The 113,559-nt window shown below is 66.6% G+C and carries 102 protein-coding genes (1 of these 102 only partly in view); 47 read left to right on the top strand and 55 right to left on the bottom strand.

The window, feature by feature from the left end:
• Nucleotides 1-112: 112 nt before the first annotated feature.
• The 4 genes from murU to VG561_RS12035 all read right to left on the bottom strand — a co-directional run bounded on the left by murU (nt 113) and on the right by VG561_RS12035 (nt 3,742).
• The gene (gene murU, locus VG561_RS12020) at nt 113-823 is read right to left on the bottom strand and encodes an N-acetylmuramate alpha-1-phosphate uridylyltransferase MurU (protein WP_049408158.1); all 711 of its coding nucleotides are present in this window, start codon (nt 821-823) and stop codon (nt 113-115) included.
• Nucleotides 820-1,845 (bottom strand): aminoglycoside phosphotransferase family protein, encoded by a 1,026-nt coding sequence (locus VG561_RS12025; RefSeq protein ID WP_111205814.1) that lies wholly within the window; start codon nt 1,843-1,845, stop codon nt 820-822. The genes murU and VG561_RS12025 overlap by 4 nt, the downstream gene beginning before the upstream one ends.
• A 64-nt stretch (nt 1,846-1,909) precedes the next feature.
• Nucleotides 1,910-2,179 (bottom strand): GlsB/YeaQ/YmgE family stress response membrane protein, encoded by a 270-nt coding sequence (locus tag VG561_RS12030; RefSeq protein ID WP_005415577.1) that lies wholly within the window; start codon nt 2,177-2,179, stop codon nt 1,910-1,912.
• A gap of 69 nt (nt 2,180-2,248) precedes the next feature.
• Entirely contained in the window at nt 2,249-3,742 is a 1,494-nt protein-coding gene (locus tag VG561_RS12035) for a M20 family metallopeptidase (protein WP_032957377.1), read from the bottom strand.
• Nucleotides 3,743-3,941: 199 nt separating this feature from the next.
• On the opposite strand from VG561_RS12035, the gene VG561_RS12040 reads away from it, so the two are divergent.
• From VG561_RS12040 to VG561_RS12055, 4 genes are all read left to right on the top strand, one after another.
• Nucleotides 3,942-4,268, top strand: coding sequence for a ComEA family DNA-binding protein (locus tag VG561_RS12040; protein ID WP_014036262.1), 327 nt, complete (start codon nt 3,942-3,944; stop codon nt 4,266-4,268).
• Nucleotides 4,269-4,619: 351 nt separating this feature from the next.
• Nucleotides 4,620-5,702, top strand: a complete 1,083-nt coding sequence (locus tag VG561_RS12045) for a L,D-transpeptidase (RefSeq protein WP_262093213.1) — start codon at nt 4,620-4,622, stop codon at nt 5,700-5,702.
• A 17-nt stretch (nt 5,703-5,719) separates the two neighbouring features.
• Nucleotides 5,720-6,445 (top strand): murein L,D-transpeptidase catalytic domain family protein, encoded by a 726-nt coding sequence (locus VG561_RS12050; RefSeq protein ID WP_032957373.1) that lies wholly within the window; start codon nt 5,720-5,722, stop codon nt 6,443-6,445.
• 34 nt (nt 6,446-6,479) lie between these two features.
• Nucleotides 6,480-7,088, top strand: a complete 609-nt coding sequence (locus tag VG561_RS12055) for a HutD family protein (protein ID WP_046429337.1) — start codon at nt 6,480-6,482, stop codon at nt 7,086-7,088.
• A 147-nt stretch (nt 7,089-7,235) separates the two neighbouring features.
• Here the strand turns inward: VG561_RS12055 and VG561_RS12060 are convergent, their stop codons facing one another.
• The 13 genes from VG561_RS12060 to VG561_RS12120 all read right to left on the bottom strand — a co-directional run bounded on the left by VG561_RS12060 (nt 7,236) and on the right by VG561_RS12120 (nt 20,659).
• The gene (locus VG561_RS12060) at nt 7,236-8,840 is read right to left on the bottom strand and encodes a sulfite reductase subunit alpha (protein WP_262093214.1); all 1,605 of its coding nucleotides are present in this window, start codon (nt 8,838-8,840) and stop codon (nt 7,236-7,238) included.
• The gene (locus VG561_RS12065) at nt 8,837-9,808 is read right to left on the bottom strand and encodes an FAD:protein FMN transferase (protein WP_134808583.1); all 972 of its coding nucleotides are present in this window, start codon (nt 9,806-9,808) and stop codon (nt 8,837-8,839) included. Before VG561_RS12065 ends, VG561_RS12060 begins: the two co-directional genes overlap by 4 nt.
• Nucleotides 9,809-9,860: 52 nt before the next feature.
• Nucleotides 9,861-10,664 (bottom strand): DUF4198 domain-containing protein, encoded by an 804-nt coding sequence (locus VG561_RS12070; RefSeq protein ID WP_134808582.1) that lies wholly within the window; start codon nt 10,662-10,664, stop codon nt 9,861-9,863.
• A 122-nt stretch (nt 10,665-10,786) separates the two neighbouring features.
• Entirely contained in the window at nt 10,787-11,305 is a 519-nt protein-coding gene (locus VG561_RS12075) for a DUF2271 domain-containing protein (RefSeq protein ID WP_005408420.1), read from the bottom strand.
• A 26-nt stretch (nt 11,306-11,331) separates the two neighbouring features.
• Entirely contained in the window at nt 11,332-11,970 is a 639-nt protein-coding gene (locus VG561_RS12080) for a PepSY-associated TM helix domain-containing protein (protein WP_134808581.1), read from the bottom strand.
• 191 nt (nt 11,971-12,161) lie between these two features.
• Nucleotides 12,162-14,582, bottom strand: a complete 2,421-nt coding sequence (locus tag VG561_RS12085) for a TonB-dependent receptor domain-containing protein (RefSeq protein WP_262093215.1) — start codon at nt 14,580-14,582, stop codon at nt 12,162-12,164.
• 145 nt (nt 14,583-14,727) lie between these two features.
• Nucleotides 14,728-15,129: a hypothetical protein gene (locus VG561_RS12090; RefSeq protein WP_075077025.1), complete on the bottom strand. Its 402-nt coding sequence runs from the start codon at nt 15,127-15,129 to the stop codon at nt 14,728-14,730.
• Between the two features lie 163 nt (nt 15,130-15,292).
• Nucleotides 15,293-15,970, bottom strand: a complete 678-nt coding sequence (locus VG561_RS12095) for a Fe2+-dependent dioxygenase (RefSeq protein WP_032957365.1) — start codon at nt 15,968-15,970, stop codon at nt 15,293-15,295.
• Between the two features lie 10 nt (nt 15,971-15,980).
• Complete coding sequence (locus tag VG561_RS12100) at nt 15,981-16,700, bottom strand: tetratricopeptide repeat protein (protein WP_049441073.1); 720 nt, start codon at nt 16,698-16,700, stop codon at nt 15,981-15,983.
• Between the two features lie 68 nt (nt 16,701-16,768).
• Nucleotides 16,769-19,063 carry a TonB-dependent receptor domain-containing protein gene (locus VG561_RS12105; RefSeq protein ID WP_262093216.1) on the bottom strand — a complete coding sequence of 765 codons (2,295 nt, stop codon included), beginning with the start codon at nt 19,061-19,063 and terminating at the stop codon, nt 16,769-16,771.
• 151 nt (nt 19,064-19,214) lie between these two features.
• Nucleotides 19,215-19,616, bottom strand: coding sequence for a hypothetical protein (locus VG561_RS12110; RefSeq protein ID WP_197575214.1), 402 nt, complete (start codon nt 19,614-19,616; stop codon nt 19,215-19,217).
• 174 nt (nt 19,617-19,790) lie between these two features.
• Complete coding sequence (locus VG561_RS12115) at nt 19,791-20,123, bottom strand: non-heme iron oxygenase ferredoxin subunit (RefSeq protein ID WP_014646265.1); 333 nt, start codon at nt 20,121-20,123, stop codon at nt 19,791-19,793.
• Nucleotides 20,120-20,659 carry a GNAT family N-acetyltransferase gene (locus VG561_RS12120; RefSeq protein WP_197575213.1) on the bottom strand — a complete coding sequence of 180 codons (540 nt, stop codon included), beginning with the start codon at nt 20,657-20,659 and terminating at the stop codon, nt 20,120-20,122. Before VG561_RS12120 ends, VG561_RS12115 begins: the two co-directional genes overlap by 4 nt.
• Before the next feature lie 208 nt (nt 20,660-20,867).
• On the opposite strand from VG561_RS12120, the gene VG561_RS12125 reads away from it, so the two are divergent.
• Complete coding sequence (locus VG561_RS12125; RefSeq protein ID WP_197576174.1) at nt 20,868-21,518, top strand: transposase; 651 nt, start codon at nt 20,868-20,870, stop codon at nt 21,516-21,518.
• Nucleotides 21,519-21,533: 15 nt separating this feature from the next.
• Here the strand turns inward: VG561_RS12125 and VG561_RS12130 are convergent, their stop codons facing one another.
• From VG561_RS12130 to VG561_RS12150, 5 genes are all read right to left on the bottom strand, one after another.
• Nucleotides 21,534-22,790, bottom strand: a complete 1,257-nt coding sequence (locus VG561_RS12130) for a cysteine desulfurase (protein ID WP_046429365.1) — start codon at nt 22,788-22,790, stop codon at nt 21,534-21,536.
• Complete coding sequence (gene sufD, locus VG561_RS12135) at nt 22,787-24,049, bottom strand: Fe-S cluster assembly protein SufD (RefSeq protein WP_111205820.1); 1,263 nt, start codon at nt 24,047-24,049, stop codon at nt 22,787-22,789. The genes VG561_RS12130 and sufD overlap by 4 nt, the downstream gene beginning before the upstream one ends.
• Nucleotides 24,049-24,813: a Fe-S cluster assembly ATPase SufC gene (gene sufC, locus VG561_RS12140; RefSeq protein WP_032957818.1), complete on the bottom strand. Its 765-nt coding sequence runs from the start codon at nt 24,811-24,813 to the stop codon at nt 24,049-24,051. The genes sufD and sufC overlap by 1 nt, the downstream gene beginning before the upstream one ends.
• A gap of 74 nt (nt 24,814-24,887) precedes the next feature.
• Nucleotides 24,888-26,363, bottom strand: coding sequence for a Fe-S cluster assembly protein SufB (sufB, locus tag VG561_RS12145; protein ID WP_134808589.1), 1,476 nt, complete (start codon nt 26,361-26,363; stop codon nt 24,888-24,890).
• 17 nt (nt 26,364-26,380) lie between these two features.
• Nucleotides 26,381-26,836, bottom strand: coding sequence for an SUF system Fe-S cluster assembly regulator (locus VG561_RS12150; RefSeq protein ID WP_005408436.1), 456 nt, complete (start codon nt 26,834-26,836; stop codon nt 26,381-26,383).
• A gap of 209 nt (nt 26,837-27,045) precedes the next feature.
• On the opposite strand from VG561_RS12150, the gene VG561_RS12155 reads away from it, so the two are divergent.
• Together VG561_RS12155 and VG561_RS12160 are read left to right on the top strand one after the other, a co-directional pair.
• Nucleotides 27,046-27,513 carry an SET domain-containing protein gene (locus VG561_RS12155; RefSeq protein ID WP_012479369.1) on the top strand — a complete coding sequence of 156 codons (468 nt, stop codon included), beginning with the start codon at nt 27,046-27,048 and terminating at the stop codon, nt 27,511-27,513.
• Between the two features lie 162 nt (nt 27,514-27,675).
• Nucleotides 27,676-28,218, top strand: coding sequence for a type 1 glutamine amidotransferase domain-containing protein (locus VG561_RS12160; RefSeq protein WP_032957815.1), 543 nt, complete (start codon nt 27,676-27,678; stop codon nt 28,216-28,218).
• A 72-nt stretch (nt 28,219-28,290) separates the two neighbouring features.
• Here the strand turns inward: VG561_RS12160 and VG561_RS12165 are convergent, their stop codons facing one another.
• From VG561_RS12165 to VG561_RS12180, 4 genes are all read right to left on the bottom strand, one after another.
• The gene (locus VG561_RS12165; RefSeq protein WP_075077032.1) at nt 28,291-28,887 is read right to left on the bottom strand and encodes a DUF1439 domain-containing protein; all 597 of its coding nucleotides are present in this window, start codon (nt 28,885-28,887) and stop codon (nt 28,291-28,293) included.
• Between the two features lie 82 nt (nt 28,888-28,969).
• Nucleotides 28,970-29,509, bottom strand: coding sequence for a hypothetical protein (locus VG561_RS12170; RefSeq protein ID WP_134808588.1), 540 nt, complete (start codon nt 29,507-29,509; stop codon nt 28,970-28,972).
• Between the two features lie 56 nt (nt 29,510-29,565).
• Nucleotides 29,566-29,874 (bottom strand): DUF3861 family protein, encoded by a 309-nt coding sequence (locus VG561_RS12175; RefSeq protein ID WP_014646275.1) that lies wholly within the window; start codon nt 29,872-29,874, stop codon nt 29,566-29,568.
• Nucleotides 29,875-30,128: 254 nt separating this feature from the next.
• Complete coding sequence (locus tag VG561_RS12180; RefSeq protein WP_010483539.1) at nt 30,129-30,527, bottom strand: HU family DNA-binding protein; 399 nt, start codon at nt 30,525-30,527, stop codon at nt 30,129-30,131.
• Nucleotides 30,528-30,898: 371 nt separating this feature from the next.
• Between VG561_RS12180 and VG561_RS12185 the strand changes: the two genes are divergently transcribed.
• Nucleotides 30,899-31,330, top strand: a complete 432-nt coding sequence (locus VG561_RS12185; RefSeq protein ID WP_014646276.1) for an OsmC family protein — start codon at nt 30,899-30,901, stop codon at nt 31,328-31,330.
• A 166-nt stretch (nt 31,331-31,496) separates the two neighbouring features.
• Here VG561_RS12185 and VG561_RS12190 read toward each other — a convergent pair whose 3' ends face one another.
• Nucleotides 31,497-32,375, bottom strand: coding sequence for a PhzF family phenazine biosynthesis protein (locus VG561_RS12190; RefSeq protein WP_014646277.1), 879 nt, complete (start codon nt 32,373-32,375; stop codon nt 31,497-31,499).
• A gap of 130 nt (nt 32,376-32,505) precedes the next feature.
• The gene (locus tag VG561_RS12195) at nt 32,506-33,378 is read right to left on the bottom strand and encodes a PhzF family phenazine biosynthesis protein (RefSeq protein ID WP_180835688.1); all 873 of its coding nucleotides are present in this window, start codon (nt 33,376-33,378) and stop codon (nt 32,506-32,508) included.
• 75 nt (nt 33,379-33,453) lie between these two features.
• Between VG561_RS12195 and VG561_RS12200 the strand changes: the two genes are divergently transcribed.
• The 4 genes from VG561_RS12200 to VG561_RS12215 all read left to right on the top strand — a co-directional run bounded on the left by VG561_RS12200 (nt 33,454) and on the right by VG561_RS12215 (nt 39,488).
• Nucleotides 33,454-36,048 (top strand): bifunctional aspartate kinase/diaminopimelate decarboxylase, encoded by a 2,595-nt coding sequence (locus VG561_RS12200; RefSeq protein WP_046429381.1) that lies wholly within the window; start codon nt 33,454-33,456, stop codon nt 36,046-36,048.
• Between the two features lie 76 nt (nt 36,049-36,124).
• A complete protein-coding gene (murL, locus tag VG561_RS12205) occupies nt 36,125-37,477 on the top strand; it encodes a UDP-N-acetyl-alpha-D-muramoyl-L-alanyl-L-glutamate epimerase (protein WP_423179617.1) in 1,353 nt (450 codons plus the stop codon).
• Entirely contained in the window at nt 37,458-38,867 is a 1,410-nt protein-coding gene (gene murD / locus VG561_RS12210; RefSeq protein ID WP_014646281.1) for a UDP-N-acetylmuramoyl-L-alanine--D-glutamate ligase, read from the top strand. The genes murL and murD overlap by 20 nt, the downstream gene beginning before the upstream one ends.
• 87 nt (nt 38,868-38,954) lie before the next feature.
• Nucleotides 38,955-39,488 carry a hypothetical protein gene (locus VG561_RS12215; protein WP_134808590.1) on the top strand — a complete coding sequence of 178 codons (534 nt, stop codon included), beginning with the start codon at nt 38,955-38,957 and terminating at the stop codon, nt 39,486-39,488.
• A 60-nt stretch (nt 39,489-39,548) separates the two neighbouring features.
• Here VG561_RS12215 and VG561_RS12220 read toward each other — a convergent pair whose 3' ends face one another.
• Both VG561_RS12220 and VG561_RS12225 read right to left on the bottom strand, forming a co-directional pair.
• A complete protein-coding gene (locus VG561_RS12220; RefSeq protein ID WP_423179618.1) occupies nt 39,549-40,139 on the bottom strand; it encodes an SMI1/KNR4 family protein in 591 nt (196 codons plus the stop codon).
• Nucleotides 40,140-40,209: 70 nt separating this feature from the next.
• Complete coding sequence (locus VG561_RS12225; RefSeq protein WP_423179619.1) at nt 40,210-41,445, bottom strand: hypothetical protein; 1,236 nt, start codon at nt 41,443-41,445, stop codon at nt 40,210-40,212.
• 156 nt (nt 41,446-41,601) lie between these two features.
• Between VG561_RS12225 and VG561_RS12230 the strand changes: the two genes are divergently transcribed.
• Nucleotides 41,602-42,393: a dienelactone hydrolase family protein gene (locus VG561_RS12230; protein ID WP_100449586.1), complete on the top strand. Its 792-nt coding sequence runs from the start codon at nt 41,602-41,604 to the stop codon at nt 42,391-42,393.
• 173 nt (nt 42,394-42,566) lie between these two features.
• On the opposite strand, the gene VG561_RS12235 is transcribed toward VG561_RS12230, so the two are convergent.
• Nucleotides 42,567-43,565 (bottom strand): polyprenyl synthetase family protein, encoded by a 999-nt coding sequence (locus VG561_RS12235; protein ID WP_005408451.1) that lies wholly within the window; start codon nt 43,563-43,565, stop codon nt 42,567-42,569.
• A gap of 214 nt (nt 43,566-43,779) precedes the next feature.
• Between VG561_RS12235 and VG561_RS12240 the strand changes: the two genes are divergently transcribed.
• Nucleotides 43,780-45,393: an alpha-glucosidase family protein gene (locus VG561_RS12240; protein ID WP_032957799.1), complete on the top strand. Its 1,614-nt coding sequence runs from the start codon at nt 43,780-43,782 to the stop codon at nt 45,391-45,393.
• A 212-nt stretch (nt 45,394-45,605) separates the two neighbouring features.
• Here the strand turns inward: VG561_RS12240 and VG561_RS12245 are convergent, their stop codons facing one another.
• Both VG561_RS12245 and VG561_RS12250 read right to left on the bottom strand, forming a co-directional pair.
• Nucleotides 45,606-48,359 carry a TonB-dependent receptor gene (locus tag VG561_RS12245; protein WP_185741874.1) on the bottom strand — a complete coding sequence of 918 codons (2,754 nt, stop codon included), beginning with the start codon at nt 48,357-48,359 and terminating at the stop codon, nt 45,606-45,608.
• A gap of 275 nt (nt 48,360-48,634) precedes the next feature.
• Nucleotides 48,635-50,689 carry a glycoside hydrolase family 97 protein gene (locus tag VG561_RS12250; RefSeq protein ID WP_111205829.1) on the bottom strand — a complete coding sequence of 685 codons (2,055 nt, stop codon included), beginning with the start codon at nt 50,687-50,689 and terminating at the stop codon, nt 48,635-48,637.
• 237 nt (nt 50,690-50,926) lie between these two features.
• Between VG561_RS12250 and VG561_RS12255 the strand changes: the two genes are divergently transcribed.
• From VG561_RS12255 to VG561_RS12275, 5 genes are all read left to right on the top strand, one after another.
• Nucleotides 50,927-53,119 carry a Six-hairpin glycosidase-like protein gene (locus VG561_RS12255; RefSeq protein WP_423179620.1) on the top strand — a complete coding sequence of 731 codons (2,193 nt, stop codon included), beginning with the start codon at nt 50,927-50,929 and terminating at the stop codon, nt 53,117-53,119.
• Nucleotides 53,116-54,603, top strand: coding sequence for an MFS transporter (locus VG561_RS12260; protein WP_423179621.1), 1,488 nt, complete (start codon nt 53,116-53,118; stop codon nt 54,601-54,603). The genes VG561_RS12255 and VG561_RS12260 overlap by 4 nt, the downstream gene beginning before the upstream one ends.
• Nucleotides 54,603-56,318, top strand: coding sequence for an alpha-amylase family glycosyl hydrolase (locus VG561_RS12265; RefSeq protein WP_423179622.1), 1,716 nt, complete (start codon nt 54,603-54,605; stop codon nt 56,316-56,318). The genes VG561_RS12260 and VG561_RS12265 overlap by 1 nt, the downstream gene beginning before the upstream one ends.
• Before the next feature lie 121 nt (nt 56,319-56,439).
• Nucleotides 56,440-56,826, top strand: coding sequence for an SseB family protein (locus tag VG561_RS12270; protein ID WP_032960680.1), 387 nt, complete (start codon nt 56,440-56,442; stop codon nt 56,824-56,826).
• A 142-nt stretch (nt 56,827-56,968) separates the two neighbouring features.
• Complete coding sequence (locus tag VG561_RS12275; RefSeq protein WP_032960678.1) at nt 56,969-57,286, top strand: hypothetical protein; 318 nt, start codon at nt 56,969-56,971, stop codon at nt 57,284-57,286.
• Nucleotides 57,287-57,401: 115 nt separating this feature from the next.
• Here VG561_RS12275 and VG561_RS12280 read toward each other — a convergent pair whose 3' ends face one another.
• From VG561_RS12280 to VG561_RS12290, 3 genes are all read right to left on the bottom strand, one after another.
• Nucleotides 57,402-60,986: an ABC transporter permease/M1 family aminopeptidase gene (locus VG561_RS12280; protein WP_423179623.1), complete on the bottom strand. Its 3,585-nt coding sequence runs from the start codon at nt 60,984-60,986 to the stop codon at nt 57,402-57,404.
• A 12-nt stretch (nt 60,987-60,998) separates the two neighbouring features.
• Nucleotides 60,999-61,901, bottom strand: a complete 903-nt coding sequence (locus VG561_RS12285; RefSeq protein ID WP_046429400.1) for an ABC transporter ATP-binding protein — start codon at nt 61,899-61,901, stop codon at nt 60,999-61,001.
• A gap of 129 nt (nt 61,902-62,030) precedes the next feature.
• Entirely contained in the window at nt 62,031-63,062 is a 1,032-nt protein-coding gene (locus VG561_RS12290; RefSeq protein ID WP_014646297.1) for a LacI family DNA-binding transcriptional regulator, read from the bottom strand.
• Between the two features lie 291 nt (nt 63,063-63,353).
• Between VG561_RS12290 and VG561_RS12295 the strand changes: the two genes are divergently transcribed.
• The 8 genes from VG561_RS12295 to VG561_RS12330 all read left to right on the top strand — a co-directional run bounded on the left by VG561_RS12295 (nt 63,354) and on the right by VG561_RS12330 (nt 74,589).
• Nucleotides 63,354-63,926 (top strand): single-stranded DNA-binding protein, encoded by a 573-nt coding sequence (locus VG561_RS12295; protein WP_043034165.1) that lies wholly within the window; start codon nt 63,354-63,356, stop codon nt 63,924-63,926.
• A gap of 490 nt (nt 63,927-64,416) precedes the next feature.
• The gene (locus VG561_RS12300; RefSeq protein ID WP_423179624.1) at nt 64,417-68,976 is read left to right on the top strand and encodes an RHS repeat-associated core domain-containing protein; all 4,560 of its coding nucleotides are present in this window, start codon (nt 64,417-64,419) and stop codon (nt 68,974-68,976) included.
• Nucleotides 68,966-69,358, top strand: a complete 393-nt coding sequence (locus tag VG561_RS12305) for a hypothetical protein (RefSeq protein ID WP_139319620.1) — start codon at nt 68,966-68,968, stop codon at nt 69,356-69,358. Before VG561_RS12300 ends, VG561_RS12305 begins: the two co-directional genes overlap by 11 nt.
• 232 nt (nt 69,359-69,590) lie before the next feature.
• Complete coding sequence (locus VG561_RS12310) at nt 69,591-70,136, top strand: Imm57 family immunity protein (protein ID WP_160314160.1); 546 nt, start codon at nt 69,591-69,593, stop codon at nt 70,134-70,136.
• Nucleotides 70,137-70,647: 511 nt separating this feature from the next.
• The gene (locus VG561_RS12315; protein WP_423179625.1) at nt 70,648-71,544 is read left to right on the top strand and encodes a hydroxypyruvate isomerase family protein; all 897 of its coding nucleotides are present in this window, start codon (nt 70,648-70,650) and stop codon (nt 71,542-71,544) included.
• A 26-nt stretch (nt 71,545-71,570) separates the two neighbouring features.
• The gene (locus VG561_RS12320) at nt 71,571-73,256 is read left to right on the top strand and encodes a GMC oxidoreductase (protein ID WP_046429409.1); all 1,686 of its coding nucleotides are present in this window, start codon (nt 71,571-71,573) and stop codon (nt 73,254-73,256) included.
• On the top strand, nt 73,256-73,831 hold the full coding sequence (locus VG561_RS12325; RefSeq protein WP_014646300.1) for a gluconate 2-dehydrogenase subunit 3 family protein: 576 nt from the start codon (nt 73,256-73,258) through the stop codon (nt 73,829-73,831). Before VG561_RS12320 ends, VG561_RS12325 begins: the two co-directional genes overlap by 1 nt.
• On the top strand, nt 73,831-74,589 hold the full coding sequence (locus VG561_RS12330; RefSeq protein ID WP_046429464.1) for a 3-keto-disaccharide hydrolase: 759 nt from the start codon (nt 73,831-73,833) through the stop codon (nt 74,587-74,589). Before VG561_RS12325 ends, VG561_RS12330 begins: the two co-directional genes overlap by 1 nt.
• 30 nt (nt 74,590-74,619) lie before the next feature.
• On the opposite strand, the gene VG561_RS12335 is transcribed toward VG561_RS12330, so the two are convergent.
• From VG561_RS12335 to VG561_RS12355, 5 genes are read right to left on the bottom strand one after another with little or no spacing between them, the layout of a single operon-like run.
• Entirely contained in the window at nt 74,620-74,916 is a 297-nt protein-coding gene (locus VG561_RS12335) for a c-type cytochrome (RefSeq protein WP_032961525.1), read from the bottom strand.
• Between the two features lie 18 nt (nt 74,917-74,934).
• Nucleotides 74,935-75,798 (bottom strand): sugar phosphate isomerase/epimerase family protein, encoded by an 864-nt coding sequence (locus VG561_RS12340; protein ID WP_032961528.1) that lies wholly within the window; start codon nt 75,796-75,798, stop codon nt 74,935-74,937.
• A 19-nt stretch (nt 75,799-75,817) separates the two neighbouring features.
• Nucleotides 75,818-76,942, bottom strand: coding sequence for a Gfo/Idh/MocA family protein (locus VG561_RS12345; RefSeq protein WP_423179626.1), 1,125 nt, complete (start codon nt 76,940-76,942; stop codon nt 75,818-75,820).
• A 12-nt stretch (nt 76,943-76,954) separates the two neighbouring features.
• Nucleotides 76,955-78,172 carry a nucleoside permease gene (locus VG561_RS12350; protein WP_134808599.1) on the bottom strand — a complete coding sequence of 406 codons (1,218 nt, stop codon included), beginning with the start codon at nt 78,170-78,172 and terminating at the stop codon, nt 76,955-76,957.
• A gap of 27 nt (nt 78,173-78,199) precedes the next feature.
• Entirely contained in the window at nt 78,200-79,252 is a 1,053-nt protein-coding gene (locus VG561_RS12355) for a sugar phosphate isomerase/epimerase family protein (RefSeq protein ID WP_049441133.1), read from the bottom strand.
• Nucleotides 79,253-79,347: 95 nt separating this feature from the next.
• Between VG561_RS12355 and VG561_RS12360 the strand changes: the two genes are divergently transcribed.
• The 4 genes from VG561_RS12360 to VG561_RS12375 all read left to right on the top strand — a co-directional run bounded on the left by VG561_RS12360 (nt 79,348) and on the right by VG561_RS12375 (nt 84,590).
• A complete protein-coding gene (locus tag VG561_RS12360) occupies nt 79,348-80,355 on the top strand; it encodes a LacI family DNA-binding transcriptional regulator (protein WP_046429416.1) in 1,008 nt (335 codons plus the stop codon).
• Between the two features lie 143 nt (nt 80,356-80,498).
• Entirely contained in the window at nt 80,499-81,551 is a 1,053-nt protein-coding gene (locus VG561_RS12365; RefSeq protein WP_049441135.1) for a sensor domain-containing diguanylate cyclase, read from the top strand.
• A gap of 106 nt (nt 81,552-81,657) precedes the next feature.
• The gene (locus VG561_RS12370) at nt 81,658-82,683 is read left to right on the top strand and encodes an AI-2E family transporter (RefSeq protein ID WP_032961540.1); all 1,026 of its coding nucleotides are present in this window, start codon (nt 81,658-81,660) and stop codon (nt 82,681-82,683) included.
• A gap of 164 nt (nt 82,684-82,847) precedes the next feature.
• Nucleotides 82,848-84,590 carry a GGDEF domain-containing protein gene (locus tag VG561_RS12375; protein WP_111205860.1) on the top strand — a complete coding sequence of 581 codons (1,743 nt, stop codon included), beginning with the start codon at nt 82,848-82,850 and terminating at the stop codon, nt 84,588-84,590.
• Between the two features lie 9 nt (nt 84,591-84,599).
• On the opposite strand, the gene VG561_RS12380 is transcribed toward VG561_RS12375, so the two are convergent.
• Nucleotides 84,600-85,106: a PaaI family thioesterase gene (locus VG561_RS12380; RefSeq protein ID WP_423179627.1), complete on the bottom strand. Its 507-nt coding sequence runs from the start codon at nt 85,104-85,106 to the stop codon at nt 84,600-84,602.
• Nucleotides 85,107-85,142: 36 nt separating this feature from the next.
• Nucleotides 85,143-85,580, bottom strand: a complete 438-nt coding sequence (locus VG561_RS12385; RefSeq protein WP_046429425.1) for a hypothetical protein — start codon at nt 85,578-85,580, stop codon at nt 85,143-85,145.
• A gap of 285 nt (nt 85,581-85,865) precedes the next feature.
• On the opposite strand from VG561_RS12385, the gene VG561_RS12390 reads away from it, so the two are divergent.
• Entirely contained in the window at nt 85,866-86,297 is a 432-nt protein-coding gene (locus VG561_RS12390; RefSeq protein ID WP_046429427.1) for a pyridoxamine 5'-phosphate oxidase family protein, read from the top strand.
• A gap of 38 nt (nt 86,298-86,335) precedes the next feature.
• Here VG561_RS12390 and VG561_RS12395 read toward each other — a convergent pair whose 3' ends face one another.
• The gene (locus VG561_RS12395) at nt 86,336-87,730 is read right to left on the bottom strand and encodes a DUF2867 domain-containing protein (RefSeq protein WP_134808602.1); all 1,395 of its coding nucleotides are present in this window, start codon (nt 87,728-87,730) and stop codon (nt 86,336-86,338) included.
• Nucleotides 87,731-87,754: 24 nt separating this feature from the next.
• Nucleotides 87,755-88,066 (bottom strand): metalloregulator ArsR/SmtB family transcription factor, encoded by a 312-nt coding sequence (locus VG561_RS12400; RefSeq protein WP_004147836.1) that lies wholly within the window; start codon nt 88,064-88,066, stop codon nt 87,755-87,757.
• Nucleotides 88,067-88,196: 130 nt separating this feature from the next.
• Between VG561_RS12400 and VG561_RS12405 the strand changes: the two genes are divergently transcribed.
• From VG561_RS12405 to VG561_RS12425, 5 genes are all read left to right on the top strand, one after another.
• A complete protein-coding gene (locus VG561_RS12405) occupies nt 88,197-88,778 on the top strand; it encodes an NMCC_0638 family (lipo)protein (protein WP_032960801.1) in 582 nt (193 codons plus the stop codon).
• Nucleotides 88,779-88,987: 209 nt separating this feature from the next.
• Nucleotides 88,988-89,455, top strand: a complete 468-nt coding sequence (locus VG561_RS12410; protein WP_041864087.1) for a DUF2975 domain-containing protein — start codon at nt 88,988-88,990, stop codon at nt 89,453-89,455.
• Nucleotides 89,455-89,679, top strand: a complete 225-nt coding sequence (locus VG561_RS12415) for a helix-turn-helix domain-containing protein (protein WP_012479411.1) — start codon at nt 89,455-89,457, stop codon at nt 89,677-89,679. Before VG561_RS12410 ends, VG561_RS12415 begins: the two co-directional genes overlap by 1 nt.
• 43 nt (nt 89,680-89,722) lie before the next feature.
• Nucleotides 89,723-91,264 (top strand): TerC family protein, encoded by a 1,542-nt coding sequence (locus VG561_RS12420; RefSeq protein WP_041863153.1) that lies wholly within the window; start codon nt 89,723-89,725, stop codon nt 91,262-91,264.
• Nucleotides 91,265-91,384: 120 nt separating this feature from the next.
• A complete protein-coding gene (locus tag VG561_RS12425) occupies nt 91,385-92,521 on the top strand; it encodes a metallophosphoesterase (protein WP_423179628.1) in 1,137 nt (378 codons plus the stop codon).
• A gap of 55 nt (nt 92,522-92,576) precedes the next feature.
• Here VG561_RS12425 and VG561_RS12430 read toward each other — a convergent pair whose 3' ends face one another.
• From VG561_RS12430 to VG561_RS12450, 5 genes are all read right to left on the bottom strand, one after another.
• A complete protein-coding gene (locus VG561_RS12430; protein ID WP_049441148.1) occupies nt 92,577-93,215 on the bottom strand; it encodes a ferric reductase-like transmembrane domain-containing protein in 639 nt (212 codons plus the stop codon).
• 83 nt (nt 93,216-93,298) lie between these two features.
• Nucleotides 93,299-94,033: a DNA-binding domain-containing protein gene (locus tag VG561_RS12435; protein ID WP_197574596.1), complete on the bottom strand. Its 735-nt coding sequence runs from the start codon at nt 94,031-94,033 to the stop codon at nt 93,299-93,301.
• The gene (locus tag VG561_RS12440) at nt 94,026-94,871 is read right to left on the bottom strand and encodes a DUF692 domain-containing protein (RefSeq protein WP_414611462.1); all 846 of its coding nucleotides are present in this window, start codon (nt 94,869-94,871) and stop codon (nt 94,026-94,028) included. The genes VG561_RS12435 and VG561_RS12440 overlap by 8 nt, the downstream gene beginning before the upstream one ends.
• 54 nt (nt 94,872-94,925) lie before the next feature.
• Nucleotides 94,926-95,402, bottom strand: a complete 477-nt coding sequence (locus tag VG561_RS12445; protein WP_197574598.1) for an EF-hand domain-containing protein — start codon at nt 95,400-95,402, stop codon at nt 94,926-94,928.
• Nucleotides 95,403-95,497: 95 nt separating this feature from the next.
• Entirely contained in the window at nt 95,498-96,142 is a 645-nt protein-coding gene (locus tag VG561_RS12450; RefSeq protein WP_197574599.1) for a DoxX family protein, read from the bottom strand.
• A 342-nt stretch (nt 96,143-96,484) separates the two neighbouring features.
• Between VG561_RS12450 and VG561_RS12455 the strand changes: the two genes are divergently transcribed.
• The 6 genes from VG561_RS12455 to VG561_RS12480 all read left to right on the top strand — a co-directional run bounded on the left by VG561_RS12455 (nt 96,485) and on the right by VG561_RS12480 (nt 102,410).
• On the top strand, nt 96,485-97,276 hold the full coding sequence (locus VG561_RS12455) for an alpha/beta fold hydrolase (protein WP_197574600.1): 792 nt from the start codon (nt 96,485-96,487) through the stop codon (nt 97,274-97,276).
• Nucleotides 97,277-97,279: 3 nt separating this feature from the next.
• Nucleotides 97,280-97,825 (top strand): redoxin family protein, encoded by a 546-nt coding sequence (locus VG561_RS12460; RefSeq protein WP_046429445.1) that lies wholly within the window; start codon nt 97,280-97,282, stop codon nt 97,823-97,825.
• Nucleotides 97,826-97,882: 57 nt separating this feature from the next.
• A complete protein-coding gene (locus VG561_RS12465) occupies nt 97,883-98,623 on the top strand; it encodes a response regulator (protein ID WP_032960784.1) in 741 nt (246 codons plus the stop codon).
• Entirely contained in the window at nt 98,620-99,933 is a 1,314-nt protein-coding gene (locus tag VG561_RS12470; RefSeq protein WP_197574601.1) for a sensor histidine kinase, read from the top strand. The genes VG561_RS12465 and VG561_RS12470 overlap by 4 nt, the downstream gene beginning before the upstream one ends.
• Nucleotides 99,934-100,058: 125 nt before the next feature.
• Nucleotides 100,059-101,072, top strand: a complete 1,014-nt coding sequence (locus tag VG561_RS12475; protein ID WP_197574602.1) for a hypothetical protein — start codon at nt 100,059-100,061, stop codon at nt 101,070-101,072.
• A gap of 78 nt (nt 101,073-101,150) precedes the next feature.
• Complete coding sequence (locus VG561_RS12480; protein ID WP_423179629.1) at nt 101,151-102,410, top strand: MFS transporter; 1,260 nt, start codon at nt 101,151-101,153, stop codon at nt 102,408-102,410.
• A 4-nt stretch (nt 102,411-102,414) separates the two neighbouring features.
• Here VG561_RS12480 and VG561_RS12485 read toward each other — a convergent pair whose 3' ends face one another.
• Nucleotides 102,415-103,362 (bottom strand): nucleoside hydrolase, encoded by a 948-nt coding sequence (locus VG561_RS12485; RefSeq protein WP_049441242.1) that lies wholly within the window; start codon nt 103,360-103,362, stop codon nt 102,415-102,417.
• 342 nt (nt 103,363-103,704) lie between these two features.
• Between VG561_RS12485 and VG561_RS12490 the strand changes: the two genes are divergently transcribed.
• Together VG561_RS12490 and VG561_RS12495 are read left to right on the top strand one after the other, a co-directional pair.
• Entirely contained in the window at nt 103,705-104,100 is a 396-nt protein-coding gene (locus VG561_RS12490; RefSeq protein WP_407626475.1) for an SMI1/KNR4 family protein, read from the top strand.
• Between the two features lie 442 nt (nt 104,101-104,542).
• The gene (locus VG561_RS12495) at nt 104,543-104,863 is read left to right on the top strand and encodes a hypothetical protein (RefSeq protein WP_407626476.1); all 321 of its coding nucleotides are present in this window, start codon (nt 104,543-104,545) and stop codon (nt 104,861-104,863) included.
• A gap of 126 nt (nt 104,864-104,989) precedes the next feature.
• Here the strand turns inward: VG561_RS12495 and VG561_RS12500 are convergent, their stop codons facing one another.
• From VG561_RS12500 to VG561_RS12515, 4 genes are all read right to left on the bottom strand, one after another.
• The gene (locus tag VG561_RS12500; protein WP_075076127.1) at nt 104,990-107,182 is read right to left on the bottom strand and encodes a TonB-dependent siderophore receptor; all 2,193 of its coding nucleotides are present in this window, start codon (nt 107,180-107,182) and stop codon (nt 104,990-104,992) included.
• Nucleotides 107,183-107,507: 325 nt separating this feature from the next.
• Nucleotides 107,508-109,196, bottom strand: coding sequence for a malate dehydrogenase (quinone) (mqo, locus tag VG561_RS12505; RefSeq protein ID WP_346601309.1), 1,689 nt, complete (start codon nt 109,194-109,196; stop codon nt 107,508-107,510).
• 191 nt (nt 109,197-109,387) lie between these two features.
• On the bottom strand, nt 109,388-109,834 hold the full coding sequence (locus VG561_RS12510; RefSeq protein WP_134808610.1) for a GNAT family N-acetyltransferase: 447 nt from the start codon (nt 109,832-109,834) through the stop codon (nt 109,388-109,390).
• A 185-nt stretch (nt 109,835-110,019) separates the two neighbouring features.
• Complete coding sequence (locus tag VG561_RS12515) at nt 110,020-110,925, bottom strand: LysR family transcriptional regulator ArgP (protein ID WP_049441179.1); 906 nt, start codon at nt 110,923-110,925, stop codon at nt 110,020-110,022.
• 137 nt (nt 110,926-111,062) lie between these two features.
• On the opposite strand from VG561_RS12515, the gene VG561_RS12520 reads away from it, so the two are divergent.
• Complete coding sequence (locus VG561_RS12520; protein ID WP_005415673.1) at nt 111,063-111,698, top strand: LysE/ArgO family amino acid transporter; 636 nt, start codon at nt 111,063-111,065, stop codon at nt 111,696-111,698.
• 163 nt (nt 111,699-111,861) lie between these two features.
• Nucleotides 111,862-113,559 carry the 5' portion of an alpha/beta hydrolase family protein gene (locus VG561_RS12525; protein WP_134966952.1) on the top strand. Its footprint extends 291 nt past the window's final position, so the window shows 1,698 of its 1,989 coding nt (coding positions 1-1,698); it begins with the start codon at nt 111,862-111,864; the stop codon falls past the right edge of the window.

Here is a 113,559-nt window from a genome sequence, read left to right on the forward strand (position 1 = left end):
GGCATGGATGCCGCGGCCAAGCCCCCAGGGACGGGTTCACGGCGTCCCCCGCGAATCCACCCCGCCCGGCCAAGCAAGGCTACTGCTCTCAAAACGTCCAGCCACGAGGGGCTCAGCCGTTCGCCGCCAACTCCGCATCCAGCGCGCGCAGGCGATCCACGGTGCCGACGTCGGTCCAGCGCCCGCGATGGTGCTGCCCGGTCATCAACCCCTGCGCCATGAAGTGCTTCTGCAGCGGCACCACCGAGAACTTCGGTGGCAGCCGCTCGCTGCCCGGCGCATCGCCGATCACCGCGCGCCAGTCGGCCACGATCGAAGGACGGTACACGCCGATGCCGGCATAGGTCAGGCATGGTCCTTCGCGGTCGTGGTGCAGGAACCCCTGTGCATCCAGGCGGTAGTCACCATTCGGGTGCTGAACCGGATTGTCGACCAGCACCAGGTGCGCCTGGCCCTGCGGCTCGCGCGGCAGCGTGGCGAAATCGAAATCGGTCCAGATGTCGCCGTTCACTACCAGGAACGGGGCATCGCCCAGCACCGGCAGGGCGTTGAGGATGCCGCCGCCGGTTTCCAGCGGGGTCTGCCCTTCGTACAGGAAATGCAGGCGCAGGCCCCACTGGCTGCCATCGCCAAGCGTCGCCGGGAACTGTTCGGCCAGCCATGCGGTGTTGACCACCACCTCGCGCACGCCGAGTGCGGCCAGGCGTTCCAGGTGCCAGACGATCAACGGCTTGCCAGCCACTTCCAGCAGCGGCTTGGGCGTGTGCAGGGTCAAAGGGCGCATGCGCTCGCCGAGGCCGGCGGCAAAGACCAGTGCCTTCATCGGGCTACGCGCATCGGTGCACCCAGCTCGGCCAGCGCCGGCTTGATGCGGTCGTCCAGCAGCTGCTGCAGCGGTGCCAGCTCGCGGTAGCGCGGCAGCACTTCATCCAGATAGGTGATGAAGCGCGGTGCGTCGTCGAGGTAATGGCCCTTGTTGTCGCGGTAACGCAGCCGGCAGAACAGGCCCAGGATCTTCACGTGGCGCTGGATGCCCATCCAGTCGGCATCGCGCAGGAAGGTGGCGCGGTCGGGCACCGGCAGGCCGGTGTCGCGGGCGCGCTCGTGATACTGCGCCAGCCATTCGTCCACGCGTTGCAGTGGCCAGCTCAGGAAGGCGTCCTTGAACAGGCTCACCGCATCGTAGGCGATCGGGCCGCGCACCAGGTCCTGGAAATCCAGCACTGCGGGGCCATCGTCGACCGGCATCAGGTTGCGCGGCATGTAGTCGCGATGGGTCATCAGCTGGGCCTGGCCCAGCGCGTTGTCCATCAGGCGGCGATGCACCAGCTGCAGGCCTTCGATCTCGCCGCAGTCCAGTTCAAGGTTCAGGTGGCGCTGCAGGAACCATTCGTCGAACAGGCCGGCATCGCGCTGCAGCAGTGCTTCGCCGAACTGGCCGAAGTCGGCCGGCACCGGGATCGCCTGCAGGCGCAGCAGCTGCTCGATCGAACGACCGAACCATTCGTCAGCGTTGCGCTCGTCGAGGATCCTGGCCAGGGTCGGGCCGCCGAGATCTTCCAGCAGCAGGAAGCCGGCATCCAGGTCCTGCGCGAGCAGCATGGGCACGCGCAGACCGTTGTCGTGCAGCAGGCCGCGCATGCGCAGCCACGGCCGCGGATCTTCCAGCCCCGGCGGGGCGTCCATCACGATGTGGCTGCCGCGCGTGCTGGTGGCGCGCCAGTAGCTGCGCATGCCGGCGTCAACCGAAGCGCGTTCGACCACCGCGTTGGCATCATCGAGCTGGGTACGGGCCCACTGCAGGCGCTGCGCGCTGCGCTGGGGATCGGAGGCGGGTTCGGTCATGCGGGCATATCCGGGCGCGCCGGGCGCGCCAACGTCGGCAACAGGAAGGGAAGGGGGAGCGGCGTCAGCGGCGACCGCTGAACAGGCGCAGGACGGCCAGCACGGCCACCGCGCCCACCACCGCGCCGAGGAAACCGGCCGGTTCGCCGGGGGCGTACCAGCCCATGTACTGGCCGAACCAACCGGCCAGCAGGGCACCAAGGATGCCCAGCACGATGGTCAGCAGGCAGCCCATGCGGTTGTTGCCGGGCATGAAGAAACGCCCGAGCAGGCCGACGAAGAAGCCGACCAGCAGGATGTACAGCCAGCTGCTGCTGCCGAACAGACCATTCATGCGCGCGGATTCCGCTTGAGTGTGGACGCAGCCTAGCAAGGCCAGGCTGCGTCCGTCACGAGTGCCGGATCAGCAGCAGCCGTGGTCGCCGTGGCGGGTGCCGCTGTCGGCAGCCACCGGCGAGCCGCTGGTCTCGCCGCGCAGGCTGGCGGCGTAGTGCTCGCTGATCACCTTGGACACGCAGGCGGTGACCTTCTTGCCCATCGGGATGTGCAGGAACTCGTTCGGGCCATGCGCATTGGAGTGCGGGCCGAGCACGCCGGTGATCATGAACTGCGCGCCCGGGAACTTCTCGCCCAGCATGCCCATGAACGGGATCGAGCCGCCTTCGCCCATGTACATCGCCGGCTTGCCGAAGAAGGCCTGGCTGGCGTCGTCGATGGCCTGGGTCAGCCACGGCGCCATCGCCGGGGCATTCCAGCCGGTGGAGGCCTTTTCCAGGTCCAGGGTGACCTGCGCGCCGTTCGGCGGGTCGCGCAGCAGTGCTTCCTTCAGCAGCTCGCCGCAGGTCTTGCCATCGGCAGTCGGCGGCAGGCGCAGCGACAGCTTCACCGAGGTCTGCGGACGCAGCACGTTGCCGGCCGATTCCAGCGGCGGCATGCCACCGACGCCGGTGACCGACAGCGCCGGGCGCCAGGTGCGGTTGAGCACCAGCTCGGTCAGGTCCTCGTTCATGGGGCGCAGGCCGTCGACCATCGGGAACTTCTCGAAGATCTCGGTATCCACCACTTCGGCGGCACGCTTGGCCTGTTCCAGGCGCTCGGCCGGGATCTCCACGTTCATGCCGTCGATCAGGATGCGGCCGGTGTCCTGGTCCTCGATGCGCGAAAGGATCTGGCGCAGCAGGCGGAAGCTGGACGGGATCACGCCGGAGGCATCGCCGGAATGCACGCCTTCGTTGAGCACCTTCACGGTGAAATTGCCGCCGGTCAGGCCGCGCAGCGAGGTGGTGCACCACAGCTGGTCGTAGTTGGCGCAGCCCGAATCCAGGCAGACCACCAGCGACGGCTTGCCGATGCGGTCGGCCAGGTGGTCGACGTAGGCCGGCAGGTCATAGCTGCCGGACTCTTCACACGCTTCGATCAGCACCACGCAGCGGGCGTGCGGCAGGCCCTGGGCCTGCAGTGCCAGTACCGCAGCCAGCGAGCCGAAGATCGCGTAGCCGTCGTCCGCACCGCCGCGGCCATACAGCTTGTCGCCGCGCAGGACCGGGGTCCACGGGCCGAGGTCGTCGTCCCAGCCGGTCATTTCCGGCTGCTTGTCCAGGTGGCCATAGAGCAGGATGGTGTCGTCGCCGGTTTCGGCGCCGGTAGCCGGAATTTCCAGGAAGATCAGCGGGGTACGGCCTTCCAGGCGCACCACCTCAACCTTCAGGCCGGGCAGCTGCTGGGCCTTGGCCCAGTTCTCCATCAGGGTGACCGCCTGTTCCATGTAGCCGTTCTGCACCCAATTGGCGTCGAACATCGGCGACTTGTTGGGAATGCGGATGTAGTCGACCAACTGCGGGACGATTTCGCTGTCCCACTTGTCATTGACGAATTGGCCGAGCTTGGCGCTGTCCATCTGAAACTCCGGTTGCATGGGCTGATCCGGCCATTCTACGCCTGTGCCGCGGGTAGGGTTTTTCCTACATCACGTCGGGTATTTGGCTGGCTTACGGAAATCCGGGAAACCGATAGGCTGTGCACATGTGGTGACGGACACTGTTCCTGCCGACGGGATTGCCGGTCGGGGCGGCCAGAATCACAGGGAGATACACGTCGTGCCTTGGTTTGTCGTGTTGAGGGCGCTGGTGCTGGTAGTGGGGATCGCTGGGGCGCATGCCGCCGAACCGATCGACATCAACCGCGCCGATGCCCAGGCGCTGCAGCAGGGATTGACGATGGTCGGAGCCGCCAAGGCCGAGGCGATCGTCGAGCACCGGCGCAGACACGGCCCGTTTCATCGCGTCGAGGACCTGACGCAGGTGAAGGGGATAGGGAAAGCGATCGTCGAACGGAATCGACAGCGGATCACCGTAGGCAACAGGTTGTTGCCGGCGGATCCGGTACCCGGATCGGTACCGGTGCGGACCGTACCCAGGCGCTGACAGCAGGAATCGTCGGAACCGGCAGGAGGCTGGTTCACCGGTCACGGACAGGAAGGCTGTGACCACCGACCGCCGCAGGACGCGGCACCAATCACCAGGATGGTGGCATCACAGACCTGTGGAAGGGGCTGAGATACAAACAGGACAGACGCGGCCGCGTGCAGGATGCAACGCTACCCCCACAGCGCAGGATGCGAGGGGGCGGCAGCAGGCCGACAAGGACGTAACGATTGCCCGGTACGACACATGGCTGTGTCGCCGGGCAATTTCATTTCCGGCGCCTGGTTTTGCCGCGGCCACCACGGGCCGATGGTGTACGGTGGCCGCTCCGCATGGAAAGGACCCCGCTGGATGCTTGTGCACCGCCCCACGACCCTGATGCTCGCCCTGGCACTGACCCTGCCACTGCTGGCCCATGCCGCTGCGCCGACGCCGACAGCCAAGCCTGCGGCCGAAGCCAGCACCGCCGACGTGCGCGGGCCGACCGACCTGAAACCGGGCGAGTACCTGTGGCATCCGGAAATCTCGCCGACCGGCCCGATCGTGCTGGTGGTCAGCCTCGATGAGCAGCGTGCCTACGTTTACCGCAACGGCATCGCCATCGGCCTGACCACGATCAGCTCGGGCAAGGCCGGGCACGAGACGCCGACCGGCGTGTTCACCATCCTGCAGAAGGACAAGGACCACAGGTCCAACCTCTACAACAGCGCGCCGATGCCCTACATGCAGCGGCTGACCTGGGACGGCATCGCCCTGCATGGCGGCAGCCTGCCCGGGCACCCGGCCTCGCACGGCTGCGTGCGCCTGCCGCAGGCGTTCGCGCAGAAGCTGTTCAGCGAAACCCAGCGCGGCGATACGGTGGTGGTGGCCGACGCCAAGAGTTCGCCGATGACCCTGGCCTATCCTTCGGTGCTGGCCCCGGTCAACGCGCGCGGCCAGGCTTTGCCGGAAACCGAGGGCGGGGCCCCGGCGCAGGCCTGGTGGGACGACAGCGCAGCCCCGGCCGGGCAGGTCGGCATCCTGGTCAGCCTGCATGACCAGCGCCTGTACGTGCTGCGCGATGGCGTGATGATCGGCGAGTCGCCGCTGAAGGCCGACGCCCTGCCCGCATTCCAGGGCACCACGCTGTTCGTGATGGGGCAGGGCTACAGCGATACGCCCAGCCCGCTGGACGTGAACCAGCGCCTGCACCAGTGGACGGCCTATCCGCTGCTGGGCCAGGATCGTGCCCAGGCCACCCCGGACCTGCTGGCCACGCCCTCGTTGCCAATGGCGCTGCCGGCCGATTTTGCCCGCCAGCTGTACCAGGTGCTGCTGCCGGGCACGACCCTGCTGGTGACCTCGTTGCCGGCGGTCCGCCCAAGCCCGGCTGAATCCGGAATGCAGCCGGTCTTGGAATCCGAGCCGCCAGGGTCCACCCTCAAGGGCAACTGAGTCCCCTCGTTGTGCCCATGACTGCATCCCGCCTGTGCCGGCTGGCCGCGTTCGGCCTGCTGGCGACCTCGGCCAGCGCCCCGGCGCTGGCACAGACGCCCGCCCTTGCCACCAGCGCTGATGATCTGGCTGCCTTGCTGTCGCGCAGTGCGCCCAAGGCTGACCGCCACGTGTTGCAGCTGGCGGCGCACGCCATGCGCTGTGCGTTGCAGCGTCCGGAGCTGGGCATCAACGGTGATCGTCTCAGCGTGATCGATTATTCGCGGCCGTCCACCGAGCCGCGCCTGTGGGTGTTCGACCTGGCCCACCAGCGCCTGCTGTTCGAGGAATGGGTGGCGCATGGCCGCAACAGCGGCGAGAACCGCACCCAGCACTTTTCCAACCGCGATGGGAGTTTCATGTCCAGCCTCGGCGCGTTCACCGCGCAGGAGACCTACATGGGCGGTAATGGATATTCGCTGCGCCTGGCCGGGCTGGAGCCGGGCTTCAACGACCGTGCGCGCGAACGCGCGATCGTCATCCACGGTGCGCCGTACGTGAACCCGGCCACCGCGCAGCTGCAGGGGCGCTTGGGTCGCAGCCTGGGTTGCCCGGCGGTGCGCCTTTCGGTGGCCAAGCCGCTGATCGATGCGTTGCGTGGCGGCACGATGGTGTTTGCTTACTACCCTGACCAGGATTGGCTGAAGCACTCGCAGCTGCTGGCCGGCGGATGCGGTGGCCAGGGCACGCTCGCTACGCGGTGATGCATGATGGCGCGTGGCGTGATGCAATGCGCCGATGAACGTCGACTCCCTGTTGCACACTCCGAGCCAGGTCATTTCCAGCCTGGACTATCGTCGCGAACGCTGGCGGAATGGACTTGGCTGGACCCGCGAGATCCTGCGCCTGCCCGCACAGGGTGATGACTGGGCGCTGCGCCTGTCGGTGGCCGAGATCGAGCAGGACGCTGCGTTCTCCACCTTCCCCGGCGTGGAGCGCGAACTGGTGCTGCTGCAGGGCAATGGCGTGCGCCTGCGTTTCGAGGATGGCCGCGTGGCCCAGGTGCTGCCGCCACACGGGCGGGCGCGCTTTGCCGGTGAGGAAACGCTGCACGGTGAACTGGTCGATGGCACCACCCACGACTTCAACCTGATGTGGAAGCGCGAGCTGCTGCAGGCCGAACTACTGCACCGGCCGCTGGTGGGGTCGATGTTCTTCTTCTGCGAACCGGGCGTTGCGTGGGCGCTGCATCTGCTGGCCGGACAGGCGCAGTTCGGTGCCGATAGTGGCCTGCCGGCGCTGCAGGCGGGAGACACCGCGTGGTTGGCGGGGGGCGAGAGGCAACGGCATGCGCTCAGCGGTGGTGGCGAGTTGTTGGCGATACGGGTGAGCGCGGCGGGGGCATGATTCCTGGGCGCCGGTGGGCGCCATCCACGCATGGCGTGGATCTACTGCTGTGCGGTTGCCACCATGCCTGGGCACGCCGTCATGGTGCGGCTGTGGTTGGGGTCAGAGCCCTTTCCTGCGGAAAGGGAACCGACCCCGACGGTTCGTTCAATACACATCGCGGCGGTAACGACCGGCCAGCAGCATCGCTTCCCTGCCTGCGGTACCCAGCACCCGCTCGATCACTGCATCCACGCCCGGGGCCATGCCCTGCAGGCTGCCGCAGACCAGGATCGTCGCGCCTTCATCGACCCACTGCCGCAGCGTCGCCGCTTCGGCCTGCAGCCGGTCCTGCACATAGCGATGCGCGCCGCCGTCGCGGCTGAACACTGCATCCAGCCGTGCCAGCGTGCCGCTGGCCAGCATCGCCTGCAGTTCTTCGCCGAAATGGAAGTCGTGCGCGGCGGTGCGCTCGCCGAACAGCAGCCAGGTGCGGCGCGCGCCACGCTGGGCACGTTCGTGCAGGTGCGCGCGCAGGCCGGCGATGCCGGTGCCGTTGCCGATCAGCAGCAGCGGTACATCGGCGGGCACGCCATGGAAATTGTCGTTGCGGCGCAGCCGCAGTTGCACCGGTTCGCCGATGGGCGCGTGGTCGCACAGCCAGCCGCTGCCGATGCCGGGTGTACCGTCGGCGCGCAGTTGGCGGCGCACCAGCAGCTCCACCGCGCCGTCGGCCATCACCGAGGCGATCGAGTACTCGCGATGCGGCAGCGGTTGCAGGGTTGCCAGCAGTGCGGGCAGATCACCCGGGGGAACCAGCGAGGGCAGATGCGAGCGCTCGATACGGGCCAGTAACGCCTGCCCGTCATCCAGCACGGTGTCTGCATTGAAGCCCTGTGCATCGAGCCAGGCGCGCGCGCTGTGGCGTGGGTGCTGCGGGCCGATCTCGGCGATGTCGCCGGCCTGCCACTGCACATCGACGCCAGGCGGTGGCTGCAGGCGCACCCGGTACACCGGGCCGCCGGGGCTGCCCGGATTCAGATGCTGGCGTTGCAGCAACGTCCACGGCTGATACTCGGCCGGGCTCCAGTCAGGCAGTTCAGTGGCGCCTCCGCCAAGTTGTCCCAGCAACTGCTGCCAATGTCGCAGCGCCGCCGGATCGGCATTGTCGACCTCGATCGCATCGAACAGCGGGTGCGCGCCATGCTGGCGCAGCCACTGGTCCAGCTGGTGGCCGAATCCGCAGAAGTGGCCATAGCTGCGGTCGCCCAGCGCTAGCACGCCGTACTGCAGATGCTGCAACGGAGGCGGCGCGGCCATCACCCCGCGCAGGAACCGCAGGGCGTGGTCGGGCGGATCGCCTTCGCCGGTGGTGCTGGCAATGAACAGCGCGCGCTGGCTGTCGGCCAGCAATGCCGCATCCACCTCGTGCAGTCCGCGCACACGCACCGGCACGCCGGCACCACGCAGGGCCTCGGCACTGCGTTCGGCCAGTTCGCGGGCAAAGCCGGTCTGGCTGGACCAGACCAGCAGGAGCGGTGCGGTATCGGCGGACGCCGCATCATCGCGCGGACGAGTGCGCCACCACAGGGCTGCGCAGGCCAGCGCGTACAGCGCGGTGGCGATGATGGCGATCTGCGATTGCCGTGCCGGCGGTGCGCCCTGCCACCAGGCTTCGCCGAGGTGCAGGCGCAGCAGCGCCCAGGCGATCAGCGCCAGTACGATCAGTACAAGTGTGTTGCCGAGCCACGCACGCGATGGCCGAGTGCTCATGCGTCCTGCCCGTCGAGCAGGCGCTGGAAGGCGCTGCTGAGAAATTCCTGCGGGGCGTCTGCGGTGCGTTGCAGGTAGCGCGCGGCCAGTCCTTCGCGCTCGGCCAGCGCCATGCCCTGTTCGCGACCCAGCACGGTCAGTGCGGTAGCCCAGGCATCGGCGTGCATGGCGTCGTCGGCCACGACGGTGACCGCTGCGGCGACCTGCTGCACCGGCCTGCCCGTACGCGGGTCGAGGCTGTGGCTGTAGGCCTCGCCATCGGCCTGGTACTGGTGCCAGCGATCGCCCGAAGTGGCCACCGCCTTGCCGTCCAGCGCCAGCACCCGTGGCGGGGTTTCGGTGTGCACATCCTCTTCCGGTGCGGATTCCACCAGCACGCGCCACGGTTGGCCGTCCGGTTTTCTGCCGTAGCCGGCCAGTTCGCCACCCACTTCGATCAGCGCCGCCCCAATCCCTTGCCTACGCAGCCAGGCGGCGACGTGGTCGACGCCGAAGCCCTTGGCGATCGCAGAGAGATCCAGTTCCAGCCGGCCCGGTTGCAAAAGCGCATCATCCTGCCACTGCAGGCGCTGCCAACCGCAACGCTCACGGGTGGCCTGCAGGGTAGCGGCGTCGGGCTGGCGGCGTTCACCGGCATGTGCACCGAAGCCCCACAGTGCAACCAGCGGACCGATGGTGGGATCGAAGGCGCCGTCACTGGCGGCAGCGATGGCCTGTGCGCAGGTCACAACGTGGCGGGTCTCCGCCGGCAGCACGCACCATTGGCCAGTGTCGGCGCGGTTGTAGCGGCTCAGATCCGAGCCGGGCTCCCAGGTGCTCATCTGCGCGACCACGTCGTCCAACCGCGCCTGGATGCCGGCGTGCAGCGGGTGCAGGTCGCGCTGGCGCGACGCGACCAGCGACACGCTCCAGGTGGTGCCCATGGTGGTGCCACCGAGGCGGGCGATGTCGAGATGGGAATCGGTCATGGTGATGCGTTGCGGTGGCGATGCCGGGGAATGCCCGGCATCGCGGTCCACATTACTGCGGCAGCACTTCCAGCGTGGCGACGTAGCTCAGGCGGCGCTTGGCGGCCTGCTTCACCGACGTCTTGTTGTCCTCGGTGCCGGTCTCCAGCCAGTACATGCCGGCTTCCGGCCAGGTCACCTTGATCTCGCCCTTGGCATCGCTGGTCAGCTTCAGCTCGTCCTGCGCGTTGCGGTAGCGGGTGGCGCCACGCACGATCTCGAACTGCAGGCCGGCGGTCGGCTTGCCATCGACCAGCACGCGGAAGGTGGCTTCCTCGCCGGCGAACAGGTCATTCGGGTGGCCGACGGCGACCAGCTCGATGCCACGGTTGGTCGGCTTCAGCGCGGTGTCGTTCGGCGCACCGTTGGTGACAAAGGTCTCCACGCGGCCGATCGACTGGCTCACTTCCAGCTTCTTCGCGTCCTTCGGCAGTTCACCGAAGGTAGCCACGCTGCCGCGCCAGCGCTTGCGCTCGCCGTTCTGCTCGTACGTGGCGAACAGGCCGTCATTGACCGACGCGATGCGGTAAGTGCCCGGCTGCTTCAGTTCGATGTCGAACACGCTGCGGTACTTGCCGGTCGACGCGTTCTGCGGCTGCACGGTGCTGCCGTCCGGCGCGGTGATCACCAGCGATTCCAGGCGCAGCGGCACGTGGTTGAAGTAGAACAGATCGTTGGAGACCGCACCGTCGACGGTGATCCACGGCGCGTTGCCGGCGATCACGGTCTGCGAGGGCAGCAGCCAGGCCTTGTGGGCCAGGGCGGAGAAGGGAAGGGCAGCGGCCAGGGCGGCGGCGAGGACGAGCGTGCGCTTCATGCGGAAGACTCCAGTTGGAAGGGGTCGGATCCCTTTCCAGCGGAAAGGGCTCTGACCCCGAGGGATAGGGCGATGGGGTCAGAGCCCTTCCTGCGGAAGGGATCCGACCCCGGCTCAGGCGGTTATGGTTTGACGGCGAGGGTGACCTGGCCCAGTTCGGTGGCGCCCTGCGCCTTGCCGTTCTGCGCGGCGGTGGCCGGCCAGGTGAAGGGGATCTTCAGCAGTTCGCGGCCACCGACTTCGCGCACCGCTTCCACCACCAGGGTGTAGTTGCCCGGGGCCAGTTGCTTCAGTGCCGGCTGCCTGTCGTTGAACGACAGCGCGTGCTTGCCGGCCGGGCGGGTCGGGCCGGTCACGCCGTCCACCGGCACCTGCAGGGTGCGGCCGCTCTTGCGCCACCACTGGCGCAGGTCCGGCAGCCATTTGGTGCCGTGGCCTTCGCTGTTGCTGGTCTGCTGGTACCAGACCGACAGGTTGGCCGCGACCTTCTGGTCGGCGCCTTCCAGCCACACCGCCACGTACGGGCGGTGGTACTCGGCCACGTTGAGCTTGGGCACTTCGACGTTGATGTCGAGGGTGGTGGCGTACGCCGGCGAGGTGGCCAGCAGGCCGCTGAGGGCGATGGTCAGGGTGACGCGCATGGGGCGGCTCCGGAAACGAAGGAAAGTCAGTGGATCAGCAGCAGGGCGATCAGCAGCGGAATCATCAGGCCGAGGCCGACCAGCGGCCAGGTCATGCGCCGCTGGCGTGCATGCAGGTGCAGCAGGAACAGGCCGGTGATGCAGAACACCAGGCAGGCCACGGCGAACAGGTCCAGGAACCAGCTCCACGCCGGGCCCGCGTTGCGGCCCTTGTGCAGGTCGTTGAGGTAGGACACCGCGCCGCGCGAGGTTGATTCGTACTCCACCGCGCCGGTCCCGCGATCGATGCTCAGCCAGGCGTCGCCGCCGGGGCGCGGCAGCGACAGGTAGATCTCCTCGGCCGACCACTCTGCCGGGCGCCCGCCGATGGCGATGCCCAGCTGCGTGTCCAGCCAGTGCCGGGCCGGGCGCGGAATCGGTGCATTGCCGTTTTCGCGCGTGCCGAGCTGGCCGAGCAGATCGGCCGGCAGTTCCAGATGCTGGTTCTGCACCTGGGGTTTGGCTTCGATCTTCGCGGCGTGGTTGAGGGTCAGGCCGGTCACCGCGAACAGCAGCATGCCGATCAGGCACACCGCCGAGCTGATCCAGTGCCACTGGTGCAGCGTCCGCAGCCAGAAGCCACGGTTCTGTTGCTGCGCCACGGTGGAAGAGGCAGGACGGCTCACGGCACGGTTCGAGGCGGACGGGGACTGCCCATTACATCATTGATGAGAATAGCTCGCAATTGCGTGTCGTTCTGTATCGCTGGAGGGCGATTGCCGGCCAGCGGCCGGCACTACCGATCGGTAGATCCACGCCACGCGTGGATGAAGCGGTGCCGACCAAGGTCGGCACCCACCGGGGCCGGGCGCGGCGATCAGAACTTCGCGTTCAACGAGATCCAGTAGCTGCGGCGCTGGTCCTTGGTCGCGTAGTCGTCCACGCAGTTGAACTCGCTCTGGCTGATCAGCAGGCACGACTGCGAAACGAAGTCCTTGTCGAACAGGTTGTTGACCCGTGCGTTCACCGTCAGCCATGGCGTGGCCTTCCAGCTGCCACCGAGATGGAAGATGGTGTAGTCCTGGTAGTAGCGGGTGTGGCTGGCGCCGTTGGCGTCCAGCAGCGTGTCGCGGTAGCGGTCGTAGCGGCCTTCGCCGATCAGCGACAGGCTGATCGCTTCGTTGACCTGCCAGTTGAGGCTGGCATTGGCCATGTGCCTGGCCGGCATCGTGCCGCTGATCGGCAGGCCCTTCTGCGCGCCGCTGGTCTGCTCGCTCCTGGTCCAGGTGTAGTTGCCGCGCAGCTGCAGGGTGTCGAGCAGGTCGACATGCGCGGCCAGTTCGGCACCGCGGGTCTCGGCCTTGTCGATGTTCACGCTCTGGGTGAACGTGCTGTAGCCCAGTGCCGCCCAGCCCGGGCCGATGTCCACGCAGTAGCCGCTGCCGGCGCGGGCTACTTCGCAGTTCGCAAAGGTGCCGCCGCTGGCGATCTTGTCTTCGAACGTGTTGAAGAAGCCGGTGACGTTGAAGCCCCAGCGCTGGCCTTCATAGTAGGCGGCCAGTTCGTAGTTGGTGCTGGTTTCAGGCTTGAGGTTCGGCGAACCGACCAGTGGCAGCACGCCCTGGCCACCGAAGCCGGTGATGCCCGGGAACAGCTGGTCCGGACGCGGGGTCTTGTAGCCGGTGCTGACGCCGCCCTTGAAGGTCCACGCATCGCTGGCATTCCACACCAGGTAGCCACGCGGACTGACATGGCTGCCGAATACGTTGTGGTCGTCGTAGCGCAGGCCGAAGGTGGCGGTGAGGGTGTCGGTCAGCGCCCAGTTGTCCTCGGCGAACAGCGCCCACATGCGGTGCATCTGCTTGACGTTGCTGCGGTAGCCGGCGCCATCCATGCCGAACACACCGTCGACCATGTCAGTGTCGTTGTACTGGCCGCCCACGGTCAGCGTGTGCGCGCCGAAATCCAGGTCGAGCATCGTGTCGAGCACGTAGCCTTCCAGTTCCATGGTGCGCAGCGGGCGCGGCAGGAACGCCTGCAGGCGCGCCATCTCGCTCGGGTTGAGGGCAACCAGGGCGTTGCCGCGGCCGGGCGCACAGTTGTTGGCAGCACCGGTGCGGCGGCAGACGTCATTCCAAAGCGTCTGCAGGTTGGCGCGCTCTTCCAGGGTCAGCGGCAGCGAACGGCCCAGGTTGCTGCTCTTGCTGTGGGTCAGCGAGGTCTGCCAGGTACCGAAGCTGTAGCGGCCCTGATGGGTCAGCGACAACTGGTCGCGTTCGTAGCGCTGGTAGGCGGTGTAGCCCACGCGCGGCTGCACCACGCGACGGGTGACGGTACCGCTGCCGTTCGGGTTGGGAATGACGGCATTGCCGACGCGCCACAGGCTGGCCAGGCTGTCGAGGGTGCCGGTCTGGCCTTCGCTGTTGTCGAACTTCTGCCGCGACACGTCGTAGTCCAGCCACAGTTCGTGATCGTCGTTGATGCGGACGTCCAACCGCACGCCGCTGTTCCAGTTGGTGTTGGCCACCGACTTGCCACCACCGCCGAAGCCGATGCTGCGCTCCCACAGGGTGCCGTCGGGCAGGGACAACGCATCCCATTCCGGGTTGGAAGCCTTCGCGTCGTAGTAGCTGCCGCGTACTGCCAGGCTGAGGCGCTCCTTCAGCAAAGGGCCGCTGAGGTAGAGGTCGGTGGTGCGTGCATCGCCGAACTGGTCGTCCTGCTGCACGGTGAAGCCCTGGCTGACCGAACCGTGCCAGCTGTCCTGGTTGCGGCGGGTGATGATGTTGATGACACCGCCCATCGCGTCCGAACCGTACAGCGTGGACATCGGCCCGCGCACGACTTCGATGCGTTCGATCGCGTCCAGCGGGGGCAGGTAGGCGAACTGGCCGCCACCGAAGTTGTTCGGATAGATCTGGCCGACATTGCTCTGGCGGCGGCCGTCGATCAGCACCAGGGTGTACTCGGACGGCAGGCCGCGCATCGACACGGTGGCGCGGCCGTTCTTGTCGGTCGCTTCCAGGCCGACGTCGATGCCTTCGACGTCGCGCAGCGCATCGACCAGGCTGGTGTACGGGCGCTTGCTCAGTTCCTCGCGGCTGACCACGCTGATGCTGGCCGGGGCATCGATCACCTTCTGCTCGAAGCCGGCGGCGGTGACCACCACCTTGTCCAGCGTCTGCGGCGCGCCTGCGGCGTCACCGTGGGCGAAGGCGGGGCTGGCGAAAGCCGCCAGCACGGCGCTGGTCAGCAGGGTACGGGACAGGGACGAACGGACACGATGGCGCTGGGCCATGGCAGTTACCTCGAAGGATGCAGGGTGGCGCGGTGCCGTGCGCGAAGGGCGCGGCAGGCACGGAAGGGCCGGTCAGGGGCGGCAGGGATGAAGCAGGCAGCGGCGTGCAGGCGCGACCGCGCAGGCGGTCACGTCGGGCCGTGGATCAGGCGAGCGGCGGCGCCTGGCCGCGTTGCTGACGGCGCCCGGGCGCATCGGCCCAGGGCGTGTCCGGAGCGGCCAGCGGCCAGTCCGGGCGCACGCCGGGCATGGCCGGCATGGCGGGTACGAGGTCGAGCTCAGTGCGCAGCCAGTGGCTGGCCAGCAGCAACGGCGGGCGTGCCTTCTCGGCCGCCTTCACCGGAGCGGAGGCGCAGCGGCGCAGCTTGGCCGGCGCCTCTTCCTGCAGGGGTGTTTCGCCGCCACGTTCTTCCAGTGGCATCTGCACGGCCATTCCGGCCTGGGCCTGTGGCAGCAGCGGCAGGGTGCCCAGCAGCAACGCCAGCATTGCCACCCACGCCAGCAGGCTGGCCAGCGCAGGACGCTGGCCGCGCATGGCGGTGCCCATCTTGCGATGGATGAGTGGGCGAGGGCGAAGCGGGCGCAGCAAGCGGGGGTTCCCTGGGGCTGCCGGCAGCGGCCGGCATCAACGGGGCGTGATTGTAATGAGAGCTGTTAGCTGTTGCAAATGAGAATGATTGCCAAAATGTCGCAGGCCGGCCCGGCAAGGCTCAGACTTCGCTCCAGCGCCGCAACAGGTTGTGGTACACGCCGGTCAGCTGCAGGACCGCCTCGGCGTCGCCGCCGGTCTGCCGCAGGCGCTCGATCGCGCCATCCATTTCCCACAGCAGGCGGCGCTGCACATCGTCGCGGATCATGCTCTGCACCCAGAAGAACGAGGCCACGCGCGCGCCGCGGGTGACCGGCCGCACCTGGTGCAGGCTGCTGGACGGATACACGACCAGGTCGCCGGCCGGCAGCTTCACTTCGTGCTCGCCGTAGGTATCGCTGATGATCAGCTCGCCGCCTTCGTATTCGTCCGGCGCCGACAGGAACAGGGTGCAGGAGATGTCCGAACGCAGCTGTTCGCCATTGGCCAGGTTCATCACCGCGCCATCGACGTGGTAGCCATAGGTGCCGCCACCGCTGTAGCGGTTGAAGCGTGGTGGCAGGTACTTCAGCGGCAGCGCGGCACTGAAGAACAGCGGGTGCCGGGCCAGCGCGACGAGGATGATCTCGCCCAGTTCGCGGCGCAGCGGCGAAGCCTCGGGCAGCTGCTGGTTGTGCTTGGCCTGTGCGCCCAGATGCCCCACGGTTTCGCGGCCATCGGTCCAGTCGGCGGCGTCGAGGCGGCGGCGGAAGTCGGCGACCTGGTCGGCGCTGAGAATGTCGGGGATGTGCAGCAGCATGCGGGACTCCTCAGAGGGACGGCGGTGCGACCAGGGCGCGCACCTGTGGATGCGGTGACGCGGCCAGCTCCGGCACGATGTGCGCCATGAATGCCGGGCTGCCGTGCGCCAGTGCGAGCCGCAGCCAGTGCACGGCCTGCTCGACCTGGCCGGCCTGCAGCAGGATCGAGGCGTAGTTGGCCTGGCCGCGGAAATCACCGGCCTCGGCCGCGCGCTGGTACCAGGCCAGCGCCGCCTGCGGATCGGGTGCGGTATCCAGCCCGTCTTCGAGGTGGCGGGCCAGCAGGTTCATCGATTTGGCGTGGCCCAGGTGCGCGGCACGGGTGTACAGGGCCAGTGCCTGCGCGCGGTCCTGCGCAATGCCGCGGCCGGTGGCCAGCAGGTTGGCCAGGTTGTACAGGCCCCAGTCCAGGCCGGTGTCGGCCGCGCGCCGGTACCACACCGCCGCCAGCGCCAGGTTGACCGCCGTGCCGTGGCCCAGCTCATGGCAGCGGCCGAGCATGTTCATCGCCATCGGCGCGCCGTTGTTGGCGGCGGTTTCGTACCAGAGCAGCGCCGCCGAGGCGTCCTGCGCGGTGCCTTTGCCTTCCATGTGCATCTGCGCGAGCAGCAGTTGTGCATCGCCCTGCCCAGCCTGCGCAGCGTCGCGCACGCGTGCGAACGCGGCCTGCGGATCGTGCTGCAGCAGCTCGGCCAGGGCGTCGCTGTCGATGGGGGTACGGGTTGCCATGGGGTGAGTATCGCCGGAAACAAAAACGGCGGCAGGAGAGCCTGCCGCCGTGGTGGAGCGAAGCTACATCAGAACTTCACGTTCAGTGCCAGGGTGGCCGAGCGACCCGGGGCGATGCTCGCGTAGTGCGAGGCATAGGCCTTGGTGAAGTAGGTCTTGTCGGTCAGGTTCTGCACGTTGAGCTGCAGGCTGATGTTGTCCTGGATCGCATAGCTGGCCATTGCGTCGAAGCGGGTGTAGCTGGCGATCCATTTGGTGTTGGCGACGTCACCGTACTGCTTGTCCGAGTAGAACGCACCGGCACCGACGGTCAGGCCGATCGGGAAGCGGTAGGTGGTCCACAGGTTGGCGCTGTGCTTGGCGGTGTTCGGGAATACGTTGCCGTTGTACGGCGAGGGCACGTAGACGTTGGACGGGCAGGTGCGGCCGACCGGTGCACCACAGACGAAGCCGTTGTCCTTCAGTTCCGAGTCCAGGTAGGTGTAGCCGCCGTACAGGCTCCAGGCGTCGGTCAGCTGGCCGGTGAAGCCCAGCTCGAAGCCGTTGATTTCCTTCTTGCCGGCATTCTGGCTGGTGCCGTTGTCGACCGTCACGCGCGCGTTGTTCATCACCGTGTGGAAGATCGCCGCGGTGAGGTTCAGGCGCTGGTCGAACAGGTCCCACTTGGTGCCCAGCTCGAGGTTCTTCGTATCCTGCGGCTTGAGGTCGGCCACGGCGGCGCTCAGGCCGTCCGAACCATCACCACCGTCCATGCCCGGCGGAGTCGAGGAGGTGCCCCACGACAGGTAGATGCTGCCGTTGGCGGCCGGCTTGAACACCACGCCGGCCTGGTAGTTCAGGAAGTCGTTGCTGTTGCGCACGCGGGTTGGTGCCTTGCCGGCCACCGGGGTGGTCAGGGTGGTGCGGAAGTCGTCGTAGCGCAGGCCGAGGTTGATCATCCACTGCTCATTGAGCTCGATGGTGTCGAACACGTAGGCCGAGGTGGTCTTGGTGCGCTGCTCTACGTCCAGTGCCTTGTCGCTGCGGTACACCGAATGGGTGGCCGCCCACGGATCGCGCGGGTTCGGATTGGCGAAATCGGTGCAGTTGTAGCCGGTGGCCGCGCCGGTGGTCGGGCACTTGCTGTTGCCGGTGAGCGGGTTGCTGGTGCCCGGGGTCATCAGATAGCTGCCGCGGGTCATCTTCTCGTCGCTGTATTCCACGCCCGCGCTGTAGCTGTGCTTGAGCGCACCGGTCTGGAAGGCACCGGTCAGGCCCAGCTGGTCGGCGAAGCTCTTGACGTCGACGGCACGGCTGTTGGTCCGGCGCCACAGGGTGCCGTAGTTGTTCGGGTTGCCCTGGCTGTCGTCCGGCTGGGTCCACAGGTAGTCGTTGCTGGTGTTGCCCAGGCGCGCGATGTTGCGCAGCTTGTGGCCGCCGAAGTCGTAGCTGGCATCCAGGGTGCTGATGTCGGCGCGGGTACGCTGGAAGTCACGGTCGACCAGGCCGTAGTAGTTGTTGCGGTCCGGCACCATCGGGCGGCCGTCGACCCACTTCGAGGCCGGCGCACCGTTCGGGTTGCCATACGGGAAGCCACCCGCATCGGGCAGATCATCGCTCTGCATGTGGTAGTGGCTGGCGATCAGCTGCGCCGGGCCGTTCAGGCCGAACGCGATCGACGGCGCGATACCCCAGCGGCTGACATTGGCGGCGTCACGGCCAGCGATGTCCGATTCGTGCTTCATCAGGTTCAGGCGCGCGGCGATGCCATCGCCCAGCACGTAGTTGGCGTCCACGGTGCCGCGCGCGTAGCTGTCGGTGCCGATGCCCATGCTGGCGCTGGTCTCGTTCTTCAGCTTCGGCGTCTTGCTGACCAGGTTCAGGCTGCCACCGCCGGAATCACGGCCGCCGTAGGCCGAGCTCGGGCCCTTGACTACTTCCACCTGCTCCAGGTCGAAGATCTCGCGGGTCTGCGAGCCGACGTCGCGCAGCCCATCGACGAAGACGTTGCTCTGCGAATCGAAGCCACGGATGAAGGGGCGATCACCGGTGGGGTTGCCGCCTTCGCCGGCACCGAAGGTGATGCCCGGCACCATGCGCAGCGCATCCTGCAGGTTGGTCGCACCGGTTTCGGCGATCAGCTTCTCCGAGACGATCGACACCGACTTCGGGGTGTCCAGCAGTTCAGCGGTGAACTTCGGCGAGGACGGATTGAACCAGCTGCCGCGCACCTGCACCTTGTCCAGCTCGGTGGCCTTGCGGGAGGAGGCTGCGTCAGCGCTGTCGGCCGCCTGTGCGGCCAACGGCGCGAAGCCGGCGGCCAGGGTGGCGGTGGCGAGCAGGGAAACGCGCGGGGCGCGCTTGCGGGACGTGATGTGGGTCATGGCTTGGGTGGTAGTGGCTGGGATCGGAAAGGGGCGAGGGCCGAAGCGCAGACAGCGCGACGGCATGTAGAGGGCGTCTTCTGTAGAGCCGAGCCGATGCTCGGCTGCGCAGCGGACGACTCCAGGCGCACGGCAATGGCCGCAGGGCGCCTCAGCTGGCGTGCGGTGCGGGCGGTGCGTGGCCGGGGTTCAACCGCAGTGCGGGATCGTGCAGCTGCCAGTGCAGGGCATCGGAGCGCCACAGCGGAACATGCGCGACCAGGGCGGCGCGCGGGGGAGCCAGTCCGGTACAGGGCGTTGTGCCCTCGCCATCCAGCGGCGGCTCAGGTACTGGCACCGCATGGCGCGGGCACTCGTCCGCCGGCGGGGCCGGCATCGGCATGGCCTGCTGAAGATCTTCAGCGTGTGCCTGCCAGCCGTAGGTGGCGGGTCCATCGCGCCCTTCGTGCAGGGCCGACCAGCCCAGCAGCAGCGTCAGCAGCAGGGCCACAGCCAACGGCCACCCATGGCGGGGAAGCTGGCACAGCGTGGCGGCGGGCGCGGGCAAAGCCATGGCGCAGGGGGCGGAGTCGTTACGAAGATGTTACGTAGGATAACATCAACGATAATGATTCGCATATGCGCGGGCGAACGAGCGGTCTGGAGGCCCGGGGAGGCCCCTGAACGCCTCTCAGCGCGCTCCGCTGGCTTCCACCCCTGGGCGGAGTCGCCGGCGGCCAGGGGCGCTTCAATCGCGGTCGTCGCGGGTCCAGACGGCGTCGTGTTCGCGCTTCACCGGGAACTTGGGTACCGGCGTATAGGCCGGGGCGCACAGGGCGCGGCCATCGCGCACGTCGAAGCGCGCGCCGTGCAGCACGCATTCCACGCTGCCTTCGTCGGTGTTGAACTCGCCCGAGGACAGCTCGAACTCCTCATGCGTGCACTGGTCTTCCAGCGCGTACAGCTCGCCGTCGAGGTTGAACACCACGATCGGCGTGCCGGTCACTTCGTCGAACACGCTCTTCATTTCACCGGGCAGCAGCTCGTTGCCGGCACACACGAAGGTCCAGGTATCGCTCACGCGGCGGCTCCGGCCAGTGGCTTTTCCAGGACCTCGAAGCGCAGGTCGTCGCGCTTGGGGATTCCGAAGCGTTCGTCGCCATATGGGAACGGCTTCTTGATGCCGGTACGCTGGTAGCCGCGGCGCTCGTAGTAGGCGATCAGTTCGTCGCGTACGTCGATCACCGTCATCTGCATCACCGGCACCTTCCATTCGCGTGCGGCGTGCGCTTCGGCGGCGTCCATCAGCTGCTTGCCGACGCCGCCGCCCTGCTGGGCCGGATCGACCGAGAACATGCCGAAGTAGCCGTTGCCGTCGACGTCGGCAACGTGGGCGCAGGCCACAAGAACGCCTTCGCGCTCGGCCAGCAGGATGGTCGAGCGCGGGCGGTCGAGGTCGGCCTGGATGCCTTCGGCGTCGATGCGGGCGCCATCCAGCAGGTCGGCTTCGGTGGTCCAGCCAACGCGGCTGGCGTCGCCACGGTAGGCCGAGGTGACGAGGGCGATCAGGGCGGGGATGTCGGCCGGCGTGGCGGCGCGGAAGGTCAGGGTGCTCATGGCCCCATTCTAGGTGGGGCGTGGGCGGGCGCAAATGGGGGAGTGGGGTCAGATCCCTTTCGCAACGCGAAAGGGATCTGACCCCGGCATCTACTGACTCAACGGCAGGCCATGGACCGACTGGCACGGGCCCGGAATCGGCAGATGCTCGGGGTCAGATCCCTTTGCGCAGCGAAGGGCCCTGACCCCCTGCTACCAGGAGCAGCCCATGCCAAGGCCACGGCGCATCGATGCGCCCGGATATCCGCAACATGTCGTCCAGCGCGGCAACAATCGTCAGCGCGTGTTCTTTGCGGATGGCGACCGCGTCGCCTACCTGCGCCTGCTGTGTCATCACGCAGACCAGCAGCACTGCCGGGTCCACGCTTATGTGCTGATGGACAATCACGTCCATCTTCTGGCAACGCCTGATCTCTGCGGCGGGCTGTCGCGGATGATGCAGGCCGTGAACCGGACCTACGTACGTCGGGTGAATGATCGGCAGGGCCGCACCGGCACGTTATGGGAAGGGCGCTTCCACTCCACGGTGGTGGATACGGATCGCTATCTGCTGGCCTGCCAGCGCTACATCGAGCTCAATCCGGTGCGGGCGGGGAGGGTGGCGCATCCCGGCGACTATCGCTGGTCCAGCTATCGGGCCAATGCGCGGGGAACGTGCAACGCGCTGCTTACACCACACCCGGCGTTCGATTTGATGGCCTTCGATGTGGAAGAGCGGCGAAGGCGGTATGTGGAGTTCATCGCGCAGGGCATTCCTGCGGGTGATCTGGTCGCGATCCGGGCAGCGTTGCAGTCACAGCGCCGGTTGGTGGGGACGTTGCTGGGGTCAGATCCCTTTCGCGTCGCGAAAGGGATCTGACCCCGGTGTGCCGGCTCAGCCCAGAAGCTTGCGCACCTTGGTCAGCGCGGTCATGAAGCGCTCGATCTCGGCGTGCGTGTTGTAGAACGCCAGCGAGGCACGGCAGGTGGCGGCGACGCCGAAGTACTGCAGCAGCGGGTGTGCGCAGTGCTGCCCCGAGCGCACGGCCACCCCTTCCAGGTCGAGCAGGGTGGCCAGATCGTGCGCATGCGCGCCATCGATCAGGAACGAGACCACGGCGGCCTTCTCCGGCGCTTCGCCGATGATGCGCAGGCCGTCGACGCGGCGCAGCTCCTCGGTGAAGTGCGCCAGCAGTTCGGCTTCGCGGGCTTCCACGTTCTCCTGGCCGAGCTGCTGCAGGTAGTCGGCGGCCACGCCCAGGCCGATGAAACCGGCGATGTTCGGGGTGCCGGCTTCGAACTTGTGCGGGGCATCGTTGAACACGGTGCCGTCGAAGCTGACTTCCTTGATCATCTCGCCGCCGCCGAGGAACGGCGGCATCGCGTCCAGGTGCTCGCGGCGCGCCCACAGCGCACCAGTGCCGGTCGGACCGCACATCTTGTGGCCGGTGATGGCGTAGAAGTCGCAGCCGATCGCGGCGACGTCGACCTTGCGGTGCGGCACCGCCTGCGAGCCATCGACCACGGTGATGATGCCGCGCTTGCGCGCTTCACGGCAGATCTCGCGCACCGGATTGACCGTGCCCAGCACGTTGGAGACATGGGTGACCGCCAGCAGCCTGACCTCCGGGGTCATCGCCGCGCGCAGCGCATCCAGGTCCAGCGCGCCATCGGGCGTGATCTCGGCCACGCGGATGGTGGCGCCGGTACGTTGCGCGACCAGCTGCCACGGCACGATGTTGGCATGGTGTTCCATGCGTGTGATCAGGATCACGTCGCCGGCCTTCAATCGCGGCAGCGCCCACGAGTAGGCCACCAGGTTGATGGCGAAGGTGGTGCCGCTGCACAGCACCAGGTCGCTGGCGCGCACGTTGAGGAAGCGTGCCAGCTTGTTGCGTGCGCCTTCGTAGGCGTCGGTCGCTTCGCTGCCCAGTGCATGCACCGCGCGGCTGACGTTGGCGTTGTAGCGGCGGTAGAACTCATCCACCGCGCCGATCACCTGTACCGGCTTCTGGCCGGTGTTGGCGTTGTCGAAATAGACCAGCGGCTTGCCGTGCACTTCACGCATCAGCAGCGGGAAGTCGAGGCGGACGCGATCCCAGTCCGGGGCGCCGGTGCGTTCTTCGATCGGGCGTGGCGTGGACAGGTTCATGCCACACCCGCCTCGGCCAGGGCCTTGTCCAGGCGGCGTGCCAGCTGCTCGCGCAACGCGTCCGGCAGGATCTTCAGCGGTTCATGGCAGAACGCAGCGCTCAGCAGTGCCTGCGCCTGGACCTGGGGCAGGCCACGCGAGCGCAGGTAGAACAGCGCATTGGCATCGAGCTGGCCGACGGTCGCGCCGTGCGCGGCCTTCACTTCATCGGCGTCGATCACCAGCGTCGGCTGGGTATCGATCTCGGCATCGGCCGACAGCAGCAGGTTCTTGTTGGACAGGTTCGCGTCGGTGCCGTCGGCGCCTTCGCGGATCTGGATGCCGCCATGGAACACCACGCGGCTGCGGTTGGCGGCAACGCCGCGCCACAGCAGCTCGCAGGCGGTATCGCGCGCGATGTGGTCGATGCCCAGGCGGGTCTCGACGTGGCGGCGGCCATTGCCGAGCAGCACGCCGTTGGCGGTCAGCCGGGCGTTGTCGCCTTCCAGGCGCACGTTCAGTTCGTGGCGGCTGAGCGCGGCGCCCAGTTCCAGGTCCACGCGGTGGTACTGCGCGTCGCGGGCCAGCACCGCGTCGGTACGCAGGAAGCTGGTCTGGCGGGCGCTGCCGGCCTGCACGCGGGCGTGCTTGAGTACGCCGTCGCGGGCGACGTGGGCATGCAGCACGGTGTTGTCCAGGTGGGCGGAGTCACCCACGCTGAAGCGGTGCTCGACCACGCCCAGGCTGGCGCCGGCGCGCAGTTCGATCAGGTGGCGATGGTGCCAGGCCAGGTCGGCTTCGCCGGCGACGCTGGCGAATACCAGCTGCAGCGGCGTTTCGACCTGCACGCCTTCATCCACGCGCAGCACGACGCCTTCATCGGCCAGCGCGGCGTTGAGCCGGGCGAAGATCTCTTCGCTGCGCTCGTAGCGACGGCCAAGGAAACGCACGGCGTCTTCGCCAGCGGCCAGCGCGGACGACAGCGGCTGCAGCTGCACGCCGGACGGCAGGGCCTGCACATCGCTCAGCGCGGCATCCAGACGGCCGTTGACGAACACCAGGCGCGGCGCCGGGATGTCGTCCAGCAGCGCGGCGTCCAGCGCCGGCGCCTGCAGCGGCGCTGCAGCGAACGCACGGCGTTCCAGCTGGCGCAGCGAGGTGTACTTCCAGGCTTCATTGCGGGCGGCGGGCAGGCCGTCGCGCAGGGCCGCATCCAGCACTTCGCGGCGCGCATCGCTGCCACAGAAGGCCTGGGCCATGGAGTCAAGCAGGGCGCTCATCAGACCGCCGCCTCGGGCACGACCCGGTCCTTCAGGAAATCATAGCCGTGCGCTTCCAGCTCCAGCGCCAGCTCGGGGCCGCCGCTCTTGACGATGCGACCATCGGCCAGCACGTGCACCACGTCCGGCTTGATGTAGTCCAGCAGGCGCTGGTAGTGGGTGATGACCAGGAACGAACGGTCGGCGCCGCGCAGTGCGTTGACGCCGTCGGCCACGCTCTTCAGCGCGTCGATGTCCAGGCCCGAGTCGGTCTCGTCCAGGATCGCCAGCTTCGGTTCCAGCACGGCCAGCTGGAAGATCTCGTTGCGCTTCTTCTCGCCGCCGGAGAAGCCTTCGTTGACGCCACGGTGCAGCAGTTCGTCCTTCAGGTGCAGCACGGCCAGCTTCTGCCGCACCAGCTTGAGGAACTGCATGGAATCGAGTTCTTCTTCGCCGCGCGCCTTGCGCTGGGCGTTCAGTGCCGCGCGCAGGAAGTAGGTGTTGTTCACGCCCGGGATTTCCACCGGGTACTGGAACGCCAGGAACAGGCCGGCGGCGGCACGTGCTTCCGGGTCCTGCTCCAGCAGGTCGACGCCGTCGAACTGCACGCTGCCTTCGGTCACTTCGTAGCCGTCGCGGCCGGCCAGGACGTTGCCCAGGGTGGACTTGCCGGCGCCGTTCGGACCCATGATGGCGTGCACCTGGCCGGGCTTCACATCCAGCGACAGGCCCTTGAGGATTTCCTTGTCGCCGATGCGGGCGTGGAGGTTTTCGATCTTCAGCATGGTGGGGGTTTCCGTGGGGCGGGCCAGGGCCCGCCGGTAAAGAGAATGCGTTTGCGAGGGGCAGGGGCGGGCGGTCAGCCCACCGAACCTTCCAGCGAGACTTCCAGCAGCTTCTTGGCTTCCACCGCGAACTCCATCGGCAGTTCGCGGAACACCTGCTTGCAGAAGCCGTCGACGATCATCGACACCGCGTCTTCCTGGCTGATGCCACGGGCGCGGCAGTAGAACAGCTGGTCATCGGAGATCTTGGAGGTGGTGGCCTCGTGCTCGACGGTGGCGCCCGGGTTCTTCACCTCGATGTAGGGGAAGGTGTGGGCGCCGCACTGCTTGCCGATCAGCAGCGAATCGCACTGGGTGTAGTTGCGCGCGCCATCAGCATTGCGGTCCACGCGCACCAGGCCGCGGTAGGTGTTCTGACCGCGGCCGGCGCTGATGCCCTTGCTGACGATCTTGCTCTTGGTGCGCTTGCCGACATGGATCATCTTGGTGCCGGTGTCGGCCTGCTGGCGGTGATGGGTCAGCGCGACGGAGTGGAATTCACCGACCGAATCGTCACCCAGCAGCACGCACGAGGGGTACTTCCAGGTGATCGCCGAGCCGGTCTCGACCTGGGTCCAGGTGACCTTGCTGCGCGCGCCACGGCATTCGGCACGCTTGGTCACGAAGTTGTAGATGCCACCGACGCCGTTCTCGTCGCCCGGGTACCAGTTCTGCACCGTGGAGTACTTGATCTCCGCATCTTCCAGCGCGACCAGCTCGACCACCGCGGCGTGCAGCTGGTTCTCATCGCGCATCGGCGCGGTGCAGCCTTCCAGGTAGGAAACATAGGCCTTGTCCTCGCACACGATCAGGGTGCGCTCGAACTGGCCGGTGTGGCCGGCGTTGATGCGGAAATAGGTGCTCAGTTCCATCGGGCAGCGCACGCCCTTGGGAATGAACACGAAGCTGCCGTCGGAGAACACCGCCGAGTTGAGCGCGGCGAAGTAGTTGTCACCGACCGGCACCACGGTGCCCAGGTACTGGCGCACCAGCGCCGGGTGTTCCTTGATGGCCTCGGACATCGAGCAGAAGATCACGCCCTTCTCGGCCAGTTCCTTGCGGAAGGTGGTGCCCACGGATACCGAGTCGAACACCGCATCCACCGCCACGCCGGCCAGCTTGGCGCGCTCGTGCAGCGGCACGCCCAGCTTGTCGTAGGTGTCGAGCAGTTCCTTCGGCACATCATCCAGCGAGGCGTACTTCGGGCCCTTCGGCGCGGAGTAGTAGCTGAGCGCCTGCAGGTCGATCGGCGCGATCTCCAGCTTGGCCCAGTCCGGCATCGGCAGGGTCAGGAAGTGGCGGTAGGCATCCAGGCGCCACTGCGTCATCCACTCCGGCTCGTCCTTCTTGGCCGACAGGGCACGGATGGTGTCCTCGTCCAGGCCCGGCGGCAGGGAGTCCGACTCGATCTCGGTGATGAAGCCGGCCGAATACTTGCGGCCGAGCTGCTCGTGGATCTCGCGGTTGGGGGTGTCGCCGTGGGCGACGTTTTCGATGGTTTCGGTGGCCATGGGGGGCTGCCTACGGATCAGGAGACGACGTCGACAGCGATGGTGCGGCGCTGTTCGTCATCGGCAAGGGGGAGAGGGGGCAGGATCTGCGCGAGGGTGACATCGCGCAGGGCCTCGGAGACCACGTCGTTGATCAGCCGCCAGCTGCTGCGCGCGCCGCACTTGGGCGCCATGCCGCACTGGTGGTGGTCGTGGCTGCATTCGGTCAGGGCCAGTGGCCCTTCCATCGCTTCGACCACTTCGAACAGCGAGATCTCGATGGCCGGGCGGGTCAGGCGGTAGCCGCCACGGACGCCACGCAGGCCTTCGACCAGGCCGGCCTGGGCCAGTGGCTTGAGCACCTTGCTGACGGTGGGCGGCTCCAGACCGGTGAATTCGGCCAGCTCGGTGGCACTGAGCACTTCGCCCGGACGGGCGGCCAGCACGGTCAGCACGACGGTGGCGTAATCGGTGAGTTTGGTGACGCGCAACATGGGGATGCGAGTGGTTCTTAAAGCGGACTGAAATTGTACGCTTTTATTCGCCACCATCCAAGCCGGGCATTCAGCCGGCGCTTGGGCCAGGCCGGGAGGACACACCGCGGCCGTTGCCGGGGCGCAATGCTGCGCCAACGGGGTGATTTTCGCAATCACCCGGAATGGGCGAGAATCCCCATTCCATTCGCTGCAAACAGCCCGCGCCGATGCCGAAGAAGATCCAAGCCCGCAAGTCCGCCATCCATGGCAACGGCGTGTTCGCCGTGGCCCCGATCAAGCAGGGCGAGCGCGTGATCCAGTACAAGGGCCTGCTGCGCAGCCACGGTGATGTCGATGCCGATGACAGCGGCGACGTCGAAAGTGGCCATACCTTCCTGTTCACCCTCAACGATGACTGGGTGATCGACGCCAACTACAAGGGCAACGACGCGCGCTGGATAAACCACAGCTGCGACCCGAACTGCGAGGCGGTGATCGAGGAGGACGAGGACGGCGACAGCCGGGGCGACAAGGTGTTCATCGAGGCACTGCGTGATATCAAGGCCGGCGAGGAGCTGACCTACAACTACGGCATCACCCTGGCCGAGCGCCACACCGCCAAGCTGAAGAAGATCTGGGAGTGCCGTTGCGGCTCGCCCAAGTGCACCGGCACGATGCTGCAGCCCAAGCGCTGATCGGTACCGGGTAGTGCCGGCCGCTGGCCGGCAAGGCGCAATCCAGGTGCCGGCCAGCGGCCGGCACCACCCGGCGGCTCTCCACCTGCCGTGCACGACAGGGTCACCGCCGCGCAAGGGCCGTTCTTCCATCCTGTGGGCTCCCCCAACCGGAGTGCCTCCATGGCAGAGCGATTGAAGGGCAAGCAGATTGCCATCCTTGCCACCCACGGCTTCGAACAGTCTGAACTGATCGAACCCAAGCGTTTGCTGGAAGCGGAAGGGGCGCGCGTCAGCGTGGTCTCGCCCGCAAAGGAAGCGACGATCAAGGGCTGGAAGGAGAAGAACTGGGGCGACGCCGTCGCGGTGGATATCCCGTTGGATGAGGCCGATCCTGCACGCTTCGATGCGGTGGTTCTGCCCGGCGGGGTCATCAATCCGGACACACTGCGCACCGATGATGCCGTACTGGCCTTCATCCGTTCAGTGGATGAAGCCGGCAAGCCCGTGGCGGCGATCTGCCATGGCCCGTGGCTGCTGATCAACAGCGGCCTGGCCGATGGCCGCGAGCTGACCTCCTGGCCTTCCCTGCAGCAGGATCTGGCGAACGCGGGTGCGACATGGCGCGATGCCGAGGTGGTGGTCGACGGCAACGTCATCACCAGCCGCAAGCCGGATGACATTCCGGCTTTCAGCGAGGCGGTGGTAAAAGCGCTTGCCGCCTGATGCGCTACCGGTAGTGCCGGCCGCTGGCCGGCAGATGCAGTGACGTGCTGCCGGCCAGCGCCCGGCACCACCTCATTTGCCCAGCAGGCCTGCCGGTACCAGGTTGCCCAGGTTCTGGTTGAAAGTGACCACCAGTTTGCCGTTCTTCACCTGTGCCGACTGCACCTGCAGGGCGCCGAGCACCCCGGCCACGGCCGGGTCCAGCTTGTAGATCGGTTCGCGCTGGGCGTAGTCGCTCAGCCACGCATTGAGCAGGCCACGGGTGCGCGAGTCGAGGCGGCCGCCCTGGTTGGCCGGGGTGAAGTCATCCACGCTCGGCTGCTGCAGGTGAAAGCCCTGGGTCTGCGCGTCGTAGCGCAGGCCGCTGCTGAGCTTCACCGTGCCCAGTCGGGCCGGGTTGCCGCCGGCGGTGGCCAGCGCGACGTCCATGCCCAGGGTCAACCGTTCGCCGGCCGGAAGGCTCAGCTGCGGATGGCTCATGGTCAGGGCGATCAGGCCGCCGAGGGCGTCCTGGGTGCGCGGGAAGCTGCCATCGAGGTACTGCTGCACGTCGCTGGCGCCCACCGACAGTTCGCGGCCGGAAATGGAGGGAGCCGCCTGAGCACCGATCGCAGCGGCGATCAGCACGGTGGAGGCCGCGAGGCGGGTCATCAGGGAACGCAGGCGCATGTCGGTGACCGGTGGGAAGCAGATGGATGGATCAAAGAGTAGCCGCGCAGGCTGAATCGCGCGTGCATGCCGCTGCAACGGTTCAGTCCAGCGTTGGACGCAGCTGTGCCGACTGGATCTGCCAGGCGCTGCCGTCGCTGCTGGGCTGCACGCGGTACCAGCCGCCGAAGCGGAACGTGCCATTGGCGGTGACCGCACGGATCTGCACAGGGACTTCAAGCAGCCGCGGTGGCTGCCGGTCATCTCGGGCGATCGGAGTATCGCTGTGCAGGCGCAGCGTGCGCAGGTCCTGCAGCTGCCGCAGCGCGGCGTCGTCTGCATGCCGCGGGTCGCCGGGTGGGATCGTCCAGGCAGCATCGCTGGCGGCGCGGTCGCGGTTGAGCAGTGCGGCGACGTAGCGGTTGAGCATCGTCGACGGCGGCTCTGCGCCGTCGTCGACGGCGGACAGCAGCGTCATATCGCTCGCCTGCAATGCTGCGGGACCGGGACCGGGGCCGGTACCGGTGTCCGCTGCTGCGGCGACGGGAGCGGACGCTGCCGTGATGTGATCATTCGTCTGTGCCGCCGGGCGTGAACAACCCAGCAGCACCAGTGGTGCGATCAGGAACAGGATCCTGCGCATGCCCGCCTCCTCCCCGAGGCAACCTGGAGGGCGGCAGTGTATCGGTTGCGCCGCTATCAGCGGGAGGAGGGCAGCTGCTCCAGCGCGTCCAGCGCCGGCAGGACCTGGCCGGCGATGGCGGCCAGTGCGTGGCCGTCGGTCTCGGCGTGGCGCTGTACGATGTCGCGCAGCAGCTGGGTGGCGATCACCAGGGTCGCGCGCTCGTCGCCACTGATGCCGGCGGTACGCGGGGCCGCTTCCAGCAGGCGCATCAGGTCGCGGCCGGCGCGGTGTTCGAGTTCGATGGTGCAGCGCCCGGTGCACTGCAGCCCGTCCTTTTCGATCGGGGTTACCGAGATCCGGTAGCGGGTGGAGGGGCTGGCCATGAGGGTGTGCTCGCCGTAGCTGTGGAGGATGTGCCCACCATAGGCAAGGCCACGGCTGGCGGCGACGGCCGGCGCTGCACGCAGTGTTCCACCCGGTACGTTCCGCGCCCTTTGCGGAGCACCGGCAGCCAATGCTGGCGGGCCTGTACGGGGATTGCCGGGGCCGCGGCAACGCTGTGTTGCGGGGTGTGGTGCGGACAAAAAAAACGGGACGGCCAGAGCCGTCCCGTCGGAATCCGCGTTGGGGCGCGCGCTTACAGCGCGGCGTCCTTCAGCTTCTTCAGCGGACGCACCTTCAGCTTGGTGGTGGCCGGCTTGGCAGCGAACCACTGCTCTTCCTTGGTGAACGGGTTGATGCCCTTGCGCTTCGGCTTGGCCGGCACATTGACGGTGGTGATCTTCAGCAGGCCCGGCAGGGTGAACGAGCCAGCGCCCTTCTTGTGCACCGAGGAGGCGACGGCGCTTTCCAGCGAGGCCAGCACAGCGCGGACGTCCTTGGCGATGACGCCGGAGGCTTCAGCGATGTGTGCAACCAGGCCGGACTTGGTCAGCACTTCCTTGATCGGCTTCGGAGCGGCCGGCTTGGCGGCTGCCTTCGTCGCGACTTTCTTCACTGCCTTCTTCGGGGCAGCCTTCTTAGCGGTCTTTGCCATGGTTTCCTGTTCCGTGAACGGTTGGTTGTGTGGTCGGCGCCGAACCCCGTCGGCAAGCGCAATGTAGGGCAACTCTCGGGCGCCGCCAATAGCCCGAAGCGCGGAAAGTGCATGTTTTTTCATATCCAGGCCGATTCAGTACATGGCCGGCGGTGGGGGGCGGGGGCGCTGCAGCGTGCGCGATGGCTGCTGCCTGCCCGTTGCTGGAATGTGCGAAACCACTGAAAACAAGGGAAAAGTCCGCGTCAGTCTGGCGAAGAAGTGACCAGCTGTCCGATGTCCGGCGGACGTGCGGCATGCGGCGGAGCGACGCAGGGCTAACGCGTCCCGTGCGAGAGTGGCCGTTCATCACCGCCACGCAGGAGCAGCACATGGGAATCTCGCGACACGCCACCGCGCACTGGGAAGGCGATCTGAAGTCGGGCAAGGGACAGCTGAGCACGCCGCAGAGCGGGCTGCTGGACAAGACCCGCTACGGTTTCAACAGCCGCTTCGGCGACGAGAAGGGCACCAATCCGGAGGAGCTGATCGCCGCCGCGCACGCCGGCTGTTTCACCATGGCGCTGTCGGCCAAGCTTGGTGAGGCCGGCTTCACCCCGACCTCGCTGGACACCGAGGCCAAGGTCGATCTGTCCCTGGAGGGCGGCCCGCAGCTGTCGCAGATCCGGCTGAAGGTGAAGGCCGTGGTGCCGGGCATCGACGCCGCACAGTTCCGTGCCATTGCCGATGACGCCAAGCAGAACTGCCCGGTGTCCAAGGCGCTGAGCGCGGTGCCGATCAGCCTGGAAGCCGAACTGGGCTGAGCCACGGTAGTGCCGGCCGCGGGCCGGCAACCGCATGATGCCGGGGTCCATGTAGCAGCCGGCCAGCGTTATGGCGGCCTTCCTGGTCCCCACCCTCCGGGCCGTCGCGTCCGACGTTGGCAGCGGCTCCTGCCGCTGCCTTCGGCTCTACCACCCGCCAGCGCGATCACCAATCAAGGGTGCCGGTAATCACCGTCTGCACCTGCCCGCCCGACCAGACCTCGCCGTCTTCATCGACCCGCAGGGTCAGGCGCGCGTCGTGGCCGACTTCGCGGCCCTGGCTGACTTCGAACGATTCACGGCCCCGCGGCAGCGCATCGCGCAGGTCCAGCCATGCGGCCAGCACCGCATTGGCCGCGCCGGAGGCGGCGTCCTCGAAGCGGCGTCCATTGCCGACGAAGGCACGTACTGCAAGATCGAAGCCCTCGCTGCCATCGCTGAAGGCGTAGGCAAACACGCCCATGCTGTCGGTGGATTCGGCCAGAGCCGCGACCGCGTCCCAGTCCGGGCGCAGTGCGCGCAGTGCCGCTTCATCGGCCACCTGCACCACCCACCAGCTGCGCCCGCCCTGCATGCGCGCCGGCGGCAGCGAGCCCAGCGGCCAATCCTTCAGCGCCGCCTGCAGGCGCGGGTCGGTGGCCTCGGCGATCTCCGCCAGCTGCGCGCGCGGGGTGCGGATGGCAATGCGCTGCTGCGCGCCCTCGCCGCTCACGCGCAGCGGCAGCGCACCGGCGATGCCGTCCTGCACGAGCACGCCGTCGACTGGCGCGGCCAGGCCCGCCTGCAGCACCGCATGCGCGGTGCCGACGCTGGGATGGCCGGCGAACGGGACCTCCTTCTGCGGGCTGAACATGCGCAGCCGGTAGCTGGCGCCTGCGACCTGCGGCGGGAACACGAAGGTGGTCTCGGGCAGGCGCGTCCAGCGCGCAATGGCCTGCATGCTGGCATCGTCCAGGCCTTCGGCATCAAGCACCACGGCCAGCGGATTGCCGGCACCGGCGCGCGGGGAGAACACATCCAGCTGCAGGAAACGGCGGGTGGACATCAGGCAGGACTCCAGTAAACAGGCGGCATAGCGTAGCGCGGGGCACAAAAAAGGGGACGGAGGGAATTAAGTCGCTTGTGCCCCAAGTGCCATAAGCGACTTAATTCCCTCCGTCCCCTTTTTTCGTGCGCTACCAGCGAAGGTGGCCGTCGATGACCGGCTGCACCTGGCCGCCGATCCAGACCGTGCCCTGCGCGTCGACCTGCACCTGCACGTGGCCATCGCGGCCGACTTCGCGGCCCTGGCTGGCCACGTAGTGGCCCTCGCGGCCGGGCAGGGCGTTGCGCTGCCGCAGCCAGGCAGCGATCAGGGCATTGGCGCTGCCGGTGACCGGATCTTCCGGCACGCTGGCCGCATCGGCGGGGCAGAATGCGCGCACCACACGGGTGTGGTCGGTACCGGCTTCGTCGGCGAATACGGCCACGCCGGTGGCCTCGGTGGCAAGGCTCCAGTCGCGCAGGGCGGCCATGTCCGGCGCCAGGCCGCGCACAGCGGCGGCATCGCGCAGCGGCAGCAGCCACCAGCGCGCGCCGTTGTCCCAGAGTTCGGGCACGTGCCCGTTGGCGGCGAGGGCCAGCAGTGTTTCGGGTGCCGCATCTGCGCCAGTCGCCAGTTGCCGCGCCGGTGGGCTGGCCAGCTGGATCTGGAGTGCCGCGGCCGGGCCGCTCACCCGCACGGGCAGCACCCCCGCCGCGCACTGCTGCAGCAGGGCGCCGTCGCGAGGCTGGGCCAGGCCGCAGCTCACCGCCGCCCAGGCCGCGCCGACGCTCGGGTGGCCGGCGAACGCCAGCTCTCGGGTCGGGGTGAAGATGCGGATGTGGTAGTCGGCGCCGGGCGCGCTGGGGCGCAGGAAGAACACCGTCTCGGACAGGTTCAGCCAGGCGGCCAGGGCCTGCATCTGCTCGCCGGAGAGCGCATCGGCGTCCAGCAGGGCACCCAGTGGATTCCCGGTTCCGGGGCGGGAGGCGAAGACATCGAGCTGCAGGTAACGGAGGAGGGCCATCTACGGGGATATTGCGCTTAGAATCAAAGGTTCCGCCCCCGAGGGCGGCTTCCCCACATTCTACATAGCCAATCCATGTCAGCTTCCCCCCTTGTCGATCGTTGGATCGTACTGAAGTTCGGCGGCACCTCGGTGTCGCGTCGTCACCGCTGGGACACGATCGGGAAGCTGGCGAAAAAACGCGCGGAAGAGACCGGCTCGCGCGTGCTGGTGGTGGTGTCGGCGCTGTCCGGGGTCACCAACGAACTGACCGCGATCGCCGATGGCGCGCCGGACAGCCGTGATCGCGTGGCCGCGCTGGTCGAACGCCATGAAGGCTTCCTGGCCGAACTGGGCCTGGGCCGCGAAGTACTGGCCGAGCGCCTGGCGGCACTGCAGGGCCTGCTCGACGACCCGCGTGCGGCCACCCGTCCGCTGCAGTGGCAGGCCGAAGTGCTGGGCCAGGGCGAACTGTTGTCGTCCACGCTGGGCGCGGCCTACCTGCACGCCTCGGGCCTGGACATGGGCTGGATGGATGCCCGCCAGTGGCTGGACGCGATGCCGCCGCAGCCGAACCAGAGCGACTGGTCACAGCGCCTGTCGGTGAACTGCCAGTGGCGTGCCGACGCGGAGTGGATGCAGCGCTTCCGCGCGCAGCCGACCCGCCTGCTGATCACCCAGGGTTTCATCTCGCGGCATGCCGATGGCGGTACCGCCATCCTCGGCCGTGGTGGCTCGGATACCTCGGCGGCGTACTTCGGCGCGCTGCTCGGCGCCAGCCGCGTGGAAATCTGGACCGATGTGCCGGGCATGTTCAGTGCCAACCCGAAGGATGTGCCGGACGCGCGCCTGCTGACCCGCCTGGACTACTACGAGGCGCAGGAAATCGCCACCACTGGTGCGAAGGTGCTGCATCCGCGCTCGATCAAGCCGTGCCGCGATGCAGGCGTGCCGATGGCCATCCTCGATACCGAGCGTCCGGAACTGCCGGGCACCAGCATTGACGGCAGTGCTGCACCGGTACCAGGCGTCAAGGCGATCAGCCGCCGCAACGGCATCGTGCTGGTGTCGATGGAAGGCATCGGCATGTGGCAGCAGGTCGGCTTCCTGGCCGATGTGTTCAACCTGTTCAAGAAGCATGGCCTGTCGGTGGACCTGATCGGTTCGGCCGAGACCAACGTCACCGTGTCGCTGGACCCGTCCGAGAACCTGGTCAACACCGATGTGCTGGCCGCGCTGTCGGCCGACCTGTCGCAGATCTGCAAGGTGAAGGTGATCGTGCCGTGCGCGGCGATCACCCTGGTCGGCCGCGGCATGCGTTCTCTGCTGCACAAGCTGTCGGACGTGTGGGCCACCTTCGGCCGCGAGCGCGTGCACATGATTTCGCAGTCGTCCAACGACCTGAACCTGACCTTCGTCATCGACGAGGCCGATGCCGATGGCCTGCTGCCGATCCTGCATGCCGAGCTGATCGACAGCGGTGCGATGCCGGTGGAAGAAACCGAAGTGTTCGGCCCGCGCTGGCGCGAGATTGCCGGCACCGTGCGCCCGCGCGGCACGCCGTGGTGGCGCGGCCAGCGTGCGCACCTGCTGCAGCTGGCCGATGCCGGTACGCCGCGCTATGTCTACCACCTGCCGACGGTGCGCGCCCGCGCCCGCGCGCTGGCCGCGATCAAGCCGATCGACCAGCGTTACTACGCGATCAAGGCCAACAGCCACCCGGCCATCCTGCAGCTGCTGGAAGCCGAGGGCTTCGGGCTGGAGTGCGTCTCGTACGGCGAGCTGAAGCATGTGTTCCAGCACCTGCCGGAGCTGTCGCCGCGGCGCGTGCTGTTCACTCCCAGCTTCTGCCCGCGCAGCGAGTACGAGGCGGCGTTCGCCCTTGGCGTGACCGTCACCGTCGACAACGTCGAAGCGCTGCAGCGCTGGCCGGACCTGTTCCGCAACCGCGAGCTGTGGCTGCGCGTCGACCTGGGGCGTGGCGAAGGCCACCATGCCAAGGTCCGCACCGGCGGCAAGGAGTCCAAGTTCGGCCTGCCGATCGCCCGCGTGGACGAGTTCGTGCGCGCGGCCACCGAGCTGGGCAGCCGCGTGGTCGGCCTGCATGCGCACCTGGGCAGTGGCGTGGAAACCGCGCAGCACTGGCGCCTGATGTGCGATGAGCTGGCCGGCTTCGCCCGCCGCATCGGCAGCGTGCACACCATCGACATCGGTGGCGGCCTGCCGATTCCGTACAGCGACGAAGACGAGCCGTTCGACCTGGACGCCTGGGCCGAGGGCCTGGCCGAGGTCAAGGCGCTGCACCCGGCATTCCGCCTGGCGATCGAGCCGGGCCGCTACCTGGTGGCCGAATCGGGCGTGCTGCTGACCCATGCCACCCAGGTGGTGGAAAAGGACGGCGTGCGCCGCGTGGGCCTGGATGCCGGCATGAACACGCTGATGCGCCCGGCGCTGTACGACGCCTGGCACGACATCGAGAACCTCAGCCGCCAGGGTGGTTATGCCGAAGCGGCGTTCGATGTGGTCGGCCCGATCTGCGAATCCAGCGATGTGTTCGGCAAGCGCCGCAAGCTGCCGGTGTCAACTGCGCCGGACGACGTGATGCTGATCGCCGACGCCGGCGCGTACGGCTATGTGATGGCCAACACCTACAACCAGCGGATGCTGCCGCGCGAAGACGTGATCGAATGACCACCGCGCGCGCCCTGCACCCGCCCACCGACACGCCCCGCGCCATCGCGCGGGCCCGTGCCTGACCGGATACACCATGACTGCTTTCGACAAACACCAGGTTTCCCGCTTCCGCTTCGTCCGCTGCGAATTCGCCGCGGATACCGGCGTGGCCAAGCTGGTCTACGCCTTTGATGACGGCCCGGAGATGGTGGAAACCATCACCGTGCCGGGCGCCCCGTTCGTGCTGGACGAAGCGCGTAGCGCCGCCGTGCAGCGCGCGCTGCAGCTGCTGCACCTGATCGCCGGTGTCAGCTACTACAAGGCCGGCGTACCGGATACGGTCAGCATCGACAGCTACAGCATCGATGCCGATACCGCCGCGCTGGTGGAGACCATTTACCTCAACGGCCTGGGCGAATTCGCCTACCGCAACGGCCTGAACCTGCGCGGCCGCTTCCGGTTGCCGGTGCAGGGCGAGGCCGTGCAGGCGCCGGCGCTGGGCCTGCAGCCGCATGCGCTGGTGGCCATCGGCGGCGGCAAGGATTCGCTGGTCAGCATCGAAGCGCTGCGCCGTGCCGGCGTGGACGAGACCGTGACCTGGATCGGTGGCTCGCAGCTGATCCGTGCGTGCGCCGAGCGCACTGGCCTGCCGACCTTGAACCTGGGCCGCACGCTGGCACCGGAACTGTTCGAGTTGAACCGCCAGGGCGCCTGGAACGGCCATATCCCGGTGACGGTGGTGAACTCGGCGATCATGGTGCTGGCCGCGTTGCTGCACGGCGTGGACCAGGTCGTGTTCTCCAACGAGCGCTCGGCCAGCTACGGCAGCCAGATTCCAGGCACCGGCGAAGTGAACCACCAGTGGTCCAAGGGGTGGGCCTGCGAGCAGGCCTTCGGTAGCCATGTGCAGAAGTACGTGGCGGCGGACCTGCAGTACTACTCGCTGCTGCGCCCGATGTCCGAGCTGGCGGTGGCCCGCCAGTTCGCCAAGAGTGACTTCTACGACGCGCATTTCTCCAGTTGCAACCGCAACTTCCACATCCTCGGCGAGCGCCCGGTGAACCGCTGGTGCGGCGTCTGCCCGAAATGCCATTTCGTGTTCCTGGCGCTGGCCCCGTTCATGCCCAAGACGCGCCTGGTGCGCATCTTCGGCCGCAACCTGCTGGACGATGCCGAGCAGGCCGGTGGCTTCGATGCGCTGCTGGAATTCCAGGACCACAAGCCGTTCGAGTGCGTGGGCGAAGGCCGCGAATCGCGTGCGGCGATGGCGACCCTGGCACAGCGCCCGGAGTGGAATGAAGACGTGCTGGTGAAGCGCTTCTGCAACGAGATCCAGCCGCAGCTGGATGCCGCCGAACTGGAACTGGCACCGCTGCTGCAGCTGCAGGGCGAGCACCGTGTTCCAGCTGCGCTGTGGGAACGGGTGCGTGAAGATTTCGAAGCTTGAAGGAAAGCGCGTCGCGCTGTGGGGCTGGGGCCGTGAGGGCCGCGCCGCGTTTGCGGTGCTGCGCGCGCGCCTGCCCACGCTGGCATTGAGCCTGTTCTGCCCGGTGTCCGAGGTCGAGGCGGCGCGTGCGGAAACGGAGGGCGCGCTGGACGTGCGTGGCGAGCCTTCCGCTGAAGCGCTGGCCGCGTTCGACGTGGTGATTAAATCGCCCGGCATCAGCCCGTACCAGCCGATCGCGCTGGCGGCTGCAGGGCAGGGCACCAGCTTCATCGGTGGCACCGCGCTGTGGTTCGCCGAACACGCGGCCGACGATGGCATCGTGCACGACACCGTGTGCGTGACCGGTACCAAGGGCAAGAGCACCACCACCGCGCTGGTTGCGCACCTGCTGCGTGCCGCCGGCCATCGCACCGGCCTGGTCGGCAACATCGGCCTGCCGCTGCTGGAAGTGCTGGATCCCCAGCCCGCGCCCGAGTACTGGGCGGTGGAACTGTCCAGCTACCAGACCGGTGAGGTGGCACGCAGTGGCGCCCGCCCGCAGGTGGCGGTGGTGCTTAACCTGTTCCCGGAACACCTGGACTGGCACGGCAGCGAACAGCGTTACATCGAAGACAAGCTGCGGCTGGTGACTGAAGCCGCACCGCGCATCGCTGTGCTCAACGCCGCCGATCCGCACCTGGCCGCGCTGTCGCTGCCCGACAGCGAAGTGGTCTGGTTCAACCAGCCGCAGGGCTGGCACATGCGCGGCGACATCGTGCATCGCGGTGAGCAGGCCGTGTTTGATACCTGCAACACGCCGCTGCCAGGCCGCCACAACCGCGGCAACCTGTGCGCGGTGCTGGCCGCGCTGGAAGCGCTGGGGCTGGATGCCGTAGCGCTGGCACCGGCGGTGCAGGACTTCCGTCCGCTGCCGAACCGCCTGCAGCGCATCGGCGTGGCCGATGGCCTGACCTACGTCAACGATTCGATCAGCACCACGCCGCATGCCAGCCTGGCCGCGCTGGAGTGCTTCGCCGGGCAGCGCATCGCGCTGCTGGTGGGGGGGCATGACCGTGGCCTGGACTGGACCGATTTCATGCAGCACATGGCGCACGATGTGCCGCCGGTGGAGATCGTGACCATGGGCAGCAACGGCCCGCGCATCCACGCGATGCTGCAGCCGTTGGCCGACGCCGGTCGCTTCGGCCTGCATGCGGCGGGCGATCTCGCCGAGGCGATGGCCTTGGCGCGCGCCGCGCTGGGCGAACAGGGCGGGGTGGTGCTGCTGTCGCCGGGTGCACCGAGCTTTGGTGCGTACCGCGACTACGTGGCGCGTGGCCGTCATTTCGCCGCGCTGGCCGGGTTCGATCCGGACAGCATCAGCGCGATTCCGGGGTTGGGCATCGGGTAAGGGGTCGGATCCTTTTCCGCAGGAAAGGGCTCTGACCCCATCGTGCATTTATCATGCAGGCATCCCCGGACGGACCCGGATGCCCGCATGTGCACCTTCATCACCGTGTTCCTGCCCACGTCATTGCCGCACGACGCGGCCGCCGCGGTCTTCACCCGTAGCGGCCGGCGCCTGTTCGCGCAGGCATCACCGAGCCTGCAGGCGGCGGTGGGCCCGGATTGGCAGCCGTGGCTGAGTGCCGCGTACTGCGATTGCGGCACCGCGCTGGCCTCGACGAGTGTGCAGCCGGAATGGAAGGGCGATGCCGAACGTTGGCGGAAGAAGGGCTGGAGTGAGGCCAGGATCGCTCGCGCGCTGTCCGAGCAGTTGGCGCGGCATGAACAGGATCAGCAGGTGTGCCGCGATAGAGCTCTTGCCGACGCCGGCCAATGGCTGCAGCGCATTGATGCCCTGCTGGGTGTGGGTGCGGCGCGTATCGGACTTCTGGTGCGTGTTTACGACGGCTCGGTGGGGGCCCGGCAGCCGAAGCCGCCGGAACATCATTGGTCGCGGGATCAGCTCGCCGCGGCGGATCTGTTGGCGTTCGCGCCCGGCACGTTGCACTGGATCGAACGCGGGTGAGAGCGCCATCCACGCATGGCGTGGATCTACTGTAGAGTCGAGCCCATGCTCGGCTGGGTTTCAATCCTCGTCCTGGTCGATGAACGCGTAATCGCGATCAATCATTTGTTGCAGGTAGGCGTCGAAGCTGGGCGCGATCACCGCGTAGCTGTCCGGATCGTGCAGGTAGCGCACCACCTGGCCGACCGTGCCGCCCGACCCCGGGTCGAAATCCAGGTACAGCATCGACGTGCCGCCGTTGTTCATGCAGTGCGAGAAGCACAGGCGGCGGTTCATCGGCAGATCGGCGTCGATGCCCTCACCCAGGATCTCCGGTTCGTCATCCAGCCACTCTTCGTAGATCGAACGGATGCTGTCGTCCCACTGCTGCTGGTCTTCGAAGATCTGTGCGACCGAGCGCAGGTAGTACGGATAGTCGCCGACATCGGAGCCGAGCATCAGCACGCACACCTCGCCGCCTGGATACTCGCGGAAATGGGTGCCATCCACGCGCGACAACAGTTCCATCAGGCTGTCAGGGACCTGTGGCCACTGCGCCCGCAGGCGCTGTAGGTCTTCGACAGTGGCACTCTGTACCCGCGCCCATTGCGGAGCATCCTCGGCGGGCAAGCGCGGAATCAGGCCAGACAGAAAGCGATCAACAAGGGTCATCGGAAGATGCCAAGAGCAGGGCAGGCACAGCCGGCTTCGCGCATCGAGGCCGGCCGTGCGGCGCGGCGTGTCAGCGTACCACCTGGAAATCGATGATGTCGTAAACCGATGAGCCGTACTTGCCATGCGATTCCAGGGAGATCGCGATGCCGAGGTCCTCGATGAAGGCACGAACACTGCGATCGCCGTCGACCTTGCACTCCAGCCGGATCGCATCGCCAGAAAGCGAGGCTGATACATCGCGTGCCGGGAAGCGTTCTCCGATCACGCAGGACAGCGTGGTGGTGAGTGGCTTGGAAGTGCTGCGTTCCGGATAGAAGACCATCGTCGTCTCTGCGCGGAACCGGCTGCCGGGTGTCCACGCTGCGGGAAGATCCTGCTTCAGCGACCGGGTCTGCAGGGTCATCGCAGCGTCGCGCATGGATGCCAGCTGGAAGAGATTTGCCTTTGACAGCCGATGCATGGTGAACGAGGTGTAGTCCTCGGTGATCTTCAACAGGCCGTTGTCGGCCACCATCGTAATGGTGGTCGGAGTAGTGGAGGGGGCCCTTCCCTTGATCCGGTAGCGGTAGGTCAGCGATGTGAACCGGGGGGCCAGCAACGGGTTGTCCACGCCATCAACAACAGCCTTGATAACCGGCACATCTTCCAGTCGCCGGCCGGCCGCCTGCGGCTGCGGGCGATCGGCAGCGGGTACGTCGGGGCGGAGCTGGGCCATGACATCGGCATCTACCGCCCCTTGCAGCGAACATCCCACCATGGTCCTGCCGCCGCTGGATTCCACCATCAGCACCCGTTCCAGAAGCATGCGTCCGGAGGCAATGCCGCCACGATTGGAAGTGGGCAGCCACTGATCGCCTGCGCGGACCTCGCTACGGGCATGCATTCCGCGATCGCCCTGCAGGCGCTCGGCATGTTCGATCAAGGGCGACAGCTGCTTGACAACCGTGTCCAGTGGCGCATCGAAGGTGAACCCCCAGCTCATATAACGACCCAGGACGCCCAGGTCCGACGTGTTGTCGAAGTAGGTGGCGACCGGCAGGCCGCCGATGCGAGGTCCGTCACGGAGCTGGACCTCGTTGGTGGTCTCGGAACGATCCTTGGTCTCGATCCAGTTGATCGTGCCTGTCCCACCCAACGATGCGTGCGCGGCCCATGCATCTGCGTGCGTGTGCAGGCTGGAGAAGAAGCTGGCGTCGCAGCGGCTGAACGCGGTGAAAGTCTCGTCCAGCGGACTGGCGCTCAGCTGGGCAGCAGGCAGCAGAAGGGCAAGCGAGGCAAGCGAAGTGGAACCCAGGTTTTTCACGAAACGGGACATCCTTGTTGGGGAAGGGGGGGGGGGCACACAGCTGGACACTAGCTATCGGCCTGTTCGTCTGGATCTGAAGTGGGGGCTGCATTGCGTGCTTCGGCTTCACGCCGGCCCCGTACACTCCGGGTTCCCTCTCGGTGGAGCAGGCGCATGAATCGTTGGCGATGCGGTGTGGCGGTGATCCTGGGGCTGGCGGCGATGCCGGCGTGGGCGGCGATGAAGACCCAGCCGGTGGAATGGAAACACCAGGGCACGACCTTCAGTGGCGTGCTGGTCTATGACGACGGCGACAACGACAAGCGCCCGGGCCTGGTGATGGTGCCGAACTGGAAGGGCGTGAACGAATCGGCGGTCGAAAAGGCCAAGCAGCTGGCCGGCGATGATTACGTGGTGCTGGTGGCCGATGTCTACGGAAAGGGCGTGCGGCCGAAGACCGATGCCGAGGCCGGGCCGGTGGCAACCAAGCTGCGCAATGACAGGCCGCTGCTGCGCGCACGTGCGCTGGAGGCGGTGAACGTGCTCAGGGCGCAGGCGGGTAAGGTGCCGCTCGATGCCGGCCGGATTGGCGCGGTGGGCTTCTGTTTCGGCGGCACCACGGTGCTGGAACTGGCCCGTGCCGGTGCGCCGCTGGCCGGTGTGGTCAGCCTGCACGGTGGGTTGGGTTCACCGCTGCCGGCGCAGGCCGGTGGCAGCCATCCGTCGGTGCTGGTGCTCAACGGCGCAGACGACAGGAGCGTGACTGCCGAGGACATCGCTGGCTTCCAGAAGGAAATGGACGCGGCCAAGGTCGATTGGGAGTTCACCAACTACAGCGGTGCGGTGCACTGCTTCGCCGAGCGCGATGCCAACAGTCCGCCGGGGTGCCAGTACAACGAGCGGGCGGCGAAGCGCGCGTGGAAGGCGCTGGATGAGTTCTTCGAGGAACGCTTCGAGAAACGTTGATTCGTGCAGTGGTAGTGCCGGCCGCTGGCCGGCAACCTCATGATGCTGCGGATGTCATCGGGAATGCCGGCCAGCGGCCGGCACTACCGATGCTTCAGTGCCGACCAACGGTCGGCACACACCGCAATGCCGGTTTGGTGGGTGCCGACCGTTGGTCGGCACACCTCAGCCGGTCAATGCGAGCGCTGCACCGCGTAGCGGGCCAGGCCGCGCAGGGCGGCCACGGCATCGTTGTCGCCCAGGCCATCGAGCGCGCGCTCGGCGGCTTCGGCATATTCCTCTGCACGCGCGCGGCTGTACTCCAGGCCGCCGGTGGCGCGGATCGCGGCCAGCACTTCCGGCATGGCCGAGGCGTCACCGTCCTGCACGATGGTGCGCAGGCGCTCGCGGGTGGCGTCGTCGGAGTGGGCCATCGCGTGGATCAGCGGCAGCGTGGCCTTGCCCTCGGCGAGGTCGTCGCCCAGGTTCTTGCCCAGCTCCTCGGCGTTGGCCGAGTAGTCCAACACGTCGTCGGCGATCTGGAACGCGTAGCCCAGGTGCATGCCGTAGTCGAACAGGGCCTGCTGGGTCGCTTCATCCACGCCGCTGGCCAGCGCGCCCAGGCGGGTGCCGGCGGCGAACAGCACCGCGGTCTTGCGCTCGATCACGCGCAGGTAGGCGGCTTCGTCGGTGTCCGGGTTGTGCACGTGCAGCAGCTGCAGCACTTCACCCTCGGCGATGCGGTTGGTGGCGTCGGCCAGGATCTGCATCACCGGCATGCGCTCCAGCTCGACCATCAGCTGGAAGCTGCGCGAGTACAGGAAGTCGCCGACCAGCACGCTGGGCGCGTTGCCCCACAGTGCGTTGGCGGTGCTGCGGCCACGGCGCAGGCTGGATTCGTCCACCACGTCGTCGTGCAGCAGGGTGGAGGTGTGGATGAACTCGATGATCGCCGCCAGCTGGTGGTGCTCCGGGCCGGCCTGGCCGACCGCATGGCCGGCCAGCATCACCAGCATCGGGCGCAGGCGTTTGCCGCCGGCGGAAATGATGTGGTCAGCGATCTGGTTGATCAGCACGACGTCCGAGGACAGTCGGCGCCGGATCAGGGCGTCGACGGCGGCCATGTCGGCCGCGGCAAGCGACTGGATCTGGGGCAGGCCCAGGGCGGGACGGGTGTCTTCGGTGATGGTCATGCGATCAGGCTTTCAGGCTCACCACCGATTATAGGCGCTGGCCGTGAATTCGGGCGCAAACCGGCCAGAGCGGCAATTCCAGCCCGGCCTGCGCGGCCCTCCGCGTGAATACGTATGCAGGTTGCGCCATGCCTGGGAGCCCGCCGCTAAGCTTGCCGGATCAGGATTTCGGCCCGCTGCCGGCGGGTCCCGCATGCCCGGAGGGGGGCTGTCGATGTCGCACTATCCATGGTGGCGCGGAGCCGTCATCTACCAGATCTACCCGCGCAGTTACCTTGATGCCAACGGCGATGGCGTGGGCGATCTGCCCGGCATCATCCAGCGCCTGGACCACATTGCCGCGCTGGGCGTGGATGCGATCTGGATCTCGCCGTTCTTCAGGTCGCCGATGGCCGACTTCGGCTACGACATCGCCGATTACCGCGATGTCGACCCGCTGTTCGGCAGCCTGGACGACTTTGACCGCCTGTTGGCCAAGGCCCACGGCCTGGGCCTGAAGGTGATGATCGACCAGGTGCTGAGCCACACTTCGATCGAGCATGCGTGGTTCCGTGAGAGCCGCCAGGACCGCAGCAATCCGAAGGCCGACTGGTACGTCTGGGCCGACCCGCGCGAGGATGGCACCCCGCCCAACAACTGGCTGTCGCTGTTCGGCGGCTGCGCCTGGCAGTGGGAGCCGCGCCGTGAGCAGTACTACCTGCACAACTTCCTGGTCGACCAGCCGGACCTGAACTTCCATCACCCGGACGTGCAGCAGGCGACCCTGGACAACGTGCGCTTCTGGCTCGACCGCGGCGTGGATGGCTTCCGCCTGGATGCGATCAACTTCTGCTTCCACGACGCACAGCTGCGTGACAACCCGGCCAAGCCCGCCGACAAGCGGGTGGGGCGCGGCTTCAGCCCGGACAACCCGTACGCCTACCAGTACCACTACTACAACAACACGCAGCCGGAGAACCTGCCGTTCCTGGAGCGCCTGCGCGCGCTGCTGGACGAATACCCGGGGGCGGTCAGCCTGGGCGAGATCTCTTCGGAAGACTCGCTGGCCACCACGGCGGAGTACACCCGCGATGGCCGCCTGCACATGGGCTACAGCTTCGAGCTGCTGGTGGACGACTACAGTGCGGCCTACATCCGCGATACGGTCTCGCGCCTGGAAGCAGCGATGACCGAAGGCTGGCCGTGCTGGGCGGTGTCCAACCACGATGTGGAGCGCGCGGTCAGCCGCTGGGGCGGCCACCCCGCCGACCCGCGCCTGGCGCGGATGCTGGTGGCGATGCTGTGCTCGCTGCGCGGTTCGGTCTGCCTGTACCAGGGCGAGGAGCTGGGCCTGGCCGAGGCCGAGGTGCCGTTCGAGGCCCTGCAGGACCCCTATGGCATCACCTTCTGGCCGAATTTCAAGGGCCGTGACGGCTGCCGTACCCCGCTGCCGTGGACCGATGCACCGCTGGCCGGCTTCACCACTGGCCAGCCCTGGCTGCCGATCCCGGCCGAACACCGGGCCGCGGCGGTCGCCGTGCAGGAGCGCGACCCGCATTCGGTGCTGGCGGCGTTCCGCGCGTTTCTGGCCTGGCGGCATACCCAGCCGGCCCTCCTGCATGGCAGCATCAGATTTCTTGAAAGCGCCGAGCCCGTGCTGCTGTTCGAGCGTATGCTTGCAGATGAAACCCTCCTGCTGGCCTTCAACCTGTCGGCCGAAGCGGTGAGCCATCCGCTGCCGCCGGGCAACTGGCAGCAGGTGGTGGTACCGGGCCCGGATGCGGGCACGGTGCAGGGCAATGAACTCCAGCTGCCGCCACGCGCGGTGTATTGCGCCCGACGCAGCTGACCGTTTTCTCCGGTGGCGGTACTTGCGGGGACGGGGCCGAAGCGCCCCGTCCCTTTTTTGTGGCTGGGCCTTGCCGACCAGCGGCCGGCATCCGCGCAAAGGAAAACCCGCTGCCTGCGCAGCGGGTTTCCGGTCCTGCTCCCTGTTTCCTGTTGCCGGCCAGCGGCCGGCACTACCGGGTCCGGGGCTGCCGGGCAGGGCCCGGCGCTGCCTCAGAACTTGTAGTTCACGCCCAGCATGTAGGTGCGGCCCCATTCGATGTACTCCAGCGGGCGGTCCTTGCTGCCGGCGTAGGTGCGGTACGGCTCGTTGGTCAGGTTGCTGCCCTGCAGCAGCAGGGTCAGGCCACGCAGGGCGCTGCTGTCGCTGAAGGTGTAGCTGACCTGCGCATCGGTCACGTTTTCGCCGACGACATAGCGCAGGCTGCGGTTGCCGTTGAAGTTGCCGATCTCACCGATGAAGTCCGACCGCCGGCGCTGGCTGACGCGTGCTTCAAAACCGCTGCGCTCGTAATAGGCAGTGAAGTTGTACACGCGCTTGGACAGGCCCGGCAGGCTGATCGGGTCACTGCCCACGCTGGAGGCGCTCTCCGGATCCAGGATGGTGATGTCGCTCTTGTTGAAGGTCGCGCTGGCCTGCAGGCCGAAGCCACGCAGGCTGTCGGTCAGCATGTCCAGCGGGAACGATGCGGTCAGTTCCAGGCCCTTCAACGTGCCGCCCTTGCCGTTCTGCGGCGCGGAGAAGGTGCCGGTGGTCAGCACCGGCGCATCACCTGGTTGAGAAACCCAGTTGGCCACTTGGTCGCTGAAATCATAACCATCAATTGTCTGCGTATAGACGTAACTCTTCAGGTCCTTGTAGAAGATCGCCGCCGCTACGTAGGCCTTCTCGCCGAAGTACTTCTCGTAAGACAAGTCGACCGCGGTTGCACGCCAGGGATCCAGCAGGGGGTTGCCGCCGCTGGCCCCGGGCTTGCCGGTTTCTCGGGCAACACCAAAATCCAGACCGGCGCGCATCTGATCCACGCGCGGGCGTGCGACCTGCTTGGCGACGGCGAAGCGAAGGGTCTGCTGGTGCGGGAACAGGAAGGCCAGGTTCAGGCTCGGCAACCAATCGTTATAAGTTTTCCCGCTGGCGATAGGAAGAACGTTCTCGCCCGCTGGGCGGGAGCGGTCAAAGTAGCGCGAATCCGAGCTCTGGTCGGTGTGCTGCATCTGCACGCCGATGTTGCCGCGCACGCCCACTTCACCGATGTCGGTGTTGATGTTCAGGCGCGCCCAGGCGGTGGTGATCTTCTCTTCGACCGTCCACGACTTGGGGATCAGGTAGTCCAGGTTGTCGACCGGGTTGAAGGTCATGTAACGACCCACAGCGGCCGGTACGTTCCAGGCCGGGATGGTGCCGAGGCCGGCGAAGCCCAGGTCCACCGGACGGTACTGCAGGTCCGAGGCGATGTTGGCATCGCCCTGTGCGCCGAGCAGGATGTTGCCTTCGGACTGGGTCTTCACCTTGCGGCGGTCGGCATAGTTCACGCCGATGTCGATGTCCGGTGCCCACGAGGCGATGGCATCAGGAAGGGCGATGGTGGCAGCCAGCTTGCCGCCCTTCAGGCGGTCTTCCACCTGCGGCACCTTGCCGTAGCCGGAGCCGTAGATCGTGTTGGTCAGGAACAGCGCATCGGGGTTGGAGTAGTTCAGGCCCGGGGTGATCTGCGAGAAGCCGTCCTGGCGGATCGACACGCCGACCGTATCCAGTTGCGGCATCGGGGTCAGCTGCAGGTTGTTTTCCAGGTTCAGCTCGTCGCGCGTGGCCTTGGAGTAGTTCAGGTCGGCGACCAGCTTGACGCCGCCGAAGTTGAACTCGTTGTTCCAGCCGAACGCATCGATCTTGTCCTTGCGCTTGTTGTACATGCCGCGCACCAGCGGATACACGCCGCTGGCGGTGCCGCCGGTGAACGAGCCGTTGGCGTTGACCTGCGGGTTGCTGACCAGCAGGCCCGGGGTGTAGTTGCCGTTGTAGTTGCTGAGGTTCAGCTCGAACTGGTTGGCGGTGTCGATCTGCTCGGCTTCGGTGTGGAAGGCATCGAAGGTGCTGGTCCAGCTGTTGTTCGGGCGGAACTGGATCGTGGCCATCACGCCGTCGCGCTTGTTGTTGCCGGTGCGGCGCAGCGCCTTGATGCCATCGGAGAAGTAGGTGCCGGCACCCACGCCCGGGCGGTCGCCCTTGTCGGTGTGCTCGGTGGTCCACGGCTCGTACAGGCCGACCTGGTTCTCCTGGATCGGCATGTCGCTGTGCGCATAGCCGATGGCGATGCCCAGGGTCTTGTCCAGGAACTGGTCGATGTAGCTGGCGCTGAAGCGGTTGCCGTACGGATCGGTGTTGGCGGCGCGGCCCAGCGAGCTCTTCTGGTAGCGGCCACTGACCGCGATCACGCGCTCGCCGAAGCTGAGCGGGCGCGCGGTCTGCATGTCGATGGTGCCTGACAGGCCCTGGCCGACCAGCGCCGCGTCCGGGGTCTTGTACACCGTCACGCCGTTGACCAGCTCGGACGGGTACTGGTCGAACTCGACGCCGCGGTTGTCGCCGGTGCTGACCACTTCGCGGCCATTGAGCAGGGTGGTGGCGAAGTCCGGCGACAGGCCGCGCACGCTGATCACCTGCGCACGGCCGGCCACGCGCTGGGCGGCCAGGCCGGGCAGGCGCGAGATGGATTCGGCGATGCTGACGTCGGGCAGCTTGCCGATGTCTTCAGCGGAGATTGCCTCGACCACCGAGGTGGCGTCCTGCTTGACCGCGATCGCGCTCTCGATGCCGCGGCGGATGCCGGTGACCTGCACCGTATCCAGGTTGGTGGCGGCGGTGCCGGCCGGCGTGGTGGTGTTCTGCGTGGACTGTGCCGACGCCAGCGTCGGCGCCAGGACAACGGCCAGCGCGATGCTCAGCGCGCTGCGCTTGTGGTTCAACATTTTCCCCTCCCAGGCAATGTTGCAGATCGATTTGTGAGCGTTCCGGCGGGGCCGTGAACGTGCGACGCGGTGGCCGCTGTCGTCGCCGCTATGGTAGGCAGCGCGTTCTTCGCGGGAATCACCCTGCATACGTATTCAATGGCGTCTGCAGGGTTGTAATCGCTTTCAGGTGCCTTGTTCGGTAGAGCCGAGCCCATGCTCGGCTGCGTTTCGGTGCTACGCACCGCCGCCCGAGCATGGGCTCGGGCGCTACGGGAGCGCAGGTAGGAAAACGTTCAGTGGATGGGCGTGAAGCGAATGGCCTGCCCACCGCCCGGTGCCAGCACCAGCGTCAGTGCATCGGCACTGGTCACCTCGCGGGTTTCGCGTGCGAACGCGAACGGGTTGCTGCGGAAATCAGCGCCTTCACCATCGCGGTAGATCTCGGCGCGATAGCGCACGCCTGGCTCCAGGAAGCCCAGCGGTACCGGCAGCACGCGGCCGTGTTCGTCGGTGATGCTGCCGAGGAACCAGTCGCGGCTGTTGCGGTCGCGGCGCACGATCGTCACGTAGTCACCCACTTCGCCATCGAGCACGCGGCTCTGCTCCCAGTCCACCGCCACGTCCTCGATGAAACGGAACGCCTCGCGATGCTGCAGGTAGTGTTCGGGCAGGTCCGCGGCCATCTGGATCGGGCTGTACAGCACCACGTACAGGGCAAGCTGGCGGGCCAGCGTGCTGGGAATGGCCTGGCCGTGGCGGCCCTTCAGGCTGAGGATGCCGGGGGTGTAATCCATTGGCCCGGCCAGCATGCGGGTGAACACCAGGTTGACCTCATGCTCCGGCGGGTTCGGCGGCTGGCCCCAGGCGTTGTATTCCATGCCGCGCGCGCCTTCGCGTGAGATCCAGTTGGGATAGGTGCGGCGCAGGCCGGTATCCTTTATCGGCTCATGCGGGTTGACCGACAGGTGCCGGCGCGCGGCTTCCTGCACCACCTTCAGGTGGTGGCGGGCCATGAACTGCCCGTCGTGCCACTCGCGCCACAGTGGGCCCCCGGCCGGATTGCGGCGGTCGACCTGGCCGTCGTCGCAGACGTAGCCGGTCTTGAACTGGTCCACGCCCAGTCGTGCGTACAGGTCCAGCGCGGCGCCCAACTGGTCCTCGTAGTGCTCGATGGCGCAGCCGGTTTCATGGTGGCCGATCAGGTGCACACCCTTTTTCAGGCCGTACGCCGACAGCGCTTCAATGTCGAAATCGGGCGTGGCACGGGTGAAATCGAAGTCGTAGCCATTGCCCACCCAGTTGCCGTCCCAGCCCGGGTTCCAGCCTTCCACCAGCACGCCACGGAAGCCATGCGCGGCGGCGAAGTCGATCACCTTCCTGGTCTTGGCGGTGGTGGCCGCGTGCTTCGGTCCGGTTGCCCAGCTCTCGCTGTCCAGGTGCATCGACCACCACACGCCCAGGTACTTGGCCGGCTTCACCCAGCTCACATCGCCCAGCGCGTTGGGTTCATTGAGGTTGAGGATCAGGTCCGATTCGACCAGGCCACCGGCACGATCGGCGATCTGCAGCGTGCGCCACGGCGTGGCGAAGGGCAGGGTGCGGCGTACCTTCCAGCCTTCGGCCGAGGGCGACAGCTGCGCGCGCAGGCGCTGCCCCTCGGTGCGCCGCAGCCACATGCCGGCATAGTCCACCAGCGCGGCCTCGTGGATCGCCACGTGCAGGCCATCGCGGCTGCGCAGGGTCATCGGCGTATGCACCAGCGGCACTTCGCGCAGCGGCGTGTGCTGATACAGGTATTCGTAGTGGATCGGTTCGCCGGCGGGAATCCACCAGGCGGTTGATTCGGGCGCGATGGCGAATTCGGTCAGTTCGTCATCAATGATGGCTTCGCGCAGGTTCGGTTGCTCAGGGAACACATAGCGGAAGCCAAGGCCATCATCGTAGACGCGGAACACCACATCCAGCCGCCGCTTGCGGCCGGTGGTTTCAGTCAGCTGCACGGTCAGCTCGTTGAAGTGGTCGCGGGTGAGCCGGCGCTCGCCCCACGGCTGCTCCCAGGTGTCGTCGACGCTGCGCCGCTGCTGGCCCAGCAGGGCGAAATCGCGGTCCAGGCGACCGTCGCGCAGGGCAAAGCCAAGCTTCGAATCCTCCACCACGGTGTCGCCCAGGCGCTCGACACGGTAGCGGGCGGTTCCGCCGTCCAGCAGCAGACTGACCTTCAATACCTTGCCCGGCGATTCGACGCTGGCCACCTGCGGCGTGGCCTGTACCAGCGTGGACCACCCGATCAGGGCCAGCCCGAGCATGTGCGCGAACACCGCGCGTACAGCAGTGGATGACATCGGCAATTCCCCTCCCAAGGCGCCGTTGGCAGACCCGGACCATAAGCCAGCGCGGCGGGCGCGCCACCGCGCGATGCCATGAATACGTATGCAACTGGACGCAGCCGACAGCCCCGCGTCTACCATGGGGCCCAGGCACCTTGAGGGAGGGGCCGCGCCCGCCCGCCGGCAACGACGGTGCGGACCTACAACGCGTGCAGAGAGGGAGGGAGGCCGACGGGCGCAAGCCGGTCCGCCGCTTCGATGCTGAAGATCATTTGCCTGACCGCTGCCCTGGGGGCAGCGCTGGGATCGACCGCGCAGGCGGCCGACCTGCAATTCGACGGTCGCCATGCGCGCGCCGAAGCCGCTGCCAAGGGCAGCTTCGTGCTGCATGCGCCGAAGGGCGCAGTGCAGATCGCAGCCGCACCGATGCGCAGCCAGACCGGCAGCGTGATGTTCGATGCCCTGTTCGCGCTCGCCCAGCAGGAGATGTCCCAGGACCGCGTGGACGCGATCCGTGATCCGGCGTTCGACGAGGGCCGGCCGGTCCCGTGCGAGTGCTTCCAGACCGGTGCACGCTGGCCCTATGTGTGGACCCGTGATGTCAGCTTCGCCGCCGACCTGGCGCTGGCGCGGCTGGACCCGCAGCGCACCCGGCAGTCGCTGCAGTTCAAGCTGTCGGCAGCCCGTGACGGGCGTACGCCCGGCCTGTTCGTGGCGCAGGACACCGGTTCCGGCGGCAGCTGGCCGATCAGCAGTGATCGCGTGGTGTGGTTCCTGGCGGCACGCCACCTGCTGGAGGACCGAGCGTTTGCCGATCAGGTCTGGCAGGCGCTGCAGGGCACGCTGGCGCAGGACCGCGCGATGGTGTTCGACGCGCAGATGGGCCTGTACCGCGGCGAGACCTCCTTCCTGGACTGGCGCGAGCAGACCTATCCAGACTGGATCCGCGAGGACGTGCGTTTCATCGGTGATTCCTACGCACTGTCCACCAACGTGCTGCACTACCAGGCACTGCGCCTGGCCGAACGCCTGGCCGGGCAGCACGGCGATGCCCGCGCGACCGACTACAGGGCCTGGGCCGATGCGTTGGCGCAGCAGATCAATGCGCGCTTCTGGCGCGAGGATATCGGCCAGTACATGAGCTACATCGGCGAGGCCGCGCACCCGGTGCCGTACGCCAAGGTCGATCTGCTCGGCCTGTCGCTGGGCATCCTGGCCGAGGTGCTGCCGCCCGAGCGCGCGCGGCGTGCGCTGGCGGCGTATCCGATGGGCCCGGCCGGCAGCCCGGTGGTGTGGCCGCAGGAGGCGCAGCAGCCGATCTACCACAACCGCGCGATCTGGCCGTTCGTTAGTGCCTATTCGCTGCGCGCGGCGCGCCAGCTGGACGATGCACCGCGCATCGCCGCCGAGATCCGCTCGCTGATGCAGGGCGCCGCGCTGGCCGGTTCCAACATGGAGAACTACGAGCTGGTCAGCCAGGCGGTGCATGTTGACGAGGGCGTGCTGAGCGGCCCGGTGGTCAACTCCGAACGCCAGCTGTGGTCGGTGGCCGGCTATCTGTCGATGGTGGTCGAGGGCGTATTCGGCGTGCAGGACGATGGCCGCGTGCAGCCCAAGCTGCCGGCCGTGCTGGTGCCCGAACTGTTCGGCAATCAGCGCCGCATCTCCCTGGAGGCCGATGGCAGGCGTTATGTGCTGGAGCGACCGAAGCAGGTGGGTGATGGCCTGCTGGTGGCGGGCAAGGTGAAGACCCGTGGCGCCACCACCACCGTGCAGTTGGTGCCCGCCGCAGCGGCGCCACGCAGCGCGGCGACGACGGCCGACGCAGATGCGCGCGCACCGGCCACGCCGGCCGCACCGCAGGTGCAACGCAAGGGCATGGGCTGGAATGTCGTGGTCGCTGCCGGCCAGGTGCTGTGGCAGGACGGCCGGGCGCTCGCCGCCAGCAATGGCCTGGCACGCATCGGTGACGATGGCCTGCAGCATTGCCTCAGCCTGACCCGGCGCGACGGTGCAATTGAATCGCTGCACAGCCCGATGGTCTGCGTCGGTCCGCAGCAGCGACTGAAGGGTACGCAGCGCTGGCAGTTCACCTCCGCCAGGGCCGGGCAGGTGCGCCTGCGCCTGCAGTACCGCAATCCGAACGGGCCGATCAACACCGGCGTCACCGCTGCGGTGACGCAGCTGGTGCTGCAGTGCCCGGGCCAGCCGTTGCAGCGGCACACCGTCACCCTGCCGCACAGCGTGGCCGTGCAGGACTCGACCTCGGCGACATTCACGGTGCCCAAGGGCCGATGCACGGTCACGCTTGAAGAAGGCTTCAACATGAGCGCGCTGCAGCACTTCGCGCACTACACCGGGGGCAAGGGCGGACGCGATGGCGTGCTCAACCAGGCCCAGGTGCAGGCGCTGATGGTGGCGCCGGTGGCCGCGGCAGAGGGCGCACGATGAATCGTACCGCCAAGCCGCAGCTGTCGTTCTGGCAGATCTGGAACATGTGTTTCGGCTTCCTGGGCATCCAGTTCGGCTTCGCCCTGCAGAACGCCAATGCCAGCCGCATCTTCGAGACGCTGGGCGCGGACATCGACGCGGTGCCCGGGCTGTGGATCGCCGCGCCGCTGACCGGCCTGCTGGTGCAGCCGGTGATCGGTTACCTGTCCGACCGCACCTGGACGCGCTGGGGGCGCCGCCGTCCTTATTTCATGATCGGAGCGGTGCTGACCACGCTGGCGCTGCTGGTGATGCCGAACTCGCCGACGTTGTGGATCGCCGCCGGCACGCTGTGGGTACTCGATGCCTCGATCAACGTGTCGATGGAGCCGTTCCGCGCCTTCGTCGGCGACCAGCTGGCGCCGCGCCAGCGTCCGGCCGGTTATGCCATGCAGAGCTTCTTCATCGGCGTGGGCGCCATCGTCGCCAGCTTCCTGCCGTTCATCCTGGCCCACTTCGGGGTCGCCAATACGGCCGCCGCAGGTGAGGTGCCTGATACCGTGCGCTATGCGTTCTACTTCGGCGCGGTGGTGCTGTTGGCGGCAATCACCTGGACGGTGGTCAGCACCCGCGAATACTCACCGGCGGAGCTGGCCGGTTTCGATGACGCCGAACCTCCGGCACGTCACGCAGCAGCGCCGATCAGCGGCCCGGCGCCCTGGGTGCAGGTGGCCGCATGGCTGGGGCTGGGCGTACTGCTGGCGCTGCTGATCACCTGGCGGCAGGGCGACCGGATGCTGTACGTGCTGGCCGGCCTGTGTGCCGGCTATGGCCTGCTGCTGGCGCTCGCGCGTACGCTGCCGGCCACGCACATGCTGGCCGCCATCGTCGGCGACCTGCGCGCGATGCCGGTCACCATGCGTCGCCTGGCGTGGGTACAGTTCTTCTCGTGGTTCGCGCTGTTTGCGATGTGGATCTACACCACCGCCGCGGTGGCTGGCGCCCATTTCGGTTCGACTGAACCAGAGTCGGCGGCCTACAACGAGGGCGCCAACTGGGTGGGCGTGCTGTTTGGCGCCTACAACGGGTTCGCCGCGTTGGCGGCGGTGCTGATTCCACTCATGGTGCGTGCGATCGGCCTGCGCTGGAGCCACCTGGTCAACCTGTGGCTGGGCGGTACCGGCCTGGTCTCGCTGATGTTCATCCGCGACCCGCACTGGCTGCTGCTGTCGATGGTCGGCGTCGGTTTTGCCTGGGCGTCCATCCTCTCGCTGCCGTATGCACTGCTGTCCGACAGCGTGCCGGCATCGAAGATGGGCGTGTACATGGGCATCTTCAATTTCTTCATCGTGATCCCGCAGCTGGTGGCGGCCAGTGCACTCGGCTTCGCCCTGCGCACGTTGCTGGGCGGCCAGCCGATGCATGTGCTGGTGCTGGGCGGCTGCAGCCTGTTCATTGCCGGCCTGTGCGTGTTGTGGGTTCCGTCCCGTCCGGAGGTGGTGTGATGCGTGCTGCGTTGTCTGTTGCTGTTTCCTTGATGCTGCTGGCCGGCCATGCGGCGGCCGCGCCGCGCCCGGACTATGTGGGCACCACCGAACCGTTCGCCAGCGATGCGGTGTACTTCGTGGTCACCGACCGCTTCGTCAACGGTGATCCGTCCAACGATCACCGTGACCAGGGCGGCGTGCACCGCACCTTCGATATTCCGGTGCCCTGCCCGGACAAGGTGGACGGCAACATCGGCTATCTCGGCGGCGACTTCCGCGGCGTGCTCGACAATGCGCAGTACATCCGCAACCTCGGCTTCGGCGCGGTGTGGATCACGCCCATCGTCGACAACCCGGACGAGGCCTTTACCGGCAGCAAGCCGATCAGCTGCACCAGCACGCTGACCGACCGCGGCAAGACCGGCTACCACGGGTACTGGGGCATCAACTTCTACAAGCTCGATGAGCACCTGCCCAGCAAAGACCTGGATTTCGCCGGGCTGACCAAGGGCCTGCACGGTGCCGGCTTGAAGGTGGTGCTGGACATCGTAGGCAACCACGGTTCGCCGGCCTGGACCATGCCGACACGGCAGCCGCAGTTCGGCCAGATCTTCGACAAGGACGGAAAACTGATCGCCGACCACCAGAACCTGCCGCCGCAGGAACTGGATCCGAAGCACAACCCGCTGCACGCGTTCTACAACAGCATTGGACCGGTCGACAGCAAGGACGGCTCGATCTTCGACGGCAACCTGGCCGAGCTGTCCGACTTCAACCAGGACAATCCGGCGGTGATGGACTACCTGGTCGGTGCTTACCTGCAATGGACCGCGCAGGGAGTGGATGCGCTGCGCATCGACACCATCGGCTGGTTGCCGCACCCGTGGTGGCATGCCTTCGTCAAGCGCATCCGCGCCGAGCACCCGGGCATGTTCATGTTCGGCGAAGCGTTCGATTACGATGCCGCGCGCATTGCAGAGCACACCTGGCCGGCCAACGCCAACGTCAGCGTGCTCGACTTCCCGTTGCGCGGTGCACTGGAGCAGGCGTTCGGCACCGCCGGCAAGGGTTTCGAGACCCTGGCCGAGCCGCTGCATCTGAGCGGTGGGCCGTATGCCAACCCGTATGAGCTGATGAGCTTCTACGACAACCACGACATGCCACGACTGCAGGCCAGCGACAGTGGCTTCATCGATGCACACAACTGGCTGTTCACCGCGCGCGGCATTCCGGTGGTCTATTACGGCTCGGAGACGGGCTTCATGCGTGGCCGCGCCGAGCATGCCGGCAATCGCGCTTACTTCGGCCAGCCGCGTGTGGATGCTGCGCCGAAGAGTCCGATCTTCGCGCCGCTGCAGCGTATCGCCCGGCTGCGCGCAGCCACTCCGGTGCTGCAGCGCGGCCTGCAGGTGAACGAGCGCCTGCAGGGTGATGAGGCGGTGTTCTTCCGCGTGCTGCAGCATGGCGAGGTGGCGCAGACCGCGCTGGTGCTGCTGAACAAGGGCGACAGTGCGAAGACCTTCACCGTGGCGCGGTACGTCCAGGCGGGCCGCTGGCGTGATGCGCTGGACGGCGGTTCGTTGCAGGTGGATGCTTCCCTGAAGGCCGAAGTGCCGGCGCACGGGGTGAAGGTGTACGTGCTCGATGCCGCCGTGCAGCAGCCGGCGCTGCAGGCCGAGCTGGACAAGGCGATGGCCGACCAGCGGGCGCGGGACGTGCGTCTGGGGCGGTAGTGCCGGCCGCTGGCCGGCAACCCATGAATCCATTGCACCTTCAGGTGCCGGCCAGCGGCCGGCACTACCGGGGTGACCATATCCGGCACAATAGGCCCCCCTCACGCCCCGCCGTATCGCCATGACCGACCTCGCCCCGCAGACCCCGATCGAAACCCTGCTGAAGGCGGCGATGGACGGGTCGGTGCCGATCCGCGCCTTCATGGAGGCCTTCGTCGCCTCCGAGGTGGTACTGCTGACCGGCAGCCTGGTGACCCCCGATGGCAGCGGCTTCGACCCGCTGCTGTTCGACAAGCAGGGCACCCTGCACGTGGCCGTGTTCACCGATCCGTCGCGGGTGGGCATCTACAGCCAGCAGGCCGAACATCAGATCCGCTGGCGGATGCTGGACGTGCTGCGCCGCGTGCCGGGTGGCTACGGCGTGGTGATCAACCCGGGCACTTCGCTGGGCTTCGAGATCTCGCCCAGTGGCGTCGGCGAGATCCTGAAGGACTTCGCCCAGGGTTGATTGTCATGTAGAGCCAAGCCCATGCTCGGCTGCCGTTCGCGCAATGCCGGATCAGTCGAGCACGGCTCGATACTACAGAGAGCTTCCATTCGGGCACCGTACGTGATCCCCTTTGGACTACATCGGGATCGAGGCACTCTCCATGGAATTCAGCGAATCACCCGCCGACGCACCGGCACGATCACGCCATTCCCGCTCCGCACTGGTCTTCCTGTTCGCGGCCATCGTCGCCGCACTGGTGTCCATGCCTGTTCTGCGTGCGGTGGGCATGGTGCTGTGGCCGGTGTTCGCCATTGCCTGGCTGATCAACCTGGGGGCGGCCTGGCATCTGGGCCAGTGGGCGCGCCAGCAGGGCCGTCCGGCGTGGGCATTCGGGTTGCCGGCGGTGCTTGGCACCGTCGCCTCGATCGTGGTCTTCGTGCTGCTGGCGTTGCTGGGGCCGAAGGCCCCGGTGCGCTGAACTTTCGCGGTTGTCGTGGACGGTGTGCGGGGCAGGGCTCGGCACTACAGCAAGGCCAAGCCAAGCCCGCACGCGTCGCGCGGAGCACCGGCACATCGGCCGGCGCCCCGTTGCTTCACATCGTCACCTTGCGCCGGTTGTCATCGCTCACCCGGTCGATCAGCTTGTTGTAGGGATCGAAGCCTGCTTCGTCCGGCTTTTCATCCACCGTCACCGTGATCTTCGGCGCGGCGCTGGTGATGTGGTGGCGCTGCAGGTACAGCACCTTCTGGTCGCGCTCCTTGCCCGACGGTCCGGTGGTGAACACGCCGATCTCGACCCAGTCATCCATCTTCGCGTCGCTCTCCCTGCCCTTGCCATCGGCGTACTGCTTGGCGGCATGCAGGTCCAGGGTCACGTCGTAGCGGCCGTCAGCACGTTTGCGGGCGCTGGCGGCCATCACCCGGTTGTCGTAGAAGCTGATCTTCTCGAACAGGTCGGTGACCAGCTGCTGGCGGTCGGCCGGGGTCTCGGCGCGGATGTAGCCCAGCAGCTCGCGTGAGGTGGTGTACGGCGGCTGCTGGTAGCCCTTGTCCTGCAGGAAGCGCTTCAACGCACGGTTCAGCGCCTGCTCGCCGATTTCCTCGCGCAGGCGGTAGAACACCAGCGAACCCTTCTGGTAGTGGATGTACTGCTGGTTTTCCACGCGTTCCAGCGGCTGTTCCTCGATGGCTTCGCCACCGCGGCCGGACAGGTAGCCGTCCAGTTCGCGCTTGAGGAACTGGCGCATGTGCTGGCGGCCGTATTCCTGCTCCATCACCATCAAGGCCGAGTACTGCGACAGCGATTCGGACAGCACGGTCGCACCCTGCACGTTGGCGCCGATCACCTGGTGCGCCCACCACTGGTGCGCGATCTCGTGCGCGGTCACGTAGAACACGTAGTCCACCTTGTCCGGGTCGCGCAGGTCGGCGATGAAACCGATGGCCTCGGAATAGGGGATGGTGTTGGCGAACGACTGCGCGAAGCGGGCATAGCCCGGGAATTCGATGATGCGTACCTGGCGGTGCTGGTACGGAGTGAAGTTCGCCTCGTAATAGGCCAGCGACTTCTGCACCGCCTCGATCATCCGGTCCACGTTGTAGCCGTGCGCCGGGTCGAAGTAGACCTCGATCGGGATGTCCTTGTACTTCGCCTTGCGCACCTCCCAGCGTGCCGATAGATAGGCATAGAAGTTCAGCATCGGCCGGTCCATGGCGTAGCTGAAGCAGCGCCGGCCGTTGACCGTGGTCTCGCGCTGCAGGTAGCCCGGGGCCAGCGCCACCTGGTCCGGTGCGGTGCAGACCGTGGTGCGGAAGTCGAGCCAGTCGGCATCATTGGCAATGTACGTGTTGGCACGCGCGGCGTCGTCCTCCAGCCTGGGCATGCGCCGCGGCTCACCCAGGCCGCGCTTGCGCCGCTCGTTGCGGTCGCTGATCTCGGCGCCCTCGTTGTAGCCGAACGAGGGCAGCACGCGGCTGTTGAAGAAGGTGCCGTTGTCCACGATGTTGCTCGGCGCCAGCCCGGCGGTGATGCCGTTGGGTTTCTGCACCACCCGGAAATGCACGCTGCGGGTTTCGCCCGGCTGCAACGGCTTCTGCAGGCGGTAGATGCGGTAGCCGAGATCGGCATCGTGCAACGACAGCGTCTGCCCACCCAGGTCGACGTCGACCAGCTGCTTGTCATCGCCCATCGAGACATGCACGTCCTGGATCGGCGTGGCATGGGTATTGCGCACCGTCCAGTTCGCATCGATCACCATCGACTGCGATTCCGGGAACAGGTCCACGCGGTTGTCCACCGCCACGATGCGCGGCTGCGGCTGGGTGCGGTACTTCGACAGCTCGCGCTCGTAGCGGGCCTGCAGGTCCAGCTGCTGGTCGGGCGAGATGAACTCGTTGCGGATATTGGTGCTCCAGTACAGCCAGCTGCCCACGCCGGCGAAGGCCAATGCCGCAAGTCCGGCGAAGACGCCGGTCGGGCCGCGCAGGCGGCGGCCGGCCAGGACCAGGCGCTGGCGCAGGCCCTGGCTGACACCGCGCACCCAGAGCGCCGATGCCAGGCACATCAGGGTCAGCAGGAACAGCGCCCAGTAGCCCTGGAATGCCAGCTGCCCCGGCAGGAAGTGGCCGTAGCCGTTCATGTCCGAATAGGGAGCGTTGGGCCAGCCACCGAAGGTGTACAGGTTCTGCGTGTAGTCCAGCATGCCGAGCACGCCCTGGCCGATCATCACCACGATCAGCAGCGCGTAACCGACGAACTTGTTGTTGGTGAGCACCTGCAGCACCAGTGCCAGGCCCCCCATCAGGATGTAGATCACCGAATCCAGCGCCAGGCTGCGCAGGTACAGCAGCGGCTCCAGGTGGGTGTAGCCCTTGACCAGCTGCACGCCCATCGCCGCCAGTGCACCGGCGGCCTGGAAGCAGATGATCACTGCCAGCAGTGCGGTGAACTTGGCCAGCAGCGGTACCCAGTTCGGCACCGGCATGGCATCGGTCACTTCGTTGATGCGCGCGCTGCGTTCCTTCCACACCAGCTCACCGGCGAAGAACAGCACGATGATCACCAGCAGCCAGCTGAAGGCCCCCTGCAGGGCCATGATCATCTGCGAGGTGACCGGCCAGATCGAGGTGCCGTACAGGGTCTGCCGGAACAGCGCGTTGGGCAGGAAATTGGCCAGGCCCAGCACCAGCAGCACGATGAACGGCACGCTGCGCAGGACGCCGCGCGTGTCGAAGCGCACCTGGCGCAGGAACTGTTGCCACGCGGTGGTCGCGCTGAATGCCGGTACCACGCGCGGCAACGGGTTGCGGTTGGGCCGGAGGGCGGCGGCGTCGGCAACCGGCTGCGCCTGCCGGCGGCCCCAGCGACGACGGCCGCTGCCGCTGCGCTCGGTGCGGAACAGGGCGAACGTGGCGGCGAACAGCAGCGCCGTCACACCCAGCCACAGGGCACGGTTGGCCAGCAGGTAGCCCGCCAGGCCGGGAACGCCGCTGTTGTGCTCGGCGGTGGACCAGTAGCGGATGGTGCGTGACAGGGCGCGCATGCCCAAAGGCTCGCTGAGCACCGCCAGCCAGGTGTTGTCGATGTCGCGCAGCACCGCCGCGCTGGCGCCGAACAGGACCAGGTAGGCCACCAGCCCGATGTAGACCCACAGGATTGAACGCGTGACCGCTGCCAGCAATGACAGCAGCGCGGTGGTGAACAACAGGTTGGGAATGACGATGACCGCAAAACTCCAGGCATAGCCCTGCCAGCTGATCGGCCCCATGCGCTCGGCGTCCACCCAGGGCATGAACGGTGCCAGCCAGAGCCCGAAAGCGACCAGCAGGTAGAACAGCAGGCCGGTAGCCAGGGCGGCGGCGATGCGGCCGGCCAGGTAATCGCGGCGTTGCACCGGGCTGGCGAAGATCAGCTCGGCGGTGCCCAGTTCGAAGTCACGCAGCAGCGCATTGCTGACGAACAGGGCGGTGACCAGCATGCCGAGCAGGGTGAAGATGCCCAGCATCTGCGCGATCACGGTGGGCGCGTTGCTGTGCACGTTGCCGCTGCCACCACCGATCTGTACGGCGTCGCTGGACGCAGCGGCGAAGGCGAGCAGGGCGAACAGCCCGGCCAGCAGCCACAGCAGCGGGGAACGCAGCTGCTCGCGCAGCTCGAAACGGAAGAAATCGAGGATCATGGCGTGCTCCGCTCAGGCTGCTGCGCGAGCACGGGCCTGCAGGCGCAGGCGCTGGAAGTACACGTCTTCGAGGTCGGGAGCCACGGCCGCAAAGCCGTCGCCGGGGTCGTTGGCGCTGTGCACATGGATCACCGGGCGGCCACCGACCAGGCGGGTCGACAGCACCACGTAGCGCGCTTCATGGTCGGCCAGCTCCGAAGGATCGACCTGCTTGCGCCAGACCTGGTGCTGCAGGGCGTTGATCGCTTCGCTGGGGCGGCCGGTCAGCAGCACCTGGCCCTTGTTCATGATCGCCATCGTCGGGCACAGGTCGGTCACGTCCTCGACGATGTGGGTGGACAGGATCACCGCTACGTTCTCGCCGATCGCCGCCAGCAGGTTGAGGAAGCGGTTGCGTTCCTCCGGGTCGAGGCCGGCGGTGGGCTCGTCGACGATCACCAGCCGCGGGTCGCCCAGCAGCGCCTGGGCAATGCCGAAGCGCTGGCGCATGCCGCCGGAGTAGGTGCCCAGCTTGCGCTTGCGGGCATCCCACAGGTTCACCTGCTGCAGCAGCCCATCGACCACCTCGCGGCGCTGCGCGCGTTGGGTCAGGCCCTTGAGCACTGCGAAATGCTCCAGCAGGTCCAGCGCGCTGACTTTCGGGTACACGCCGAAATCCTGCGGCAGGTAGCCCAGCCGACGGCGCACGGCGTCCTTGTCGCGCAGCACGTCGATCGGCGCCTCGCCCGGAATGCTGAGCGTCACCGTGCCGCTGTCGGCCTCCTGCAGGGTGGACAGCGTGCGCATCAGCGAGGACTTGCCGGCGCCGTTCGGGCCGAGCAGGCCGAACATGCCCCGCGGGATGTCCAGGGTGACGTTGTTGAGGGCATGCACGCCGTTGGCGTACGTCTTGGACAGCGAATCGATCTTCAGCATGCGACGTACACCTTTCCATGGGCAATGTCTGCGCGTTATCCGCGCAACCGCCTCCGTGCGCATCCGCCGTTGGTCATGGGGGGAGAATCCCGCCGTCGTGCGTTGGCCAGCGCGCCGGCCCAGCGGCGCTTACCCGCGCAGGGATGATTCGCGCACCACCAGCTTCACCGGGATGCTCTGGCTGTCCACCGGCTGCCGGCCGATCAGCGCCAGCAGGCGTTCCACCAGCAGCTGGCCGGCCTGCTTGGTGTCCTGCTGCACCGTGGTCAGCGCGGGGGATACCGAAGCGGCCAGCGGGATGTCGTCGAAGCCGGTCACCGCCACGTCCTGCGGCACCCGCAGCCCGGCCTCGCGCAGGGCGCGCATCGCACCGATGGCGATCAGGTCGCTGGCCGCGCAGATCGCATCGATCGGCTCGCCGCGCGCCAACAGGGCCTGGCAGGCTTCCTGGCCGGAGGCTTCAGTGGTGATCGCATCGTGCTGCAGCGCCGGTTCGGCGGCCAGGCCGTGGTCCTGCAGGGCCGCGACGTGGCCGCGGTAGCGCTCCTGGAATTCGGGGTAGTGGCTGGAGGCATGGCCGAGGAAGGCGATGCGGCGGCAGCCCTGCTGCAGCAGGTGGGTGGTGATGTCATGCCCGCCCTGGAAGTTGTCGCTGCCGATCGAGACACCGGGCTGGCCGGGCAGGGCGGCGCCCCAGCGCACGAAGTGCGTGCCCTGTTCGACCAGCCGCTGCAGGCGGTCGCGCGATTCGTGATAGTCGCCGTAGCCGAGCAGGATGATGCCGTCGGCCTTGTTGCTGTCCTCGTAATCGGCCTGCCAGTCGGTGGACAGCTGCTGGAACGAGACCAGCAGGTCCTGCCCGTGCAGGGCGCAGGCGCGGGTGATCGAGCCCAGCATCGAATGGAAGAACGGGTTGATCAGCGAGTCGTCGTTGGTCGGGTCCTCGAAGAACAGCAGGGCCAGCGTGCCGGCATTGCGCAGGCGCAGGCTGGAGGCATTCTTGTCGACCTTGTAGTTCAGCTCGCGGGCAATGCGCAGGATGCGCTCACGGGTCTCGGCGTTGACCATCGGGCTGCCACGCAGGGCCCGCGACACGGTCGGCTGGGAGACCCCGGCCAGGTGGGCGATGTCCAGGGAGGTGGCTTTGCCTTTGATCGTCATGTGTGGGCGGAGCGGGCATGTGGGAGGTGCCCGGGCATGATGCCATGCGCAGACGCGAATGCCCCTCCGGGCGTCGGCCTGGGCGCAGGTAAGTTATTGCCGGACAAGGAAATCAGCCTGATCCTTCGGTGCGGTCGGGGTCTCCTGACCGGGCGGAAGGCGGCGGCAATGGTAAGATGCGTCGTTCTCGCATTCCCCCAAATTTCACCAGGGGCGGCTCAGCGTACTGCACCCCGCCCGGGGCTGTGCTATCACTGGCGGTCTGCCCCTGGACAACGGACGAAGGTACCTATGGCGCGCGGCATCAACAAAGTCATCCTGGTCGGCAATCTCGGCAACGACCCGGACGTGAAATACACCCAGGGCGGCATGGCGATCACCCGCATCAGCCTGGCCACCACCAGCGTCCGCAAGGACAAGGATGGCAACCAGCAGGAGCGCACCGAATGGCACCGCGTGGTGTTCTTCGGCAAGCTCGGCGAGATCGCCGGCGAGTACCTGCGCAAGGGCAGCTCGGTCTACGTCGAAGGCAGCCTGCGCTACGACAAGTACACCGGCCAGGACGGCGTGGAGAAGTACTCCACCGACATCATCGCCGATGAAATGCAGATGCTGGGCGGCCGCGGTGAAGGCGGTGGCGGTGGTGGTGGCAACTACGGCGGCGATCGTCCGCAGCGCCAGCAGGCGCCGCGCCAGGAGTATGGCGGTGGCGGCGGTGGCCAGCGTGGCGGCCAGGGCGGTGGCTATGGCAACCAGGGCGGCAACCAGGGCGGGGGTTACGGCAACCAGGGCGGCAACCAGCGCCCGCAGCCGCAGCAGGCGCCGCCGATGGACGACTTCGCTGACGACGATATTCCGTTCTGATTCCTACTTGACGGTTTTAGTGTTGATAGAGGCCCTCATCGTTGTGGATGGGGGCCTTTTTTTCGTTAGGCAGAATCCAGCCGTGATCTAACCTTCTACTTGCGGCAGGGTGTTGATGGATGACTGGCGACACACCATAGCGAATCAGAATGGAGAGCGGCACGGGAAAGCCGTCTGCTCGAGCCCATCGCTGGTGCATGGCTTCGTCGGGTCTTGATACGGCGTGCGAAGGACAGGCATAAGCCTAACGAGCTGGCGCGTGGCTGTCGCACACCCTGTGGACACGGTTACCGCGGGCCTATGCTCAATTGCGGTGTGCTTCTCCAAAGATTGTCTTGTCGCACAAAATCTGTCATTAGCTTGCTCTAGGATTTGCCCATCCCCAGCAAGGTTGGGGGGACAAGATGTTCGTTCCGCGCATTAAGGACTGATGTCGGATGGAATCCTTTGGCCGGACTTGCCAGTTGTCTTTCACATGGAGTGTGTACCAATGGCATTTGCAATGCCCCTGCGCAGCCACAAGGCTGCCGCAATTCTCTCCTTCTGCCTAGCATTAGGCGGTACATCGACTGCAAGTGCAGCCACCTACTACGGCCCTCCCTATAAGGTCCAGTCGTTCCGCGGGGTTGGCTCGTTTGAGAGCGTCGGCGCTGCGGTCAACTTCCTGGTCGGGAAGATCCAAGCCCCTTGCCAACAGGACCCTAAGTGCACCAAGCCGCCCGTTGTTACCGTGCGATACGGCAACGATGGCTGGGCGGCGACGATCTACGTCAACGGGAGTGCAAGTGACAATGTTTTTGCTTCCGAGATATTGATTGGACAGCCCCAGAAGAATTTCGGAGGGTGTCAGAAACGCTGTTCAGCCGGGCTTGGCTCTGCAACCGATGGAACCGGGGCTCGTGGTGCTGCTGACAGTGCTTCAAAGGCCAATGCCCGTGACCCAGGGAGCCCGTTTGAGGGCGATCCGATCAATACGTCTACCGGCAACTTTTACCGGCAGGAAACCGACTTCGAATCTCCGTCAGGCCTGATGTTCCGGCGGTTCTACAACAGTTCTCCCCGTGCTCCGGGTTCTTCCTTGGGGCCTCAGTGGCGCCACCTGTTTGATCGGCGACTTGAGGTGCTAGCTTCCAATACTGGAGCGGCCGGAGAATACACGTTCATCCGTGCTATTCGGCCGGATGGCAGTTCAGAGCGGTTCACTCGAACCTCAAGCGGCTGGACTGTCGACGCCGATGTCGCAGACGTGCTCGTTGATCGAGAGGCGGGCACCGGCTATGCATTGCAGTTGGCGGCGAACCGCCAAACCGAAATCTACGATGCGACAGGCTTGCTGAAGGAAGTCTACGACGCTGCTGGCAAGAAGCTTCTGTCCTTGCAGTATTCGGACGCAACCACGCCGGCGGACGTGGCGCCAGTCGCTGGACTCCTGTTGACCGTTGGCGACGCCAGCGGGCGCACGTTGAGCTTTAAGTATGATGCCTCATCGCGATTGACCACGATGATGTTGCCAGACGGTGCATCGCAAACATTTGGCTACAACCCCGCAGGACAGCTTGCCTCGGTGACCTATCCGGACGCCACAAGCAAGGGCTACATCTACAACGAAACAGCCAACAGCCCCACTGTCGCAGGCACGTCCTTCCTCACAGGGATTGTGGATGAGAAAGGCGTCCGTTACGAGACCATCAAATTCGACTACACCCATCGCGCTTATCACGCGGAGTTCGCCGGCGGCGTTGATACCACAACCCTGGACTATGCCGCTTCCACGTGGAAGGGAACGCTGCCAGTAACTGTCAAGGGGCCACTCGGAGCAACTTCCAAGTTGGGCTTCGTGGATACAGGAAAGGGGCGTCTGATGCCCGCGGGCGGTTCGGCCGCCTGCGGTGACCAATGCAACCAACCCTACAAGGCCATGACCTATGACGTGAACGGCTACCCGGCGTCGGTCACGGACTTCAAGGGAATCACTACAAGGACCACTTACACGGCAGACGGGTTGCTGGCCGAACAGGTTGACGCCGCCGACACCCCCCAGCAGCGCACCACGACGACCACGTGGGATAGCGCACTGCGTTCGCCCCTTAGTCGGGTGGTAAAGAACTCTGCGGGCGTGGCCGTTTCCAGCAGCTCATGGAAGTACAACGCGTTGGGCCTGGAGGTCGCGCGGTGCGAGGTGGATCCTGCCAATTCGGCTGCGGTCGGGTATGTGTGCGGAACTGCAACCAATGCACCCGCTGGGGTTCGTCAATGGACTACCGCCTACTGCTCGGCGGTGGATGCCACCCACTGCCCGCAAGTCGGTCTTGTCCTTGCCGAAGACGGGCCGCGGTCCGATGTTCAGGACGTTACCGGGTACAGCTACTACCTGACCGCGGATGAGTCGGGTTGCGGCGTTCTCGGGGGCTCCTGCCACCGCGCTGGTGACCTTCAGACCGAGACCAATGCCTTGGGTCAAGTGACGACACGGCTGGCCTACGACCGAAATGGACGTGTCAGCCGCCTTCGAGACGCGACCGGCACGATCCATGATTTTGGCTATTCCACTCGAGGCAAGCTCACCTCGATAACCGAGCGGAGCAGCGTGGACGGAACTGCGTCTACCAACGATCGAGTGACCTCCCTTTCCTATGATGCGACAGGCAATGTCGCATCGGTTGTTGACCCCGACGGAGTATCCCTCAGCTACACCTACGACGATGCGCACCGTCTCGTCCAGATCAATGACGGGGCCGGGAACCACATTCGCTACACCCTCGATGTGGCAGGCAATCGCACCAAAGAGGAGGTGTTCGACGCAGGTGGTGGACTGAAGCGTTCGCTCTCTCGCGTTTACAACAAGTTGGGGCAACTGGTGTCCCAGAAGACGGCAGCGGGGAATTCAACCGACTTTACTTATGACCTGGCGAACAACGTCCAGCTCATCACCGATGCCCTGAAGCGCAAGACACAGTTTGACTACGATCCCTATGGAAGGCCCAGCAGGGTGCTTCAGGATGTTGCCGGGTTGGCGGTCGAGACGCGATACGAGTATGACGCCGAAGGCCGGACCACCAAGGTTGTCGATCCCAAAGGCCTGGCGACCATTTACGGCTATTCAGGATTGAGCGACTTGTTGAGCCGTCAGAGCCCCGACACGGGCGCAACCACTGCCAGTTACAACAGTGCAGGGCAGCCGGCGAGGCAGGTTGACGCCAATGGCACGGCTAGCAGCTACACATACGATGCCCTGGGGCGCGTGGTGCGCAAGGTTTATGGGAACGAAGCGATTGTTGCGTCATACGTGTATGACCAAGTCGAGACCATCTGCTCAGCTGGTGAGTCGTTTGCAAGCGGGCGGCTCTCATCCATGCAGGATGACGGCGCTAAAACCCAGTATTGCTACGATCGCGCCGGAAATGTGACGCGCAAGGTGCAGACGTCATCGGGGCAGAGCGTAGGCGTCAGCTATACCTATACCAATGCTGGCCGACTTCGTTCTGTCACCTATCCTGACGGAACGGTGGCGGACTACAAGCGAGATGCAGCCGGCATGATCACCGAGATCGGCGTGACTCGACCGGGTGCTGCTCGTGTCGTGTTGCTTTCCAGTGCAAAGCGCCATCCCTTCGGCCCCTCTGCAGGCTGGGCCTACGGCAACGGGCGTACACTGGCGCGAGACGTTGACCAGGATTACCGTCCGTCGGCGTTGATCGGCAGTGGCTCGGGAGCACTGAATGCAGCCTTCTCGTTCAGTGCTGTGGGCGAGTTGACCGGCCTTACCGCCGGCGGGACTGGGGCAGCGTCTGTATCGCTGACCTACGACGCCTTGAGCCGACTGACTGCTTTCAAGGATGCGGCCACTGGCTCGATCATCGACAGCTACTCCTACGACGCCACGGGCAATCGCATGTCTGCGAAGGTCAATGGAGCTGATCAAGCCTACGTCTATCCGTCCGACAGTCACCGCCTGCAAAGCGTCGGGGGCGTGTCGCGTGCCTACGATGCGACTGGCAACACGCTTTCGATCCAAGGCGTGGAACGGGAGTTTGCTTACAATGCAATGGGACGCCTGAGTGCGGTGAAGCGAAACGGCACGGTTGCTGCGGAATATCATTACAACGATCTTGGCCAGCAGATAACCCGCAAGGCTGGAGGTGCCTCAGCACTGAGTCTCTACGATGAGCGCGGGCAATGGCTGGGGGAATACGACCAGGCGGGTATTGCGCGTCAGCAGGTGATCTGGTTGGACAACCTGCCTGTCGGATTGCTGAAGGGTAGCGCGCTCTACTACGTTCAGCCGGATCATCTGGGCACCCCTCGCGTTGTCGTTGACCCAGCCCGTGACGTCGCAGTTTGGAGTTGGGATCTGAAGGGGGAAGCGTTCGGTGTGACGGCACCAAACGAGGATCCGGACCAGGACGGCACGCTTTTTGAGTTCGCGATGCGCTTCCCTGGGCAGCGATACGACGCTGAGAGCGGCCTTCACTACAACGTTCAGCGTGACTACGATCCCGCCAGTGGCCGCTTCGTGACGTCAGACCCGCTCGGATTGCAGGGGGGAATCAGCACCTACGGCTACGTGAAGGGCAACCCTCTCACCTCGGTTGACCCCGATGGGATGCTGGCCATTCCTTTACTGCCCCCGCCCCCGCCCCCGGTGGTCACGGGCGCCCCGGGGGCCGTTGGGGCGTACAATGGGGGCGACCTCAGCAATCCGAACGGCAATTGGGATTTTGGTCCAAAGTTCAACAGCGATAGCCTTAGGAATGCTCTTAAGGCGGGTGAGATGCTGGGGGTTGGTCCGAACGGTATTCTGAATCCGAATAGCCCAGCGTCGCAGATGGCTGTTGCATTGATCAGATCTGCGTGTGCCGACGGAGATGACGATGACTTCATTGCTGATTGCCAAAGCCATATTCAGGGCTGTAAGACTACCTGCACGCGCGCTAAGGGTGATTTCGATCAGCCGGGCGTCTGGGGTGGGAACTTGGCGCGCTGCATGCTTGGGTGCGTTCCCTATCGGTGTCAGAAGTTAATGAAGCAGAGCGATCTTGATGGATATTAATGAAATTACCAAGATGCTTGAGGCGGGTGACGACAATGGCGCGCGTTACCACCTTTTGAATCTTGTAAAGCGCGAACCTGCTTGTGACGCCGCGTGGTTGTTTCTTGTTGGGATTGGGTTTCGGAGCGATGATACTGAGTTGTCCCTGTGGGCACTTCGTGGGCTTGAGAAGCTTCGTCCTCACGATGTGTTGGTCGCGTCTGGATTGGTGGATTGCTTGCTTCGGTTGGAGCGATACGAGGAAGTTAAGGAGGTCATTCATGCCTTCTCTAAGGTTGCTCGTCCTGGAATGCCCGCTCACGACACGGTCCTTGAAGAGCACCGCAAGGCACTCCAGTTCATCAACAATAGCGTTGAGGCTGCAGGTGACGAAGACGAATAGCTGAAGCGTTCGCTAATCGCGAAGCCTCGGATTGATCGATTACTTTCGCTCGACGTCACGAGCTCTACGCTTTGGTTAGGTTGCTCTCCGAGCCGTGCCTGGCTGGCAGCGTTGTCTTCGATGAGTTTCTCAAGTTTTTGCGCGAGAGTGCTGTTCTTGATTCGCCCCCGAGCAGGAGTGGAGAGTTAAGATGTGTCAGTTTGCGCGCCTTTCCGACGTTTCTGGTGAGTCGATGAAAACCACCGCACTGATTTCGTGCTTCGTCTTTTGTGCTCAATTTGGGTCCTCGCTAGCTGCCCGTCCGCTGTCAGAGAGACTCGCGGCGGACATTGAGATGGCCGAACACTCTATTCTTGCCTCGCTGGTGGTGCACAAAAGTTCCGAGAGCAAGTCACTGTGCTCTCAGACGCCATATGCTTGTGCAGGAGCAGACGGTGCTGAGCTTGGTCTCGCCTTGATAGGGGGCAGCAGGAGTGCTGCCGCTCCTCTGCACTTGGTTGAACTGTCGCGATTCCGTATGGATGGAGCGCTTTCAGAGGACTACAAGTGCTACCTCGCTGCGCAGGGCAATTCAGTGGTTCAGGCCGCGTCGAAGCTGGATGCCAAGAAGCTGGCAGGGCAATGCATGTCCGAATTTGCTGCTTTCAAGCGTCGGGCCGGCCCTGCAAAGTTCGACGTGGCGCCCGAGAACATTTGCAGCTCAGTGGCGGACATCCAGGGTTCCCTGCGTGAAGTTATCCGACTAGCCAATGCAGGTGGTGACTGTGACGGCGTCTGAGTCGGTCATCGGAAAAAGCTGATGCGTACGCGTTTCGCGAAGCCTTGGCTTGGTTGACTACTGTCGCTCGCCGTCGCGAGCTATGCAGTTCTGCAATCCGCCGTCTCCGAGGCAGGGCTGGGCCCTGGCGGCGGGGTGCACCCGGATGCAGAACGAAGACATCCAGGAACTGGTTGATATGGTTCGTGAGCCTACGAACGCCCAGTGATCATTCAATGCTTCCGAGAAAAGGGCCAATGCATAGGCTCGGGGCGTTGAAGAAGTACTGATTTTGTTCGCTCGCTTGAGCAAAAAACCAGTAGATTTCATCTCAGGCGACTGATTTGGTTAGAAAAGAAAGCCCCGCCAATGCGGGGCTTTTCTTTCTGCGCGATGTCGTTGGCATTGTGCTCCGCAGCATCAGTTTTCGTGCGCCGCGACTTGCAAACAGGCAATTTCCTCCCCTATGGTGCAATCGATTGCATTGCTGTGAATCGTTGCGTTTGATACCGGTTGGGAGGCCGGTAGGTGGATGTCCATCCATTCGATCAGACCGGCCCCGGCGATGGGGCTCACGCGGCGTGATGCGCTGCGCATGGCGGTTGCGGGAGGCGTAGCCCTGGGTATTGCGGGAGCGTTGCCTGCATTCGCCGCCACTGCAGCGCTCAAGGGCAACCTGCAACACTCCGTGGCCCGCTGGACCTTCCCGCAGCTGTCGGTCGCCCAGCTCTGCACGACGGTGAAGGACATCGGCTTCGCCGCCATCGACCTGGTCGGCCCGGAAGACTGGCCCACGCTGAAGGCGAATGGCGTCTACAGCTCGATGTGCAATGGCGCGGAGCTGGGCCTGACCAAGGGCTTTGCCGGCCGCGAATTCCACGACCCGCTGGTGGAGCGCTACACGCGGCACATCGACCTGGTCGCCGATGCCGGTTACCGCAACCTCATCTGCTTCTCCGGCAACCGCAACGGCATGGACCCGCAGGACGGCATGGCCAATGCCGAGGCGGGCCTCAAGCGCATCCTCGGGCATGCCGAGAAGCGCGGCGTGGTGCTGGTGATGGAGCTGCTGAACTCCAGGGTCGATCACCACGACTACCTGTGCGATCACTCGGCCTGGGGCGTGGAGCTGTGCCAGCGGCTCGGCTCGGACAACTTCGGCCTGCTCTACGACATCTACCACATGCAGATCATGGAGGGCGACATCATCGCCACCATCGGCAAGCATCACGCCTGCTTCAAGCATTACCACACTGCAGGCGTGCCGGGCCGGAACGAGATTGGAGACCAGCAGGAGCTCCACTATCCGGCCATCTGTCGCGCGATCCGCGACACCGGTTTCAAGGGGTATCTGGCGCAGGAATTCACGCCTGCAGCGCCCGATCCCGTTGCCTCATTGCGCGAGGCGATCCGCCTCTGCGACGTCTGAAACGATATCCACCCAGGTGAGAGACCATGGCAGATAATCACTACGACGCCATTGTTGTTGGCTCGGGAATCAGTGGCGGTTGGGCAGCGAAGGAGCTGACCGAGAAGGGCCTGAAGGTCCTGATGCTGGAACGCGGGCGCAACATCGAGCACGTCAAGGACTACGTCAATGCGATGAAGGAAGCGTGGGACTTCCCGCATCGCAACCGGCCGACGCAGGCGATGAAGGCCGCCTTCCCGGTGCTGATGCGCGACTACGGCCTGGCCGAGAACCTGGAAGGAATGTGGGCCAACGAGCAGGACTCACCCTACATCGAAACCAAGCGCTTCGACTGGTTCCGTGGCTACCACGTGGGCGGGCGCTCGCTGATGTGGGGCCGGCAGAGCTATCGGTTTTCCGACCTGGACTTCGAAGCGAACCTCAAGGATGGCATCGCCACCGACTGGCCGATCCGCTATGCCGACATCGCGCCGTGGTACGACCATGTAGAGAGGTTCGCCGGCATCGCCGGCACGCGCGAAGGACTGGACGTGCTGCCGGACGGCGAGTTCCTGCCGCCGATCCCGTTGAACATCGTCGAGAAGGACGTGGCCGCGCGGATCAAGAAGGCCTTTGGCGGAACGCGGCACATGATCCACTCGCGCACCGCCAACATCACCCAGCCGATGCCCGAGCAGGGGCGCGTGAACTGCCAGTACCGCAACAAGTGCATCCTGGGCTGTCCCTTCGGTGCCTATTTCTCGACCCAGGCGGCGACGCTGCCAGCGGCGATGAAGACCGGCAACCTGACCTTGCGGCCGTTCTCGATCGTCAAGGAAGTGCTCTACGACAAGGATCGCAAGCGTGCGCGCGGCGTGGAGGTGATCGATGCCGAGACCGGGCAGACCTACCAGTACACCGCCAAGGTCATCTTCCTCAATGCATCGTCGTTCAATTCGACCTGGCTGCTGATGAACTCGGCGACCGATGTGTGGGAGGGGGGACTGGGTTCTTCGTCGGGCGAGCTGGGGCACAACGTGATGGACCATCATTTCGGTGCGGGCGCCTCGGGCCGGGTCGAGGGCTACGAAGACAAGTACTACTTCGGCCGCCGTCCGTGCGGTTTCTACATTCCGCGCTTCCGCAACGTCGCGGCCGACAAGCGCGGCTACCTGCGCGGGTTCGGTTACCAGGGCGGTGCCAGCCGCACCGGCTGGTCGCGCGAGATCGCCGAGCTGAACATCGGTGCCGACCTGAAGGAGGCGCTGACCGTACCGGGCGACTGGCGCATCGGCATGACCGGGTTCGGTGAAATGCTGCCGCACCACGACAATACGATCCGCCTGGACCACGACCGCAAGGACAAATGGGGGCTGCCGGTGCTGGCGATGGACGTGTCCATGCGCGCCAACGAACTGGCGATGCGCAAGGACATGGCCGCCGATGCTGCCGAGATGCTGGAGGCGGCTGGCGTCAAGGACGTGAAGATGCACGACCACGACTATGCCCCGGGCAAGGGCATCCACGAGATGGGGACCGCACGCATGGGACGTGACCGGAAGAGCTCGGTATTGAACGCGCACAACCAGGTCTGGGATGCGCCCAACGTCTATGTGACCGACGGTGCCTGCATGACCTCCAGCGCCTGCGTGAATCCTTCGCTGACCTATATGGCGCTGACCGCGCGCGCGGCCGACCACGCGGTACGCGAACTGAAAGCGGGGAACCTCTGATGGATCGCCGCGAACTGTTGAAGATGATCGTTGCCGCCACCGGCGCGGCCATGGTCGGCCTGCCTGCGCTCGCGCAGGGAAACGCCGCTGCGGCACCGGTGAAGACCCTGTTCTCCGATGCCGACATCGGCACGCTGGACGAGATCGCCGAGACCATCCTGCCGCGGACCCGGACGCCAGGGGCGAAGGATGCCGGCGCTGGCCTGTTCATGGCGACCTTCGTCAGCGATTGCTACACCGCCCGGCAGCAGGCAACGTTCCGGGCAGGCCTGGTCGATATCGACAAGCGCGCCGGCGGCCGGTTTGTGGCGCTTGCGCCGGAAGCCCGCACCCAGTTGCTGCGAACGCTGGACGCCGAAGCCAAGGCGCGCTCTGCCGACGTGACCGAGACCGGTACGCCTGAAGAGGGCGAGGCGATGCCGCATTACTTCACGATGATCAAGCAGCTGGCCATCTTCGGCTTCTTCACCTCCAAGGTCGGGGCGACCGGCGTGCTGCAGTACGTCGCGGTGCCCGGCCGCTACGACGGCGACCTCGCCTATGTCCCCGGTACGCCCGCGTGGGGGACCAGCTGATGGACACCACCCTGATGATCCGCCCTGCGTTGATCACTGTTGGCCTGCTGGCCGCTGCATCTGCATTCGCGCAGGACAGTGCCGACGCTGCGCGCGACCCGAAGAAGACCGAAGTGTGGACCCCCGTGCCCGCTGTCGTGGCCACGCCGCCAGGCAAGGCCCCCTCCGACGCGATCGTGCTGTTCGATGGCAAGGATGTCTCCGCGTGGGAATCGGAGCAGGGCGGACGCGTGCCCTGGAAGGTTGCCGGGGGCGCCATGACCGTCGTTCCGGGCAGCAAGGGCATCCGCACCCGGCAACGCTTCTGCGATGTCCAGCTGCATGTGGAGTGGCGCACGCCCACTGACACGAAGGGCTTCGACGGCCAGAACCGGGGCAACAGCGGGATCTTCCTGCAGGAACTGTATGAACTGCAGGTGCTCGACAGCTACAACAACCCGACCTATGCCAATGGCCAGGCGGGCTCCATCTACAAGCAGGCCATGCCGCGGGTGAATGCCTCGCGCGCGCCGGGCCAGTGGCAGGCCTACGACATCATCTGGAAGGCACCGCGCTTCTCGGTGGGCGGTGGGCTTGTGTCGCCCGCGCGCATCACGGTGCTGCACAACGGCGTGCTGGTGCAGGATGACACCGTGCTGGCAGGCAAGACCGAGTACATCGGGGCGCCCTCGTATTCGCCCCATGCGTGTGCGCCGCTCTATCTGCAGGAGCATGACTCCAGGGTCAGTTACCGCAACATCTGGGTGCGCGAGCTGTAGTGGCATGCGGCTGGCGTGGCCGCCGGCCGCTTACTTCGCCAGGTAGCTGGCGATATCGTCTATCTCCTGCTGTGACAGCTGGGAGAAGGGCGGCATCAGGCCGCCGCCCTTGCTGATCTTTTCCTTGATCTGTGCAGGTGCCATGCGCTTGCCGATGTCGGTGAGTGCCGGGAACGCGCCCGGCATGCCCGCGCGATCGGCGCCGTGGCAGGCCACGCAGTTCGCGGTGTAGAGCTTTGCTCCCGCAGCCGGGTCGCCCTTGCACCAGGCGGCTGTCGCAACACTCATGCCGCCCAGGGCCACCGCCATTGCCAGGATCATTTTCATGTGGGGCTCCTTGATGCGTCAGCGCCGCGCACGGGCAGGCGTATTGGTGGTCAGGTGTTCACGCAGATAGTCGGCGCCGGCCTGGACGACCTTGGCCGGCTCGCGTGGCTGGTCGTGCTCGATGATGTACCAATGCACGCCGGCGCCCCTCGCAGCAGGCAGGATCGTGTTCCAGTCCAGTACGCCCTGGCCGACCGCAGCGAATCCGCCTTCGTCTTCGGCCTGGCCCTTGAGCGCATTGTCCTTGGCGTGTACCGCGAATACGTGGCCGCGGAACTTTCCCAGCATCACCGCCGGGTCCAGGCCCGCACGCGCGACCCAGGCCAGGTCCAGCTCGGTCTGCAGGTCGGGGCCGGCGGCGGCAAACAGCAGTTCCAGCCCGGTCCTGCCATCGAAGTCGACCAGCTCGAAGTCGTGGTTGTGATAGGCCAGGCGCATGCCCTTGCCGCGCACCTGTTTCGCGATCCGGCCCAGTTCCTGTCCCAGGGCGGTCCAGCCGGCGGCATCGCTCGGGCGTTCCTTCCTGTCCAGGTACGGCACCACCAGCGTGGTGTTGCCGATCGACCGGTTGAAGGTCACCACCCCATCCAGGTTGCTGCGCAGCTCGGCCAGCGGCACATGCGATGAAATGGCCTTGATCGAATACCGGTCCAGCAGCTGCTTCAGTTCCGCGGCACTGACGTTCTGCGTGCCGACGGTTTCCACCGCGTGCACACCGGCATCGTGGACGATCTTCAACTGTTGCTCGAGCGAGCCGGCATTGCGCAGGGTGTACATCTGCACCGCTATCGGCTTCTGCGCGCTGGCGGCTTCGACTGCGAAGGCGGGCAGCGCCGCGAGCAGCAGGACGAGGCTTGCACTTCGACGGACAAGGGCTTTCATCAACAGATCCTCCCGGGATTCAACCGATGGTGGTCCAGGCGCGTGACCTGGCCGATGCAATGACGCGATCAACGATCCGCGCCGAACGCATGCCGTCCTCGAAGGTGGGCAGGCCCTGCGGCCGCTCGCCGTCGATGGCGCGATAGGTGTCGGCGACAAACGCCTCGAAGCACTGGGCGTAGCCCTGCGCGTGCCCGGCCGGCAGCGCCGACAACCGGCGCTGTTCGGCAGTGCCCGCGCCGGGCCCGCGCACGAAGATTTCCTCGCGCTGGTCGGGCAGGCCGATCCACAGCCGCTCGGCGTCCTCCTGGTCGAAGGCGATGCTGGCGTTGGCGCCGTCGATCTCGAACCAGAGGCGGTTGCGGCGTCCGGCCGAAACCTGGCTCACCGTCAACGACGCCAGCGTACCGGCGCCGGTCCTGAACATCGCCGTCGCCACGTCCTCGCTCGCGACCGCCTGCGTCGCGCCGTTCGCTGCCGGTGTGCTGAAGCTCTGGCCGGTGACGGCGCTGCGTTCGGCGATCACCGTGGCAAACGCCGCGTTCACTTCGGTGAAGCGCTCGCCACTGACCCATTCGACCAGGTCGCACCAGTGCGAACCAATGTCGGCGAACACGCGCGAGGTGCCGCCCAGCGCCGGGTCCACGCGCCAGTTGTTGCTGGCCGGGTCCAGCAGCCAATCCTGCAGGTAACTGCCATGGATCAGGTGCAGCGGCCCCAGGTCACCCTGGGCGATGCGTGCACGGGCCTCGCGCACCACCGGGTGGTAGCGGTAGACGAAGGGGACGGTGGCAACCAATCCGGTCGAGGCGGCCAGTACCGCCAGCGCCTGCGCATCGTCCAGCGTCGTCGCCAGCGGCTTCTCGCAGATCACGTGCTTGCCGGCTTCCAGCGCAGCCTGTGCCATGGCGCGGTGCAGATGGTTGGGCGTGCACACGTGCACCACCTGTACCTGCGGATCGGCGATCACCTCCTCGATATCCCGGTAGGCGCGCGGGACATTCCAGGAGTGCGCTGCCTCATGCGCGCGCTGCGGTGACGAGGCGGCCACGCCGCGTACCTCGGCGCCGGCGAGCAAGGCCGCGCGGCGGTGCACGGCGCCGATCATGCCGGTGCCGACGATGGCGATTCCAAGCTTGGGCATCGACGGGGATCCTCAGGGTATGGAGGGCGCGGCCGCAGCCGCCGGCCGGTCGCGGAACAGCAGCAGGAAGGCGACCAGCACCACCAGCGCAACAGCGGCCGGGAACAGCCAGATCTGCTGCCAGTCGGGACCGGCCTCGGTGGTGAAGTGCTCCACCACCGCGCCGGACAGGAAGGTGCCGATCAACATGCCCACGCCATAGGTGGCCAGGGTGATGAACCCCTGTGCGCTGCTGCGCGCGGCAGGGCCGGCATGTGCATCGGTGTAGATCTGGCCGGTGACGAAGAAGAAGTCGTAGCAGATGCCGTGCAGCACGATGCCGATCACCAGCAGCGGGAAACCGCCACCTGCATCGCCGAAGGCGAACAGCGCGTAGCGCACCACCCAGGCGGCCATGCCGACCGCCAGCATGGTTTTCACCCCCAGCCGAACGAACAGGAACGGCATGGCCAGCATCAGCAGCACTTCGGAAACCTGGCCCAGCGACTGCAGGCCTGCCGCGCCGCGCACGCCGAGGTCGTTGAGATAGGGATTGGTGAAGTTGTAGTAGAACGACAGCGGGATGCAGATGGCGATGGAGGCCAGGAAGAACACCAGGTAGGCGCGCGACTTCAGCAGCCGCAGCGAATCCAGCCCCAGGATCTGCCCCAGCCCGGCATCGCGCTGCTGCGCCAGTGGCGGTGTGTGCGGCAGGGTGAACGCATACAGCCCGAGCACCAGCGACGCCGCCGCCGCCATCCGGAACGTCAGCTCAAGCCGATGCGCCTGTTCCCAGCCCAGCCAGCCGATCAGCACGCCCGCCACGATCCAGCCGATGCTGCCGGCCACGCGGACCAGCGGGAACTGCTTTTCGGGTGATTGCATGTGCCGCATGGCCACGCTGTTGGCCAGTGCCAGGGTCGGCATGAACAGCAACATGTAGCCCATGACGCACGCAGAGAACATGCTGAAGCTGGTTGCCGTGGACGCCAGCCACATCAGCGCGGCACCGGCCAGATGCAGTACCGCAAGAATGCGCTGCGCCGCGAAGTAGCGATCCGCGATCAGCCCGACCAGGAACGGCGCCACGATGGCGCCGATCGACTGGCTGAGGAACGCGGTCGCCACCTGGCTCGCGCTGGCCTGCAGCGGGCCCTGCACCAGGTAGGTGCCCAGGGTGACGAACCACGCCCCCCAGATGAAGAACTGCAGAAACATCATCGCGCCCAGGCGCGACATGGCGTGCGTCATGGCTTGCCCTCCCGGGGCGGTCTTGGCTCAGATTCCCAGCATGCGGTGCAGTGATGCGGCGTCGGTGCCACTGTCGGCGAAGTCATCGAAGGCGCGTTCGGTCACGCGGATGAGGTGGTCGCGGATGAAGGCGGCACCCTCGCGCGCGCCGTCTTCCGGGTGCTTCAGGCAGCACTCCCATTCCAGTACCGCCCAGCCGGGGAAGTCGTACTGCGCGAACTTCGAGAAGATCGCCTTGAAGTCGATCTGGCCGTCACCGGGTGAACGGAACCGGCCCGGACGGTCGATCCAGTCCTGGTAGCCGCCGTACACGCCGCTGCTTGCGCTGGGGCGATGTTCCGCGTCCTTGACGTGGAAGATGCCGATGCGCGCGTGGTAGCGGTCGATGAAACCGAGGTAATCCATCTGCTGCAGCAGCAGGTGGCTGGGGTCGTACAGGATCTTCGCGCGGGGATGGTGGTCGACCTCATCGAGGAAGCGCTCGAAGGTCGCACCATCGTGCAGGTCCTCGCCCGGGTGGATCTCGAAGCACAGGTCAACGCCGCAGGCATCGAACGCATCCAGGATCGGGCGCCAGCGACGGCCGAGTTCGGCGAAGGCTTCTTCCACCAGTCCCGGCGGGCGCTGCGGCCAGGGGTAGAAGTAGGGCCAGGCCAATGCACCGGAGAACGTGGCATGCGCGGTCAGCCCCAGGCGCTGGCTGGCCTGCGCCGCCAGCCGCAGCTGCTCCACCGCCCAGGCCTGGCGGGCGGCCGGGTTGCCGCGCTTGTCCGGTGGCGCGAATCCGTCGAACAGGCTGTCGTAGGCAGGATGGACGGCAACCAACTGCCCCTGCAGGTGGGTCGACAGTTCGGTGATCTGCAGGCCGTGCCCGGCCAGCATGCCGGCAATGTCGTCGCAGTACGCCTGGCTGCGCGCCGCCTCCGCCAGGTCGAACAGGTGGGGCGCGGAGGTGGGGACTTGTACGCCAGAATAGCCCAGACCCGCGGCCCATCCGGCCAGCGTGTCCAGCCGATCAAAAGGAGCTGTGTCGCCGATGAACTGCGCCAGGAACAGCGCTGGACCCTTGAGCGTCTTCAACGTGATTCGCCCTCGATGCAATCGATTGCATTATCCTAGCAGGGGCTTACGCAGGACCTGTTGTGCAGTGCACAGCGGGCAGGAGGACTAACGCCATGGCCACCATCTACGACATCGCAAAACACGTCGGCGTGTCCGCCGGTACGGTGTCGCGCGCGCTTTCCCGGCCGGACAAGGTGCTGCCGGCCACCCGCGCGCGCATCGAGCAGGCCGCCGCCGCACTGGGCTATGTGCCCAACACGGTGGCGCGCACGCTCAAGACCCAGCGCAGCGGCAAGATCCTGGTCACCGTCCCGGACATCGCCAATCCGTTCTTCGCGCAGATCCTGCAGGGGGCGGAGGAGGCCGCGCAGGCGGTGGGCTATGCGGTCCTGCTGGGCGATACCCAGCATCAACCCGACCGCGAGGAGCGCTACGCGCAGATGCTCCGGCGCAACGAGGCCGACGGCATGATCGTGCTGGGCCATCGCCTGCCACCGACCGCGCGCGAGATCGTCGAGCAGCGCGGCGCCGCCGCACCGGTGGTCAACGGCTGCGAGTTCGACCCCGCGCTGGGCATCCCCAGCGTCCACATCGACAACGCCGCCGCCGCACGCGCGGTGATGGAGCATCTGTACGGGCTGGGACACGAACGGATTGCGGTGGTCGGCGGGCCGCCTGACAACCCCCTGCACCAGCAACGGCTGGAAGGGGTCCGCGCGGCCGGCAAGGCGCGTGGCCGCCTGCGCCAGCTGAGCATCGTGCCGGGTGACTTTTCCGTGGAATCCGGCCATGCAGCGGCGATGGCGCTGCTGGATGGCACGGCCGCGCCGACCGCGGTGTTCTGCTTCAGTGACCAGATGGCACTGGGAACCCTGGCCGCTTGCCGGGACCTGGGCATCCGCGTGCCGGACGAGCTGTCCGTAGTCGGCTTCGATGATCTGGCGTCCTCCCGCTACCTCACGCCCCCGCTGACGACCATCCGGCAGCCGATGCGGGAGATTGGCGAGCGTGCGGTCAACCTGCTGCTCGCCATCATCGAGCACGTCGATGTGCCGCTTCAGCAGACGCTGGAGTTCAGCTTCAAGCTGCGTGGCTCGACGGCTGCGCCCCGCCCCGGGTAACCACGGGAGCGGGAGGGGCAGCGGCAGCGGCCCGCGCGATATCGCGCAACCTTGATCCCGAATTGACGCAAAGCTGTCAGACTCATCGCAGGCAGCCCGGCAAGGGCCGTAGCACCAGGTGCGATCGCGCAAGGGGGTCGGCAATGCCATTCTTCACCGATTCGGCGGAAGGCGCGGTCGAAGGCATTGGCGCGGCACGTCGCATCGGCTGGATGCGTTTCGTCGGCAATGGGCTGGGGGCGATCCCCATCGCTTCGATCATGCTTGAACGCCATGACGGCGGGCTGGCCTGGGTCCTGCTGCTGCTCAACGCGCTGGCGTGGCCGGCACTGGCACTGCGGCTGACCCAGCGCTCCCGCCAGCCGGCGGTCGTCCAGTTCCGTTGCATGGTGGCCGACTCCTTCTTCGGCGGTGGCTGGATCGCCTTCATGGCGTTGAGCGCGGTGCCCAGCGCACTGTTCGCCGCGCTGCTGGTGGCCGACAAGATCGCCGCCGGTGGCGTGCGCCTGGCGATGCGCGCCACGCTGGCCCTGCTGCTGGGCTTCGCACTCACCTGGTGGTTGCTCGGCTTCCCTTACCAGCCGGTCACCTCGCAGCGCACGATCGTGCTGAGTGTCCCGTTCCTGTTCGTGTATGGCATCGGCCTCAGCATTCTCAGCTGGCAGCTGGCGCGCCGGGTCAAATCGCAGAACCGTCAGCTGCAGCGGCTCAGCCGGATGGACCCGCTGGTCGAGCTGGCCAACCGTGGCTTCCTGATCCTGCGTGCGCAGCAGGCGCTGGACCGGGCACAGGGCCAGGGCGGTTCTGCCTGCCTGCTGATGCTCGATGTGGATGATTTCAAGCGCATCAATGACTCGCATGGCCACCGCGCCGGTGACGAGGTACTGCGGCATATCGCGGCGACATTGCGCACCTTTGCCCGGCCCGGTGATACGCCCGCGCGGCTGGGGGGCGATGAGTTCGTGGTGCTGCTGCGCGACTGCGCACCCGTCGATGCGATGCACGTGGCCGAGCGGGTGCGCCTGCACCTGCTGGAGGCCGCGCAGCAGGCCACGCCGGGCGTGGAGTTCAGCGTCAGTATCGGCATTGCCGCCACACCGCGTGGCGGCAGTGTCGAGGACTGGTTGGCACTGGCCGACCGCGCGCTGTACCACGCCAAGCGGCAGGGCAAGAACACGGCCAGCTACGGCGAGTGAGTGCGGCACGGCCGCCGCCGAACGAGGGTGAAATGCCCGTTCATCCTGCACGCGGAATCGGCATGCCAATCCTCTACCATGGGCCACCCCGCCCGGACGCGCTCCCATGCAAGACGCTCTCGTTGCCCAGCCCAAACCCCCCATTCCAAGGATCGCGGCGTGGCTGATGATGCTGCTTGGCATGTGGCTGGCGCTGAAGCTCGGCCTGGTAGTGACCCTGCTGTCCGGCCTGCTGGTGTTCCAGCTGACGCACGTGCTGGCCTCCACCGTGGAGGGCAAGCTGCCGCCGGGGCGGGCACGGGCGATCGCAGTGATCGTGCTGTCGGCGATCATCATCAGCGGGCTGGTACTGGCCGGCATCGGCGTGGCCTCGTTCTTCCGCAACGAGACCGGCGGCCCGGACGCATTGCTGGCGCGCCTGATGGAGATCCTCAACACTTCGCGGCACCAGGTGCCGGCGCTGCTGCAACCCTACATTCCCGAAGACATGCCGGCGTTGCGCGCGGCGCTGAACGACTGGGCCGCCGAGCACCAGCGGCAGCTGGGCGTGGCCGGTACCTCGGTGGTACAGGTCGGTGTGCGCGTACTGATCGGTATGGTGCTGGGCGCGATGATCGCGCTGTATGACGAACTGCCGCTGCCGAAGATGGGCCCGCTGGCGCAGGAGCTGGTCGGGCGCACCAGCCGCCTGGCCACCGCGTTCCGCCAGGTGGTGTTCGCGCAGGTGAAGATCTCGCTGCTCAACACCGTGTTCACCGCCATCTTCCTGCTGGGCGTGCTGCCGTTGTTCGGCGTGCACCTGCCGCTGTCCAAGACCCTGGTGCTGATCACCTTCCTGGCCGGCCTGCTGCCGGTGGTGGGCAACATCATTTCCAACACGATCATCGCCATCGTCGCGCTGTCGGTCTCGTTCTATGTGGCGGTGGCGGCGCTGCTGTACCTGATCGTGATCCACAAGCTGGAGTACTTCCTCAACGCGCGCATCGTCGGTGGCGAGATCCAGGCGCGTGCCTGGGAGCTGCTGCTGGCCATGCTGGTGATGGAGGCGGCCTTCGGCCTGCCGGGCCTGGTCGCCGCACCGGTGTTCTATGCCTACGTGAAGCGCGAACTGGTCGACCAGCGCTGGATCTGACGCGGCGGGGCATGACGTAATTTGCCCCGATTCGACAACCCGTGCGGCCTTTGTCGGTGCGTTCGCGGCGGGCGCGGTATACCCATGGCAACGATTGATCCGGTAGCGGCTTGGCGCCTGTGCAGGCGGCCGCTACAGTGTTGTGCACTACAGGGGAAATGTGCATGGCCCGCAAGGCGTCGCCCATCGGATTGCGGACCTGGGTCTGGATCCTGGCCGGGCTGTTCGTAGTCTGTACGCTGCCATTGATGGCCATCGCGCTGGTGCAGGGCACGCTGCGCTTCACTGCCGCCGAGGACAACCTGGTCAGCCTGCGCCAGTTGCGGCAGACCTTCGACCTGGCCAACCTGGTGTCGGCCGAGCGCGGCCCCGCCAACAGCCTGCTCGGGGCCAACACGGCCGATGCGGGCGAACAGGCCCGGCTGGCGGCGGAGCTGGCAGTCGCGCGCAAGCGGGTCGATACCGCCCTGCAACGCCTGGACACCGTGTTCAACGCTGACCCGGGCGTGGTCGACGAACACGGGCTGCTGGCCGATGCGCAACGTCGCCTGCAATCGGCGCGGGCCGCGGTGGACCGGGTGGCGGCACAGCCGCATGGCGCGCGCCAGGTGGAGGACGTGGAGCGCGCGATCAGCAGCATGTTCGCCGTGGTTGATCGCCTGCACGTGCTGAGCTCGGCGCAGATCAACGTGCTGGTCAGCGCCGACCGCGAAGCAGCGATTCCGGCGATGCAGGGCCAGGTGCTGATCGACCTGCGCGAGCATGGCGGCCGCCTGGCCTCGAACGTGATGGCGCCGGTGGCGGTACCGGGGGCCTGGCGTGACGAACAGGTGCGGGCGGCATTGCAGACCGAAGGCCGCCTGCTGGAGCTGTGGCGGCTGGCAGGCAGCCATGAAGCGGTGTTCCGCAGTGATCCGGCGCTGTCCTGGCATTGGGACATGGCGCGCCGGCAGTTCTTCGGCGAATCGCTGCCGATGATCGAACAGTTGATCGAGGATGGCCGGCGCGGCGTGCCGCCGCCGTGGACCTCCGCCGAATTCACCACCCGCTACGTGCCGACCCTGCGGTCGCTGGAAGCGCTGCGGGACGGCTACCTGAGCGTGTCCATCGCCCGTTTCGAGCGCACCCGCAATCGCGAAGCGACGCGCCTGGTGGTGCTGGTGGCGACGGTGCTGGGCACGCTGGTGGTGCTGGGCGTGGCGCTGCGCATCGCGCATCTTCAGATCCTGCGGCCGCTGCTGCAGGCGCAGAAGCAGGTCATCCAGATCGCCTCGGAAGCGCCCGGCCCGGAGCAGCATGTGACCCACCCGCTGGCCGAGATGCAGCGCCTGTTCGATGCCATCGAAGTGCTGCGCGAGAAGTCGCGCGAGCGCTCGGCATTGACCAGCGAGCTGCGCCAGCTGGCCGGCACCGATGAGCTGACCGGGCTGTTGAACCGGCGCGCGCTGGACGAGTTGGTGCAGCAGCGTCATGCCGACGGTGGCAACAGCGCGGTGGTGATCCTGCTGGACGTGGACCGCTTCAAGGCGATCAACGATGGCCACGGGCATGATGCCGGTGACGAAGTGCTGGTGCAGGTGGCGCAGCTGCTGCAGCGCCACCTGCGCCGCAGCGACAGCATTGCCCGCTATGGTGGCGAGGAGTTTCTCGTGTTGCTGGCCGACGGTGATCTGGCCGGTGGCCGCCAGCTGGCCGAGTCGCTGCGGGTGGCGCTGCAGCGGCTGGACATCGCCCTGGTCGGTGGCAAGGTGCTGCGCGTCACCGCCAGCTTCGGTGTGGCCGAGGGCGGCACCGATGCGCTGGGCTGGCGCACCCTGCTGCGTGCCGCCGACGCGGCCATGTACCAGGCCAAGGCGCAGGGCCGCGACCGCGTGCGCGTGGCCGGCGGCGGCCGCAACGCACGTTGACGGCACCCATCAGCCGATCTGCGCATGCACGCGCTGCAGCGTGCGCGCAATCATCCGGCGCGCGATGGGACGCGGCACCGAGAGTCCACGCCAGCGCAGCGCACCCACGCGGAAGGTGGCGCTGGCAGTGGCCAGCACCTTGCCGGCCGGGTCGGTCAGCCAGCCGCGGGTGAAGGCGATGCTGCCCTTGCTGTGCTCGACTTCGCCCCAGCCGATGATCCGCCCGGGCCGTGCGGGGCTGACGAAACTGGTCTTGGATTCGACCGTGACCGCGATGCGGTTGGCAGGCAGGGTGGCGTAGATCGCTGGCCCCATGCAGTCGTCCAGCATCGCTGACAGGAAACCGCCCTGCACGTTGCCCATCGGGTTGGTGAGCACCGGCCCGGCCTCGAACTCGACCTGGATGCGGCGCAGTGCATCGTCGTAACCGACGAAGCGCCAGCCGAGCAGGGTGCCGGCCTGGGAGCGTGGAAGATCACCGTTGACCACGCTGTAGAAGATCGATTCGGGATTCATCGTGGAGCCTCGCGGGGGAGAGGGGAGAAAAAGAACTCACTGCGGTAGCGACAACAGGGCCAGCACGAATCCGATGACCGACAGCAGCACCACCGCGGCGCCGGCGGGCACCGGTGTACGCGCACCGGTGCGTCGCCGCACGCCGGAAGCGACCAGGACCGGCGGCAGGGTGGCGACCAGGCAGAACAGCTGGAACGCCAGCAGCTGCGGCAGTGCGAAGTGACCTCCGAAGAAGATCAACCAGGCCAGCATCACGCCGGCACCGGCCAGTGCGATCCAGGCAGCGCCGACCACGCGGATGAGCGCCATCAGCAGCACCTGCATGCGGGGGTCGATCTGTGCCCACGGCCTGTCCACGGCCTGGCCGTGGTAGGGCATGAAGTCGGAGCGTTTCAGATAGGCCGCAGCAAACAGGCAGACAATGAAGAACGCCAACAGGTAGCAGCCGAACGCGAGCCAGGCGGACAGGTCCATGTGGAGGCCATGCGGTTGCGGAGGAAAGGCCGCGTTTGTACCGGCAGCCATGCCGGTCGCGCCACGGGGTTGCGCGATTCTGGGGCAGCACGCCGTTAGGGGCGTGTCGCGGCTTGCAGGGCCGTTCCTCCATCTGCCGTTAACGCCAGTGTGGTGGTGAGGAATGCGTCACGTACGCGCCATGCGCTCTATCTCGTTTCCTGTGAAGAGGCCGCAACTACCCCTCCACGCCCAGGTCACCGCGCTGCGCAGACGCTGGGATTCCATTCCATGAAGGACGACGCCATGACCCAGCTCACCCTGCCCGAACTGGCCAGGAAAATGGCCGGCATTGATTTCAGCCTGCTGCAGACCCACGCCGGTGGAGAGATTGCCGGCCGTCCGATGAGCAACAATGGCGACGTGGACTATGACGGTGACAGCTGGTTCTTCACCACCGAAGACACCGACATGGTGCGCGAGATTGAAGCTGACCCCGCCGTTGCGCTGGGTTTTTCCGGCAGCAAGTCGCTGCTGGGCAAGCCGCCGCTGTTCGTGCACGTGCAGGGCAGGGCTGTGCTGGTGCGCGACCGGGCCACGATGAGCCAGCACTGGGTGAAGGACCTGGAGCGCTGGTTCGAACAGGGCGTGGATACACCGGGACTGGTGCTGATTCACGTGCGCGCCAGCCGCATCCACTACTGGGATGGCGAGGACGAGGGCGAAATCGTGATCTGACCGGAACCGCGCAGCGCCCGGCGCATCGCGTTCCAGGGTCAGCAGCGCGCAGGGTGTGCTGCCGGATCCTCAAGGTTGGCCAGTTCCGGTGCCAAGGCGTGCTCCACCGCACGCCGCAGCAGTGCCGGTGCGACATAGTGCCGGTGCCCGGCGTCGATCAGGGCCATGTACATGCCGCCGAACGCATTGAGGGTCTGCACGCGTGAGCCCAGGCTGATCTCGACATGTCCATCGCGATGCCGCTGCACGCGCACGCTGCTGCGGAAACGCAGGTGCCGATCGTCGGCGCCGAGCAGGACTTCGGCGTCGTTGTCCTGCGTATCGATGTGCGAATCCAGCACCGGGAATCGACCAGCGAACAACCGGCTGCGATCGGTCGACAGCAATGACGACACCGGGCATCCCAGCGGCGACGTGCGCAACCGCAACGGTGCCACCAGTCGGTTTCGCAGCGCCATCAGCTGGCCTACGCCGCTGGGTGGATTGCGCAGGAAGCCCTCCAGTACGTCGGCCAGCAGCGCCGACGCGGAACGGTGGACCACCTGCGAGGGTTCCAGGCACAGGGTGGTCAGGTCCTGGTAGTGGCTGTGCGGCAGCGCTGTGGTCAGCAGGCCATCGGTGGGCGCGGGCCGCGAATGGATGGGATAGGCCGGTGTGGCACGTTCGACGAACCCGCGCAGCGGCCGCATGGGGATGCGGCGCAGCGGGCCGAGCAGGGCACGGGTACGCGCGCACAGGTGCGCGCACACGCTGGGAGGTGCCGCCTGCAGCGACAGCTGCAACAGCGGTGCCGCCGCAAGCGAGGTGCACGAAGGCCAGTACGATTCCGGAAGCACCTCGGTCAGGCTGGGGATATCGGCGGCATTGCGCTCCACCTGCGCACGGGTCTGCTCGCTCATTCGGCCTGCCAGTTCATCGCTGTGGCAGGACAGCGCAAACAGCGCCGGATGTGCAGGATGGTTCGACGCGAACTGGTGCCAGGTGCCGCCGCCGAAGCGCACGGTAAACAGGCAGTCCGGTGGGATGCGGACGCGCCGAAGCGTGCGCGCGAAGGCACCAGGACCTGCTGCCAGCTGCGCGTCGGAGGCGGTAGCGAAACGCAGCTCGGCTCCCGCGCTGCCGGCGATGGCGGTGAACATGCGCGGGCCTGCATGGCGATGAAACGGGTGGCCACCGGCACCGACGGTGAAGCTGTACAGCGAGGAGGCATCCCCGTGCTGCAGGTGCATGCCACCCAGTCGCGCCGAAGGTTCATCCAACGCATCGATGAAGGCCGGGTGGTGGCGCTGACGCTGGCCGGCGTCACTCACCAGCGCGTCACCCGCACCGATGCCGAGCTGCGCGATCAGGGTGACTTCGGTCGGACTGCCGCCGTCCTGTGCCGGAAGCTGCACTGCTGGAAACGAACGGCGATCGCGGGTCGAACCAGGCATGGTCATGCTCCTTGGCGGGGCGGATCAGCGGGCGGGGGACTTGCGGCGGGCGCGGGCTTCACGCTTGAGCGGGCCGCCGACCGGGCAGACTTCGGCCGCCCACGAGAACAACGTGTTGGCCAAACGGTCGGGTACCTGCCTGAAGTACACGAACTGGCCGCGTTTCTCGCGTTCGATCAGTCCGGCTTCCTCGAGGATGCGCAGGTGGCTGGACAACGCCGGCTTGCTGAAGTCGAAGCGCTCGGCCAGCTCGCCCGCGCTGAGCTCGCCGGCGCTGAGATAGGCCAGGATCTGCCGGCGGGCGGTGGAGGCAAGGGCTTCGAAGATGCGGTCCATGGAGAGCTAGTTAACTAATTCGTTAATTCATGTTGCTCCCGCCGCTTAGGACTGTCAAGCCATGAACCCATTGCGCGGCGCGCCCGGGCTTTGCCATCCTCCCTGCTGTTTTCCGTAGCGTGGAATCCCGATGCGTCCTGCGTTCTGGCTGGCTTTGGCCCTGCTGCCCACCCTGGCGGTGGCGCAACCCGCGCGTACTCCCAAGGCCAAGGCCCCGGCGCAGGATCCCTTCAGCGAGTTGTTCGATACCGCCTGCATGCAGCACATCGGTGCGCCGGCGCGGTTGCAGTCGCTGATGGAATCCAACGGGCTGTCACCGCTGCAGCCTGCCGAAGCGGCAACGTTGCTGCAGGGGCAGTCGGGCGTGGCCTGGATGGTGCCGCTGGCCAGCGGCCGTTATGCGGTCAGCTGGGCCGACGACGGCACCTGCTCGGTGTATGCGGAAAAGGCCGAAGCGGCGGTGGTGCAGAAGGGCTTCGCACGGCTGGTGCAGGCGGCACCGAAGCCATTGCAGGCGCGCTCGCTGCCGGGCCGTGGTCCGCTGTCGGCCGACCAGGTGGCGATCCAATACGGCTGGGCCACGCCGGGGCAGGCCAAGCTGCAGGTGCGCTTCCGGCTGGTGACGCGGCAGGCGGCCGAGGCCGGCGTACAGGCGATGGCCTCGGTGACGCCGGGGGACGCGATGCTCGAACCCGCGGCTCCCACCCGATAACGCCTGCCGGGGCCCGCGCCCAGCCGGTGGACCATGCCCGCGATTCAGCCTTTCACGCAGGATGTGGTATATCGTTTATCGATAAATCCACCCTGGGGCGGCGAGGCCACCCCAATGCCGGAGGCCGCTTGACCGCTCGTCCCGCCCGCGCCAGACCCGCGCGAGGCTTGTTCACCCTGGCCCAGGCCGCCGTACAGGCCGTCCGGGCGATGTGCTGGCTGGGCATCCTGGCCGCACTGCTGGCGGTGCCCCTGGTCGCCCATGACCGCCGCTGGCTGCTCGACAGCGTGCATGACGCCGAGGCCGCCGCTGCGCATGGCAACGACCTGTTCCTGCACTTCTGCCTGGGCCTGGGCGCGATCGTCGCGCTGCTGGTGCTGTGCCTGCTGTTCCTGCGCCATCTGCTGAGGCTGCTGAAGTCGGCGGCGCGCGAGCGGCCGTTCACCCATGCCAATGCACAGCGCCTGCAGCGCATGGCCTGGCTGATGCTGGCAATGGAACTGCTGTCGATCCTGATCGGTGCCTACGCGGCCTGGATGGGCCCGGATTTCACCTGGATGGAGGTGGGCGGCGGCATGTCGATCACCGGGCTGGTGGCGGTGCTGATGCTGTTCGTGCTCGCACGCGTGTTCGCCGTGGGCGCGGCGATGCGCGATGACCTCGATGGTGTCATCTGATGGCGATCGTCATCACCCTGGACCGCATGCTGCAGGCTCGGGGCATGACCCTGTCCGAGCTGGCCGGGCGCATCGACATCACCCTGGCGAACCTGTCGATCCTGAAGACCGGCAAGGCGCGAGCCATCCGCTTTTCCACGCTGGATGCGATCTGCCGCGAGCTGCAGTGCACGCCCGGCGACCTGCTTGGGCATGACCCGGCGCAGGCGCAGGATGCCGACTGAGTGGACGCCCTCTTCCCTTACCCACTGACGAAACGGACCTGAAATGGAATGGTTGGCTGACCCCTCGATATGGATGGGCCTTGCAACCCTGGTCGTGCTGGAGATCGTTCTCGGCATCGACAACCTGGTGTTCATTGCGATCCTTGCCGACAAGCTGCCGCCGCACCAGCGCGACCGCGCGCGGGTGATCGGCCTGGCGCTGGCACTGCTGATGCGGCTGGTGCTGCTGGCGGCGCTGGCCTGGATCATGAAGTTGACCGAGCCGCTGGTGACCTTGTTCGACCACAGCTTCTCCGGGCGCGACCTGATCCTGCTGGGCGGTGGCCTGTTCCTGCTGTTCAAGGGCACCATGGAACTGCACGAACGGCTGGAAGGCCGCGCGCATCACGAGGATGGCAAGAAGGTCTATGCCAGCTTCGCGATGGTGGTGGCACAGATCGTGGTGCTCGACGCGGTGTTCTCGCTGGACTCGGTGATCACCGCCGTCGGCATGGTCGACAACCTGGGCGTGATGTATGCGGCCGTGACCATCGCCATGGCGCTGATGCTGCTGGCCAGCAAGCCGCTGACCCGCTTCGTCAACAAGCATCCCACCGTGGTGGTGCTGTGCCTGGGCTTCCTGCTGATGATCGGCTTCAGCCTGGTGGCTGAAGGCCTGGGCTACAAGATCCCGAAGGGCTACCTGTACGCAGCGATCGCTTTCTCGATCCTGGTCGAGGCGTTCAACCAGTGGGTGCGTTTCAACCGTGAGCGCAACGAGCGCCGCCAGCCGTTTCGCCAGCGCACCGCCGATGCCGTGCTGAGGATGCTGGGCGCGCGTCCAGCGAACGGCCACGACGACGAAGGCGTGGACGAGCAGGTGGACGCCGACGAGCGCCTGCAGCCGGCGGAGCACGAAATGATCCGCAGCGTGCTGGGCCTGGCCGATCGTCCGGTGTCCAGCGTGATGACTGTGCGTGCCGACGTGCAATGGATCGACCTGGCGCGTGGTCAGGAGGATGTGGTGGCGCGCCTGGTGGCCTCGCCGCATACGCGCCTGCTGGTCGGCGACGGTGACCTGGACAGCCTGCGTGGCGTGGTGCAGAGCCGGGACGTGCTGGCCGACCTGCTGCAGGGCAAGCCACTGCAGCTGGAGGGCAACCTGCGCGAACCGCAGTACGTTCTGTCCACTGCCAGTGCGCTGCAGGCGCTGGAACTGATCCGCCAGCATCCGGTGCCGCTGGCGGTGGCGGTGGACGAGTACGGCAGCGTGGAGGGCCTGGTGACCGCCAACGACCTGCTGGCGGCGATTGCCGGTGACCTGGTCGATACCCAGGACGAGCGCTATGGCGTGGTGGCGCAGGGCGAGGATCAATGGGAGGCCGATGGTGCGCTGACCCTGGACGACCTGCAGCGTTTGGCGGGCGTGTCGCTGCCCCGCAGTGCCGACTACATGACCATCTCGGGTCTGGTGCTGGAGCAGCTGGGCCGCCTGCCGGACGTCGGCGACGCGGTGGAGGTGGCCGGCGTGCGCATCACCGTGCTGGCAATGGAGAAGCGCCGTATCGCCCGCCTGCGGGTGGAGCGCCTCGACGGAATGGCCTGACCGCCTGTTGTTGTAGAGCCGGGCCCATGCCCGGCTGCGTGTCGAGAAGCCGAGCATGGGCGCGGCTCTACACAACACGACCCGCAGCCGTCACCATGGCGGGCCCGCTTTCTGTCATGGATGGTTGCAGTGCTGAGTACGATCGGTTTGTTGATGGGCCTGTATGTGGCCTGCCGCCTGTTCTGGCCGCTGCGCATGCCCATCGGGTTGAAGGTCGTGCTGTCGCTGCTGGTGGTGGCCATGGCCGTGCAGCTGCGCATCGTGGCCACCTTCTGGGGCACGATGGCATCGCCGGAAATCCCGAAGATGGCCATCGCCGTCCTGGCCACCGGCTCCACGGCGGTGCTGCTGCTGGCGTTGCTGATGCTGGTGCTGGATGTGGGCCTGCTGCTGTCGCGCCTGCTGCGTTGGCCGCGCATCGTATCGGCCCTGCGCGCCTCGAAGCTGCGGCCGTTGGCCGGCCTGCTGGCGCTGCTTGTGAGTGGCTATGGCATCAGCCAGGGCATGGCCGTGCCCCAGCCCAGGCAGATCGACGTGGCGATCAAGGATCTGCCTGCTGCGTTCGACGGCTATCGCGTGCTGCAGCTGACCGACATCCACGCCAGCCGCCTGCTGACCGGCGACTGGGTGCGCAGGGTGGTGGACGAGAGCAACGCGCTGAAGCCGGCCCTGATCGTGATCACTGGCGACCTGATCGACGGCAGCGTCGAGGCCCGCCGTGACGACGCGCGTCCTCTGGCCGATCTGCGAGCGCCGGACGGTGTCATCGCCATCACCGGCAACCACGAGTACTACGCGCAGTACCAGGACTGGATGCAGGCATTCCGCGCACTGCGCATGCAGGTGCTTGAGAACAGCCACCTGCAGGTGCGGCGCGGCGACGCGGCGCTGACCATCGCCGGTGTCACCGATCCGGTGGCGGCGCGCTATGGCCTGCCGTTGCCGGATCTGGATGCTGCGCTGGCCGGTGCCGATCCGTCCGCACCGGTGATCCTGCTCGACCATCGCCCGCGCAATGCACGCGAGGCGGCGGCGCGTGGGGTGAAGCTGCAGCTGTCCGGGCATACCCACGGCGGGCAGATCATCGGCATGGACCAGCTGGTGAAGCGGGCCAATGGCGGTTTCGTGTCCGGCCGCTACGACGTGGAGGGGATGACGCTGTACGTGGGCAACGGCGCGGGCCTCTGGGCCGGTTTCCCGGCGCGCATCGGCGTGCCGTCGGAGATCACCCTGATCACGCTGCGCCGCGCGCCTTGACCTGATGTGGGGTCAGATCCCTTTGCCTTTGGCAAAGGGATCTGACCCCGGCCCGTCAGGCCGCCCGCAGCGGCGGCCGCGCATGCGCACTTCGACGCAGGGCCTGCGCCCGCTTGGCGATCCAGCGCACCACGAAGGCGGTGAACAGCAGCGCCGACGGCACCGCATACCAGAAGTTGCCGGGCACGCGCTTGAAGTACGAGTAGGTGAACACCGCCGCGATGATCCACATGCCGGTGACGTGCAGGCGACGCCAGGCGGTGGGTCCCATGCGCCGGGCGAGCCCCCGGTGCGAGGTGATGGCCAGCGCCAGGATGGCGATGTAGCCCACCGTGCCCGGGAGGTTGGCCAGCGCGGAGCGTGCTGGCCAGAACGCCGGGTTGAGGATGCCGAAACTGGTGATGGCGACTGCGTGCAGCAGGTGCGAGAACGCGAAGGACAGGCCGATGATGCGCCGTTCACGCAGCAGGAACCGGGTGAACGGGCCGGGCAGCAGGGTGGCGAAGGAGGATGCCGTGAATGCCGCCAGGAACAGCAGGAACGATGTGCGGGCGGTGAGCCGGATCGCCGCGCGGCTGCCTTCGGCTGCATCGGGATTCAGGGCGAAGGCGGTCAGTGCGAACGCGATCAGGACCACGGCGATGGCTACGAACAGGCGCCAGCCGTGCAGGAAGGAAATGTTGGAAGCAGCCATGATGAGACCTCGAAGTAGGGGGCGGGTAGTGCCGGCCGCTTGCCGGTCAATGAACGGGTAGTGCCGGCCGCTGGCCGGCAACCTCAGAAAGCAGGCAATGCAACCAGCACCCCCGCCGTGCACAGCTCGCCCAGAACGGGCACGCAGGCAGCACGCAATGCGTCCGTTGCCACGTCATGTGTTTCGGACAGCGCCTGCAGTGCCTCATCCACACGCGCGCCGTCGTCACCGAAGACCGAAAGCAGCGCGTAGGCCAGCGGTGACGGTTGCTCGACCTTCAGGCTGAAATCGGCGCGGCGCTGGATCACCAGCAGCGTGGGAGCTGCGCCCAACACCGGTTCCAGCCCCTCGTCCCCATGCACCGGCCACCGGTACCCAAGCACCCGCACCAGCGGCGAAACCGCCAGCACATCACTGTCCTCGGGTACGCGCTGCAGCAGACACCCAGTGCCACGCGCTTCAATGTGCAGCGACTGCTGCGTGCTCTCGTAGTGCGCCAGTTCCGCCGCCCAGCCCGGCAGTGCCAGCGTGTCCTGCACTGCCAGCCAGGCCGCGAACTCGCCGGCGATCCGTGGGAACAACGGGGTCTGGCAGGCGTGGTGGGCGTAGTAGTACGCCACGGTGTCGCGCCAGCGCGACGTGCCCAACTGCTGTTGAAGTCGCGGCAGGCTGCCGGCCAGCAGGGTCTCCAGGCTGTCGATGCACAGGCGGCGGTATACCGCCAGCCTGCGCGCCTCCACGCCATCGGGTGCGGTCTTTGCAGGGTCCCGCACATGATCGGCCCAGCGCCGTTGCAGGGTAGCCAGCGACTCAGCCATGGGCCGCCTCCGGCCAACGTGCCTCAGCCTGTGCCTGGCGGATCTGCGCGACCTCGGCCAGCAACCCGGCCAGCGGCGGGAAGTTGAAGTCGCGCTCGAGCAGCGTGGGACGCACGCCCACCCGCATGTAGGCCTCGCGCAACAGCGCCCAGACCACGCCTTTCACCGGCGCACCATGGGTATCGATCTTGAAGCCGTCGTCTTCATCGAAGTGGCCCGCTACGTGCAGCGAGGCGACACGGTGGGACGGCACGTGGGCCAGGAATTCGAAGGCGTCGTAACCGTTGTTGCAGGCATTGACGAAGACGTTGTTGACGTCCAGCAGCAGGTCGCAGTCGGCTTCGGCGAGCACGGCGTTGATGAAGTCGATCTCGCTCATGTCCGCGCCGGCAACGGCGTAGTAGGAAATGTTCTCCACGGCGATGCGCCGGCCCAGCATGTCCTGCACCTGGGCGATACGGCCGGCGACATGGTGAACGGCCTCGGCGGTGAACGGCAGTGGCAGCAGGTCGTAGACATGGCCACCGGCGGCGCAGTAGCTCAGGTGTTCGCTGTACAGCTGCACCTGGTGCAGGTCGAGGAAGGCACGGGTCTGTGCCAGCAGGGTGCGGTCCAGCGGATCAGGACCGCCCAGCGACAGCGACAGGCCGTGGCAGGTCAAGGGGTGGCGCTCGCTGAGTTGGCGCAGCGCGTTGCCGTGTGCACCGCCGACGCCGATCCAGTTGTCGGGGGATACTTCGAGGAAGTCGATGGCACCGGCCGGCATGGCCAGCAGTTCGTCGATCAGGCCACGGCGCAGGCCAAGACCGGCGGCATGGGTGGGCAGGGGCAGGGACATGGCGGATGCTCCACAGAGAGCGCCGCCTTGAAGGCGGCGCCGGGTGAACGTCGATCAATCGGCAACGCGGGAGAACAGGCCCTTCGGCATCGGCTTGCCGTTGGCGGTGTAGACGCTGCGCAGGTAGTCGTGCGCTTCCTGCTCGCTGATGTAACCGTCGTGGTCGGTGTCGATGCGGTCGAACTCGGCGGCACGCTTGGCGGCCACAGCGTTGAATTCGGCACGCGAGACCTTGCCGTCGTGGTCGCGATCAGTGCGGGCAAACGAGGCGTCGCCGCACTTGCCTTCGCCACACTGGCCCTCGGCCACCTTGGCCTTGCCGGCGGGCGTGCCGGTGGTGGCCTTGTTGGCCCCGCACTTGCCTTCACCGCACTTGCCTTCGGCGGCGGCGCTCATGGCCACCGCGCTGATCGACAGCGGCTGGATCGCCGCGGCCTGGCCGGCCAGCAGCAGGCCACCGGCCAGGGCGATGCCGATGGCACCGATGCGCGGCAGGCGGGAGGAAGAGGTGTTCTTGGTCGAGATGGACATGGTGGTGACTCCTTGGGAAAGCACGCGGGGCGTGCGGGATGGACGCCGCCGAAGAGGCGACGGAAAGCGAAACGCGCGGGAACAGGGGAGTCGGCTCAGGCGGCGCGGCGACGGCGCAGCAGATGGCCCAGCACCAGCACACCGCCGAGCAGGGCACCGCCGAAGCCGATGCCGGGCAACAGCGCGGCAACCGGCAGCAGCAGGGCGATCAGGCTGACGCCCCAACCCAGGCCGTCATTGCGTGCCGTGGCACGGCCGGACCCGGCCAGCAGCCGGTCCACGCTGAGTGCGCCACCGCCGTTGAGGATCAGTGGCAGCAGCATGGCCAGGAACAGCAACGGCAGCTTGAAGTTGCCGTAGCCCTGGTCGGTGATCGCATAGCCCTGCCAGAGTTCACCCAGGCCGTTCCATTGGTCGGGCCAGTGCACGGCGGCGATGGCAACGATGGTGAGCACCCAGAAGACGTAGGCCACCGAGCGCGTGGCCAGGCCGAGCAGCAGCATCACCGCACCCACCAGTTCCAGCCACGTGGCCAGCTGCCAGTTCAGCGACGCGGGCAGTGTGGAGAACGGGAACGGGAAGCGGCCTTCCAGGTCGGCGAACCAGTTCTGGCCGCCCAGCTTCTCGCGGCCGGATTCAAAGAACTCCCAGGCCAGCAGGGTGCGCAGCGCCAACGGCGAGAGCCAGCGGCCGACGGCGTTCAGGCGGGGCGTATACACGGAAGAAGCGGTGCTGATCATGGTGGTGTCCTGCGGGCCAGTGGTCGATGGAAGCCATTCCAGGCGGCGCAGGTATCGGCAACGTGTGCCGTTGCCCGGGGTTTTGTCAGCGACTGTGGCCGCGGCCGGGGTTTCGTACAGTCAGATACAAAGACGATGCGCTGATGCGCATCGGGGCGTTGCGCGCCCGCGTGCGGGCAGCGATATCCACCCGAAAGCGCCCGGCCAGGACCGGCGCGCGAATGTATCCCACTGTAGAAACCCGCCTGCGCCCTACAGTCCGGTACAACTCCGCGCTGCGGAGAAACAGCGCCGATACACCGGCAGGCGGAAATGGCCACTCCCAACTCCGGAGTGCCCCCCATGATCCGTACCTGCTTGCTGGCCGCCGCTCTCGCCCTTGCCGCCGCCGCCCCTGCCTTCGCTGCCCGGGCCGATACCGCTGCACCGCCCACCGTCATCCTGGTGCACGGCGCGTTCGCTGATGGCTCCAGCTGGAGCAAGGTCATCAGGACCCTGCATGACTGGAAGCTGCCGGCGGTGGCCGTGCAGAATCCGCTCACCTCGTTGGCCGACGACGTCGCCGCCACCCGTCGTGCGATTGCCGCTGCGCCTGGCAAGGTGGTGCTGGTCGGCCACAGCTGGGGTGGCACGGTCATCACCGAAGCGGGCAATGACCCGAAGGTGCAGGCGCTGGTGTATGTGGCGGCGTTCGCACCGGATGCAGGGCAATCATCGGCGCAACAGGGCGAAGGCTTCCCGGTCGGTCCGGGCCTGGCCCGCCTGCAGGAAAGGGACGGCTACCTGACGTTGCCGGCTGACGCTGTCGCCCAGGACTTCGCGCCGGACGTGATGAAGAAGTCGGCCGCACTGCTGTACAGCACGCAGGTCCCGTTGAAGGCCAGCGCGCTGGGCGAAGTAGTGAACGTTGCGGCGTGGCGCAGCAAGCCGAGCTGGTACGTGCTCAGCCGTGACGATCGCATGCTGTCGGCGCAGCTGCAGGCCGCCACCGCAAAGCGCATTGGCGCGCAGCTGCAATCGATCGGCAGCAGCCATGTGTCGCTGCTTTCGCATCCGGCGCAGGTGGCCGACAGTATCCTCGAAGCGGCGGGGGTGAAGCCGGCGGAACTGCCACTGGCCGAGCAGGGGGGCTGAGCGATGGCCGGCCTGCGTGCGTACGTGCTGCCGTTGCTGATGGGCGTGCTGGGTGGGGCTGCTCTGTTGATGGCCTGGCCCAGCCCGGAGGCCGATGCGCAGCCGGCACAGGCCGTTCCCGCCGCCGGGTTCGACGGTGGCGGGCCCTGGCACAACAGCCCGCCGCTCACACTGGAGCAGTTGCGGGGGAAGGTGGTGCTGGTCGAGTTCTGGACCTACACCTGCAGCAACTGCCTCAACGTGGCGCCGTATGTCCACCAGTGGCATGCGCGCTACGCGTCGCAGGGCCTGAGGGTGATCGGCGTGCATACGCCGGAGTTCGCCTATGAAGGGCTGCCTGGCAACGTGCGCAAGGCCATCGCACGGTTGGACATCGCCTGGCCGGTGGTGCAGGACAACCAGTACCGGATCTGGAACGCCTGGGGCAACCGCTTCTGGCCCGCACTGTACCTGCTCGACCGGCAGGGGCGGGTGGTCTACCGCCATTACGGCGAGGGCGACTACGCACGTACCGAAAGCGAGATCCAGCGCCTGCTGGGCAACCCCTGAGCCGCGCTACCATGGCCGCACCGCGCGGCCTTGACCTTCGTCCTCATCGAGAACGCAATGAACCACGTACCGCACATCCTGGTCGTCGACGATGACAGCGAGATCCGCCAGATGCTGGCCGATTACCTGCAACGCAACGGCCTGCGCGTGAGCCAGGCCGACGGTGGCCGGGCCATGCGCGCGCTGATGGATACCCATGCCGTGGATCTGGTCGTGCTGGACGTGATGATGCCGGGCGAGGACGGACTGAGCCTGTGCCGTAACCTGCGCGCCGGCAAGCATCGTGCGGTGCCGGTGGTGCTGCTGACCGCCCGCGACGACGAAACCGACCGCATCATCGGCCTGGAAATGGGCGCTGATGACTACGTGACCAAGCCCTTCTCTTCGCGCGAACTGCTGGCACGCATCAATGCGGTGATCCGCCGTACCCGGATGTTGCCGCCGAATCTGCAGGTGAGCGAAGCCGGTCGCCAGCTGGCCTTCGGCGAGTGGCGCCTGGACACCACCGCACGCCATCTGCTGGATGCACAGGACACCGCGTATCCACTCAGTGGCGCCGAATTCCGCCTGTTGCGCGTATTCCTCGATCACGCCAATCGGGTGCTCAGCCGCGACCAGCTGCTCAGCCTCACGCAGGGCCGCGATGCCGAACTGTTTGACCGCTCGATCGACCTGCTGGTCAGCCGCGTGCGGCAGCGCCTGGGTGATGACGCACGCGAGCCGACCTACATCAAGACCGTGCGCAGCGAAGGCTATGTGTTCAGCGTGCCGGTGCAGTTGCTGGGGCCGGACGAATGAACGCCACCGCACGCCGCCCACGCTGGCCGCGCACGCTGTCGGCGCGGCTGCTGCTGGTGCTGCTGGGCGGACTGGCGCTGGCCCACGCACTGTCCTTCGGCCTGCTGTTCTTCGAACGCTACCAGTCCACCCGCAGCATGATGCTGCGCAACCTGGACGAAGACGTGGCCGTGAGTGTTGCGCTGCTGGAGCACCTGCCCGCGGACCAGCGCGATGCCTGGGTGCCGCGGCTGGAGCGGCGCACCTACCGTTACCTGCTGCGCCCGGCCGCGGCCGGACCGGGGCTGCAGACCGATCGTGCACGCCAGGTCACGGCGATCATCGATGACAGCCTGCAGCACCGCTATCCGTTGCAGGCGCGCCAGGTGGCTCGCCTGCCGGAGCGGTTCGAGGTGGAACTGCGCCTGCACGACGGCACTCCCTTGACCATTGAAGTCACCCCGTCGGGCCTGCCGCTGGCGCGCTGGCTGCCCGCCGTGCTGCTGGTGCAGCTGGCGCTGCTGCTGGTGTGCGCGTGGCTGGCGGTGCGCCTGGCCATGCGCCCGCTGCAGCAGTTGTCGCATGCGGTGGAGCATCTGCAGCCGGGCAAGGACGGGCCTGCACTGCCTGAAGATGGCCCGGCCGAAGTGGGCGGCGCAGCAGCCGCGCTCAACGCACTGCAGGCACGCATTCGTGGCCATGTCAGTGAACGCCTGCAGATCCTGGCCGCGATCTCGCATGACCTGCAGACCCCCATCACGCGCATGAAGCTCCGGGTGGAGACCCTGCCTGAAGACAGCACCCAGCAGCGGCTGCTGGCCGACCTCGACCACCTTGGGCAACTGGTGCGCGAGGGTGTGGCCTATGCGCGCAGCAGCCACGTCGCCAGTGGCGCGCCGGTGTCGATGGACCTGGGCGCGTTCCTGGCCAGTGTGGTCGGCGATTACGAGGACATGGGCAAGCCGGTCAGTGGCGGTGCGCCCGCTGGACTGGTCGTGCAGACCTGGCCGCAGCTGCTGCGACGGGTGGTCGGCAATCTGGTCGACAATGCACTCCGCTACGCCGGCGCTGCCGAGATCGAGGCCGGCCGTGACGAGGCCGGAAGGGTATGGATCAGAATTTCCGACCGTGGCCCGGGCATCCCCGAGGACCAGCTGCAGGCAGTGCTGGCGCCGTTCCATCGGCTGGAAAGCTCGCGCAATCGCGATACCGGTGGCACTGGCCTGGGACTGGCCATCGCGGTGCAACTGGCGCAGTCGCTGGGCGGCTCGCTGCGGTTGCGCAACCGCGAGGGTGGCGGGCTGATGGCTGAGCTGCAGCTGCCGGGGTAACGGGCGGGGTCGGATCCCCTTGCGGGAGCGAAGGGCTCTGACCCCGATGTGGGATCTGTGACGTTCCTGCACGGCCTTGGGATCGGCGATCATCTGCAGGGAGTGTCAAAACCAGGAAGCACGCAATGCAGGGAACGCAGCATTCAATCCAGCGCCCGCGCCACGTCGCGCTGCTGGTCGGTCTGCTCGCGCTGGCGGCCTGCCAGCGCATACCGGACGCACCGACCGACGCACCCGCAGCGGGCACACCGCCTGCCGCCCCGGCCACCGCAACAGATCTCTCTCCGCTGCTCGACGCCTTGCCGACCTGCGCGCTGGACGGCTGGTACATCGATCAGCAGACCGGGCGCCCGGCCCATCCCTGGTTGGCGGCGAACGCGCCGAAGCCCTGCAAGGAAGACGTGGAGAACGAGATCGCCACGTTCTGCGTGCAGGGGCAGTGGAAGGGGCTGCCGGTGGAAGAGGTGATCCTGCCGACGATGACATTCGTTTCGTTCCGTGGGGCCAGGATCGGCCTGCCGCTGGAGAAGGCACGTCCCATCGTCCGCCAGCGTTTCGGCCAGGACTTCCCGGGTGGTGCGGCTTACGAGGAGGGCCGCGAGCCGAAGCTGATGGCCGATCCCGAAGATGCGCAGCGTTCGTGGCTGCTGTGCAGCACCCCGGAACTGGGCCACGACGTGGACAGCGAGGGAAGCATCAGCTATTCCGGCATGAACCTGCCCTACGACCACGACGGTTGCAGTTACCGCTACAGCCCGGTCGACTTCTGCGATGCGCGGCACCGCGCAGCCATCGAAGATGCCCTCCAGCATCAGAAACCCAATTTCAACCGGCACTACCTGCTGGTACAGGTCGATGATCGTCCGGAGTATTTCCAGCGCACGCTGGTGCTGGTCGATACCCGCACGGGCAGGGCGACGCCACTGCCGTTCGATGCCTTCACCGGGCCGGCGGGAAAGGGCGGTGATGCTACCGGCTACGGGACACTGGAGACGGGCGTGGACCGGCAGCAGTTCTGCCTCGATGGCGCGTTGCTGGTCTACCGCGTGTTCGAGGAAGGGCGCTTCTGCTTCGGTTTTGACGGTGAGCGCTTCACCGGCCATGAAACCCAGTACATGCAGGCAGCGGATGGCCGATGACCGGTATTTCACCCGGGCCATGACATCCTGCCCCGAACCTGCGCAACCGGGACCGAGGCTGTTGAAGGCGAACACGCAATGACCGCGGCGCGGCAGCGCTCGATGTGGGTGGCGGGCCTGTCCACGGTAGTGGAGTGGTACGACTTCACCCTGTACCTGTATTTCGCCACGGTGCTGTCGCGGGTGTTTTTCGGCGGCGGCGAACAGGCGCTGCTGGTCACGCTGGCAGGCTTCGCGGTGTCCTACCTGATGCGCCCGCTGGGCGCGCTGTGCTTCGGCCACCTGGGCGACCGCCTGGGCCGGCGCTGGATGCTGCTGGCTTCGATGGCGTTGATGGCGGCGGCGATGCTGGCCACTGCGTTGCTGCCGACCGCGGCCACCGCAGGTACCACGGCGGGCGTGCTACTGCTGGTATTGCGCTGCGTGATGGCGTTTTCGGTGGGCGGTGAGTACACCGGCGTGGTGGCGTACCTGCTGGAAAGCGCACCGGCGCGGCGGCGTGGCCTGGTGACCTCGCTGGCCTCGGCCGCCAGTGAAGTAGGCGCACTGCTGGCGGTAGCGATCTCGGCGGTCACCGTGGCGCTGCTCGCGCCCGCGCAGCTGGACAGCTGGGGCTGGCGTATTCCGTTCTTCGTCGGCGCTGCGCTGGCACTGGTGATCCTGGTCGCGCGCTCGGGCATGCACGAATCGCCTGAGTTCGAACGCCAGCGCCGCGAAGGCAGCATTCCTGCCACGCCGCTGCGGCATGTGCTGCAGCACCACCCGCTGGCGGTGGCGCGCACCTTCGCGATCTCGGCCTTGGGATCGATCACCTACTACGTGGGCATCACCTATGTGCCCGCATTCCTGCATGCGCGGGGCCACGATGAGGGCGATGCGCTGTGGCTGTCGACGATTGCGGCCGTGGCGGTGATCGCGATCACGCCCCTGTGCGGCGCATTGTCCGACCGTGTCGGACGACGGCCGGTGCTGTTGGGCCTGACCGTGCTGGCAGCGCTGCTGCCGCTGTCCTTGTTCGCCTGGATGGCACAGGCGCCGCCGTTGGGCATTGCGCTGGCGGCGGTGCTGCTGGCCTGCGTGGCCGGCGGCGTGAGCGCGGTGGCGGCCCCGGCCACGGCCGAGCAGTTCCCCGGCGAAGGGCGGGTGAGTGGGCTGGCACTGGGCGTGACCATGGCCACGGCCTTCTTCGGCGGGGCAACGCCATGGCTGGCGCAATGGTGGGTGGAACGCAGCGGCTGGGCGGCGGCGCCGGGCGCGATGATCGCGCTGGTGGCGGTGCTGGTGCTGCCGGTGCTGTGGACCCTGCCCGAGACGGTCCCGGGCAGGGCCAAGCGCTAGCAGGTCAGACCTTCAGGGTCTGCTCGATGTCGGCCAGCACGGCGGCCGCATCGACGCCGATGGCAATCGACTGCACCACGTGGCCGTCCCACACGCTGGGGCCGAACGCCAGGCCTTCCGGCTTGGGAATGGTCATGCCGCGGGCGACGCCGTCGGTGGCCACGCGCACGCTGGCGCGCTCGAACTGGAACAGCTCCGGTCGGGTCAGCGCGATGCAGGCGCAGCAGTCGTGCACGACCATGCCCTTGTGGCCGGCCTGCAGGTAGAAGTCCACGTAATCCTGCGACAGCGCACGCACCAGTTCGGCATCGGCACCGCCGATGGCGGCCAGCTTGTCCAGACCGTCACGGTCCATTTCCACGCGGGTGGTCACGTCCAGGCCGATGGCGGTCACCGGCCAGCTGGCAGTGAACACCACGTCGGCCGCTTCGGCATCGCCCCAGATGTTGGCCTCGGCGGCCGGGGTGATGTTGCCGTTGACGTGGAACGCGCCGCCCATGATCACCACGCCGCGCACCAGGCCGGCGATGTCCGGGGCCTGCTGCAGGGCCAGCGCGAGGTTGGTCATGCGGCCGACCGCGACCAGGGTCACTTCGCCCGGATGGGCGCGGACCAGGTCGATGATCAGCTGGTGAGCGGGGCGCGCGTCGGCGGCCACGTCCAGTTCGGTCGGCACCGGGTGGTTGCCCAGGCCGTTGTGGCCGTGGATGTGCACCGGCCAGGCTTCCGGGGTGGCTTCCGGCTGCAGCGGGCCACCGGCACCGCGCGCGACCGGGGCGGCGAAGCCCCAGGCCTGCTTCAGGTACAGCGCGTTGTGCGTGGTCGACTCCACCGAGGCATTGCCGAAGGTGGTGGTGACGCCGATCAGGTCAATCTGGGCGTGCTTGTGCAGGTACAGCAGGGCCAGGGCGTCGTCGACGCCCGGGTCGGTATCGAAAATGACTTTCAGCATGTTGTTGTTCTTCTTCTTCCGTGTGGTGCGGGGGGCGCCGGCGGCCTGGAAGCAGGCCGGCGCGCCCTGCATTGTCCCATCTTCATGACGGGCAGGGCGAACCGGGGCGCCGGTGGGGGCATATCATCGCCTTCAAGGTAGGGTATCGACTCGAACCGTCTGAGAGCTGTTCTGCCAGACTCCGAACCATCTTCATCGATGACGAGCCAGTGCCACTTTGCATTGCCGACACCTACTATGCAGAGAACGGCAGCAGTTCCGTATTTGAAGAGCGCACCTGGCTCATTGGCAGGAGGTGACTCCTTGGTGGAAACAATTGCAGAGAGTTTCAGGAAAATAGTGATGAAATATCAACTAACAGAAGGACAGCTCAATGGTCCAGCTCAACTTTCGGCCATTGATAGCCTGCCAGAAGACTTGAGAACGGCACTCCCTAAGAGCTACCTTGAATTCCTTAAGACTCACGACGGCGGCGAAGGATTCATTGGTGATAACTACATCATTTTTTGGAGGGCGGAAGAGCTGGTTGATTTCAATCGTGAATATGAAGTCGAGACGGATGCGCCCGGTGTATTCTTGTTCGGCTCCAGCGGGGGAGGAGAAGCGTATGGATTCGACATGTGGGATGTCGCTATGCCGGTAGTAATGATTCCTTTTATAGGCATGGATCGTCAATACGCCATCTTGGTAGCGGCCGACCTTCCAGATTTATTTGCGCAATTGGCAGAGCGAGAATGATTGGCCTGGATAAGCACGAACGCCCTAAAGGCATGGAGCTGTTCGAGCTTAGACCCGTTATCGTTGGTGGTGATCCGGTCAGCCCTGAGAACAAAGTCTGGTTGACGAGAGAGCAGCATTTTGAGGCTGTGCGCTACTGGAATAGGATTGTCAGAAGTCTGCGTGATGGGCCGAAGTAGCTGGAGATAGAAAGCTGTAGAAGGAGTAGGTCAGAAGCGGCCAGCTGCTATATCAGACATCTTGAATTGCTAAGCGAGCCGGAGGGTGTCCGGCTCGTGCAAGATGGTTAGTAGAATTCCTGCAGGTCTGACTAAAATGCCTGGTCAACATTTATCGATAGCCCTGCAGAATATTTATTCGAACGGAGATTCGATGAAAAAGCCGCGCTGCAACCAATGGATCAGTCGCGGTAGGTATGCCCCCCTGCTCAAGGAGCTGCGCCATGCTGGTGGTAACCCTGGTCCTGGTCGCCCTGGTATTGGGCTTGAACCTCGTCGCCACCTTCGTGGTGCTGGGGCGCGAAGAGGTGTCGGCGGGCGGTCGCGCGGTGCAGCTGCTGCTGGTCTGGCTGCTGCCGCTGGTCGGCGCCATCCTGTGCCTGGCAGTGGCCACGGCCAATGGCTCGGCCAGCCGGGGGGATGGCGGCGGAAGCCACGACACCTCCGTTGGCTATTCCAGTGACAACCACAGCCATCACAGTTACAGCAGTTCCGACTGCAGCAGTGATGGTGGTGGGGGGGACGGCGGCAGCTGCGGCGATTGAGGTCCCTGTAGCGTCGAGCCATGCTCGACTGCCCTTCCTTCCAAAGCCGCGACGCCTGATCGAAAAGCAGTCGAGCATGGCTCGACGCTACAAGGTGCCGGGCATAGCCCGGCAACCCCGCCTGCCTCAGAACTTCCAGCGCAGGCTGGCCGACACGAAGCGCGGCTCGCCGAAGTTGTTGTAGTCCAGGTTGGCCCAGTAGGTCTTGTCCAGCGCGTTGCGCACGCTCAGCGTCGCGGTCCAGTTGTCGCTGATGCGGTAGTTGGCGTTGAACTGCACCAGCGAATACGCCGGCTGGTTCACCGTCACCGTGCCGCCGAGCGGGTAGGCGATGTTGTAGCCCTGCACCCGGCTCTGCCACTGCAGGCCACCGCCGATGCTCAGTCGCTCCAGCGCGCCGCGCAGCTGCAGCTGGGTGTTGAGCTGCAGCAGGTCCTTGGGCGGATTGGCGTACAGCAGGTCGGTGGCGGCGCGGGTCACCTTGACGCGGGTGTAGCCGGCATTGACCGTCCAGCCCGGCAGGATCTCGCCGTTGACGTCCATCTCCCAACCGCGCGCCTTGGTGCCGTTGATGCCGATATAGGCCGAGCTGCCGTCGCTCAGCGTACCTTCCGGCACGCTCATGTCACGCACCGCGTAGTTGTCCTGCTTGGCCTCGAACACCGCCGCATTGGCGGTCAGGCGGCCATCGAACCACTGCGTCTTGATGCCCGCTTCCAGGTTCGAGCCCTGCACCGGTGCCAGCAGGTTCTCGTTGCGGTCCTTGTAGTTTTGCGGATTGAAGATCTCGGTGTAGCTGGCATAGGCCGACACGTTCGGGGTGATCTCGTAGACCAGGCCCACGTACGGAGTGACCTCATCGCTCACCTTGTATGCACCGCTGGTGCCGGTATAGGCGCCGGCAGCGTTGTACGAGCGGCTGAGCGTTTCCCAGCGGCTCAGGCGCGCACCGGCAATCAGCGACAGCGGCTCGGCCAGGCGCAGGCGGGTGGCCAGGTAGACGCCGCTCTGCGTGGTCTTGGCCACGCGGCGTGCGCCGGTGCGGGTGTAGGTCACTTCGGAGATGTCGCCGTTCCAGTTGAACACGTTGGGGATGTAGTAGCAGCGCTCACGCCCGCAGGTCGCCCAGTCGCCCGGGAAGTTCAGCGCCACGGTATTGGTGGTGCCTTCCAGGTCCGACCACTGCGCGCCGACGGTGAGGTCGTGGTCGCGGCCGAACAGCGGGAAGCTGCCGGTCAGGTAGGCATCGACATTGCGGCGGGTGTCCTTCGAATCACCGGCGGCCGCGCGCAGGTAGATGCCCGCGCCGGTCACCGGGTCCGGGTTGCCGGTGCCGTACAGGCGCACGTTCTGCACGTTGCCGCGGGTGTAGGCGGTGTTGATCTTCAGCAGCCAGTGGTCGCCGAAACGCTGTTCCAGGTTGGCGAAGGCGGTATTGCTTTCGCGCTTCCAGTAGCTCCACTTCGGCGACAGGTTGGTCGAGCGCGCCAGATGGGCGAAGTTGCCCTGGTTGTCGAAGAACGCCACGGTGCCCCAGGTCGAACCGGTCGGGTTGTTGTCCTGGGTCTGGTAGCCGACGGTAACCGTGGTGCTGTCGGTGACATCGCCTTCCAGCACCGCCATGCCGGCCATCTTGTTTTCCTTGTAGCGGTCGTAATACAGGCCACGATCGGTGTAGGCGGCGACCACGCGGCTGCGGAAGCGGCCGTCGGCGGTCAGCGGCGCGGTTACGTCGGCTTCCATGCGGCGGTAGTCCCAGCTACCGGCGCTGACCGCGAACGACGCGTCGAATTCCTTGCCGGGGCGCTTGCGCAGCAGGTTGACCGTGGCCGACGGCACGCCGGCGCCGCTGAGCAGGCCGTTGGCACCGCGGATCACTTCGATGCGGTCGTAGAAGGCGGTGTCGTACTCCTGGTTGGTCGAGCCGCTGTAGGTGGGAATGCCGTCGACCTGGAAGTCGGTGATGGCGAAGCCGCGCGCGTAGTACAGCGGGCGTTGCGTGTCATAGAAGGACACGCTGACGCCGGTCACGTTGCGCATCACATCGTTGATGCTGAACAGCGATTCGTCCTGCAGGCGCTGCAGGCTGATCGCGGTGGCCGACTGCGGGGTTTCCTGCAGGGTGATCGGCAGGCGCGTGGTACTGGCCGGCGGCGCCGACTGCTCGGCACGCACGCTCACCCGGTCCAGGGTCTTGGCGTCGGCAGCGCCATCAGTGGCGGCGAACGCGCTGGGCGCGGCCAGCAGGGTCAAAGACGAAAGCAGGGCAGCCGGCAGCAGCGCGCGGCGGGGCAGGCGGTTATCGAAGGTCAGGCACATGGTGGGCTCGAAGCGTGGAGGCGGGGAGGGGCGGCAACAGTCGTCCAGCACCCGGGGCGGCGGCTTCGGGCACGGTCAGGTCCGTCTGGGGCGAGGCGCGGTCACTGCGCAGGACGCAAATGTAAATAATTCTTAACAACATTACAATTCGCGTCATTGTGCGCAGGATTCCCGGCACGGGGCATCGCTTTCTGTAGAGCCGAGCGATGCTCGGCTGCTTTTTGCCGGAGCCGGGCATGGGCTCGGCTCTACGGGCGTAGCCTGCACAAACGCAAACGGCCACCCGAAGGTGGCCGTCCGTCTGCATCGAAAGGAACCTGCGGGCTTACAGCGCCTGCAGTTCCTCGTTGGCGTTGCGCTTTTCCTTGGCCGGCGCCGGAACCGCCGCCGGAGCGGGCGATGCCGCGTTCGCGTCCACCGGCACCTCCAGGTAGGGCAGCTGCAGGGTCTGGCTGGTCAGCGTGCGGATCTCGTTGACCAGCGCGGCGCTGTCGTTGAGCTTGCGCCCGTACGACGGCACGATCTCGCGCAGGCGGGTTTCCCAGCCGGCCTTCATCTGCTCCGGGAAGGCCTTGGCCATCAGGTCAAGCATGATCGGCGGCGAGGTCGACGCGCCCGGCGACGCGCCGAGCAGGGCGGCGAGGGTGTGGTCCTTGTCGGTCACGATCTCGGTACCGAACTGCAGCACCGGGCCCTTCAGCGGATCGCGCTTGATGATCTGCACGCGCTGGCCGGCGGTGACCAGCTTCCAGTCACCCGGCTTGGCATTGGGGAAGTACTTGACCAGTTCGGCCTGGCGGTCGGCATCGTTCAGGCGCGCCTGTCCCATCAGGTACTGCACCAGGTCCAGGTTGTCCTTGCCCACTTCCAGCATCGGGCCAACGTTGTTGTGGGTGACCGAGGAATACAGGTCCCACCACGAGCCGTGCTTGAGGAACTTGGTGCTGTACAGCGCGAACGGCCCGAACAGGACCACCGGCTTGCCGTCCAGCTTGCGCGCATCCAGGTGCGGCACCGACATCGGCGGCGAGCCGGTCTCGGCCATGCCGTAAGCCTTCACCCCATGGCGCGAGGTCACGTCCTGGCCCTGGAAGGCGAGGAACTGGCCGCCGACCGGGAAGCCGGCGTAGTCCTTCGATTCCGGAATGCCCGACATCTGCAGCAGCTTCAGTGCGGCGCCACCGGCACCGATGAACACGAAGCGGGCGTGGGTGGTGGATTCGGTGCCGGCCTTGAGGTCCTTCACCGTCACGTTCCAGCTCTTGTCGGCGTTCTGCCGCAGCGCGCTCACTTCATGGTTCAGGTGCAGGTTGAAGTTCGGGCTGCGCTGCAGGCCGGCGGTCAGCTGGCGGGTGATCACGCCGAAGTTGACGTCGGTGCCCAGCGGCATCCAGGTTGCGGCAACCTTCTGCTTCGGGTCACGGCCTTCCATCAGCAGCGGGGCCCACTGCTTGATCTGGGCCGGATCCTCGGAGTACTGCATGCCGTAGAACAGCGGATTCTTGACCAGGGCCTGCTGGCGCTTGTGCAGGTAGGCGATGTTGTCATCGCCCCAGACGAAGCTCATGTGCGGGGTCGGGTTGATGAAGTCGCTGGGCTGGCTCAGCCGGCCCTCCTTCACCTGGTGCGACCAGAACTGGCGCGAGACCTCGAACGATTCGGCGATGCCGACCGCGCGCTTGGTCTCGATGCTGCCGTCGGGCAGTTCCGGGGTGTAGTTCAGTTCGGCGAACGCCGAGTGGCCGGTGCCGGCGTTGTTCCAGCCATCGGAGCTTTCACCGGCGACGCCGTCGAGGCGTTCGTAGACCTGGATGTTCCAGTCCGGCTGCAGCTCCTGCAGGTAGGTGGCCAGGGTGATGCTCATGATGCCGGCGCCGACCAGCACAACATCGACGGGCTTGTCGTTGCTGGCGGCAGGCACCGAGCGCTGGGTCAGCGGCCAGTACAGGAACAGCGCGGCGGCCAGCAACAGCAGCACGAGCAGGGCGAGAAGAGCCTTGCCAAATTTCTTCATGGGGGCGGGATCGTTGGCGGAGGGGAAGGGGTCAGGATGCGCGTGGGGCAGGGAAAGGGCGTGAAGAAACAACGCCTTGCATCATCCACCGGTGATTCTAACCGGATCCGGTCCTTTTTTGATGCAACGCAGCATCCGATGTTTCGCGGTGCTGCCACATGGGCGGCAGGCGATGCCCGGCGACGGTGGGATCAGACCAGCTCAAGGATCTCGTCGCCAGCCTCATCGACCCCGCCGGTCGGGCGCCAGCCCAGCCGGCGGTAGAAGCCGTGCGAGCGCGAACGCGGGTCGGCCGAGCAGGTCAGGAACAGCCGCCGGTGGCCGGCATCGCGGGTCAGGCTGACCACTTCCTGCAGCAGCTGGCGGCCGATGCCGCGGCCCTCGTAGTCCGGCAGCAGGGCCAGCACCAGCACCTCGCCGCTGTCGCGGTCGGCGAAGCAGTAGCCGGCCATGCGCTCGCCCTCCCAGGCGACGCGGCCGATCGAATCGCCCTGGGCGATGCCGGCGGCCCAGCTGTCCACAGTGATGCCCAGCTGGGCCAGCTGCTCGGCGCTGAAGGCGTTCTCGCGGGTGCGCCCACGCAGGTCGATGCAGGCAGCGGCATCCTCGGGGCGGGCGTCGCGCAGGTACACGGGCATGCCGGACATCCTTGTAATGGTCGGCCCGCCAGTATCCGCATCGCGCATGGACCCGGTGTGTAGGCTTGATGGAGATCCGATGGAGCCCCGAAAAAGGGGACGGAGGGGATTAAGTCGTATTTGCCTTGAATGTCGTATTGGCCTTAAGCGACTTAATTCCCTCCGTCCCCTTTTTGCGCTGTGCGTCAGCGCTTGCGCCGGATCAATGCCGAGGATGCATCCAGCACGGCGCGGGTCAGCAGGGCCATGGTCTGCACGTCGCCCTTCCAGTGCTGCCAGTACAGCGGCACGTCTTCCCACGCGCGCTGGCGTACGTAGACCAGGCGGCCGGCGTCCAGGTGCCGCTTGACCAGCGGCAGCGGATTCATCGTCCAGCCCATGCCGCCCAGGTTGGCCTGCACAAAGGCGCGGGTGGAGGGGATCCACCAGGTCGGTGCGGTGCTGGGCAGGTCATCGCCGGCCATGCGCCGGGCGAAGCGCGACTGCATGTCGTCCTTGCGGTTGAATACCAGTACCGGTGCCTGCGCCAGTGCCTGCGCGGTCACTCCCTTGGCGAAGTGGCGTTCGCGGAATTCAGGAGTACAGGTCGCTGCATAGCGGATGCTGCCCAGCGCATGGATCTGGCAGCCCTGCACCGGCTCGTCCAGCGTGGTCACCGCACCCAGCACCGTGCCCTGGCGCAGCAGTTCGACGGTGTGGTCCTGGTCCTCCACGCGCAGGTCCAGGGTGGTCCCGGTACCCTGCGCGAACTGCGCCGCGGCCTGCGGAAACCAGGTTTCCAGGCTGTCGTGGTTCACTGCCACCGGGATGCTGGCCTGGGGCAGGTCCTCATCCGCCAGGCCCATGCGGTGCAGCGCATCGTGTTCCAGCAGGGCGGTCTGCTCGGCCAGCTGCACCAGCAGCTGGCCCTCGGCGGTCGCGGTGGCCGGGGTGCCACGCTTGACCAGCAGGCGGCCGATCCGGTCCTCCAGTGCCTTGACCCGCTGCGAGATGGCCGAGGGCGTGACATTCAGCGATTGCGCGGCGCGGTCGAAGCTGCCTTCGCGGATCACCGCGGCCAGGGCGCGCAGCTGGGCGTGATCGATGCGCATCGAATTAAGCTCCGCTAATGTTGGTTTAGGAAGTTTAGCTCGTCTTTTCCATGTTGCGGCGCGACAATGGCGCCCGTTCCGGTGCTGTCCGCCTTCGCGAGGCACCGTCCCCCAAGCAATACAAGGCAGTGAATCCCATGTTCTCGGTCATCTCCGCCAGCACCGGCCTCGGTGCCTGGTTCTCTGGTGCAGCCACCGGCATCGGCCTGTTCGCCGTGGTCGGGGCCCAGAGCGCCTTCATTCTGCGCCAGGGCATCCTGCGCAAGCACATCGTGCCGGTGGTCGCTACCTGCGCGGCCATCGATGCCATCTTCATCTTTGCCAGCGTGGCCGGCCTGCGCACGCTCACTTCAGCGCTGCCGTGGCTGACCACCGCCGTGCTGTGGACCGGTGTCGCGTTCCTGGCCTGGTATGCGATGAAGTCGGCACGCCGTGCGATCGCCGGCGGCGGTGGCATGGGCGAGGCCGACAGCGACGACGGCAGCCGCCGCGCGGTGCTGATGGCCGCGGTCGGCTTCTCGCTGATCAACCCGCACTTCTGGCTGGACATGATGGTGATCGGCTCCATCGCCGAGAACTTCGGCAATGCCCGCATGGCCTTCGCTGCGGGCGTGGTCACGGCCAGCTGCCTGTGGCTGACCGCGCAGGGCCTTGGCGCACGCCTGCTGGCGCCGCTGTTCACCAAGCCCAGCACCTGGCGCGTGCTCGACGGCACCATCGCCGTGATCCTCAGCATCCTGGCCCTCATGTTGGCGGTGCGCGGGGTCCACTGACCCGGCGCACGCCCCCCGAACCCACGTCCTGACTCTCTCTCCAAGGTAGTGGCAACGACGGCACCGGCAACGGTGCCGTCGTCTTTTCCGGCTCTGGCGGGAAACCCATTGCCCTGCCTAGAATCGGAGACCAGGACAAGGTGTCCACAGGAGCAGGGGAAGGATGCACAGGACGATTCTGGCGGCCGCACTGGCCGTCATCGGGGGCGTTGCCGCAGGCAGCGCGGGGGCGGTGGAGCTGACGCAGTACCTGCGGCGGGAGACCTTCACCGACATCAAGATCTCGCCGGGGGGCGAGTACGTAGCGGCAACGGTGCCGAGGGAAGACAGCACCGCGATCGCGATCCTGCGCCTGAAGGACAAGGAGGTGGTCGGCAGTTTCTGGCCGCCCAGCCGCAACCACGCGCAGGAATTCGATTGGGTCAGCAACGAGCGCCTGTTGATCGGCCTGGCCCAGAAGTGGGGCTCGCTCGACCAACCCAATCCCACCGGCGAACTCTATGCCATCGACGCCAACGGCAACCGCGGCGAACTGCTGGTCGGCTATCGCGTCGAAAGCAAGGGCCCGGGGACCCGCATCCAGCCGAAGAAGGTCGAAGCAGTGGCCGCCTTCCTGGCCGACGACCTGCCGGGCGACGAGCGCAACGTGCTGGTGACCGTATGGCCGCTGGCCGAGGATCCGTACACCCGCGTAGATCGCATGGATGTGACTACGGGGCGTCGCTCGCGGGTGGCGTCCTCGCCGGTACGGCGCGGCGAGTTCACCACCGACGGCGCCGGCGAAGTGCGCTTCGTGCATGGCTCGGGCAGCGACAACATCAACAAGCTGTACTTCCGCGAACGCAGTGGCGACAGCTGGAAGCTGATCAACGACGAGGCCGTCAGCAAGCGCATCGAAACCGCCCTCGGCTTCTCGGCCGATGACAGCCTGGCCTACCTCAACGTCGAGCAGACCCAGGGCCCGGACGCGATCGTCAGCTGGAACCCGCAGACCGGCGAGCGTGCCACGCTGCTGCGCGACGAGGTGGTCAATCCGTATCGCATCATCCATCGGCCCGGCACCCACGTGCCGGTGGGCGCGCTCTATCTGGGCGATACGCCGCGTACCCGGTTCTTCGACGAGAAGTCGCCGGAGGCGCGCCTGTACCGCAGCCTGGAAGCCGCCTTCGGAGGGCCGGTCTACATCACCTCCAGCACCCGCGATGGCCGTGTCGTGCTGGTGGAAACCTGGTCGGGCTCGAACCCGGGCGATTTCTACGTCTACGACACGGTGGCGCGCAAGGCTGACCACCTGATCAGCCGCAGCGACTGGATTGACGTGGACCGCAGTGCCAGCGTGAAGCCGATTGCACTGAAGGCGCGGGACGGGCTGCCGTTGCATGGCTTCCTGACCCTGCCGGCCGGCAGCAACGGCCGCAACCTGCCGATGGTGGTGATGCCGCATGGCGGTCCGTTCGACATCTTCGATTCCGGCCAGTACGACCGCGAAACCCAGATGCTGGCCGCCGCCGGGTATGCCGTGCTGCAGGTCAACTTCCGTGGGTCGGGCAATTACGGCCGGGCCCACACCCAGGCCGGTGCGCAGCAGTGGGGCGCGGCGATGCAGGACGATGTCACCGATGCCACCCGCTGGGCAATCAGCGAAGGCATCGCCGATGCTCGTCGCATCTGCATCTATGGCGCCAGCTACGGGGCCTACTCGGCGATGATGGGGGCCGCCCGCGAACCCGGGCTGTATCAGTGCGCGGCCGGCTATGTGGGGGTCTACGACCTGCCGATGATGTACACCCGTGGCGATATCCAGGACCGCGGCTCAGGCGTGACCTACCTGCGCGAATGGCTGGGTGATCCGGCCAAGCTG

Source organism: Stenotrophomonas sp. CASM110, from assembly GCF_049384345.1.
In the GTDB taxonomy this organism is placed as follows: domain Bacteria; phylum Pseudomonadota; class Gammaproteobacteria; order Xanthomonadales; family Xanthomonadaceae; genus Stenotrophomonas; species Stenotrophomonas muris.

Bases quoted from the DNA above. Each gene is read 5' to 3' on its own strand.
- murU (WP_049408158.1), bottom strand. From the start codon at position 823: ATGAAGGCACTGGTCTTTGCCGCCGGCCTCGGCGAGCGCATGCGCCCT.
- VG561_RS12025 (WP_111205814.1), bottom strand. From the start codon at position 1,845: ATGACCGAACCCGCCTCCGATCCCCAGCGCAGCGCGCAGCGCCTGCAG.
- VG561_RS12030 (WP_005415577.1), bottom strand. From the start codon at position 2,179: ATGAATGGTCTGTTCGGCAGCAGCAGCTGGCTGTACATCCTGCTGGTC.
- VG561_RS12035 (WP_032957377.1), bottom strand. From the start codon at position 3,742: ATGGACAGCGCCAAGCTCGGCCAATTCGTCAATGACAAGTGGGACAGC.
- VG561_RS12045 (WP_262093213.1), top strand. From the start codon at position 4,620: ATGCTTGTGCACCGCCCCACGACCCTGATGCTCGCCCTGGCACTGACC.
- VG561_RS12050 (WP_032957373.1), top strand. From the start codon at position 5,720: ATGACTGCATCCCGCCTGTGCCGGCTGGCCGCGTTCGGCCTGCTGGCG.
- VG561_RS12055 (WP_046429337.1), top strand. From the start codon at position 6,480: ATGAACGTCGACTCCCTGTTGCACACTCCGAGCCAGGTCATTTCCAGC.
- VG561_RS12060 (WP_262093214.1), bottom strand. From the start codon at position 8,840: ATGAGCACTCGGCCATCGCGTGCGTGGCTCGGCAACACACTTGTACTG.
- VG561_RS12065 (WP_134808583.1), bottom strand. From the start codon at position 9,808: ATGACCGATTCCCATCTCGACATCGCCCGCCTCGGTGGCACCACCATG.
- VG561_RS12070 (WP_134808582.1), bottom strand. From the start codon at position 10,664: ATGAAGCGCACGCTCGTCCTCGCCGCCGCCCTGGCCGCTGCCCTTCCC.
- VG561_RS12075 (WP_005408420.1), bottom strand. From the start codon at position 11,305: ATGCGCGTCACCCTGACCATCGCCCTCAGCGGCCTGCTGGCCACCTCG.
- VG561_RS12085 (WP_262093215.1), bottom strand. From the start codon at position 14,582: ATGGCCCAGCGCCATCGTGTCCGTTCGTCCCTGTCCCGTACCCTGCTG.
- VG561_RS12090 (WP_075077025.1), bottom strand. From the start codon at position 15,129: ATGGGCACCGCCATGCGCGGCCAGCGTCCTGCGCTGGCCAGCCTGCTG.
- VG561_RS12095 (WP_032957365.1), bottom strand. From the start codon at position 15,970: ATGCTGCTGCACATCCCCGACATTCTCAGCGCCGACCAGGTCGCCGAC.
- VG561_RS12100 (WP_049441073.1), bottom strand. From the start codon at position 16,700: ATGGCAACCCGTACCCCCATCGACAGCGACGCCCTGGCCGAGCTGCTG.
- VG561_RS12105 (WP_262093216.1), bottom strand. From the start codon at position 19,063: ATGACCCACATCACGTCCCGCAAGCGCGCCCCGCGCGTTTCCCTGCTC.
- VG561_RS12110 (WP_197575214.1), bottom strand. From the start codon at position 19,616: ATGGCTTTGCCCGCGCCCGCCGCCACGCTGTGCCAGCTTCCCCGCCAT.
- VG561_RS12120 (WP_197575213.1), bottom strand. From the start codon at position 20,659: ATGAGCACCCTGACCTTCCGCGCCGCCACGCCGGCCGACATCCCCGCC.
- VG561_RS12125 (WP_197576174.1), top strand. From the start codon at position 20,868: ATGCCAAGGCCACGGCGCATCGATGCGCCCGGATATCCGCAACATGTC.
- VG561_RS12130 (WP_046429365.1), bottom strand. From the start codon at position 22,790: ATGAACCTGTCCACGCCACGCCCGATCGAAGAACGCACCGGCGCCCCG.
- sufD (WP_111205820.1), bottom strand. From the start codon at position 24,049: ATGAGCGCCCTGCTTGACTCCATGGCCCAGGCCTTCTGTGGCAGCGAT.
- sufC (WP_032957818.1), bottom strand. From the start codon at position 24,813: ATGCTGAAGATCGAAAACCTCCACGCCCGCATCGGCGACAAGGAAATC.
- sufB (WP_134808589.1), bottom strand. From the start codon at position 26,363: ATGGCCACCGAAACCATCGAAAACGTCGCCCACGGCGACACCCCCAAC.
- VG561_RS12150 (WP_005408436.1), bottom strand. From the start codon at position 26,836: ATGTTGCGCGTCACCAAACTCACCGATTACGCCACCGTCGTGCTGACC.
- VG561_RS12155 (WP_012479369.1), top strand. From the start codon at position 27,046: ATGCCGAAGAAGATCCAAGCCCGCAAGTCCGCCATCCATGGCAACGGC.
- VG561_RS12160 (WP_032957815.1), top strand. From the start codon at position 27,676: ATGGCAGAGCGATTGAAGGGCAAGCAGATTGCCATCCTTGCCACCCAC.
- VG561_RS12165 (WP_075077032.1), bottom strand. From the start codon at position 28,887: ATGCGCCTGCGTTCCCTGATGACCCGCCTCGCGGCCTCCACCGTGCTG.
- VG561_RS12170 (WP_134808588.1), bottom strand. From the start codon at position 29,509: ATGCGCAGGATCCTGTTCCTGATCGCACCACTGGTGCTGCTGGGTTGT.
- VG561_RS12175 (WP_014646275.1), bottom strand. From the start codon at position 29,874: ATGGCCAGCCCCTCCACCCGCTACCGGATCTCGGTAACCCCGATCGAA.
- VG561_RS12180 (WP_010483539.1), bottom strand. From the start codon at position 30,527: ATGGCAAAGACCGCTAAGAAGGCTGCCCCGAAGAAGGCAGTGAAGAAA.
- VG561_RS12185 (WP_014646276.1), top strand. From the start codon at position 30,899: ATGGGAATCTCGCGACACGCCACCGCGCACTGGGAAGGCGATCTGAAG.
- VG561_RS12190 (WP_014646277.1), bottom strand. From the start codon at position 32,375: ATGTCCACCCGCCGTTTCCTGCAGCTGGATGTGTTCTCCCCGCGCGCC.
- VG561_RS12195 (WP_180835688.1), bottom strand. From the start codon at position 33,378: ATGGCCCTCCTCCGTTACCTGCAGCTCGATGTCTTCGCCTCCCGCCCC.
- VG561_RS12200 (WP_046429381.1), top strand. From the start codon at position 33,454: ATGTCAGCTTCCCCCCTTGTCGATCGTTGGATCGTACTGAAGTTCGGC.
- murL (WP_423179617.1), top strand. From the start codon at position 36,125: ATGACTGCTTTCGACAAACACCAGGTTTCCCGCTTCCGCTTCGTCCGC.
- VG561_RS12215 (WP_134808590.1), top strand. From the start codon at position 38,955: ATGTGCACCTTCATCACCGTGTTCCTGCCCACGTCATTGCCGCACGAC.
- VG561_RS12220 (WP_423179618.1), bottom strand. From the start codon at position 40,139: ATGACCCTTGTTGATCGCTTTCTGTCTGGCCTGATTCCGCGCTTGCCC.
- VG561_RS12230 (WP_100449586.1), top strand. From the start codon at position 41,602: ATGAATCGTTGGCGATGCGGTGTGGCGGTGATCCTGGGGCTGGCGGCG.
- VG561_RS12235 (WP_005408451.1), bottom strand. From the start codon at position 43,565: ATGACCATCACCGAAGACACCCGTCCCGCCCTGGGCCTGCCCCAGATC.
- VG561_RS12240 (WP_032957799.1), top strand. From the start codon at position 43,780: ATGTCGCACTATCCATGGTGGCGCGGAGCCGTCATCTACCAGATCTAC.
- VG561_RS12245 (WP_185741874.1), bottom strand. From the start codon at position 48,359: ATGTTGAACCACAAGCGCAGCGCGCTGAGCATCGCGCTGGCCGTTGTC.
- VG561_RS12255 (WP_423179620.1), top strand. From the start codon at position 50,927: ATGCTGAAGATCATTTGCCTGACCGCTGCCCTGGGGGCAGCGCTGGGA.
- VG561_RS12260 (WP_423179621.1), top strand. From the start codon at position 53,116: ATGAATCGTACCGCCAAGCCGCAGCTGTCGTTCTGGCAGATCTGGAAC.
- VG561_RS12265 (WP_423179622.1), top strand. From the start codon at position 54,603: ATGCGTGCTGCGTTGTCTGTTGCTGTTTCCTTGATGCTGCTGGCCGGC.
- VG561_RS12270 (WP_032960680.1), top strand. From the start codon at position 56,440: ATGACCGACCTCGCCCCGCAGACCCCGATCGAAACCCTGCTGAAGGCG.
- VG561_RS12275 (WP_032960678.1), top strand. From the start codon at position 56,969: ATGGAATTCAGCGAATCACCCGCCGACGCACCGGCACGATCACGCCAT.
- VG561_RS12280 (WP_423179623.1), bottom strand. From the start codon at position 60,986: ATGATCCTCGATTTCTTCCGTTTCGAGCTGCGCGAGCAGCTGCGTTCC.
- VG561_RS12285 (WP_046429400.1), bottom strand. From the start codon at position 61,901: ATGCTGAAGATCGATTCGCTGTCCAAGACGTACGCCAACGGCGTGCAT.
- VG561_RS12290 (WP_014646297.1), bottom strand. From the start codon at position 63,062: ATGACGATCAAAGGCAAAGCCACCTCCCTGGACATCGCCCACCTGGCC.
- VG561_RS12295 (WP_043034165.1), top strand. From the start codon at position 63,354: ATGGCGCGCGGCATCAACAAAGTCATCCTGGTCGGCAATCTCGGCAAC.
- VG561_RS12300 (WP_423179624.1), top strand. From the start codon at position 64,417: ATGGCATTTGCAATGCCCCTGCGCAGCCACAAGGCTGCCGCAATTCTC.
- VG561_RS12305 (WP_139319620.1), top strand. From the start codon at position 68,966: ATGGATATTAATGAAATTACCAAGATGCTTGAGGCGGGTGACGACAAT.
- VG561_RS12310 (WP_160314160.1), top strand. From the start codon at position 69,591: ATGAAAACCACCGCACTGATTTCGTGCTTCGTCTTTTGTGCTCAATTT.
- VG561_RS12315 (WP_423179625.1), top strand. From the start codon at position 70,648: ATGTCCATCCATTCGATCAGACCGGCCCCGGCGATGGGGCTCACGCGG.
- VG561_RS12320 (WP_046429409.1), top strand. From the start codon at position 71,571: ATGGCAGATAATCACTACGACGCCATTGTTGTTGGCTCGGGAATCAGT.
- VG561_RS12325 (WP_014646300.1), top strand. From the start codon at position 73,256: ATGGATCGCCGCGAACTGTTGAAGATGATCGTTGCCGCCACCGGCGCG.
- VG561_RS12330 (WP_046429464.1), top strand. From the start codon at position 73,831: ATGGACACCACCCTGATGATCCGCCCTGCGTTGATCACTGTTGGCCTG.
- VG561_RS12335 (WP_032961525.1), bottom strand. From the start codon at position 74,916: ATGAAAATGATCCTGGCAATGGCGGTGGCCCTGGGCGGCATGAGTGTT.
- VG561_RS12340 (WP_032961528.1), bottom strand. From the start codon at position 75,798: ATGAAAGCCCTTGTCCGTCGAAGTGCAAGCCTCGTCCTGCTGCTCGCG.
- VG561_RS12345 (WP_423179626.1), bottom strand. From the start codon at position 76,942: ATGCCCAAGCTTGGAATCGCCATCGTCGGCACCGGCATGATCGGCGCC.
- VG561_RS12350 (WP_134808599.1), bottom strand. From the start codon at position 78,172: ATGACGCACGCCATGTCGCGCCTGGGCGCGATGATGTTTCTGCAGTTC.
- VG561_RS12360 (WP_046429416.1), top strand. From the start codon at position 79,348: ATGGCCACCATCTACGACATCGCAAAACACGTCGGCGTGTCCGCCGGT.
- VG561_RS12365 (WP_049441135.1), top strand. From the start codon at position 80,499: ATGCCATTCTTCACCGATTCGGCGGAAGGCGCGGTCGAAGGCATTGGC.
- VG561_RS12370 (WP_032961540.1), top strand. From the start codon at position 81,658: ATGCAAGACGCTCTCGTTGCCCAGCCCAAACCCCCCATTCCAAGGATC.
- VG561_RS12375 (WP_111205860.1), top strand. From the start codon at position 82,848: ATGGCCCGCAAGGCGTCGCCCATCGGATTGCGGACCTGGGTCTGGATC.
- VG561_RS12380 (WP_423179627.1), bottom strand. From the start codon at position 85,106: ATGAATCCCGAATCGATCTTCTACAGCGTGGTCAACGGTGATCTTCCA.
- VG561_RS12385 (WP_046429425.1), bottom strand. From the start codon at position 85,580: ATGGACCTGTCCGCCTGGCTCGCGTTCGGCTGCTACCTGTTGGCGTTC.
- VG561_RS12390 (WP_046429427.1), top strand. From the start codon at position 85,866: ATGACCCAGCTCACCCTGCCCGAACTGGCCAGGAAAATGGCCGGCATT.
- VG561_RS12395 (WP_134808602.1), bottom strand. From the start codon at position 87,730: ATGCCTGGTTCGACCCGCGATCGCCGTTCGTTTCCAGCAGTGCAGCTT.
- VG561_RS12400 (WP_004147836.1), bottom strand. From the start codon at position 88,066: ATGGACCGCATCTTCGAAGCCCTTGCCTCCACCGCCCGCCGGCAGATC.
- VG561_RS12405 (WP_032960801.1), top strand. From the start codon at position 88,197: ATGCGTCCTGCGTTCTGGCTGGCTTTGGCCCTGCTGCCCACCCTGGCG.
- VG561_RS12410 (WP_041864087.1), top strand. From the start codon at position 88,988: ATGTGCTGGCTGGGCATCCTGGCCGCACTGCTGGCGGTGCCCCTGGTC.
- VG561_RS12415 (WP_012479411.1), top strand. From the start codon at position 89,455: ATGGCGATCGTCATCACCCTGGACCGCATGCTGCAGGCTCGGGGCATG.
- VG561_RS12420 (WP_041863153.1), top strand. From the start codon at position 89,723: ATGGAATGGTTGGCTGACCCCTCGATATGGATGGGCCTTGCAACCCTG.
- VG561_RS12425 (WP_423179628.1), top strand. From the start codon at position 91,385: ATGGTTGCAGTGCTGAGTACGATCGGTTTGTTGATGGGCCTGTATGTG.
- VG561_RS12430 (WP_049441148.1), bottom strand. From the start codon at position 93,215: ATGGCTGCTTCCAACATTTCCTTCCTGCACGGCTGGCGCCTGTTCGTA.
- VG561_RS12435 (WP_197574596.1), bottom strand. From the start codon at position 94,033: ATGGCTGAGTCGCTGGCTACCCTGCAACGGCGCTGGGCCGATCATGTG.
- VG561_RS12440 (WP_414611462.1), bottom strand. From the start codon at position 94,871: ATGTCCCTGCCCCTGCCCACCCATGCCGCCGGTCTTGGCCTGCGCCGT.
- VG561_RS12445 (WP_197574598.1), bottom strand. From the start codon at position 95,402: ATGTCCATCTCGACCAAGAACACCTCTTCCTCCCGCCTGCCGCGCATC.
- VG561_RS12450 (WP_197574599.1), bottom strand. From the start codon at position 96,142: ATGATCAGCACCGCTTCTTCCGTGTATACGCCCCGCCTGAACGCCGTC.
- VG561_RS12455 (WP_197574600.1), top strand. From the start codon at position 96,485: ATGATCCGTACCTGCTTGCTGGCCGCCGCTCTCGCCCTTGCCGCCGCC.
- VG561_RS12460 (WP_046429445.1), top strand. From the start codon at position 97,280: ATGGCCGGCCTGCGTGCGTACGTGCTGCCGTTGCTGATGGGCGTGCTG.
- VG561_RS12465 (WP_032960784.1), top strand. From the start codon at position 97,883: ATGAACCACGTACCGCACATCCTGGTCGTCGACGATGACAGCGAGATC.
- VG561_RS12470 (WP_197574601.1), top strand. From the start codon at position 98,620: ATGAACGCCACCGCACGCCGCCCACGCTGGCCGCGCACGCTGTCGGCG.
- VG561_RS12475 (WP_197574602.1), top strand. From the start codon at position 100,059: ATGCAGGGAACGCAGCATTCAATCCAGCGCCCGCGCCACGTCGCGCTG.
- VG561_RS12480 (WP_423179629.1), top strand. From the start codon at position 101,151: ATGACCGCGGCGCGGCAGCGCTCGATGTGGGTGGCGGGCCTGTCCACG.
- VG561_RS12485 (WP_049441242.1), bottom strand. From the start codon at position 103,362: ATGCTGAAAGTCATTTTCGATACCGACCCGGGCGTCGACGACGCCCTG.
- VG561_RS12490 (WP_407626475.1), top strand. From the start codon at position 103,705: ATGAAATATCAACTAACAGAAGGACAGCTCAATGGTCCAGCTCAACTT.
- VG561_RS12495 (WP_407626476.1), top strand. From the start codon at position 104,543: ATGCTGGTGGTAACCCTGGTCCTGGTCGCCCTGGTATTGGGCTTGAAC.
- VG561_RS12500 (WP_075076127.1), bottom strand. From the start codon at position 107,182: ATGTGCCTGACCTTCGATAACCGCCTGCCCCGCCGCGCGCTGCTGCCG.
- mqo (WP_346601309.1), bottom strand. From the start codon at position 109,196: ATGAAGAAATTTGGCAAGGCTCTTCTCGCCCTGCTCGTGCTGCTGTTG.
- VG561_RS12510 (WP_134808610.1), bottom strand. From the start codon at position 109,834: ATGCCCGTGTACCTGCGCGACGCCCGCCCCGAGGATGCCGCTGCCTGC.
- VG561_RS12515 (WP_049441179.1), bottom strand. From the start codon at position 110,925: ATGCGCATCGATCACGCCCAGCTGCGCGCCCTGGCCGCGGTGATCCGC.
- VG561_RS12520 (WP_005415673.1), top strand. From the start codon at position 111,063: ATGTTCTCGGTCATCTCCGCCAGCACCGGCCTCGGTGCCTGGTTCTCT.